At 54.0% G+C, this 115,343-nt stretch carries 111 protein-coding genes, 1 tRNA gene, 2 other RNA genes and 2 riboswitches (1 of these 116 running past the window's edge); of the genes, 45 read left to right on the top strand and 69 right to left on the bottom strand.

Annotation, left to right across the window (positions count from 1 at the left end; genetic code table 11):
- The 11 genes from CODIS_RS08630 to CODIS_RS08580 form a co-directional block, all read right to left on the bottom strand.
- Positions 1–909, bottom strand: partial view of a M14 family metallopeptidase gene (locus CODIS_RS08630; protein ID WP_069124168.1) — the 5' portion only. The gene continues 138 nt to the left of window position 1, outside the view; the window shows 909 of its 1,047 coding nt (coding positions 1–909); it begins with the start codon at positions 907–909; its stop codon lies off the left edge, out of view.
- A gap of 73 nt (positions 910–982) precedes the next feature.
- Positions 983–2,404: a glutamate-cysteine ligase family protein gene (locus CODIS_RS08625; RefSeq protein ID WP_069123983.1), complete on the bottom strand. Its 1,422-nt coding sequence runs from the start codon at positions 2,402–2,404 to the stop codon at positions 983–985.
- Between the two features lie 100 nt (positions 2,405–2,504).
- The gene (gene murU, locus CODIS_RS08620) at positions 2,505–3,191 is read right to left on the bottom strand and encodes an N-acetylmuramate alpha-1-phosphate uridylyltransferase MurU (protein WP_069123981.1); all 687 of its coding nucleotides are present in this window, start codon (positions 3,189–3,191) and stop codon (positions 2,505–2,507) included.
- A 320-nt stretch (positions 3,192–3,511) separates the two neighbouring features.
- Positions 3,512–4,768: a transcription termination factor Rho gene (rho, locus tag CODIS_RS08615; RefSeq protein ID WP_069123978.1), complete on the bottom strand. Its 1,257-nt coding sequence runs from the start codon at positions 4,766–4,768 to the stop codon at positions 3,512–3,514.
- A gap of 174 nt (positions 4,769–4,942) precedes the next feature.
- Positions 4,943–5,269 carry a thioredoxin TrxA gene (trxA, locus tag CODIS_RS08610; protein WP_069123976.1) on the bottom strand — a complete coding sequence of 109 codons (327 nt, stop codon included), beginning with the start codon at positions 5,267–5,269 and terminating at the stop codon, positions 4,943–4,945.
- Between the two features lie 224 nt (positions 5,270–5,493).
- Positions 5,494–5,796, bottom strand: coding sequence for an STAS domain-containing protein (locus CODIS_RS08605; RefSeq protein ID WP_069123972.1), 303 nt, complete (start codon positions 5,794–5,796; stop codon positions 5,494–5,496).
- 3 nt (positions 5,797–5,799) lie between these two features.
- Entirely contained in the window at positions 5,800–6,279 is a 480-nt protein-coding gene (gene mlaD / locus CODIS_RS08600; RefSeq protein WP_069123967.1) for an outer membrane lipid asymmetry maintenance protein MlaD, read from the bottom strand.
- Positions 6,280–6,281: 2 nt separating this feature from the next.
- A complete protein-coding gene (gene mlaE, locus CODIS_RS08595; RefSeq protein ID WP_069123964.1) occupies positions 6,282–7,061 on the bottom strand; it encodes a lipid asymmetry maintenance ABC transporter permease subunit MlaE in 780 nt (259 codons plus the stop codon).
- Positions 7,061–7,876: an ABC transporter ATP-binding protein gene (locus tag CODIS_RS08590; protein WP_069123956.1), complete on the bottom strand. Its 816-nt coding sequence runs from the start codon at positions 7,874–7,876 to the stop codon at positions 7,061–7,063. Before CODIS_RS08590 ends, mlaE begins: the two co-directional genes overlap by 1 nt.
- A 592-nt stretch (positions 7,877–8,468) precedes the next feature.
- Positions 8,469–10,181, bottom strand: coding sequence for an Ig-like domain-containing protein (locus CODIS_RS08585; RefSeq protein WP_069123953.1), 1,713 nt, complete (start codon positions 10,179–10,181; stop codon positions 8,469–8,471).
- Positions 10,178–10,489, bottom strand: coding sequence for a (2Fe-2S) ferredoxin domain-containing protein (locus CODIS_RS08580; protein WP_069123946.1), 312 nt, complete (start codon positions 10,487–10,489; stop codon positions 10,178–10,180). The genes CODIS_RS08585 and CODIS_RS08580 overlap by 4 nt, the downstream gene beginning before the upstream one ends.
- Positions 10,490–10,589: 100 nt before the next feature.
- Between CODIS_RS08580 and CODIS_RS08575 the strand changes: the two genes are divergently transcribed.
- On the top strand, positions 10,590–11,774 hold the full coding sequence (locus tag CODIS_RS08575; protein ID WP_069123944.1) for a (Fe-S)-binding protein: 1,185 nt from the start codon (positions 10,590–10,592) through the stop codon (positions 11,772–11,774).
- A 63-nt stretch (positions 11,775–11,837) separates the two neighbouring features.
- Complete coding sequence (coq7, locus tag CODIS_RS08570; RefSeq protein WP_069124166.1) at positions 11,838–12,482, top strand: 2-polyprenyl-3-methyl-6-methoxy-1,4-benzoquinone monooxygenase; 645 nt, start codon at positions 11,838–11,840, stop codon at positions 12,480–12,482.
- Positions 12,483–12,497: 15 nt separating this feature from the next.
- On the opposite strand, the gene CODIS_RS20935 is transcribed toward coq7, so the two are convergent.
- Together CODIS_RS20935 and CODIS_RS08565 are read right to left on the bottom strand one after the other, a co-directional pair.
- Entirely contained in the window at positions 12,498–12,659 is a 162-nt protein-coding gene (locus CODIS_RS20935; RefSeq protein ID WP_154723060.1) for a hypothetical protein, read from the bottom strand.
- Positions 12,660–12,814: 155 nt separating this feature from the next.
- The gene (locus CODIS_RS08565; RefSeq protein ID WP_069123942.1) at positions 12,815–13,291 is read right to left on the bottom strand and encodes an ankyrin repeat domain-containing protein; all 477 of its coding nucleotides are present in this window, start codon (positions 13,289–13,291) and stop codon (positions 12,815–12,817) included.
- 143 nt (positions 13,292–13,434) lie between these two features.
- Between CODIS_RS08565 and apaG the strand changes: the two genes are divergently transcribed.
- Genes apaG through CODIS_RS08550 form a run of 3 tightly spaced genes read left to right on the top strand, consistent with a single transcriptional unit; the run spans position 13,435 to position 15,315 of the window.
- Positions 13,435–13,818, top strand: coding sequence for a Co2+/Mg2+ efflux protein ApaG (gene apaG / locus CODIS_RS08560; protein ID WP_069123938.1), 384 nt, complete (start codon positions 13,435–13,437; stop codon positions 13,816–13,818).
- A gap of 49 nt (positions 13,819–13,867) precedes the next feature.
- Positions 13,868–14,491 (top strand): DUF2238 domain-containing protein, encoded by a 624-nt coding sequence (locus CODIS_RS08555; protein ID WP_069123936.1) that lies wholly within the window; start codon positions 13,868–13,870, stop codon positions 14,489–14,491.
- A complete protein-coding gene (locus CODIS_RS08550; RefSeq protein ID WP_069123932.1) occupies positions 14,491–15,315 on the top strand; it encodes a symmetrical bis(5'-nucleosyl)-tetraphosphatase in 825 nt (274 codons plus the stop codon). The genes CODIS_RS08555 and CODIS_RS08550 overlap by 1 nt, the downstream gene beginning before the upstream one ends.
- On the opposite strand, the gene folA is transcribed toward CODIS_RS08550, so the two are convergent.
- The 3 genes from folA to lgt all read right to left on the bottom strand — a co-directional run bounded on the left by folA (position 15,305) and on the right by lgt (position 17,581).
- Positions 15,305–15,802, bottom strand: a complete 498-nt coding sequence (gene folA / locus CODIS_RS08545) for a type 3 dihydrofolate reductase (protein WP_069123929.1) — start codon at positions 15,800–15,802, stop codon at positions 15,305–15,307. The two genes, CODIS_RS08550 and folA, sit on opposite strands and share 11 nt — an antisense overlap.
- Positions 15,803–15,885: 83 nt before the next feature.
- Positions 15,886–16,680, bottom strand: a complete 795-nt coding sequence (locus CODIS_RS08540) for a thymidylate synthase (RefSeq protein ID WP_069123926.1) — start codon at positions 16,678–16,680, stop codon at positions 15,886–15,888.
- 61 nt (positions 16,681–16,741) lie between these two features.
- Positions 16,742–17,581 (bottom strand): prolipoprotein diacylglyceryl transferase, encoded by an 840-nt coding sequence (gene lgt / locus CODIS_RS08535; RefSeq protein ID WP_069124163.1) that lies wholly within the window; start codon positions 17,579–17,581, stop codon positions 16,742–16,744.
- Positions 17,582–17,821: 240 nt separating this feature from the next.
- On the opposite strand from lgt, the gene CODIS_RS08530 reads away from it, so the two are divergent.
- Entirely contained in the window at positions 17,822–18,196 is a 375-nt protein-coding gene (locus CODIS_RS08530; RefSeq protein WP_235615164.1) for a helix-turn-helix domain-containing protein, read from the top strand.
- 426 nt (positions 18,197–18,622) lie between these two features.
- On the opposite strand, the gene moaE is transcribed toward CODIS_RS08530, so the two are convergent.
- From moaE to CODIS_RS20930, 14 genes are all read right to left on the bottom strand, one after another.
- Positions 18,623–19,075 (bottom strand): molybdopterin synthase catalytic subunit MoaE, encoded by a 453-nt coding sequence (moaE, locus tag CODIS_RS08525; RefSeq protein ID WP_305782095.1) that lies wholly within the window; start codon positions 19,073–19,075, stop codon positions 18,623–18,625.
- Between the two features lie 12 nt (positions 19,076–19,087).
- Positions 19,088–19,339, bottom strand: coding sequence for a molybdopterin converting factor subunit 1 (gene moaD, locus CODIS_RS08520; RefSeq protein ID WP_069123917.1), 252 nt, complete (start codon positions 19,337–19,339; stop codon positions 19,088–19,090).
- Positions 19,336–20,574 carry a molybdopterin molybdotransferase MoeA gene (locus CODIS_RS08515; protein ID WP_069123915.1) on the bottom strand — a complete coding sequence of 413 codons (1,239 nt, stop codon included), beginning with the start codon at positions 20,572–20,574 and terminating at the stop codon, positions 19,336–19,338. The genes moaD and CODIS_RS08515 overlap by 4 nt, the downstream gene beginning before the upstream one ends.
- A gap of 1 nt (position 20,575) precedes the next feature.
- Positions 20,576–21,106, bottom strand: a complete 531-nt coding sequence (moaB, locus tag CODIS_RS08510) for a molybdenum cofactor biosynthesis protein B (protein WP_069123912.1) — start codon at positions 21,104–21,106, stop codon at positions 20,576–20,578.
- 9 nt (positions 21,107–21,115) lie between these two features.
- On the bottom strand, positions 21,116–22,051 hold the full coding sequence (locus tag CODIS_RS08505) for a carbohydrate kinase family protein (RefSeq protein ID WP_069123909.1): 936 nt from the start codon (positions 22,049–22,051) through the stop codon (positions 21,116–21,118).
- A 248-nt stretch (positions 22,052–22,299) separates the two neighbouring features.
- Positions 22,300–23,748 carry an aminomethyl-transferring glycine dehydrogenase subunit GcvPB gene (gcvPB, locus tag CODIS_RS08500; RefSeq protein ID WP_069123906.1) on the bottom strand — a complete coding sequence of 483 codons (1,449 nt, stop codon included), beginning with the start codon at positions 23,746–23,748 and terminating at the stop codon, positions 22,300–22,302.
- Positions 23,749–23,758: 10 nt separating this feature from the next.
- Entirely contained in the window at positions 23,759–25,156 is a 1,398-nt protein-coding gene (gcvPA, locus tag CODIS_RS08495; RefSeq protein WP_069123904.1) for an aminomethyl-transferring glycine dehydrogenase subunit GcvPA, read from the bottom strand.
- 347 nt (positions 25,157–25,503) lie between these two features.
- A complete protein-coding gene (gene gcvH / locus CODIS_RS08490; protein WP_069123902.1) occupies positions 25,504–25,896 on the bottom strand; it encodes a glycine cleavage system protein GcvH in 393 nt (130 codons plus the stop codon).
- A gap of 59 nt (positions 25,897–25,955) precedes the next feature.
- Positions 25,956–27,047 carry a glycine cleavage system aminomethyltransferase GcvT gene (gcvT, locus tag CODIS_RS08485; protein ID WP_069123899.1) on the bottom strand — a complete coding sequence of 364 codons (1,092 nt, stop codon included), beginning with the start codon at positions 27,045–27,047 and terminating at the stop codon, positions 25,956–25,958.
- A 55-nt stretch (positions 27,048–27,102) separates the two neighbouring features.
- Positions 27,103–27,253: riboswitch (glycine riboswitch) on the bottom strand.
- A gap of 31 nt (positions 27,254–27,284) precedes the next feature.
- A riboswitch (glycine riboswitch) is annotated at positions 27,285–27,373 on the bottom strand.
- Positions 27,374–27,552: 179 nt separating this feature from the next.
- The gene (locus CODIS_RS08480; RefSeq protein WP_320410403.1) at positions 27,553–28,770 is read right to left on the bottom strand and encodes a UbiH/UbiF/VisC/COQ6 family ubiquinone biosynthesis hydroxylase; all 1,218 of its coding nucleotides are present in this window, start codon (positions 28,768–28,770) and stop codon (positions 27,553–27,555) included.
- Positions 28,763–29,986, bottom strand: coding sequence for a 2-octaprenyl-6-methoxyphenyl hydroxylase (gene ubiH, locus CODIS_RS08475; RefSeq protein ID WP_069123894.1), 1,224 nt, complete (start codon positions 29,984–29,986; stop codon positions 28,763–28,765). The genes CODIS_RS08480 and ubiH overlap by 8 nt, the downstream gene beginning before the upstream one ends.
- A 1-nt stretch (position 29,987) precedes the next feature.
- The gene (gene pepP, locus CODIS_RS08470; protein WP_069123893.1) at positions 29,988–31,295 is read right to left on the bottom strand and encodes a Xaa-Pro aminopeptidase; all 1,308 of its coding nucleotides are present in this window, start codon (positions 31,293–31,295) and stop codon (positions 29,988–29,990) included.
- Positions 31,282–31,848, bottom strand: coding sequence for a UPF0149 family protein (locus tag CODIS_RS08465; RefSeq protein ID WP_069123890.1), 567 nt, complete (start codon positions 31,846–31,848; stop codon positions 31,282–31,284). Before CODIS_RS08465 ends, pepP begins: the two co-directional genes overlap by 14 nt.
- Before the next feature lie 35 nt (positions 31,849–31,883).
- Complete coding sequence (locus tag CODIS_RS20930; RefSeq protein WP_154723059.1) at positions 31,884–32,087, bottom strand: hypothetical protein; 204 nt, start codon at positions 32,085–32,087, stop codon at positions 31,884–31,886.
- A gap of 109 nt (positions 32,088–32,196) precedes the next feature.
- On the opposite strand from CODIS_RS20930, the gene CODIS_RS08460 reads away from it, so the two are divergent.
- The 5 genes from CODIS_RS08460 (at position 32,197) to CODIS_RS08440 (ending at position 34,148) form a co-directional block, all read left to right on the top strand.
- A complete protein-coding gene (locus CODIS_RS08460; RefSeq protein ID WP_417903655.1) occupies positions 32,197–32,466 on the top strand; it encodes a TIGR02449 family protein in 270 nt (89 codons plus the stop codon).
- Positions 32,463–32,777 (top strand): cell division protein ZapA, encoded by a 315-nt coding sequence (locus CODIS_RS08455; protein WP_069123888.1) that lies wholly within the window; start codon positions 32,463–32,465, stop codon positions 32,775–32,777. Before CODIS_RS08460 ends, CODIS_RS08455 begins: the two co-directional genes overlap by 4 nt.
- 28 nt (positions 32,778–32,805) lie before the next feature.
- Positions 32,806–32,990, top strand: a non-coding RNA gene (ssrS, locus tag CODIS_RS08450) — 6S RNA.
- A gap of 24 nt (positions 32,991–33,014) precedes the next feature.
- Positions 33,015–33,602, top strand: a complete 588-nt coding sequence (locus tag CODIS_RS08445; protein WP_069123885.1) for a 5-formyltetrahydrofolate cyclo-ligase — start codon at positions 33,015–33,017, stop codon at positions 33,600–33,602.
- Between the two features lie 195 nt (positions 33,603–33,797).
- Positions 33,798–34,148 carry a hypothetical protein gene (locus CODIS_RS08440; protein ID WP_069123883.1) on the top strand — a complete coding sequence of 117 codons (351 nt, stop codon included), beginning with the start codon at positions 33,798–33,800 and terminating at the stop codon, positions 34,146–34,148.
- A 279-nt stretch (positions 34,149–34,427) separates the two neighbouring features.
- Here the strand turns inward: CODIS_RS08440 and ilvA are convergent, their stop codons facing one another.
- On the bottom strand, positions 34,428–35,948 hold the full coding sequence (ilvA, locus tag CODIS_RS08435) for a threonine ammonia-lyase, biosynthetic (RefSeq protein WP_069123880.1): 1,521 nt from the start codon (positions 35,946–35,948) through the stop codon (positions 34,428–34,430).
- Positions 35,949–36,278: 330 nt separating this feature from the next.
- On the opposite strand from ilvA, the gene rpiA reads away from it, so the two are divergent.
- Positions 36,279–36,938 carry a ribose-5-phosphate isomerase RpiA gene (gene rpiA, locus CODIS_RS08430; protein WP_069123877.1) on the top strand — a complete coding sequence of 220 codons (660 nt, stop codon included), beginning with the start codon at positions 36,279–36,281 and terminating at the stop codon, positions 36,936–36,938.
- A gap of 43 nt (positions 36,939–36,981) precedes the next feature.
- Here rpiA and CODIS_RS08425 read toward each other — a convergent pair whose 3' ends face one another.
- Positions 36,982–38,496, bottom strand: a complete 1,515-nt coding sequence (locus tag CODIS_RS08425; protein ID WP_069123874.1) for an FMN-binding glutamate synthase family protein — start codon at positions 38,494–38,496, stop codon at positions 36,982–36,984.
- Positions 38,497–38,855: 359 nt separating this feature from the next.
- Here CODIS_RS08425 and CODIS_RS08420 point away from each other — a divergent pair, with 359 nt between their 5' ends.
- Positions 38,856–40,613, top strand: coding sequence for a mechanosensitive ion channel family protein (locus CODIS_RS08420; protein ID WP_069123871.1), 1,758 nt, complete (start codon positions 38,856–38,858; stop codon positions 40,611–40,613).
- 18 nt (positions 40,614–40,631) lie between these two features.
- Here CODIS_RS08420 and waaA read toward each other — a convergent pair whose 3' ends face one another.
- The 3 genes from waaA to hldE are packed head-to-tail and all read right to left on the bottom strand — an operon-like array spanning position 40,632 to position 45,117.
- Complete coding sequence (gene waaA / locus CODIS_RS08415) at positions 40,632–41,897, bottom strand: lipid IV(A) 3-deoxy-D-manno-octulosonic acid transferase (RefSeq protein ID WP_069123868.1); 1,266 nt, start codon at positions 41,895–41,897, stop codon at positions 40,632–40,634.
- Positions 41,898–41,918: 21 nt separating this feature from the next.
- Positions 41,919–43,703 (bottom strand): lipid A export permease/ATP-binding protein MsbA, encoded by a 1,785-nt coding sequence (msbA, locus tag CODIS_RS08410; protein ID WP_235615163.1) that lies wholly within the window; start codon positions 43,701–43,703, stop codon positions 41,919–41,921.
- Positions 43,693–45,117 (bottom strand): bifunctional D-glycero-beta-D-manno-heptose-7-phosphate kinase/D-glycero-beta-D-manno-heptose 1-phosphate adenylyltransferase HldE, encoded by a 1,425-nt coding sequence (gene hldE, locus CODIS_RS08405; RefSeq protein WP_069123865.1) that lies wholly within the window; start codon positions 45,115–45,117, stop codon positions 43,693–43,695. The genes msbA and hldE overlap by 11 nt, the downstream gene beginning before the upstream one ends.
- Before the next feature lie 323 nt (positions 45,118–45,440).
- Between hldE and lpxL the strand changes: the two genes are divergently transcribed.
- The 3 genes from lpxL to CODIS_RS20925 all read left to right on the top strand — a co-directional run bounded on the left by lpxL (position 45,441) and on the right by CODIS_RS20925 (position 49,681).
- Entirely contained in the window at positions 45,441–46,352 is a 912-nt protein-coding gene (gene lpxL, locus CODIS_RS08400; protein ID WP_069123862.1) for an LpxL/LpxP family Kdo(2)-lipid IV(A) lauroyl/palmitoleoyl acyltransferase, read from the top strand.
- 75 nt (positions 46,353–46,427) lie between these two features.
- Positions 46,428–49,490: a glycosyltransferase gene (locus CODIS_RS08395; protein ID WP_083220634.1), complete on the top strand. Its 3,063-nt coding sequence runs from the start codon at positions 46,428–46,430 to the stop codon at positions 49,488–49,490.
- Positions 49,487–49,681 (top strand): hypothetical protein, encoded by a 195-nt coding sequence (locus CODIS_RS20925; protein WP_154723058.1) that lies wholly within the window; start codon positions 49,487–49,489, stop codon positions 49,679–49,681. Before CODIS_RS08395 ends, CODIS_RS20925 begins: the two co-directional genes overlap by 4 nt.
- Positions 49,682–49,916: 235 nt before the next feature.
- Here the strand turns inward: CODIS_RS20925 and CODIS_RS08390 are convergent, their stop codons facing one another.
- Genes CODIS_RS08390 through CODIS_RS08380 form a run of 3 tightly spaced genes read right to left on the bottom strand, consistent with a single transcriptional unit; the run spans position 49,917 to position 53,173 of the window.
- On the bottom strand, positions 49,917–50,990 hold the full coding sequence (locus tag CODIS_RS08390) for a glycosyltransferase (protein ID WP_069123859.1): 1,074 nt from the start codon (positions 50,988–50,990) through the stop codon (positions 49,917–49,919).
- An 18-nt stretch (positions 50,991–51,008) separates the two neighbouring features.
- The gene (locus CODIS_RS08385; RefSeq protein WP_069123857.1) at positions 51,009–52,109 is read right to left on the bottom strand and encodes a glycosyltransferase; all 1,101 of its coding nucleotides are present in this window, start codon (positions 52,107–52,109) and stop codon (positions 51,009–51,011) included.
- On the bottom strand, positions 52,106–53,173 hold the full coding sequence (locus tag CODIS_RS08380) for a glycosyltransferase family 9 protein (protein WP_235615162.1): 1,068 nt from the start codon (positions 53,171–53,173) through the stop codon (positions 52,106–52,108). The genes CODIS_RS08385 and CODIS_RS08380 overlap by 4 nt, the downstream gene beginning before the upstream one ends.
- A gap of 146 nt (positions 53,174–53,319) precedes the next feature.
- Between CODIS_RS08380 and CODIS_RS08375 the strand changes: the two genes are divergently transcribed.
- The 4 genes from CODIS_RS08375 to CODIS_RS08360 are packed head-to-tail and all read left to right on the top strand — an operon-like array spanning position 53,320 to position 57,591.
- Positions 53,320–54,408, top strand: a complete 1,089-nt coding sequence (locus CODIS_RS08375) for a glycosyltransferase family 4 protein (RefSeq protein WP_069123854.1) — start codon at positions 53,320–53,322, stop codon at positions 54,406–54,408.
- Between the two features lie 19 nt (positions 54,409–54,427).
- On the top strand, positions 54,428–55,795 hold the full coding sequence (locus CODIS_RS08370) for an O-antigen ligase family protein (RefSeq protein ID WP_069123851.1): 1,368 nt from the start codon (positions 54,428–54,430) through the stop codon (positions 55,793–55,795).
- Positions 55,779–56,909: a glycosyltransferase gene (locus tag CODIS_RS08365; protein ID WP_069123848.1), complete on the top strand. Its 1,131-nt coding sequence runs from the start codon at positions 55,779–55,781 to the stop codon at positions 56,907–56,909. Before CODIS_RS08370 ends, CODIS_RS08365 begins: the two co-directional genes overlap by 17 nt.
- 22 nt (positions 56,910–56,931) lie before the next feature.
- On the top strand, positions 56,932–57,591 hold the full coding sequence (locus CODIS_RS08360) for a sulfotransferase family 2 domain-containing protein (RefSeq protein ID WP_069123845.1): 660 nt from the start codon (positions 56,932–56,934) through the stop codon (positions 57,589–57,591).
- Positions 57,592–57,624: 33 nt separating this feature from the next.
- Here the strand turns inward: CODIS_RS08360 and CODIS_RS08355 are convergent, their stop codons facing one another.
- Positions 57,625–58,935 (bottom strand): NAD(P)/FAD-dependent oxidoreductase, encoded by a 1,311-nt coding sequence (locus tag CODIS_RS08355; RefSeq protein ID WP_069123843.1) that lies wholly within the window; start codon positions 58,933–58,935, stop codon positions 57,625–57,627.
- A gap of 184 nt (positions 58,936–59,119) precedes the next feature.
- Here CODIS_RS08355 and CODIS_RS08350 point away from each other — a divergent pair, with 184 nt between their 5' ends.
- Entirely contained in the window at positions 59,120–60,004 is an 885-nt protein-coding gene (locus CODIS_RS08350; protein ID WP_069123840.1) for a PhzF family phenazine biosynthesis protein, read from the top strand.
- Between the two features lie 42 nt (positions 60,005–60,046).
- Here the strand turns inward: CODIS_RS08350 and CODIS_RS08345 are convergent, their stop codons facing one another.
- Complete coding sequence (locus tag CODIS_RS08345) at positions 60,047–61,162, bottom strand: glycosyltransferase (protein ID WP_069123837.1); 1,116 nt, start codon at positions 61,160–61,162, stop codon at positions 60,047–60,049.
- Positions 61,152–62,300 carry a glycosyltransferase gene (locus CODIS_RS08340; protein ID WP_069123834.1) on the bottom strand — a complete coding sequence of 383 codons (1,149 nt, stop codon included), beginning with the start codon at positions 62,298–62,300 and terminating at the stop codon, positions 61,152–61,154. Before CODIS_RS08340 ends, CODIS_RS08345 begins: the two co-directional genes overlap by 11 nt.
- Before the next feature lie 156 nt (positions 62,301–62,456).
- Between CODIS_RS08340 and CODIS_RS08335 the strand changes: the two genes are divergently transcribed.
- Positions 62,457–62,699, top strand: coding sequence for a hypothetical protein (locus tag CODIS_RS08335; RefSeq protein WP_069123832.1), 243 nt, complete (start codon positions 62,457–62,459; stop codon positions 62,697–62,699).
- A gap of 181 nt (positions 62,700–62,880) precedes the next feature.
- On the opposite strand, the gene CODIS_RS08330 is transcribed toward CODIS_RS08335, so the two are convergent.
- From CODIS_RS08330 to glnE, 4 genes are all read right to left on the bottom strand, one after another.
- Positions 62,881–63,465: a tetratricopeptide repeat protein gene (locus CODIS_RS08330; RefSeq protein WP_069123829.1), complete on the bottom strand. Its 585-nt coding sequence runs from the start codon at positions 63,463–63,465 to the stop codon at positions 62,881–62,883.
- Positions 63,466–63,969: 504 nt separating this feature from the next.
- Positions 63,970–64,158, bottom strand: coding sequence for a zinc-finger domain-containing protein (locus tag CODIS_RS08325; protein ID WP_069123826.1), 189 nt, complete (start codon positions 64,156–64,158; stop codon positions 63,970–63,972).
- A gap of 15 nt (positions 64,159–64,173) precedes the next feature.
- On the bottom strand, positions 64,174–65,097 hold the full coding sequence (locus CODIS_RS08320) for a branched-chain amino acid transaminase (protein ID WP_069124147.1): 924 nt from the start codon (positions 65,095–65,097) through the stop codon (positions 64,174–64,176).
- Complete coding sequence (glnE, locus tag CODIS_RS08315) at positions 65,097–67,976, bottom strand: bifunctional [glutamate--ammonia ligase]-adenylyl-L-tyrosine phosphorylase/[glutamate--ammonia-ligase] adenylyltransferase (protein WP_069123823.1); 2,880 nt, start codon at positions 67,974–67,976, stop codon at positions 65,097–65,099. The genes CODIS_RS08320 and glnE overlap by 1 nt, the downstream gene beginning before the upstream one ends.
- A 281-nt stretch (positions 67,977–68,257) precedes the next feature.
- Between glnE and CODIS_RS08310 the strand changes: the two genes are divergently transcribed.
- A complete protein-coding gene (locus CODIS_RS08310; protein ID WP_235615160.1) occupies positions 68,258–69,775 on the top strand; it encodes an FMN-binding glutamate synthase family protein in 1,518 nt (505 codons plus the stop codon).
- A gap of 60 nt (positions 69,776–69,835) precedes the next feature.
- Here the strand turns inward: CODIS_RS08310 and CODIS_RS08305 are convergent, their stop codons facing one another.
- From CODIS_RS08305 to CODIS_RS08295, 3 genes are all read right to left on the bottom strand, one after another.
- Entirely contained in the window at positions 69,836–72,100 is a 2,265-nt protein-coding gene (locus CODIS_RS08305) for a methyl-accepting chemotaxis protein (RefSeq protein ID WP_069123820.1), read from the bottom strand.
- 162 nt (positions 72,101–72,262) lie between these two features.
- Complete coding sequence (groL, locus tag CODIS_RS08300) at positions 72,263–73,906, bottom strand: chaperonin GroEL (protein WP_069123817.1); 1,644 nt, start codon at positions 73,904–73,906, stop codon at positions 72,263–72,265.
- A 77-nt stretch (positions 73,907–73,983) separates the two neighbouring features.
- Entirely contained in the window at positions 73,984–74,274 is a 291-nt protein-coding gene (locus CODIS_RS08295; RefSeq protein WP_069123814.1) for a co-chaperone GroES, read from the bottom strand.
- A gap of 236 nt (positions 74,275–74,510) precedes the next feature.
- On the opposite strand from CODIS_RS08295, the gene CODIS_RS08290 reads away from it, so the two are divergent.
- Positions 74,511–74,939, top strand: coding sequence for an FKBP-type peptidyl-prolyl cis-trans isomerase (locus CODIS_RS08290; protein WP_069123811.1), 429 nt, complete (start codon positions 74,511–74,513; stop codon positions 74,937–74,939).
- 69 nt (positions 74,940–75,008) lie between these two features.
- The gene (gene ppk2 / locus CODIS_RS08285; RefSeq protein ID WP_069123809.1) at positions 75,009–75,827 is read left to right on the top strand and encodes a polyphosphate kinase 2; all 819 of its coding nucleotides are present in this window, start codon (positions 75,009–75,011) and stop codon (positions 75,825–75,827) included.
- Positions 75,828–75,876: 49 nt separating this feature from the next.
- On the opposite strand, the gene CODIS_RS08280 is transcribed toward ppk2, so the two are convergent.
- Entirely contained in the window at positions 75,877–76,356 is a 480-nt protein-coding gene (locus tag CODIS_RS08280) for an FxsA family protein (RefSeq protein ID WP_235615159.1), read from the bottom strand.
- Positions 76,357–76,573: 217 nt separating this feature from the next.
- On the opposite strand from CODIS_RS08280, the gene CODIS_RS08275 reads away from it, so the two are divergent.
- From CODIS_RS08275 to CODIS_RS08205, 15 genes are all read left to right on the top strand, one after another.
- On the top strand, positions 76,574–77,404 hold the full coding sequence (locus CODIS_RS08275; RefSeq protein WP_069124138.1) for a CsgG/HfaB family protein: 831 nt from the start codon (positions 76,574–76,576) through the stop codon (positions 77,402–77,404).
- A 210-nt stretch (positions 77,405–77,614) separates the two neighbouring features.
- Positions 77,615–77,938, top strand: a complete 324-nt coding sequence (cutA, locus tag CODIS_RS08270) for a divalent-cation tolerance protein CutA (protein ID WP_069124135.1) — start codon at positions 77,615–77,617, stop codon at positions 77,936–77,938.
- On the top strand, positions 77,923–80,229 hold the full coding sequence (dsbD, locus tag CODIS_RS08265) for a protein-disulfide reductase DsbD (RefSeq protein ID WP_069123807.1): 2,307 nt from the start codon (positions 77,923–77,925) through the stop codon (positions 80,227–80,229). Before cutA ends, dsbD begins: the two co-directional genes overlap by 16 nt.
- A 168-nt stretch (positions 80,230–80,397) precedes the next feature.
- Entirely contained in the window at positions 80,398–80,838 is a 441-nt protein-coding gene (gene aroQ / locus CODIS_RS08260) for a type II 3-dehydroquinate dehydratase (protein WP_069123804.1), read from the top strand.
- 19 nt (positions 80,839–80,857) lie between these two features.
- The gene (gene accB, locus CODIS_RS08255) at positions 80,858–81,328 is read left to right on the top strand and encodes an acetyl-CoA carboxylase biotin carboxyl carrier protein (protein WP_069123802.1); all 471 of its coding nucleotides are present in this window, start codon (positions 80,858–80,860) and stop codon (positions 81,326–81,328) included.
- Positions 81,329–81,336: 8 nt separating this feature from the next.
- Positions 81,337–82,677: an acetyl-CoA carboxylase biotin carboxylase subunit gene (gene accC, locus CODIS_RS08250; RefSeq protein WP_069123799.1), complete on the top strand. Its 1,341-nt coding sequence runs from the start codon at positions 81,337–81,339 to the stop codon at positions 82,675–82,677.
- 99 nt (positions 82,678–82,776) lie between these two features.
- On the top strand, positions 82,777–83,658 hold the full coding sequence (gene prmA / locus CODIS_RS08245; protein ID WP_069123797.1) for a 50S ribosomal protein L11 methyltransferase: 882 nt from the start codon (positions 82,777–82,779) through the stop codon (positions 83,656–83,658).
- A 376-nt stretch (positions 83,659–84,034) separates the two neighbouring features.
- Positions 84,035–85,369 carry a DUF3426 domain-containing protein gene (locus CODIS_RS21360; protein ID WP_069123794.1) on the top strand — a complete coding sequence of 445 codons (1,335 nt, stop codon included), beginning with the start codon at positions 84,035–84,037 and terminating at the stop codon, positions 85,367–85,369.
- A gap of 715 nt (positions 85,370–86,084) precedes the next feature.
- The gene (gene dusB, locus CODIS_RS08235; protein ID WP_069123791.1) at positions 86,085–87,071 is read left to right on the top strand and encodes a tRNA dihydrouridine synthase DusB; all 987 of its coding nucleotides are present in this window, start codon (positions 86,085–86,087) and stop codon (positions 87,069–87,071) included.
- Positions 87,068–87,364 (top strand): DNA-binding transcriptional regulator Fis, encoded by a 297-nt coding sequence (fis, locus tag CODIS_RS08230; RefSeq protein WP_083220631.1) that lies wholly within the window; start codon positions 87,068–87,070, stop codon positions 87,362–87,364. Before dusB ends, fis begins: the two co-directional genes overlap by 4 nt.
- Positions 87,365–87,395: 31 nt before the next feature.
- Positions 87,396–88,955 carry a bifunctional phosphoribosylaminoimidazolecarboxamide formyltransferase/IMP cyclohydrolase gene (gene purH, locus CODIS_RS08225; protein WP_069123785.1) on the top strand — a complete coding sequence of 520 codons (1,560 nt, stop codon included), beginning with the start codon at positions 87,396–87,398 and terminating at the stop codon, positions 88,953–88,955.
- Positions 88,955–90,244: a phosphoribosylamine--glycine ligase gene (gene purD / locus CODIS_RS08220; protein WP_069123777.1), complete on the top strand. Its 1,290-nt coding sequence runs from the start codon at positions 88,955–88,957 to the stop codon at positions 90,242–90,244. The genes purH and purD overlap by 1 nt, the downstream gene beginning before the upstream one ends.
- The gene (locus CODIS_RS08215) at positions 90,241–90,657 is read left to right on the top strand and encodes a VanZ family protein (protein ID WP_235615158.1); all 417 of its coding nucleotides are present in this window, start codon (positions 90,241–90,243) and stop codon (positions 90,655–90,657) included. Before purD ends, CODIS_RS08215 begins: the two co-directional genes overlap by 4 nt.
- Before the next feature lie 222 nt (positions 90,658–90,879).
- The gene (locus tag CODIS_RS08210) at positions 90,880–93,348 is read left to right on the top strand and encodes a glycogen/starch/alpha-glucan phosphorylase (protein ID WP_069123773.1); all 2,469 of its coding nucleotides are present in this window, start codon (positions 90,880–90,882) and stop codon (positions 93,346–93,348) included.
- 321 nt (positions 93,349–93,669) lie between these two features.
- Positions 93,670–95,412, top strand: coding sequence for a cytochrome C (locus tag CODIS_RS08205; protein ID WP_235615157.1), 1,743 nt, complete (start codon positions 93,670–93,672; stop codon positions 95,410–95,412).
- Positions 95,413–95,490: 78 nt separating this feature from the next.
- On the opposite strand, the gene ptsP is transcribed toward CODIS_RS08205, so the two are convergent.
- The 14 genes from ptsP to CODIS_RS08135 form a co-directional block, all read right to left on the bottom strand.
- Positions 95,491–97,224 (bottom strand): phosphoenolpyruvate--protein phosphotransferase, encoded by a 1,734-nt coding sequence (gene ptsP, locus CODIS_RS08200; RefSeq protein WP_069123770.1) that lies wholly within the window; start codon positions 97,222–97,224, stop codon positions 95,491–95,493.
- Complete coding sequence (locus tag CODIS_RS08195) at positions 97,221–97,490, bottom strand: HPr family phosphocarrier protein (RefSeq protein ID WP_069124123.1); 270 nt, start codon at positions 97,488–97,490, stop codon at positions 97,221–97,223. The genes ptsP and CODIS_RS08195 overlap by 4 nt, the downstream gene beginning before the upstream one ends.
- An 8-nt stretch (positions 97,491–97,498) precedes the next feature.
- A complete protein-coding gene (locus tag CODIS_RS08190; RefSeq protein WP_069123766.1) occupies positions 97,499–97,897 on the bottom strand; it encodes a PTS sugar transporter subunit IIA in 399 nt (132 codons plus the stop codon).
- On the bottom strand, positions 97,894–98,760 hold the full coding sequence (gene rapZ, locus CODIS_RS08185; protein WP_083220630.1) for an RNase adapter RapZ: 867 nt from the start codon (positions 98,758–98,760) through the stop codon (positions 97,894–97,896). Before rapZ ends, CODIS_RS08190 begins: the two co-directional genes overlap by 4 nt.
- Before the next feature lie 9 nt (positions 98,761–98,769).
- A complete protein-coding gene (gene hprK / locus CODIS_RS08180) occupies positions 98,770–99,708 on the bottom strand; it encodes an HPr(Ser) kinase/phosphatase (protein ID WP_069123763.1) in 939 nt (312 codons plus the stop codon).
- Positions 99,708–100,175 carry a PTS IIA-like nitrogen regulatory protein PtsN gene (ptsN, locus tag CODIS_RS08175; protein ID WP_069123760.1) on the bottom strand — a complete coding sequence of 156 codons (468 nt, stop codon included), beginning with the start codon at positions 100,173–100,175 and terminating at the stop codon, positions 99,708–99,710. Before ptsN ends, hprK begins: the two co-directional genes overlap by 1 nt.
- 29 nt (positions 100,176–100,204) lie before the next feature.
- Positions 100,205–100,525 carry a ribosome hibernation-promoting factor, HPF/YfiA family gene (gene hpf / locus CODIS_RS08170; RefSeq protein WP_069123757.1) on the bottom strand — a complete coding sequence of 107 codons (321 nt, stop codon included), beginning with the start codon at positions 100,523–100,525 and terminating at the stop codon, positions 100,205–100,207.
- A 171-nt stretch (positions 100,526–100,696) separates the two neighbouring features.
- Positions 100,697–102,184, bottom strand: coding sequence for an RNA polymerase factor sigma-54 (locus CODIS_RS08165; protein WP_069123754.1), 1,488 nt, complete (start codon positions 102,182–102,184; stop codon positions 100,697–100,699).
- A 195-nt stretch (positions 102,185–102,379) separates the two neighbouring features.
- The gene (gene lptB, locus CODIS_RS08160; protein ID WP_069123751.1) at positions 102,380–103,105 is read right to left on the bottom strand and encodes an LPS export ABC transporter ATP-binding protein; all 726 of its coding nucleotides are present in this window, start codon (positions 103,103–103,105) and stop codon (positions 102,380–102,382) included.
- Positions 103,102–103,596: a lipopolysaccharide transport periplasmic protein LptA gene (gene lptA, locus CODIS_RS08155; protein ID WP_235615156.1), complete on the bottom strand. Its 495-nt coding sequence runs from the start codon at positions 103,594–103,596 to the stop codon at positions 103,102–103,104. Before lptA ends, lptB begins: the two co-directional genes overlap by 4 nt.
- A gap of 1 nt (position 103,597) precedes the next feature.
- Positions 103,598–104,161: an LPS export ABC transporter periplasmic protein LptC gene (gene lptC, locus CODIS_RS08150; RefSeq protein WP_069123745.1), complete on the bottom strand. Its 564-nt coding sequence runs from the start codon at positions 104,159–104,161 to the stop codon at positions 103,598–103,600.
- Positions 104,158–104,679 carry a 3-deoxy-manno-octulosonate-8-phosphatase KdsC gene (gene kdsC, locus CODIS_RS08145; protein ID WP_069123743.1) on the bottom strand — a complete coding sequence of 174 codons (522 nt, stop codon included), beginning with the start codon at positions 104,677–104,679 and terminating at the stop codon, positions 104,158–104,160. The genes lptC and kdsC overlap by 4 nt, the downstream gene beginning before the upstream one ends.
- Before the next feature lie 13 nt (positions 104,680–104,692).
- Positions 104,693–105,691, bottom strand: coding sequence for a KpsF/GutQ family sugar-phosphate isomerase (locus tag CODIS_RS08140; RefSeq protein ID WP_069123740.1), 999 nt, complete (start codon positions 105,689–105,691; stop codon positions 104,693–104,695).
- 39 nt (positions 105,692–105,730) lie between these two features.
- Positions 105,731–106,699 (bottom strand): calcium/sodium antiporter, encoded by a 969-nt coding sequence (locus CODIS_RS08135; protein WP_069123736.1) that lies wholly within the window; start codon positions 106,697–106,699, stop codon positions 105,731–105,733.
- Between the two features lie 405 nt (positions 106,700–107,104).
- Between CODIS_RS08135 and rplM the strand changes: the two genes are divergently transcribed.
- The 4 genes from rplM to CODIS_RS08115 all read left to right on the top strand — a co-directional run bounded on the left by rplM (position 107,105) and on the right by CODIS_RS08115 (position 108,216).
- On the top strand, positions 107,105–107,533 hold the full coding sequence (rplM, locus tag CODIS_RS08130; RefSeq protein WP_069123733.1) for a 50S ribosomal protein L13: 429 nt from the start codon (positions 107,105–107,107) through the stop codon (positions 107,531–107,533).
- A gap of 22 nt (positions 107,534–107,555) precedes the next feature.
- Complete coding sequence (gene rpsI, locus CODIS_RS08125; RefSeq protein ID WP_069123729.1) at positions 107,556–107,945, top strand: 30S ribosomal protein S9; 390 nt, start codon at positions 107,556–107,558, stop codon at positions 107,943–107,945.
- A gap of 26 nt (positions 107,946–107,971) precedes the next feature.
- Positions 107,972–108,045 (top strand) — tRNA-Gln (locus CODIS_RS08120).
- Between the two features lie 39 nt (positions 108,046–108,084).
- Positions 108,085–108,216, top strand: a non-coding RNA gene (locus CODIS_RS08115) — RtT sRNA.
- Between the two features lie 124 nt (positions 108,217–108,340).
- Here the strand turns inward: CODIS_RS08115 and CODIS_RS08110 are convergent.
- The 4 genes from CODIS_RS08110 to CODIS_RS08095 all read right to left on the bottom strand — a co-directional run bounded on the left by CODIS_RS08110 (position 108,341) and on the right by CODIS_RS08095 (position 113,135).
- Positions 108,341–110,647 (bottom strand): hypothetical protein, encoded by a 2,307-nt coding sequence (locus CODIS_RS08110; protein WP_069123720.1) that lies wholly within the window; start codon positions 110,645–110,647, stop codon positions 108,341–108,343.
- A gap of 70 nt (positions 110,648–110,717) precedes the next feature.
- A complete protein-coding gene (locus CODIS_RS08105; RefSeq protein WP_069123717.1) occupies positions 110,718–111,128 on the bottom strand; it encodes a VOC family protein in 411 nt (136 codons plus the stop codon).
- Positions 111,125–112,726: a DUF885 family protein gene (locus CODIS_RS08100; protein ID WP_069123713.1), complete on the bottom strand. Its 1,602-nt coding sequence runs from the start codon at positions 112,724–112,726 to the stop codon at positions 111,125–111,127. The genes CODIS_RS08105 and CODIS_RS08100 overlap by 4 nt, the downstream gene beginning before the upstream one ends.
- Positions 112,716–113,135, bottom strand: a complete 420-nt coding sequence (locus CODIS_RS08095) for an OsmC family protein (protein WP_069123710.1) — start codon at positions 113,133–113,135, stop codon at positions 112,716–112,718. The genes CODIS_RS08100 and CODIS_RS08095 overlap by 11 nt, the downstream gene beginning before the upstream one ends.
- Positions 113,136–113,456: 321 nt before the next feature.
- On the opposite strand from CODIS_RS08095, the gene crp reads away from it, so the two are divergent.
- Positions 113,457–114,110: a cAMP-activated global transcriptional regulator CRP gene (crp, locus tag CODIS_RS08090; protein ID WP_069123708.1), complete on the top strand. Its 654-nt coding sequence runs from the start codon at positions 113,457–113,459 to the stop codon at positions 114,108–114,110.
- Between the two features lie 84 nt (positions 114,111–114,194).
- Here the strand turns inward: crp and CODIS_RS08085 are convergent, their stop codons facing one another.
- Together CODIS_RS08085 and CODIS_RS08080 are read right to left on the bottom strand one after the other, a co-directional pair.
- On the bottom strand, positions 114,195–114,773 hold the full coding sequence (locus CODIS_RS08085) for a DNA-3-methyladenine glycosylase I (protein ID WP_069123705.1): 579 nt from the start codon (positions 114,771–114,773) through the stop codon (positions 114,195–114,197).
- Positions 114,770–115,189 (bottom strand): VOC family protein, encoded by a 420-nt coding sequence (locus CODIS_RS08080; RefSeq protein ID WP_069123702.1) that lies wholly within the window; start codon positions 115,187–115,189, stop codon positions 114,770–114,772. The genes CODIS_RS08085 and CODIS_RS08080 overlap by 4 nt, the downstream gene beginning before the upstream one ends.
- Positions 115,190–115,343: the final 154 nt, after the last annotated feature.

Below are 115,343 nucleotides of genomic sequence, written 5' to 3'. Positions count from 1 at the left end.
GAGCTGCCCCTCCTCAATGGTGAAATAGTCGCCAGCCACCGCCTCACCCTGTTCATCCCTGACATCCAAGGCATCGAGGCCTACGCCATTTATCCAGCCGAACAGCGTTCCCGCAGGCAGTTCACGAAAATTGAAATGATCGATATCGGGAGCCAGAACGATATCACTCTCCCCCGGTGAAAAACCAAAGCTGGTAAGCGGGGATATTTTGACCTGAGCCACGGTATGAAACAGATCGATATCGAGGTGACTCACAGCGTGCTGAGGATGTTCCGCCAGATGCAGGCAGGCTTCGAGGTAATCCCTTGCATGCTCGACACCGTGGGCACTGCCGACCTTGCCGCACTCCAGCGTCACAGAGGGGCAGAGATCGGCGAAGGCCATCGACTGCACTCCCTTTGGCCGTAAAAAGTAGACCACAGTGCGGGAAAACAGCAGTGCCAAATGAAAAAAACGGGTATCCAATCGATTGATACAGGCGTAATGGGGATTCAGGCCGGTATTATTGTGCACATCAACACTGGCAAACGGCTTGCGTTTACGCATGCGTTCGACAACCTGCTCCATAACCCTATGTTCAGGCGTCTCAGCCACTTCACTGCCGTACCAGATTCTGTTGTAGTCGGGCTGCCCGGGCAGCAGGCGCAACCCCTGGGCCGCTGCGTCCACATTGCCGATGAACAGACTCAACGCCCGCGGCAAATCCTGCCCTCCCTGATAACGGGCCAGCAGGGTCCGTATAGCCTCCCAGCCGACTGTTTCATTACCGTGCATCAGCACAGAGACGAATAACGGTTGCGCTCTTCTACCGGGCAGATGAATCAGGGTTGGACCGCTGAGGTGAGCGGCGAGCTGATTTGCCTCCAGGGCCAATAGATTTTCTGGTAGATAATCGATTTCCTGCAGCATACTCATAGTTTACCTGAATCGATGAGACTGGCCCGGGTTTCGCACATCGAGGCCGCCACTCGGCCTGATAAGGCTAATCCAGCGACCACTCATGTACCGGTTTGCCGCTCTCCTGCTGTTCGAGATAGGCCTCCATCAAGGCTTGAAAATCCATACCATGACGCGACACCCACTGGCGCTGCCAAGTGGCGCCATTGGTGCCACGAACGACCCGTTGCTGAATAATGCCCAACCAGTGATCAACAGAGGCGGTTTCAATACCGAGGCTCGTCAATCCCTCTCTTGCCACCCCCAGCAATTGTTCCCTGATCAACTCTTCGGCACGGCATGTTTTCCAGTTGAACCAGAAGAGCTCCGCCTGAAGACCTTCCCGTGCCGCATTGTAGAAGTTGCTTCGCGTACGGATGAATCCCATGTCGTTTTCCGGCGATTCGTAGCGATTCGCCAGGCCGCTCACAAGACCGAAATAGAAGGCGGCGTTGGCAATGCAGTCGCTTACGCTCGGCCCCGCGGGTACCACGCGATGCTCAATCCGCAAATGGGGACTGCCACTGTCATCAAAACCGATCAACGGGCGATTCCATCGCCAGATGGTACCGTTATGCAGCCGCAGGTGGGCAAGCTTCTCTGCCGGCTCATCCATCAACAACGGCAGCAGTACAGGATAGCGTTGCAGATTGGCGAGAAAATTCTCCATCATCGACTCATACACATAGCGGATGCCGAAACTGACTCTTTTGCTCAAATCGGATGCCCCCACTGCGATGGATTGTTCAAACAGAGGTATTCGGGTTTCATCCCACAAATCGTGGCCGAACAGATAGGGGGAGTTGGCGCTCACGGCCACCATCGGCGCTGAGGCTATTTTCGAAAGGTTGTAGAGTTTCGCCGCGCTCTTTTCATCCACCTGAAAATGGATCTGAAACGACGTTGCCGCCGACTCAAGCATCACATCATCATGTTGCAGATCCAGGGTCTCTCTACCCTCAATATGTATCAGCAAGGGTCTGTCGTGTCGCAGCTTGAATACCTGTTCATTAAGGGCCTGGTAACGATTCAGGGGGGACATGTTATGCAGCGTGAGCGCCTGTTGCTGAAGACTGGGCATAATACCGATCATGCCCATCCTGGCCCCCAGGGGTTGCGCCAAACGGTTGCACTTGTCCCAGACCCGCTGCAACTCATCGGCCATCCTTTCAAACACATCTCCCTGCAGCAGCCTGGCTGTGCTGTTTATCTCGACGTTGAAGGTCGCCAGTTCAGGGACCACCAATGGTTCATCCAGCTTTTCCAACAAGGGTTGATTGAGTGGCGCCGGCCCCGCCCTCCGGTCGAGCAGACAGGCCTCGAGTTCAAATCCCCCGACGGCGCCTTCCGAGGCGAATACACCCGCATCGAACCACTCGGCCAGCAGTTCGGTCTCGCGCTTGAGACGGCGCTGAAACTCGGCGAAATCGTGCGCAGAGAATTCACTCGATTCTATTTCCTGTCCCATGGTTTCTCCATTGACCCAAAACGCCAGTGTTGTACAACGACCGTTTGCATGCCATCGATGGGGGTGAGGCTAATGCGTTCGGCCCCTGTTGTCATCGACATCACGATTCACTGATGGCGTCAGGCCTGTCCTGCATGATCAATTGCTCCAACCGAGATAGCCTTTGAGGTGTACCGATGTCCATCCACAGGCCGCTGAAGCACTCACCCGATACTCGTCCCCTGTCCATGGCGACTCTCAGTAGCGGCCCCAGCGGGAATGCTTCAGGCCTGCAGGATGCAAACAGTCGCGGATGATAGACGCCAATCCCACTGAAGGTCAGGCGCCTCTCACTGCCTTGACTTACCCGACCCTCTTTCAGCTGAAAATCCCCCTGCCGGTGGTGGTCGGGATTGGGTACCAACACCAGATGCGCCATATCTGTCTGTTTCAGGTTCAAGCATGAATAATCGAAATCACACCATATATCGCCATTCAACACTAAAAAAGATCCCTCTCCCAACAGGGGAAGCGCATGATAGATCCCCCCTCCAGTCTCCAATGCCACGGATTCCGGAGAATAACGTATCTCTACCCCCCAGGCAGCGCCGTCCCCGAGTTCAGCTTCGATCATCTCTCCCAAGTGGGCATGATTGATGATCAGCTCGCTAAAACCAGCCTCGGCAAGCCTTTCGATATGGTGAACGATCAGGGGCTTGCCGGCGATCGGCAGGAGTGGTTTGGGCAGCTTGTCGGTCAGGGGCCGCATACGTTCGCCTCGACCAGCGGCCAATATCATGGCTTTCATGCTAATTTCAGTGGCTAGTTAGCTTGCTAACAATGTAACCGGTTCTGGTTAAATGCGCATCCCCGCGTGGCGGGTACAGGTGTCTGCGATCCAAGTGCGACCCCACGACTAAAAATTTATTCTTTAAAAAATAGTAGATCAGCAGGGTAGATAAATGGGGTATTGAAACCAGCGAATGGCTCTAGTTTGCTTTATTTTACAAGCCACACGTTGCAGCAAAGGCGTGATCACAAGACAAGAGGGGGTTTATCGATATTAGACGCAGATTGACAAAGTGATAGCGTAATATGCACCAATCGACCCATGGATGCCGACAATCACTAACCCTTCATCGCCTCGAAGAACTCGTCGTTGGTCTTGCTGACCTTCAATTTGTCGTAGAGAAATTCCATGGCCGCAAGTTCATCCATGGGATGGAGTATCTTTCTCAGAATCCACATCTTCTGCAATTCGTCCGGCTTCATCAGCAGCTCCTCGCGACGTGTGCCGGATCGGTTGATATTGATGGCGGGAAAGATACGTTTCTCGGCAATACGCCGGTCCAGGTGGACCTCCATATTGCCTGTTCCCTTGAATTCTTCGTAGATCACGTCATCCATCCGGGATCCGGTATCCACCAGGGCGGTGGCAAGGATCGTCAGGGAGCCCCCCTCCTCCACATTACGGGCGGCGCCAAAGAAACGCTTCGGCCGGTGCAGCGCATTGGCGTCGACACCGCCGGTCAGCACCTTGCCGGACGAAGGTACGACTGTATTGTAGGCCCGTGCAAGCCGCGTAATCGAATCCAGCAGGATAACCACGTCATGTTTATGCTCTACCAGCCGTTTGGCCTTTTCGATAACCATTTCAGCGACCTGCACATGCCTCGTGGCGGGTTCGTCGAAGGTACTTGATATCACCTCGCCCCTCACGGAACGGGCCATTTCGGTGACCTCTTCCGGGCGTTCGTCGATGAGTAGCACCATGACATAGCATTCGGGATGATTATGGGTGATCGACTGGGCGATGTTCTGCAACATCATGGTCTTACCCGCCTTCGGCGGCGATACGATCAGACCACGCTGTCCTTTACCGATCGGTGCGCAGAGATCGATGGTACGCGCGGTGATATCCTCTGTACTGCCGTTGCCTATCTCCAGGTGGAACCGCTGGTTGGCAAACAGGGGTGTGAAGTTCTCGAACAGAATCTTGCTTTTGGCATTCTCCGGTTTGTCGTAGTTGATCTCATCGACCTTGAGCAGCGCGAAGTAACGCTCACCATCCTTCGGCGGGCGGATCTTGCCGGAAATGGTATCGCCGGTGCGCAGACTGAAGCGCCGGATCTGACTTGGTGAGACGTAAATATCGTCAGGTCCCGCAAGATAGGAGCTGTCTGCCGATCGAAGAAAACCAAACCCATCCTGCAGAATCTCCAATACCCCGTCGCCAAAAATACTTTCGCCTTTCTTTGCATGGGCTTTGAGAATCGCAAATATCAGATCCTGTTTACGGGTCCGTGCCATTCCCTCGATTTTCATCTCGGTAGCGAGGTTAGCCAGATCGGATACCGGCTTTTTCTTAAGTTCAGTCAGATTCATAATTTTTCAGGCGTTGTTCTATTCTGGAAAATCCGTTGGAAGGGAGATTGGCCACACAGGGCAGTTTGAGGTTATTGGTTGATTCGCTAATCAGGCGCTGCCGGACGAAACGAGGTGGTCTACAGAGAACTCTGTTTAGCAGACAGCGACGGCACGTCCGGCGCCTGAGATTTTTTAAAGGTTACTATCGATAAATGCCACGAGCTGCGATTTAGAGACAGCGCCCACTTTCGTTGCCTCAACTTCACCATCTTTAAACAGCATCAACGTGGGAATTCCACGAATGCCGTAGCGGGGTGGCGTGTTGGGATTTTCGTCAATATTCAATTTGACCACTTTTAGTTTGCCATCATACTCATCGGCAATATCATCCAGCACCGGCGCAATCATCTTGCACGGACCGCACCATTCCGCCCAGTAGTCGATCAGCACCGGCTGCGTCGACTGAAGCACTTCTGATTCAAACGAATCATCTGTAACATGAACAATCTGTTCACTCATAGATTGAGGATCTCCAACTGAATGATCGGGGATTGCTGAGCGGAGTCATCCCGCTTAATTAATTCTCGCTATGAATCCAGAACGGCACCGTGAGACAAGCTTTATAGACAAATCGAGGGGGGGCATCTGGATAGGACTGATTATTCAATCCCAAAATTGATCATATTTCAAGGCCTAATTATAAAAAAACAGCGGCCATTCCACTCTATTCGCATTTTTACGCTTCAAGTGCACTCTTCCAGCAACGACTCAACCTGGCACAGGCGAGCAATGGAGACCATGGATTCCGGTACACCGGTGAAAACAATCCTGGCATTTCGCTCGGCTGCCTGTGCCATCCATTCCAGCACCAGTGCCAATCCTGCGCTGTCGGCATTATCGACCTGGGAGAGGTCGACCTCCAACTCCTCGACCGCGGAGAAGAGTTGTTTGGAGTGCAGCAATAGCTCTTTGACGCTGGAAAAAGTCATCTCACCCTGGACATGAAACCGGAATGCTCCATCCCGTTCAACTTTAGTGATAGTCATAGGTTAAAGTTCATCCTTGATCGCGTTTTCTTCCGCCTTGCTGAACAGAAATTGACCAATAATCTCCTCCAACACCAATGCGGACTGGGTCATCATCAATTCACTGCCGCCCTGCAGGCTCTCAAGACTACCCCCGGGATCGAGCCCGACATATTGCTCACCCAGCAGTCCGGAGGTATAGATCTTGGCGATACTGTCATCCGGAATCTGACTGTACGCCGGATCGATGGACATGGTGACCACCGCCTCGAAATTCTCCTGGTCATAACTGATGCCGACCACCCGGCCGATACGCACCCCCGCCATGGAGACAGGGGATCTCACCTTGAGCCCGCCGATATTGTCGAACCTGGCCTTCACTTCATAACCTTCGCCGGCGGTTATGCTGGCCAGATTGCTGACCTGCATGGCGAGAAAGAACAGCGCTATCAGTCCAGCCGCCATGAAGGCGCCAACGGTAATCTCCAATCCTCTTGTATTCATGACTAATCTCCGAACATCAGTGCCGTCAGGACGAAATCCAGCACCAGCACCGCCAATGCGGAATGGACCACGGTACGGGTGGTCGACTGACTGACACCGGCAGAAGTGGGGATGGTGTCATATCCCTGGAACAGGGCGATCCAGGTGCAGACAAAACCGAACACCAGACTTTTGATCACCCCGTTTATTATATCCTCGTTCCAGTCTATCTTCGCCTGCATCTGGCTCCAGAAGGCACCCTCGTCAACCCCCAGCAGCCCGACACTGACAAAGTAGCCGCCGATGATACCCACGGCGCTGAACAGGGCAGCCAGCAACGGCATCGAGATGAATCCGGCGTAGAACCGTGGTGATAGGATACGCCGAATGGGATCGACCGCCATCATCTCCAGGCCGGAGAGCTGCTCGGTGGCCTTCATCAGGCCGATCTCCGCGGTGAGGGCGGAACCGGCGCGTCCGGCAAACAGCAGGGCGGTGACCACGGGACCGAGTTCCCGCACCAGGGAAGCGGCGACCATCACCCCGAGACTGTCCTCAGCGGCGAATTGGGACAGCACATAATAGCCCTGCAGACCGAGCACCATGCCGACAAACAGGCCTGAGACAACGATGATGGTGGTGGTCCGCACGCCGATACTGTGGATCTGGGCGATCAGCAATCCCAGGCGGGGCAGCAGACTGGTGATGCCCGCCAGAATCTGAATCAGCAACAGATGCCCGCGTCCGAGACGTTCCATCGCCGCCAGTCCCAGACGGCCGAAGCGGGCCAAGGCATCGAGCACTATTTCGCCCCCCGCATACTCAATAGGTCCTCACTCAAGGTGGGTGCCTTATAGTGAAAATGCACCGGACCGTCGGGCAACCCGCCCATGAACTGCTTGACCGCCGGCGATTGGGACACCCCGAGCGCCTGCGGCGTGCCGGACTCGATCACCTTGCCCCCGGACAAGACATAGATCATATCGGATATGCCGGCGGTCTCCTCCACATCGTGAGAGACCAGGACGCTGGTGAGCCGCGCCGCATCGTTGAGGCGCCGCACCAGCTGCGCCAGCACCCCCATGGAGATCGGGTCCTGGCCGGTAAAGGGCTCGTCGTACATCACCATCATCGGATCGAGGGCGATGGCCCGGGCGAGGGCCACCCGGCGCGCCATGCCGCCGGAGAGTTCGGACGGCATCAATTCACGGGCACCTCTCAGACCGACCGCCTCAAGCTTCATCAGCACCAGTCGCCGGATCATCGACTCCGGCAGGTCGGTATGCTCACGCAGCGGATAGGCGACATTGTCGTAGACATTCAGGTCGGTCAGCAGGGCGCCGCTCTGAAACAGCATCCCCATGCGCATGCGCAGCCGATAGAGCTCCCTGCGGGAGAGCTTGTGCACATTCTGACCATCCACTTCGATCGTCCCCCGGCTGGGACGCAACTGCCCCCCGATCAGTTTCAACAGGGTAGTCTTGCCGGTGCCGCTGGGCCCCATGATGGCGGTCACCTTACCCTGGGGGATATCGATGTCCACACCGTTGAAGATGACCCTGTCGCCATGGGAGAAGTGGAGGTTGCGGATTTTGACCAGTGGTTCGTTGCTGTTCACGGTAGTATTTTAAATGGAGGTCCCTGTCGATGGTTAAAGTCGGGGCATTGTGGCTGTGGGATAGGGGGGGCGTCAAGCTTGAGCTCTTCCGATCCAAAGGGTAACAAAGTTACCAAACATACTAAGCAGGTGGGTGAAACTGAATACTATTCACAAATGAGAAGGCATAACGGATAAATACACGAGTGGGAATCAGTCCGTCACTTTCATATTGTAGCAAGTACCGTAATTCTGGAGAGATTACTCTCACCACCAAACTAACCCACTAAATTAATTAGATTAGTTATAATCAGTTGTTGATGAACCACTGATTGATTCAGCGGTATTTCAAAGTATAAGCCTAATCCTGCTCTCAGCAATATTTGACATTTCCTACATCCCAGCTGGTTAGATGCACCTTTTTCGGTCGCTACAACACCAATTGAAATATATGCCCTGACAATGCATGGGATGGTATTTATCAGTACATAAAAAATGAAATACCCCGCTGCAAGCAGTCGGGGTATCTAATGGATTTACTCGAACATCGTAGATGTTCATTACAACAAATATCTTGGTCGCAACAAGCTGTGGGGAATTACACCCATACCAATTAAAAACTATAATCTCTCCGAGTAGTATTGTCATTCTCCGTTGTTACTAAAACCTTCAGTGGACCCACTGCGTCATCTGGAATCGTAAATGAGAATATATTTTTTCCTAACTCAGGATCTTCTCTTTGAGCATTGAAATCATCATTTGGTACAGTATAAGAATCATCTATATTGCCTTCTGTGAGTTCTGCAGTAACGCTTGTACCAGCAGGCATGATCTGCCCAGTTACTTGACCTACTATTTCGAATACTACCGTGTTACCTGGGCCCACCGTGCCGGCAATCAGTGTAATTGAGGCAAAACTCTCAGACATGATCATGAAGACGTCGTCACGGACAGTGATGTTCTTCTCACTACTGCACACAGGTGATGTGATGGGTGTAACACCGAAACAGACCCCAGGGTCTTCACCCCCAGCCACTGCAGTTTCAGCTCTCGTCACAGCATCTGTATCACAGCAGAGAGCACCATTGTAATTGGGATCTGCATTGGCGCCGTCATATATGCCATTGTTATTAAAATCCACAAACTCTTCTAGGGATGCATGCTTTGCACGATCTTCATTATCATCCCTGAATGCTTCCGGAATAGTGGAGAAAGCAGTGTCTCCACTATCAAGAACACCGTTTCCATTGGCATCGATAAAGCTCTCTTCACCCAACATGCTGGCGAGAATTGTAATCCTTCCCATACCACCTGGCAGGAAATCAACTTCTGGCCGCGGATTTGAACTCGTCCAGGTGACGCTACAGCTACCATCGACAATCTGACATTGAGATTGGATCTGCCCACCTTCGGTTGTGAAGTAGACCGAGGCACCATCCGGTACCGGATTGTTGAAGTGGTCAGCGGCGTGGACTGTTAGTTCTACCTCTACACCATCTCTTCGCCAAGATTCAGGGTTAAACGTCTCGGTGCTCAGGGAAATACTGTTCTGATCAGAAACTCCTGTGGAGATAACTAAACCATCCGACTGGGTGGAGATAAGCGGATTAGCATCAAGTGAAGCTGTGACGCGAACCGCTGTGGGGATAGTGCCAGATTTAACGTCCGTTCCTACCAATCCGTTGACATCACTGACTGCGGTCTCCGCGCCTACCGGAATGTTCGCACCGCCTACATCGGTGCTCAAAGAGAAATTGACCCGTTGTTGAGGAACAGGATTACCGTTCTGATCCAGTACTCTGAATGAGACACGGGAGACCTCGGTCAAACCAACGCCTCTAAGCCCGATGAGAGGGGGCACCGCAGAGACAAACTCCATCGATCCGATCTCGGCGGGCTGCACATTGATAGTACCAGTCGCCGTAGTAGTATCGCTATTGACGGTAACTGTAGCCCGTACGGTGTCAGCCCCGGAACAGCCCTGAGCAACATAGGTGGCTGTCACCACACCACCGTTCGCTTCTACCGGTGTGCTTATAGTCGCTAACCCGGTCGAGAAACAGTCCGTGTTGAAGGATACACTCGCAGCTTCCTGATAAAGATTGCCCGCGGAATCAGCGAGGGTTGCCGTTACCGTTGTCTGACCGCCTGCCGCGAGTGATGTCACCGCGATATCCAAGGTACCCGCATTGAAAGAACTCCCAGAACCGCTACCGATAAAGATATCAGCCCCGCCGGTACCGGCATCGTCAATCGTCTCACCATCAGCCGTATCACCTGTTGTAGATGAATCCCAAGGCACATCGGGGTCGCCGCCGATAATCAATCCACCAGCAGGCGCTCGACCACCTTGCCCTCGATCAGATGGGATTGCAGGATCTCGTCCAGGTCTTCGTGATCGACAAAGGTATACCAGACCGCCTCGGGGTAGACCACCAGTACAGGCCCCTTGTCGCAGCGATCCAGACAGCCTGCGGTATTGACCCTGACACCGTCCGGCCCCGCAAGTCCCAGGGCCTTGACCCGACCTTTCATGTAGTCGCGCATCGACTTTGCCCCATGCTGGGCACAACAGGGACGGCCATCGGTACGCTGATTGACACAAAAGAAAAGATGGTGGCGATAGTAGGACATGGATCAAATAAGTCTTTAAGGCACACGGGCGATGATACAACGACGATTAACCGTTATGATAGGGCCTGTTTCATCAATTCCGGCCCCGCGCAATCTAACCGTGACCCCTGATCAGCTGCTGACCGAAGCGGACCGCTGTGTAAAGTGCGGCCTCTGCCTCCCCGAATGCCCGACCTATCAGCTGCTTGCCAACGAGGCTGACTCACCCCGTGGCCGCGTCAGCCTGATGCAGGCCCTGGCTGAGGGTGAGCTCGATCTCGATACGGCCGTCGAGACCCACCTCGACCGTTGCCTGGGGTGTCGCCGTTGTGAAACCGCCTGTCCGTCCGGGGTCAGATACGGTCAACTGCTGGATGCCAGCCGCAGCCTCATCACCAAACGCAAGCATGGCAGGCCATTCATGCGATGGCTCTTTACTCAGTTGTCAGAGCCGAAACGACTGGCACGCATCAGTCGCCTTTACCGTTCAATGAAACAGATGGGGGTGACACGATTGATTACCGCCTTGCTGCCCGACAGATACAGACGTCTGCCCGAATTGGGCGGACAACTCACTGGCGCGGCCGTCATCCAGGCCGGACTCTATCCCGCCGATCTGCCCAAGGGAAGACTGGTCCAGCTTTTCACCGGCTGTGTTTCCACCCAGGTGGAGCAGTCCCTCCTCGAATGCGCTATGGCGCTACTGCGCCGGCTCGGCTATGCGGTCGAAATACCGCAGACACAGTGTTGCTGCGGCGCCATACATCGGCACAACGGATTTGAAGAGCGTGCGGAGCGATACTGCGCGGCCAACCGGCAACAAACCGCAAGGAGCCATGCCCAAGCCCTGGTTACCCTGGCCAGCGCGTGTCAGCTTGAATTACAGGCGCAGCAGGCCAGTAAAATCCCTGTAGTCAGCCTGATGGATCTCCTGCTTTCCCTGCCGGATACGGAGATACCCACTCTGAAACCCTATGCGGGTAGAGTGGCGGTGCATACCCCATGCAGCAGTCATGATGACGGCGGAATGAGGCTGCTGCAGAGAATCCCCCAGGCTGAGATTTTACCTTTGGCAGACAATAGCGTCTGCTGCGGTGCGGCAGGGAGCTATATATTTACCCAACCTTCGCTCTCAACCGCATTGGGCAAGGCGAAAATCGAAAAATTACAAGACTGCCAAATCGATATCCTCGTCACCAGCAACACAGGTTGCGCAATGCAGTTGCGCAAGCTCATCGCTGATGCCGGGCTGCATGTCCAGGTCATGCACCCTATCGAGCTTATCTATCGACAATGGCCCGGCTGATGCGCTAAAAAGGATTACTGACTGCGGTTGTATCCCATTGAAGAAAAAAGTTATGGTTTCAATATGAAAGAGCGAAGATTCAATTCCGCCGACCACTTCATGATCGGCATCGACAGCGCCCTCCGCACCCTGTTCGGACGGCCTCAGGTGACCGAGCGCGCCAATCCGGCCGAGACCATCAATGAAGCCGAGATGAGCCAACAGGAACGGGATCTGGCTGCACGCCTGATGAGGATCAACCATACCGGCGAGGTTTGCGCCCAGGCCCTCTATCAGGGACAGGCATTGACAGCGAAACTGCCGCAGATCCGCGACACCATGGAACGTGCGGCACAAGAGGAGAATGACCACCTGGCCTGGTGCGAAACCCGCCTCAACGAATTGGATAATAGAAAGAGTCTGCTCAACCCATTCTGGTATGCCGGTTCATTCATGATCGGCGCAGCCGCAGGACTGGCCGGTGACAAATGGAGTCTTGGCTTCGTGGCGGAGACCGAACATCAGGTTGAGGCCCATTTGAATGACCATATGCAACGTATTCCGGCACAGGATCAGAAGAGCCTTGCCATACTTGAGCAGATGAAAGAGGACGAGATCCACCATGCGACGGTGGCACTCGAGGCTGGCGGGGCGAATCTGCCCGCACCCATCAAAGCTGCGATGAAAGTGACATCGAAATTGATGACTAAGTCGGTGTTCTACCTCTGAGGCCGGTGGTGTTTTCTAACCCGCCTTGGGTACAACCTCGGTGACCTCGCTGTCCACGACCTGATGCCGATCAACCAAACTGACTTGTACTGCCAATGTCAGACCAAAGCCGATCATGACCAACACCACGACTACGGCGAAGAAGTCCGGTTTACGATGTTGATGATGTCTGTTCATTTACCTTACAAGCTTATTCAATGACTTAATTAAGATTATTCGTGTAGTTTTCCAGCTTAACTTAGACCCTGTTCACGTTACTGTTCAATATTCAGCCATTTTATCCTTTTACTTACTAAACACTGATCAGTATCAAACCAATCTGTCGGACAGCACTACTTGGCATCCTTATCCTGACTCTCCGTAGCACCCATTTCAGTGAGCAGGGCGGACACCTTTTCATGCTTACCCCTGTTCGACAGACCAAGGGCCGTATTGCCTGCCTGATCGGAGGTGTTCACATCGACACCACGTTGCAACAACAAACGCACGATTTCGATATGTCCAAATGCCGACGCCTCCATGATCGGGGTAATCCCTCTGCTATCCGCCAGGTTGGGATCCGCACCCGCGGCCAGGAGCGCCTTGACGCTCTTCAGGTTGCCGTTGAAGGCCGCGATATGCAGGGGTGTCCTGCCGGAAGGATTGGTGCCGTTGGCATCGACACCCTGCGCCAGGAGATCATTAATGCGAACGACATCCCCCAACATGGCGGCTGAAACCAGCGCCTGGGATTGTTGTGTTGATTCCGCCGACCAGCAGACGGCGCTGAACAACAGCAGCAGCAGGACTGTCAAACTTACATTTCTCACTCGCTGACACTCTAAATTAGGTAACTTAACCCCAATATCGGCACCGGCATTTAATTCTTAACCCATTGCACTCAATCCATCCCCTCAGTAACCTTGCAGTATATGAAGTCGTAAACATGCCAGAACAGAGTCAACACGTATATATGGAAAAGGAATCACAGCACCAGATTGACGTTCAAGTCGAAACCCGTTACGTGGAATCGCAATCAATCCCCAATGAAGACCGCTTTGTCTTCTCCTATACCATAACCATACGAAACGACGGTCAATCGAGTGCGCGCCTGTTGAACCGACATTGGATCATCACTGACGCCAACGGCAAGGTGCAGGAGGTCCGAGGTGAGGGCGTCGTGGGCGAACAGCCCCAACTCAATCCCGGCGAAACCTTCCGCTACACCAGCGGTACCGTTCTCGACACGCCGGTAGGCAGTATGCAGGGGAGCTATGACATGATCGATGGCCAGGGCAACCATTTCGACGCCCTGATACCACCCTTCTCCCTCGCCCGTCCGGGCAGTCTCCATTAAGAAACAACAACCGACTGATCTGTAATCGAACCACATAGTATAGGTAATCATGGCTCTGCAAGCTCAAAGTGAACTGCTTTGGTTAGGTGGCGGTGTTGCCTCGCTGCTCATTCTCAGCGGCCTCGACCCGGTCGCTGACCGCTATACCTGGTTTCTGGAAACCCTGCCCGTCATGATCGGACTGCCACTCCTCTATTACACCCGGCAAGACTTTCCCTTGACCATCCTGGTCTACCGTCTGCTTGCGCTGCATGCCGTCATACTGATTATCGGCGGATACTACACCTATGCCGAGGTACCCCTATTCAACTGGCTCAGAGACAGCTATGAACTGTCGCGCAATCACTACGACCGGATTGGGCACTTTTTTCAGGGATTCGTACCCGCCATGCTGGCGCGGGAGATATTGTTGCGACGCTCACCCTTGAAACCGGGTCGTTGGTTGTTTTTTCTCTGTGTCTGTTTCTGTCTCGCTTTCAGTGCTTTCTATGAGCTGATCGAGTGGTGGGTGGCGCTGCTGAGTGAACAGGCAGCAGAGGCATTTCTGGGCACCCAGGGCGATCCATGGGACACCCAAACGGACATGTTTCTGGCCCTTATCGGCGCTATCTGCGCCCAGCTCCTGCTGGTAAAGATTCACGACAGGCAACTGTTTCGACTCGGGGCGATCTGATGTCAATCTATGCCATTGGTGACATTCAGGGATGTTATGACGAGCTGCAGCGACTGCTTGAGAAAATCCGATTCGACCCGTCTAAGGACAAGCTCTGGTTTGCTGGAGATCTGGTCAATCGCGGCCCCAAATCATTGCAAGTGCTTCGCTTCGTGAAGTCACTGGGCGATCAGGCAATCACCGTACTGGGGAATCATGACCTGCATCTGCTGGCACTCTCCCAAGGCAATCGCAGCCACTATAAATACGGTAACCTTAAGGATATTCTTGAAGCGCATGACCGGCAGGAGTTGATCGATTGGCTGCGTCACAGGCCCATGATGGCCCACCATAAAAAAAAGGGATACAGCATGGTGCACGCCGGGTTACCGCCACAATGGGATTTAACCACCGCCATGAAATGCGCCCGGGAACTGGAAAATGTCCTGCGCGGCCCGAAGTTCGGAAAATTCTGCCGGGTCATGTACGGCAATCAACCGGACCTCTGGTCGGAGAACCTCGATGGTATGGATCGACTCCGTTTCATCACCAACTGTTTCACCCGTTTGCGCTATTGCAGCCGGGACGGTCGTATCTCATTAAATGAGAAAGGTGCCCCTGAAGCGCAGAACAACGGCGCGATTCCCTGGTTCGAGGCCGCAGGACGCCTGACGAAAAATGACCGCATCATTTTCGGCCATTGGTCTACCTTGGGTTACCGCCAGAGCGCCAACATCTGTTGTCTGGATAGCGGCTGCTTTTGGGGAGGTGAGCTCACAGCGCTGCGCCTGCGTAAAAACAAACCGGCAAAACCCTATCAGATCTCCTGCCCGATCAAACGTTGACGCGATTCAATACTATAAAGGTATAGGCAAACTGATTACGCTCATCCGCGGGATGGGAATCACGACTGACCTCTTGCCATTCACTCCAGTCTATTTCAGGAAAAAAGGCGTCTCCCGCCACATCAGTCTCGACCCATGTCAAATAGAGGCGGTTCGCACGCGGCAGCATCTGCCGATACAGACCACCGCCTCCGACAATCATGACTTCCGGTACCTCACCGGCGACTTGCAGCGCCTCATCCACTGAATGAACAAGCTCACAATCTACTGCCCGATAATCCCGATTACCGGTGACGACGATATGGCGTCGACCGGGAAGGAGACCGGGAAGAGACTCCCAGGTACGGCGCCCCATGATGATGGGCTTGCCCATGGTCAGCGACTTGAAATGCTGGAGATCAGCGGGCAGTCGCCAGGGTAAACCGTTATCCACCCCGATCACACCATTATTGGCCACTGCTGCGATAAGGGAAATCAACGGCTTCATTCAACCTGCCCTGCCAACACTGCTACCCCTGGTGTGGCGCAGTGGGATTGCAATCCGGCAGGCTATTTGCTCAAGAGGACTCACTATACCGCCACGGGTGCCTTGATATGGGGGTGGGGATCGTAGTCAACCAGCTCGAAATCCTCGAAACGGAAATCGAAAATCGACTTCACCGCCGGGTTTATTTTCATTTTCGGCAGTTTCCGGGATTCACGGCTGAGCTGGAGATCGACTTGTTCAAAATGATTGCTGTAGAGATGGGCATCACCGAAGGTATGCACAAACTCACCCGGCTGCAACCCGGTCACCTGGGCCACCATCATGGTCAGCAGTGCATAGGAAGCGATATTGAACGGCACACCTAAAAAGATATCGGCACTGCGCTGATAGAGTTGGCAGGAGAGCCTGCCCTCGGCCACATAGAACTGAAAGAGGCAGTGGCAGGGTGGCAGGGCCATATGTTCAACTTGTGCGGGATTCCAGGCTGAGACAACCAGCCGTCTCGAGTCGGGGTTTTTTCTTATCTGCCCGATCAGTTGACTGATCTGATCGATACGCCCCCCGTCCGGTGCCGGCCAGGAACGCCATTGATAGCCGTATACAGGGCCCAGATCACCATTTTCATCCGCCCACTCATCCCAGATGGTTACGCCGTTCTCCTGCAGATAGCGAATATTGGTGTCACCTTGTAAAAACCACAACAGCTCATGAATGATGGAACGTAGATGGAGGCGTTTGGTGGTCAATAGCGGGAATCCGTCATCCAGATTGAAGCGCATCTGATAACCGAATACGCTCCGGGTTCCCGTACCCGTCCTATCCTCTTTGTCGACACCGTGATCGCGTACATGGCGCATCAGATCGTGATACTGTTTCATGCTGACGCTTCCCGGTGAGTTACAAAAACAAATCTCATCTCAATATCCTGCTGGAAAAAAGCTAGCCATGGCTGTTCTTCGGCCGGTAGGCCAGGTAGAACAACAAGGCGCCAAACACCATCATCGGCAGCGTCAGAAGCTGCCCCATGGTCAACCAGTCAAATGCGACATATCCGATGTGCTGGTCGGGCATGCGAACGAATTCGACCATAAAACGAAATATCCCATAACAGAGCAAAAACAGCCCGGAAACCACCATTCTCGGCCTTGCCCTGGCCGAGAAGATCCACAGGATCAGGAATAGCACCAACCCCTCCAGTAAGGCTTCATACAGTTGACTGGGGTGGACAGGGAGCGAGTACTCCGCATCCAAAGGCAATCCTAGCCGCGTACAGAGTCCATCCGCCACACCACAGGGAACACGCATTCCCCAGGGCAGGTCAGTGACGCCGCCCCACAGCTCCGCATTGATGAAATTACCGATCCGGCCGGCCCCCAAACCGATGGTGACCAAAGGCGCGATGAAGTCGGTCGCCTCAAAAAACGTGCGGCCATGCTTATGGGCAAAGTACCACATTGCCAGCAACACACCCAACAGGCCACCATGAAATGACATCCCGCCGCTCCATACCTTTACCAGGATCATGGGATCCGCCAGAAATCCGCTGAGGTTGTAGAAAAGGATATACCCTATACGCCCCCCCAGAACCACACCTAGCACGATATAAAAGACCATATCGTCGACCTGATCGGCGTCCCATATCATACCCGGCCTTCCCACCCGGCGACGACCCAGCCACCAGCCTCCGAGAAAGCCGATGACATACATCATTCCATACCAGTGGATACTCACCGGTCCCAGGGTTATCAGGGTGGAATCGATAACTGGATATGTGACCATGGGGGTGCATGGTATCACAGGAATGGCGTTCGCCAATGTGCCGGGAAATCGTAAATCCTCAATTTCGTGGCACATATAACGTGCTAGGATACTGCGAATTTGGTCACATTTTCCCGATGTACTGGAATTAATTTCGCAAGCGTCATGACGGACTTCTACAAAGTGTCAAGTTTTTGAACGCTGCGCCGCTACCACGTACAGGTGATGCAAACCCACATCGGCATCTTAACGGGAAGGACCATGAGCTACGTACACGCACAAAAATTTGAAACATACATACCGCGGGAAATGGATACTTTAGGCTCTCGACTACGCAGGAAAAGACGGGAAAGAGGTTGGACCCAAGAGGAGCTGGCGCTCCGTGCCGGAACCAATCAGGCCGTGATACAGAAGATCGAGAATGGCAAGAGCCTTCGTCCCAGAAAGATCGATGAGATCGCACAGGTTCTGGACGTCAATCCCGCATGGCTGATGTTCGGTGAATCCTCTACCACAGTGATGGACGACGAGGCGGTTGAAGTTGCCAAGGCATGGCACAATCTACCCGAGCCTATTCGCAGCCGCATCAGGCGAAATATCTTCGAACAGGTTCTGCTCCACTCCAACAAGAAGTAGCTCAACTTCGAACCGGGATGCACCCGCGCATCCCGGTTGACAATCCCCCCATCAACCGAGTTACCAACAAGCATACGACCAGTTCTGCTCAGACTCACCCTTTTCCTTCTTAATACTTCCTTTTTTATCATGCGGAAAACCGTGGAAAGACAAGCCGCGAATGGACGCGAATCACCGCAGATAAACGCAAACCGTCATTAACGTGAGAAGGGGTCTTCAATGATGCGCAGATCGAGCGCTATTATATGATTAATTCTTACGACCGCTGTCTTGTCTGCAGAGACCTTTGGCTTGGTAATGCACTATGCGGTGGACATGTACATTGTCATGCCATTTGTCTTAGTTTGCTGTGATTCGCGCCCATTTGCGGCCAAATCAATAGCTTTTGATGATTTGACTGTAATTGTTGTTTGTTCAAGCCTCTGACTAGTCGTCTTTTTGCCACTGCAGGGTAGCCGTATCGTCACTCTCTCTTGCATCCACCCAACGCTCCCCTTCCGCTGTGGTCTCCTTCTTCCAGAACGGCGCCTTGGTCTTTAAATAGTCGATAATGAATTCACAGGCCAGGAAGGCCTCTTTGCGATGGCGGCTCGCTACCGCCACCAGCACGATGGGTTCGGTGGGCGACAAGGCGCCTACGCGGTGAACCACACGGCAATGCTGGATCTCCCAGCGGTTGTTCGCCTCATCCACAATCTTTTGCAGGGCACGTTCTGTCATACCCGGATAATGTTCGAGGTACAGCCCTTCCACCCTGTCACCCTCGTTGATGTCTCGCATCAGGCCGATGAATGTCACGACTGCACCAATGGAGGGATCATTACCGCGCAACAGATCCACCTCGTGATTGGGATCAAGAGGATCAGCCTGTATGGACACGCTATTCAACCTTCAACCTCCGGTCACAGGCGGAAAAAAAGCAACCTCGTCACCGGCCTTCAGGATTGTATTTCTGTCGGCCAGCTCTTGGTTGACCGCCATCATCACCCTTTGATCCTCGGCGAAGAGTCGGGCCCACGCATCTCCGCGTCCGCACAAGGCCTCAAGAAGATCGCCAATGGAGGATAGGCCGTCCAACTCGAGCTGCTCGGACGCAACACCGAGTTCCTCGCGGAATCGGGCAAAAAAGAGGATCTGTATCATGTCATCAACTCATTGTAGGGTATGAAATCCACAGGATCTCCCGGCTTAATGGCGGTAAGCGGTGGTAATACGGCAAGTCCGTTTGCCCACACTACGGAGCTTAATACACCGGACGAACGATTGGGGTAGAGTTTGACGACCGCCTGCCCTTGCCCGTTCAGCTCCAGACGTCCGCGGGCGTACTCCTGACGCTTGTCGGTGGCGTCCTTCTCGAATCCGGCAATGACAGCGACAGGTTTGGGACGGACTTCACCGGATAGTCCCTGCATACGCAGAATGAACGGCCTGGCGAAGAGGGAGAAGGTGACAAAAAGCGAGACCGGATTCCCCGGCGCACCCATAAAAGGCGTCTCCCCAATATAACCGAACGCCAGCGGTTTGCCGGGTCGGGAGGCGATTTTCCAGAGTTCCAGTGAGCCCAGCCGCTCCACCGCGGGCTTGACATGATCCTCCTCCCCCACGGAAACACCACCCGACGCCAATACCAGGTCAGCCTCCTCGGCGGCACGGGAGAGGGCATCGCACGTCGCCTCGAACGTGTCTTCCACAATCCCAAGTTGAATCACTTCACAGCCCAATCTTTGTAACATACCGCTCAAGGTAAACTGGTTGGAGTTGTAAATCTGCCCGGCCTTCAACTCTTCTCCGGGCATCACCAGCTCATCGCCACTTGAAAAGACCGCCACTTTCAGCCGACGAAATACCGACAACTCCGCCACCCCCACCGAAGCGGCCAATCCCAGGTGCTGCGCATCAAGTTTGATACCCGCCAGCAATATCTCCTCGCCCTGCAGAATATCCTCTCCCGCTTTACGGATATTGGCGCCTATTGCAGGACTTTCCATGATCACGACCTCCTCGCCGTCGATCCTGCAAACCTCCTGTATGACCACGGCATCGGCGTTCTCAGGCACCGGTGCACCGGTAAATATGCGCGCCGCAGTCCCGGGTTCGAGGAACGTCCCCACCGATCCGGCGGGTATGCGTTGAGCGACACGCAGCCTGACCTCATCACTTTGCAGATCATTGCTGTTGACCGCAAAACCGTCCATGGCGCTGTTATCCCAGGGTGGAACGTCGACCTGGCTTTTAACCGGCGCCGCCAGTACACGCCCCAAAGACTCATCCAGGGCCAGTGTCTTATGTTGCGTAATGGGTTTGACCTGATCGAGCAGGAAGGCCAGTGCCTCATCGACCGGTTTCAGCTGAGCTTGATGGCTATCGCAATCACCCATCTTAACTCTCCAACAGGCGGGGAAACATTTGTGCGAAATTACAAGGCCGGGTACGTATGTCCAGCTGGGATTTCAAGATTTTATCCCACCCTGTGCGGCAAGCCCCGGTGGATCCGGGCAGGCAAAAAATCAGTGTGCCGTTGGCCAGACCGGCAATCGCCCTGGACTGCATCGAGGAGCTGCCGATCTCCTCCAGGGAGATTGCACGATAGAGTTCACCGAATCCCTCGATGGATTTATCAAACAGTGGCTGTAGTGCTTCCGGGGTGCTGTCGCGCCCGGTAATGCCGGTACCCCCGGTGGATATGATCACATGCACATCCGAGTCGGCTATCCAGGCTGAAACCACCGCGCGCATCTGATAAACATCGTCCGGCACGATTCGCTTGTCAACCACCTGATGGCCTGTATCCAAGGCCCTTTCCCTTAGGGTCTGACCTGACTTGTCAGTCTCTTCCGTACGGCTGTCCGATACTGTCAGTATTGCAAGATTAAGGGGTACGAAATCGCTCTCTGTAAAATGTCCGGACATAGCTTTTCTCTATTTAAACTTATAATCAAAGGCCTTCTCGAAGCGATGGCCAATCTCATCCGGCGATACAAAATGATTCTGTGTACCCGCCTGCTCGACCTTGATCGCGCCCATCAATGTAGCGATTCGGCCGGTTGTCTCCCAGTCCATCTCATTCATCAGACCGTATAACACACCAGCACGGTAAGCATCGCCACAGCCGGTCGGATCAACCACCGCCTTCACCGGTGCAGCAGGGATAGAATAGATCTTATCCTCGGTGATGATTTCAGAACCCTCTCCGCCACGGGTTACGATAATCGCCTCCACCATCTGCGCCAGTTGTCTCAGGCTTTTTCCGGTACGCTCCTGCATTAACATCGCTTCATAATCGTTGAAGGCAAGCCAACTGGCCTGTTCGGTGAAGGTCATCAGACTATCGCCGTCGAACATGGGCATGCCTTGACCGGGGTCAAATATAAACGGCACGCCTTTCTCGGCAAATTGCGTGGCATGTTCAATCATACCCTGCCGGCCATCCGGCGATACCATACCCAGCGTACAACCATCGATCGTTGAGACATCTATTTGGTGGGCCTGGTTCATCGCTCCCGGATGAAAGGCGGTAATCTGGTTATCATCCTTGTCTGTGGTGATATAGGCCTGTGCAGTATAGTTACCGGGCACTTCCAACACCTGCTCACGACTGATACCACACTCATCCATCCATTTTGCGTAGGGGGCGAAATCGTCACCCACGGTACCCGCGGGTTTACCCTCGCCACCGAGCATTTTCAGATTGTAGGCAATATTTCCGGCGCACCCTCCAAACTCCCTTCGCATGTCAGGCACCAGAAAGGAGACGTTCAGGATATGCACCTGTTCCGGCAGGATATGATGCTTGAAATGGTCATGAAAGACCATAATGGTATCGAAGGCGAAAGAACCACAGATCAAGGCCGACATGATTACTCCTTGCCGATATTGGTTTTTTTATAAAACGAATGAAGCGTGAGTGTAAAGCGACATTTAAACCTTACACACCAGCGCTGTAGTTTATCCAGGACAGATGACAGCTCAGCACTGTCAATATACGGATTACTCAAGCTTGAATCTATCTCGACGCTCGATCCCGCACGGCAGTGCGGAAACGTTGATTGAGCATTAATTCGCGTTCATTTGCGGACAAACAAATCAATCCGATTACTGAACGTCTATTCATCTCCTCTCCAGGCGAGGTCGAGTTCCCGCGCAGCACGCACGTCGTCGAGCCGCCTTACCGGCATGCTGTGGGGCGCTTGTATGACAAGCTCGGGTTGGGTTTCAGCCTCCTGCTTGATGCTCGTCATGATTTCAACGAAGCTATCAAGCTCCTCCTTCGCTTCGCTCTCTGTGGGTTCCACCAACAGACACTCCGGGACCAACAAGGGAAAATAGGTGGTTGGGGCATGCACGCCATAGTCAAGCATGCGTTTGGCGAAATCCATGGTATTGACCCCCAACTCCTTGGCTTGCCGCTTCAGGGTAAGAATGAATTCATGACTGGCGCGACGCTCGGGGTAGGCGGCATCGAAGCCTGCCTCCATTAAACGCTTGAGCAGATAGTTGGCGTTGAGTGTGGAAAACTCCGCAACCCGGTGCATCCCTTCGCGTCCCAACAGGCGGGCATAGACATAGGCGCGCAGTAACACCCCGGCATTTCCAGCGAATGCGGAAAGACGGCCTATGGATGCGGGTCTGTCCTTTTCCGTCAGCCAGCGGTAGTCACCACCGTCCAAATCGACCATAGGTACCGGCAGGTAGGGTTCGAGACGTTGACTGACCCCCACCGGGCCCGCACCCGGGCCACCTCCGCCATGTGGAGTGGAAAAGGTCTTGTGCAGATTCATGTGAATGACGTCGAATCCCATATCACCCGGCCTGACCTTGCCAAGAATTGCATTCAGATTGGCGCCATCGTAATAGAGCAGGCCGCCCGCGGCATGTACCAGCTCCGCAATCTCCTTGATACGCCGCTCGAATACACCCACGGTGGATGGATTGGTCAACATTATGCCGGCGGTCTGGGGGCCCAGTGCCAACTTCAACGCATCCACATCGATATCCCCGTCGGCACCGGTGGGTATCTCCCTGGTCTTATAACCACACATCACTGCCGAGGCCGGATTGGTGCCATGGGCCGCATCCGGCACCAATATCTCGCTGCGCTCCGTATCGCCTCTGGCATCATGGTAAGCACGAATCATTGCAACACCGGCAAACTCGCCCTGAGCACCTGCGGCAGGGGTCAGGGAGACCGCATGCATACCGGTTACGGTTTTGAGTATCTCCTGCAGCTCATAAAGACAGGCCATGAAACCCTGGCTGTGCGTCGCGGGCGCCAAAGGGTGTCTGCCGATCAGCCCGGGCAGGCTTGCCAAAGTATTGCAGGCCCGCGGATTGTATTTCATGGTGCATGAACCCAACGGATAGAAATGGGTATCGATTGAGAAATTCTTCTGTGACAGACGGGTAAAATGGCGTACCGCCTGCATCTCGGAAACTTCCGGCAGGCGTGGCTGTGTTTCACGCCGCAATGCTGACGGGATACCTGACAGCTCAGCCTGCTCCCGTGGTGCCTGTGCTGTCGCCCGACGCCCCTTTCGTGAATGTTCGTATATCATATCGCCACCATTACCAATCGGGTTTCAGCTGACAGGGGGTCTCCACCTGGGATGCGATCACCCGTTCCAGCTTGCTCCGATAGTTTTCCAAATCACTGTCGGTTCTTAACTCAGTAGCGCATACCAAAATCGCATCGCCCAACTCGGGATAATCATCACTGAGGTCAAATCCACCCAATACACTATGTGCCGCCAGCGCGCGCAGTACCTTCTTTGCGGCAATCGGCAGGCGCACCACTCGTTCATGAAAGACTGCGCCATTAAACACGCTCTCGACACCGTGCAGTGATGTCAGTGCCTGAGTCAGCTTATCGGTATTGGCGTGACTTGCGCCTGCCACACGCTGTAGACCCTCGCTACCCATGAGGGTCATGTGGATGGTGGCGGCGGTTACCATCAAGCCCTGGTTGGTACAGATGTTGGAAGTCGCCTTTGAACGCCGAATATGCTGCTCCCTCGCCTGCAGTGTGAGAGCGTAGCCGGGTTTTCCATCCATATCCACTGTCTTACCGATAATACGGCCGGGCATCTGACGCACCAGTTTTTGCGTGCAGCAAAGGAACCCGAAATAGGGTCCCCCGGAAGACAATGGCGCACCCAGCGGCTGCCCCTCTCCACAACAGATATCCGCGCCCTGCTCGCCCCACTCTCCAGCCGGTTTCAAAACGGTCATGGCGAGGGGATTAACCACTGCGATCGCCAACATACCGTTTGCGTGCGCCCAATCCGTCAACTCGTCGACCGCCTCCAGCACACCGAAGAAGTTAGGTTGCGGGATGACCAACGCGGCATAGTCCTCACCACTATAGCGCTCCAGTTCCTGTTTATCGATTTCGCCACTCTCACTGTTATATGCCACCTCAACCAACTCAATCTGCTGGTTTCGTACTATCGTACGGGTTACCTTGCGATAGGCTGGATGCAGGTTGTGAGGGACAAGAATGCGTTTTGACTTTGATTTGCGATTCGCTCTGACTGCCATTAAAACCGCTTCAGCCAGGGCTGAAGCGCCATCATAGAGCGATGCATTTGAGACATCCATACCGGTTATTGCCGTCATCATCGACTGATATTCATACAGCAGTTGCAAAGTTCCCTGGCTCGCCTCTGCCTGATAAGGCGTATAGGCGGTATAGAACTCGCCCCGGGTAGTCAACTCCCAGACCGCCGCCGGTATGTGGTGATCGTAGGCACCCGCCCCAATGAAACAGAGGGGCTGCCCATCGGTACGGGCCCGCGCCTGCATCAGCCGGGAGAGCTCCATTTCCGATATACCTGCTGGTATCGCATTCAGCTCTCCGCAGCGCAGCTCCTTGGGTATCTCATCAAACAACGCCTCGATATGCTCGACCCCGATGGCAGTCAGCATCTCTTGAATATCTTCTTCTGTGTGGGGGATGAATGGCATAGCTGTCTCGTCTGCTAGGGCCTGTTAACACTCATCCAATCGACCCTGCTGGGACTATTTTTTCGTCCAGCAAGGCAGAATGAGCGATGTGTAGTTTTTCTACATGAGCGAATGATAACGCCGCTGGGCGAAAAAATAGCCCCAGCCCTTGGGGTGCACCTGAAAAAGCGCCACTCCGCGTTGCTCGTTGTTCATTTGGAATAACCAAACTTCTCTCCTCGCGCCTTGATTGGCGCTTTTTCAGGGGCAACAGGGCCGATTGGATGAGTGTTAACAGGCCCTAAACATATCTCAATCTGCCGGCGAGTCCACGACTCGCAGCAGAGATGATCGATACAAACCCTGTATCACTCCTCTTCGGCGATCACTGCATCATAACCATCGGCATCGAGAAGCTCACCCATACTGCCGCTGTCCGTTACTTTCACCTTGAACATCCAACCGCTACCGTAGGCATCTTCATTGATGGTTTCAGGTGCCCCATCGAGGGCTTCATTGATAGCGATGACCTCGCCCGTTACCGGGCTATAGACATCGGAAGCGGCCTTAACCGATTCAACGACCGCACAGTCACCGCCGGCCTCGACCTGGGAGCCCACTTCAGGCAGATCGACAAAAACAAGATCACCCAGCAGCTCTTGTGCATGGGCTGTGATACCGATGGTATAACTGCCATCGCCTTCATCTTTAATCCATTCGTGGGATTTGGCGTAGCGTCTGTCAGTAGGTGTATTGCTCATATTTCTTACCTTCAAGAAGATTAGTTACAGATTCAACCCGAGGTTAATTGCATTCCGGATTATAAGTCGATGACGGCCTTGCCGTTGCGTACAAACGGAGGTTTGACCACTTGCGCCTTGAGCCGTTTTCCACGCATTTCAACCTCGCAGGTCTCACCGATATCGGGCAGGACCCGGGCGAAAGCGATGGATCGCTCCAATGTCGGGGCAAATCCACCGGAGGTGATCTCACCAACCTCCCTCTCGGCATCGTACAGTTTCAAATGGTTACGCAGCACCCCGCGTCCGGTCAATACCAAACCGATGAAACGCCGCCTATTTGGATCATTGCGCTGTCGCTCCAGCACTGATCTGCCGACAAAATCGCGTTCCGACGGGTCCCAGGCGATGGTCCAGCCGAGCCCGGATTCCAGGGGCGAGGTCTCCTCGTCCATGTCGGAGCCATATAGATTCATACCTGCTTCCAGACGCAGTGTGTCCCGAGCACCCAGCCCACAGGGTTCAACACCTGCATCGTGCAATTGCCGCCAAAAGGATGCCGCCTGATCACCTGGCAGCATGATCTCAAAACCGTCTTCACCGGTATAACCGGTTCGGGCCAGGAACCAATCGCCATCGCTAACCGCATTGAATGGTTTCAAGTCAGCGCCAGCCTGACACAGAATGTCAGACATCAGTGGCAGCGCTTTTGATCGTGCATTGGGACCCTGTACTGCAATCATGGCGAGATCACGACGAGGTGTGATGTTCACATCGTAAGTTTCGGATTTCTGTGCCAACCATGCCAGGTCCTTCTCTGTGGTGCCTGCATTCACCACCAGGCGATACCAGCTGTCATGCAGATAGTAGACGATAAGATCATCCACCACGCCACCCGTTTCGTTGAGCATACAGGTGTAGAGGGCCTTGCCCTTTTGCTTCAGCTTATCCACATCGTTGGCCAACAGATAGCGTAAAAGAGGTTTGACACCGTCGCCTTTGATATCGACCACCGTCATATGCGATACATCGAACATACCCGCATCACGCCGCACTTGATGATGCTCCTCCAATTGGGAACCATAGTGCAAAGGCATATCCCAACCGCCGAAAGGTACCAGTCGGGCCCCCATTGCCTGATGCGTATCGTAAAGTACAGTCTGCTTAGTCATCGCCATCTCCGGGTCCAAAACGTAAAAAGGGGCGGCGCGGATGAATACCCATCCGCGCCGCCCCTCTGTCCAAAACCTGAGAGTTTGGCGCTGCTGTTGTCTGGTTCGGCATAATGATAATCACTAATTACCGCCTGTCCAAACAGTACTATTGAGCGCCTGCCCCTTCGGTGGGTGTTGTCACACCGCTCTCCAGAGTCGACCTAAATCCCCCGTTGGTTGACCTTTACAGGGTGACTTCCCCCCACGGTCCTTTTGCCTGAGCGATTCCGGGCGGGATTGCGCCTTCGGCGCCGGCTTGGGCCGGCCTCTCCCACGGGGGTGGATCGAGATGACGACTATACCTTGCCGCAAACCGCTTGCCAATCGCGAATAACCTTATAGGCGGTCCCGTTTCACCACCGATCAAAGGTTCGCAACCGAATTCAACAGGTGTCACCCAAGGCCTGTTCAGGCGTAATTCACAGGATTGTAGCAGCGACCGACGGCTTATTGTTAACAGGTCCTAGTGCATTCGGACTCTGGCAAGGGAAGGCAGTTCACCACTCATCCCCATGGCACGACGAATCAGCTGATGCTTGATAACTCCGGACCGGTTCGCTACATCCAGACCGAGGTTGCGAATCAGTTTAAGCGGCATCACGTCGTTGCTGAAAATGCGTTTGAAGGCATCCATTGCGGCCAACATGGCCATATTCGGTCCCTTTCTCGCCCGCTCATACCGTCTCAATGTGGCGATGGAACCAATCGCCCTGCCTGTGCGATAGGCGTCAATGACTACATCGGCGAGGGTCATGGCATCCATGAATCCGAGATTGACCCCCTGTCCCGCCAAGGGGTGCATCGCATGGGCCGCATCACCCACCAGGACAAATCCGGGCAGGCAATAGGACTGGGCATGTCCAAGACGCAGTGGAAAGAGGCCGCGCGGTCCAACATCGATTATCTCGCCCAGAACAGCCTCACTGGCACGGGTCAGTTGATCACAGAACAGCGCATCGGAGAGCGCCATCAATTCGTCTGCCTGCTGCGGTGACGTCGACCATACAATGGAGCAGCGCCCATCATCTATAGGAAGCAGTGCGAGAGGTCCTCGCGGCATAAAGCGTTGTCTGGCCATCCGCTGATGATGGCGTGATGGTTTGACCGTAGCGACGATGGCATGTTGATTGTAATCCCACCCTTTTGTGCCGATACCCGCCATCTCACGCAACTGTGAATCGCGACCGTCTGCCGCCACGATGAGTTTTGCTCTCAATTGCTCACCATCGTGCATGACGACACCCGGAAGTTGATCCAACTGTAATTCCGCGACACCGGCAGAATGACGTAAAGTGACATTGGGTAGTGCCTCCAGTATCTCCCATAGCGCCAACTGGGTGACGCGGTTTTCCACAATATGGCCCAGATCGGATTCTCCAATTTCAGACGCGCTGAAGTGAATTCGACCACTACCCTCCGCATCCCATACCTCCATAGCGGTGTATGGGCTTACACGCATTTCAGCCATTCTCGGCCAGGCACGCAGATTTTCAAGCATGCATTGTGATGCGCGGGTCAATGCAGAGACGCGAAGATCGACTTCATCCTTTGGCCAACTGCGTTGAGGCTCTCTTGTTTCAAGGATGCAGATGTTCAATCCGGCATCAGCGAGGGCACAGGCCAATGCGGCCCCCACGATGCCACCACCCACGACAATCAGATCGTACATTTCTTTAATCAAGCGATATCCCCCGCGCCAATCTTGGCAATCGTCCGTTCAATCCCATGAATTGACGCGCCACCAGGTGTTTCATGCTGGGAACAACATCAAGACCCACCATACCCAGATTCCGAACCAGTCGTAACGGACCGAATGGATTAGCGAAAAACCGTGCCAGGCTATCGGTGATCATGGCAACACTGTTCTGATCCTTTTTGCGCCAATCTGCATACTCCTTCAATAATTCGATATCACCCGGATCCTGCCCCCCCTGCGCGGCATCGGACACCAGATCCGCCAGCACAGCGACGTCTCGCAGACCAAGATTAAAGCCCTGACCCGTTACCGGATGAATCGCATGAGCGGCATTTCCGATCAGGGCCACGCGGGAGCTGACCTGCTCAACCGCTTGTCTTAAACGTAGTGGATAAGCAACCCGTTTACCCAATTCAGACAGACGCCCGAGACGATAACCGAAACGGTCCTGCAACCTGAGCAGAAACGCTTCATCCCGCAAGGCCATCAGTTCCGCAATCTGGTCATCTTTTGCCGTCCACACCATGGAAAGGCGATCATCACGCATGGGCAGCAGTGCCAGGGGTCCGGTATCGGTGAAACGCTCATAAGCGATACCTTGATGCGCTTGTTCAGCGCGCAGATTGGCAATGATCGCGGTCTGGCCGTATGACTTCTCTTTCAGGGGAATCGACAGAAATTGCCTAACCAGGGAATCACCACCGTCTGCAGCCACCAGCAGACGCGTGTTCAGAACCTGCTCACCATCATCCTGGCCGATTCGCACTTCAACATCTCTGTCCGATACTGCAAAACTCTTCAGTCTTGCCGGGCAGAACATTTTTATGGCGTCATGATTCACCAGATTCGGTAATAAAGCCTGGCCCAGTGCGCGAGCGGTTACCACATAACCCAAAGCCCCGACACCTTCATCCAGGTGATTGAGTCGGGTAAAACCGAAGTGACCGCGATCGGAAATATGGATATTCAATATCGGCTCGGCGGCGACCTGAATCTCATCCCAAACACCCATTGCCTGTAAGATGATACGACTACCCCAGGAGAGGGCAAGCACTCTGTCATCGAAACTGGGCTGAGCCGAGGAGTCGAACGGCCAGGCTTCGATGATACCGATCCTCAATCCCTGCCCACTGACCGCATGCGCCAGGCTGGCGCCCACCATGCCGCCACCGACGATCAGAAGATCAAAACTATCTGCCATATCATGCCGCCATAATGGCCTCAATCTCAGCCACTGTTTTTACAATATCCTTGGTCAAGACCTCACAGCCATCTTTGGTCACTGCCACGTCGTCTTCAATACGGATGCCGATGTTCCACCACTTCTTGGCCACACCCTTGGACCCGGCGGGTATGTATATACCGGGTTCGATTGTCAAAACCATGCCCGGTTCCAATAAACGCCAGGTTCCGTCGACCTTATAATCACCCACATCATGTACATCCATACCGATCCAATGCCCGGTGCGATGCGGAAAAAAAGCCTTGTACTTCTCTTCGCGAACTAATTTAGCCAGTGTACCCTTAAGTATTCCCAGTTTGATCAAGCCCCTGGTGATGGTCCGCACCGCGGCATCATGGGGATCGTTCCAATGATTACCCGGCTTTACCTTGGCAATCGCAGCCTCCTGTGCCGCCAACACCAACTCATACAACTCTCGCTGTGGCTTACTGAAGCTGCCGTTTACCGGATAGGTGCGGGTAATATCAGAGGCATAACAGTCCACTTCACAGCCGGCATCGATCAGCAACATCTGCTTGTCGGCAACCTTATCCATGTTATCGATGTAGTGCAGCGTGCAGGCATTTATGCCGGCACCCACAATCGGGGGGTAGGCCTGGGACTTGGCGCCCTGATGTGCACACTCCCGCACAAACTCAGCTTCAAGCTGATACTCCCATAAACCCGCTTTACAGACCTGCATCACCCTTTTGTGCGCCTTGGCGGAAATCCTTGCAGCCTGGCGCATGACCTTCAGCTCGGATCGACTCTTATATAACCGCATTTCATGCAGATAATGGTCCAGCGCAATGATCTCGACCGGTCCCTGAACACCGCTGCGCGCTTCACAGCGAATGGCGTTGATCCACTCAGAGAGTCGTTTGTCGAACTTTGCATTACAACCCATGATGTAAAAGATGCGCTCACACTGTTCAAGCATGCGCGGCAGAATGTCATCCAAATCTCCGATTGGAAAGGAATCATCTGCTCCATACTCATCGACAGCGCCTTCCTGTCCCGCCATGGCCCCATCCCACTGCTCCTTTACCGGATCGCGCTCCCTATTGAAAAGAATATACTCCGCCTGCTTTCTTCCCGGAATCAGGACCAGTACAGCCTCAGGCTCGGGAAAACCTGTCAAATAATAGAAATCACTGTCGGGCCGGTAAGGATAGTGCACATCTCTGTTGCGAATCAGCTGCGGCGCCGTGGGCAGTATGGCAATACTGCCCGGCCCCATCATGCGCATCAGTTCACGTCGCCGCCGTTTGAATTCACTCTTCACCATGGTCGAGCTCCCGAACTTTCGCCAGATCTCCCCAAATTAGTAAGGTCACCACTTTCAGGAACTCCTGTAGTTCAGCATAGGCTTGTTCAGTCGCCTCACCCGACTCGAGTGATTCATAGTCGAGCCGGGTGAAATGGGTAATGTCCTGCAATGCCTCTCTGGCATCACCTTCGAGTTGCTGATCCGTGATACTCGACATGCCCAAACCATACAGATACCCTTCACACCATTCACTCAGGGCCTTGGCTCTTGCGGAAATAGGTTGAGTATCATCCGGAAGATAGGGCATGAAAGTCAGATCATCATTGCCAATCTGGTCACGAGATATATAGTAAAGTTCACCGATCATCTCTCTGGCTTCACGCGCCAACAGATCCTCTTGAGGCCAATCCTCGAACAGTGCCGTCATCCAATCGATGTGGCTTTGAATGGTACCGGCACACACCAGACCACAGATCACGCCATGGATCTCGCTGGCGCCAAGATCTAGGCCGATTGAGTTCAACGCCCCTACAAGGCGTGAATAATCGGGCATTTGGCGATTCTCAATCATCTACATTTTCCTCTATGATTAATGGCCTGTTAATACTAATTGATTGCCACTGTGGCGCTCAAAAAAGTGCCATTCAAGTCACGAGGAGCGTAGTTTGGTGACTCCAAATATGCGACGAGTAATAGCGGGTGGCGCTTTTTCAGGCGTACCCCAAGGGTACTTCCTTCGGGGCTTAACCCGAAGGGCCAGAGCCCTGTTTTTTTACCCAGCGGCGTTATCAGTCGCTTATGTAGATTCACTACACAACGCTCCTTCTGCCTTGCTGGATAAAAAACAGGGTCTTGGCAGTGACAATCAAATTAGTGTTAGCGGGCCCTAGAAACAAATCATAACATGCAGATGTAGAGATTGACCCGCCTGTATCTGACCACTATATTGTTGGCCATGACTGAGAAAGAGACACAAAATCCGGCGGATTTGGACCTGCGTAAGCTTGAAATCCGGGTTGAAGAGCTTATAAGGGCCTGCTCCTACCTTAAAGATGAGAATAAATCACTGCGTGCCAGACAGGATAACCTGGTATCCGAACGCGCTGCGCTCATCGAAAAGACAGAGCTGGCTCGTGCCAGGGTTGAAGCCATGATTACACGACTGAAATCCATGGAAACACCCCAGTGAGCAACGATCGATTGCCTGTAACAGTCAATATCCTCGATAAAGAGTACCGTATTTCCTGCCTGCCGGAAGAACGAGAATCCCTTTTACAAGCCGCTGCCTATCTCGATGGCCAGATGCGCGAGATCAGACAGAACGGGCGTATCATAGGCACTGAGCGGGTTGCTGTTATGGCCGCGCTCAATATTGCCAATGATCTGCTCTCCAGCCAGCAAAGCAAGGAAAACGGCTCGCAGAACATATCGCGTCGTATAAAAAATCTACAAGAAAAGATTGAGATTGCACTCAATACAACCAATCAACTGGAACTTTGATCAAAATAGGTTTAACCTAGAGGTATGACATCCCCTGCGGTGTTCGTAAGCAACCAGGGTATTTTCTTGAGCCTAACATCTACCCAGGGAGCATGATGAAAGGGCCGGTGTGCATGTCCGTATCCTAGCGGGAAGCCTGAAGCTCTTCTGTTGTTCCCACTTGAACCCTCTGGTTCAAGAACAGCGGTTTGCGACGGCACAGGTGGGGGATGTCTCTTATACAACCCCGCTCAAACCATGGAAGCTCACCATATCCGCCGTCAAATCAAGGCTCATCGGCAGCAGCTGAGCCTACAAACACTCAAGCTCCATAGCCGAAAGGTCCTCCGACTGGCTACAAACTACAAGCCCTTCAGACATAGCCGTCGCATCGCTTTTTATATCGCCGTACGGGGTGAAATGGATCCGTCACCCTTGTTGCAACTCGCACTTGATACTGGCAAATCCACTTTTTTACCCGTGCTGCGAGAGCGGCCATCCCGTGGGCTATGGTTTGCGCCTTTTACATCTCGTTCGAGCTTCACAACAAATCGATTTGGTATTCCTGAACCGAATCACAATCATAGCAAGCTGGTCATGCCATGGACTCTTGATCTAGTGTTCGTACCCCTGATTGCATTCGATAGAGAAGGCAATCGATTGGGTATGGGAGGTGGATACTATGACCGGACATTTGCATTTCAAAGAAAACGCAACCATCTAAAAGGCCCCACACTGGTTGGTTTGGCGCATGAATTTCAACAGCAATCACAGTTACCGGTAAAGTCTTGGGATATACCACTCGATGCTGTCATAACAGAAGCAGCAATATACAAGTTCAAATAGCAAAAACATATAAACTGGACGTTTAGATCATCATATTTAGACTCATCGATACCCATCAACATCACTTAGCAAGTGTTGCATATCAACAACGATTTGAAATAATTGATAAAAGATTACCATCTATTCTGGATTTTTTTAAAAGCTGAATTATACTCAGTTCATCTATTCAGGTAGTTCTCTCGGGAGGGAATGTAAATGGCGAAGAAAAAGGCCGCCAAAAAGAAGGCAACTGTTAGACGTTCAACCACAACCAAGAAGGCACCCGCTAAGAGAAGGGTCGCCAAGAAGAAGGCAACGACTAAGAAGAGAGTCGCAGCCAAGAAGAAAGTCACGAAGAAGAAGGTGGCAACCAAAAAGAGAGTTGCCAAAAAGACAGCAAAGAAACGGGTAGCTAAAAAGAAAGCTACAACCAAAAAGAGGGTGGCCAAGAAAAAGGTCGCAAAGAAGAAGGTTGCTAAGAAAAAGGCAACCAAAAAGAAGGTCGCTAAGAAGAGACCTGCGCGTCCCAGGAAAGTGACCCCACGTAAGAAAAGAACAGCCAGATAAGTCTGTTATTTCTTAACTGCACTAAACCCCGCACTGCGGGGTTTTTTTATTGTCAACGCCATAGCCTACCACCTGTAACGCACCACAATAATTGTTATTTATGTCTTTAATATCATATAGTTAAAAACATTCCCACAGGCACATGAAACGCAATAAACAACGTTAACGACATCAGTCGATAGCTACCGCATGAGTGTGGGGTAGGTTACGGGAGATCATAGGGTCAATACCCCCTCCCATAGATGAAGCAGATCTGACATACCGATCATGATGGTGAGCCTAGCTGGCACCCGCAAACAACTTGTAAGCTGGATTATCGGTTTCATCCCAAAACGGATAGTTGAGTTTCTTTAAGCGTCTGAGGAGGGTATTTCTATCCGCTTTCGATAACTGAATACCCATAAGCACACGTCCATAGGCGGCGCCATGATTACGATAGTGGAACAGACTGATATTCCAGTCGGTACCCAAATTATTCAGGAAATAGAGCAGTGCACCCGGTCTTTCGGGAAACTCAAATCGTATCAGCTTCTCTCCCTCAAGACCCTGGGCGTGTCCACCAACCATATAACGGATATGCAGTTTGGCTGTTTCGTTATCGGTCATATCCACAATGGAATATCCCTTATCAATGAATCGCTGGAACAGCGCTTGTCTTTCCTCATCACCGTTGCTCAATTCGATGCCAACAAAGATCTGTGCACGATTTGGATCACTGTAACGATAATTGAACTCAGTGATGCTGCGTTTTCCTATCAGTTTACAGAAACGCAGAAAGCTACCGGGTTGTTCCGGTATTTGAACAGCGAACAGAGCTTCTCTTCGCTCACCGAACTCGGCACGTTCAGCCACGTGTCGCAGTCGATCGAAGTTGATATTCGCACCACTATTGATGGCTATGAGGTTTTTGCCGATGAGCCCCTCGCGCTTCACATATCGCTTTAACCCGGCAATCGACAATGCCCCGGCAGGCTCTGCCGTGGTACGGGTGTCATCAAATATATCCTTGATTGCGGCGCAGATTTCATCCGTGTTCACCAAGATCACTTCATCCACCACCTGTTTTGCGATGCGATAGGTCTCTTTGCCCACCTGTTTTACCGCGACACCATCCGCAAATATCCCCACCTGCTTGAGCTTTACACGCCGATTTGCAGCCAATGCAGTATATAGTGATGGTGCGTCTTCAGGCTCAACACCTACAATCTTCACATGAGGATAGACATATTTGATGTAAGCACCCACACCGGCAATCAAACCGCCCCCGCCGACAGGGACGAATACCGCCTCGGGCGGTGACGGATGCTGTCTCATCAGCTCCATTCCAATCGTTCCCTGGCCTGCAATGACCTCTGCATCATCGAATGGGTGTATAAAAGTCAATCCCTTTTCCTGGGCAATTGTCTGTGCATGGGAATAGGCCGTATCATAGGAGTCTCCGGCGAGGATAATCTTCGCGCCGAAACTCTTTACCGACTGCACCTTGATCGGTGGTGTCGTCTTAGGCATCACGATCAAGGCCTGAATCTTCAGCTCTTGCGCCGCCAAGGCAACACCCTGGGCATGATTGCCTGCTGATGCCGCAACCACACCCTGGCGTTTGACCGTATCCGGCAGGTTAACCATTTTATTGTAGGCACCGCGCAGCTTGAACGAGAATACCGGTTGCAGATCCTCTCGCTTGAGGAAAACATGATTATCGAGTCGTGCCGAGAGACGATTGGCTCTATCCAGGGGGGTCTCCCTGGCGACATCATAGACACGGGCGCGTAGTATTTTCTCTATATAACGTTGTGGCATGAACTCATCCGATAACAGACACCCTTGGTGACAATGGCATGGTAACAGCCGGTTTCCCACCAGTGGACCTGACTTTCTTCATTGGTATGGTTATTATTACGCACACTCGAAGAAAAAGCTTTGGTAACACAATACCAACCCTATATTTTGGGCCAATGTGTAGTTACTTTTCCAGATTATGGGGCTGCCGCAGGAAATTATCGACCGATCTTTGCCATCTGGCACCTATAATTTACTTTTTGGATCTCTAATCTGAACTGTGAAAATGACTTTGTTCGGTGCGGTGATTATTTCTGCGGTCCAGTTAAATGACCGCAGCAGGAGAATAGTATGAATGCAGACGATCTTAAGAAACAGGCCGCAGAGGCTGCGCTTGAATATGTCAAAGGCGGCATCATAGGTGTCGGTACCGGTTCAACGGTTAATCACTTCATCGACTATCTGGCTGGCGTCAAAGGTAAGATCGAAGGCACAGTCTCGAGTTCGGAGGCATCATCGGAGCGTTTGAAGAGTCACGGCATCCCCGTTTTGGACCTCAATGCCGCGGGAGAGCTTGATATCTATATCGATGGTGCAGACGAATCGGATCACTATCTTAATCTTATCAAGGGTGGAGGGGGTGCACTCACCCGGGAAAAGATCATCGCAGGGGCGAGTAAAAAATTCATCTGCATAGCGGATGAAAGCAAGTTGGTCGATGTGTTGGGCTCTTTTCCACTCCCGGTCGAGGTTATTCCCATGGCTCGCAGCCATGTGGCGCGGCAGCTGGTTAAAATGGGCGGCACCCCTATCTGGCGGGAAAACTTCGTCACCGATAACGGCAATGCCATCCTGGACGTCCATAATCTTGAGATTATGAAGCCCAGGGAGATGGAGAATGCAATCAATGCCATTGCGGGTGTGGTCACGACGGGTATCTTTGCCATGCGCGGTGCCGACGTACTGATTTTAGGCACTGAACAGGGAGCCAAGACAGTAGTGCCAAAATAGGTTAACCGAACAGCGCCAAGCCCTCAGAACAGAGTAGCCCGACCTATGCCTCGCTCTCCTTTACCGGTGGGAAACGCTCGTCAAGTGCAACCGACGGCCCGTCCGCGGTTACGATCCTGGCATGACATCGGCGCAGTTCGCGGGGTGACTTGACGCCGCAAGAGTGGGCTATGACACCGACCTCGTGCACCAGGTGGCCCACATAGTTCGCTATGCGCTCAGCCTTCACCGCAGGCACCAGCCCCTGTTGCAGTTTTGGATCATGGGTCGTGATGCCGGTGGGGCATGTATTCTTATTGCATTGCAAAGCCTGAATACAGCCCAGCGCAAACATGAAACCACGGGCAGATGTGACGAAATCCGCCCCTACACACAACGCCCAGGCTATATCCGCCGGCGTTATCAGCTTTCCCGAAGCAATGACTTTGATGCGCTTTCTCAGACCATGCGCATTGAGTTTGTCCACTAAGATATAGAGACTCTCCCGCAATGACAGTCCGACCGCATCGATAAGCGGCATCGGTGCCGCACCCGTCCCGCCATCACTGCCATCGAGGGTAATGAAGTCCGGTGCATACTCCACTCCCCTGGCTTTGATATCCTTGAACAATCCATCCAACCAATGAGGGCCGCCGATCACGGTCTTGAATCCAACCGGCTTTCCCGTGACATCCCTTACCCGTTTGATCATATCCATAAGATCGTTGTTACTGCATATATCGACATGTCGGTTTGGACTGATGGCATCCTCACCAAGGGCAATACCCCTTATCTCCGCGATCTCCCGGGTAACCTTTTCAGCAGGCAGAATGCCACCCTTACCCGGCTTTGCTCCCTGGCTGAGTTTGATCTCAAACATCTTTATCTGTGGATTACGTGCGACTTCACGGAGTTTGTCGTCGCTAAGATTGCCAGCAAGATCACGCACGCCATTCTTCGCAGTGCCGATCTGAAACACGATATCCGCACCACCCTCGATATGATAGGGAGAGACGCCTCCTTCGCCTGTATTGACCCAACTGCCAGCTCTCTTTGCCCCCATTGAGAGTGCCAATACAGCCGGTTTCGACAACGCCCCATAACTCATCCCGGAGATATTGAACAACGAATCGGTGGTATAGGGATGGCTGCAACCTTCACCAATGGTAATCGCTCCAGACGGTACTGCATCCTCTCCCAAGGTCGGGAAGGGACAGTTGACGAACAGAATCGAACCGGGACGACGAATATCCCGGGTTGAACCGAAGGCAACAGTATTCGGCAAGTCTTTACACGCCCGGTATACCCAGGCACGCTGGGCACGATTGAATGGCAGTTCCTCCCGGTCCATGGCAAAGAAATACTGCCTGAAGAACTCCCCAAGGTGTTCAAAAAAATAGCGGAAATGCCCGATCACAGGATAGTTGCGGCGAATCGCTGTCTTGGTCTGCGTAATGTCATAGATGTAGGTAACGATGACTGCAACGAGCAGACCAGCCAGCAGCAGAAGCAACGCGATGGCAAAGACTTCCAGGGTCCCGTACAGAAAGCCCCCATTTGTAAGACCGGTTTCATTCATATCAACCCCCTGCAATTTCACTGACTGTAGTAATCTAGCTACAGAGCAAGATGAGATCTGATTGAAACTACAACCTACGGGGCTCCGGTCAGTGTCCGCTTTCGGGCTTATGCAATAGTGAATGGCCTCCGCGATCGTGCTCCATCACTCTCCATCGCGGGCATAGCTGACTCAAACTCTATAATAATCTTCCTTGATGGTATCCGCATGTGGACTTCCGGCAGACCCTACGAGATCAATCCCGAAGTTTCATCCTTGATATCGGCATCAATTGCAGGAACTTAATCCACGCATTGGATGAATATTTTCTGTTTCGACCCTAAAATAGCCGCCAATTACAGAAAACGAGTTGTGGGAACATGCACTTTAGAAATATATGGCAGCAATTGATCTTAATCGTAATTCTTCTCACTGCGGCAGATTCAGGCTGGGCTGAGCAGGTTTCGGAAAAGACCTCAGAACCCGAAGTCAGTGCCAAGGAGGCCATTCCGGAAAACCTGAGTTCGCCCCGCGCCACCATGGAGACCTTCCTCCATGCCATGAACGATATCAAACGCGGCGCACCGGACAGGATAGAGGCGGCGGTGTCCACCCTCGATCTTTCCGACATCAACCCAATCGTGAGAAAAGAGCGGGGGCAGGATCTGGCCTGGATGCTGCTGGAAGTGCTCGATCGCACAGAGATTATCAATATTGAAAAGATACCTAATCGTGTCGATGGATCGAGGTATCTGTTCAAGCGCTATGAGCGGGGTGAAGTGGCCATTTCCCGCACCGATTCCGGACGATGGCTTTTCGATCGCAATACCATCAACAGCCTGCCAACTATAATGGATGAGGTGGCGACCACAGAACGTGTCAGCGGTAAGGATGATGAAGCCTCATATGTCCCCTGGCATATCCGCTTGCGTCAAAAGGTGCCCCTACCACTGAAACAATCCACTTTCCTGTTGCAAAACTGGCAATGGATCGGTCTTTTACTGACAATCCTGGCCGGCGTTATCATCGACAAGCTCGTCACATTCTTCCTCAAAACCAGCGTTCGCCGCTGGCGCAAAGGCACCCGTCATGACGAGTTCAAAGAGATATCAGAGGATATCTTACGCCCTCTCGGTCTGATGGCGATGGCTATCGTCTGGTGGGGCAGCATCAACCTGATGGGCCTGCCCGAAAGTGTCATGCTGGTGCTGCTGTTGGCGGTAAAGTTCCTGGCCAGCATCTCCGGGGTATGGGCCGCCTATCGACTGGTCGACCTGGTCTCTGCTTATCTGCACAAACAGGCAGAGCTGTCAGCCAACAAACTGGATGATGCACTGGTTCCGCTTATACCCCGCACCCTCAAGGTATTCGTCACGGTAATCGGCTTTGTGTTCATTGCCGACAACTTGAATATCGACATTTCGAGTCTGCTGGCAGGTCTTGGGCTGGGTGGTCTGGCATTTGCCCTGGCGGCAAAGGATATGGTGCAAAATCTGTTCGGTTCGGTAACAGTGCTGATGGACCGTACCTTTTCCGTAGGTGACTGGATCGTTGTCGATGATGTGGAAGGAACCGTCGAACGAATCGGGTTTCGCAGTACCCGGGTCAGGACCTTCTACAATTCGGTGGTGACGGTGCCCAACTCCAAATTCATAACCGCCACGGTGGACAACATGGGTGAGCGACGCTATCGACGCCTATCGTGCAAGTTGTCACTCACCTATGACACACCACCCGATCGTATCGAGGCTTTTTGCGAAGGCGTCAGAGAGTTGGTAAGGCAACATCCGTATATGCGCAAGGATTACTACCATGCCTATCTGAATGAATTTGCCGCTTCATCTCTCGATGTGCTGCTGTATGTCTTTTGGGAGACGCCGGAATGGAATACCGAACTGCGGGAACGACATCGCTTTATGCTCGATATATTGCGCCTGGCGCAAAGATTGGGGGTTGAATTCGCTTTCCCCACCCAAACCCTCTATATGAAGAAAGAGGATGAGACCGCCGACTCAATATCAGAGATGGATCAGCGGCAGGCCTTTGCACTGGGCCAATCCTACGCCAAATCCATTGTTGCAGAGACTACAGGTACCGGCACCAAGCCACCGCCTGTGGTCTTTCCACCCATATCGTGAACTAGGGCCTGTTAACACTCAGCTCACAAGCAGCCTGTCCACAAGCTGGGTCAAACGATCCAGCGCACCGCGGTTCTGCTCCACCAACTCCCTGCCCGCTTCACCCACACGACTACGCTCACTGGCGTCACTGAGCCAACGGCTCACCTGATCGGCCAGCGTCTCGGCGGAATCGATCTGAACCGCCGCCTGGTGTTGAAGAAACAGCTCGCTGATTTCACTGAAGTTGAACATATGAGGGCCAAACACAACAGCGACACCTTGGGCGGTCGCCTCCAGTATGTTGTGGCCGCCATGGGGGACCAGGCTGCCACCGATGAAAGCAACGTCCGATGCGCCCAGGAAAAGGGTTAACTCACCCATTGTGTCACCAAGAAAGACGGCTGTATCATCATTGCAGGGTCGTTGCTGAGTACGCTTTACGAGTTTAAAACCAGCCTCTTCAACCAGATGTCCAACCCGTTCGAATCGTTCGGGATGGCGGGGGACCAAAACTAACAGCGCTTCGGGAAGATGCTGTTGAACGGTGGCGTGCGCCTGCAATATCAACTCATCTTCACCCTCATGGGTACTTGCTGCGATCCATACCGGTCGTTGCCCTCCCCACTCACGCCGCAACACATCGACCCGCTCCAACAGACTCCCCGGCAGGTGCACGTCGAACTTGATACTGCCCGTCACCTCGATCTTGTCGGGTTTCGCACCCAGTGTATGAAAACGCTCTGCATCCGCCTCCGCATGAGGGGCAATCACGGTAAGATTACGCAATGCCTCCCGAGTCAAGCCTGCGACCCGATGATAGCCCTGGGCAGACTTTACTGAAAGTCTGGCATTGGCAAGCAGAGTAGGTACACCCTCCAGTTTGGCGTGGCAGATCAGATTGGGCCATATCTCTGTCTCCACCAGTATCAGCAGCCGGGGCTGGAAAGCCGTCAGAAAGCGTTTTACCACCCATGGCAGATCGATCGGCGCATAGAGGTGAGTCACATCATTGCCAAACAATGCCCTGACCCGGTCCGCCCCTGTGGGTGTGGTGGTGGTGATAAGCAACGGCATATCGGAGTAGCGGTCAAGAAGACGCCCGACCAGTTGGGCAACGGCAAGCACCTCACCCACCGAAACCGCATGCACCCAAATACCGCCCTGCTCAATAGGTGTATCGAAAATACCCAATCGCTCCAGCCAACGCTGTCGGTAGGCAGGCGCCCTGAAACCCCGCCAATAGAGCCGCAGAAAATAGACCGGGAGCAGTAGTGTGAAAATGAGTGTATATAGATACCGCATCGACGTTCCGTCTCGGTTTACTTATTCCAAACTCTCAAACTGGTCGCTGAACTGATGGTGGCAGAGTTGATAGTAGACGCCTTTTTGATCGATCAATTGCTGATGCTTACCCTCTTCAACCAGTTCGCCGTCATGAATCACCAGGATCTTGTCTGCATGCTGAATGGTGGAAAGGCGGTGCGCGATCACCAGTGTCGTTCGTTCCTGAGTCAAGGTCTTCAAGGCTGCCTGGACATACCGCTCCGATTCGGTATCCAATGCCGACGTCGCTTCATCGAGCAACAGGACAGGCGCATCTTTGATTAGCGCCCGAGCTATGGCCAAACGCTGACGCTGCCCCCCTGAAAGACGAACCCCATCCTCACCGATTACGGTATCGAATCCATCGGGCAGGTGTTGGATGAACTCCAGGGCGTGAGCGCTTTTAGCCGCCTCGACGATCTGCTCCTGGCTGACCTCGCCGACAGCGCCATAAGCGATATTTGCCGCCACGCTATCATCGAACAATACCGAATCCTGCCCGACATATGAGATCTGCCTGCGCAAACTGATCAGACTCAACTCCTGTATATCGATACCGTCAATCAGAATCCGCCCACCGGTTGGAGTATAAAAGCGGGGGATTAGGTTGGCGATGGTTGTCTTCCCTCCCCCGGAATGCCCAACCAGCGCAACCGTCGAACCAGGCTCCATCTCGAAACTGATCGGTTTCAAGGCATCCTTATCCATAGCGGGATAACGAAAAGAGACCGCATCGAATGAGACTCTTCCCTCGACATTTTCCAATAAGCGGTTACCGTTATCGGCTTCGGGTTGCTCATCCACCAGACTGAACACGCTCTCAGCCGCCGCCAATCCCTTTTGCAGCGGCTGATTGATACCGGTGAGCCTTTTCAACGGTGAAAACAGCAATCCGATGGCCACCATCAAAGAGACAAAACCACCAACGGTCAACTCCCCCGCTGCGGTCTGGTGGGTACTGACATAGACCAATGCCGCTATCATCGCGGCACCGACGAACTCAACCAAAGGCATGTGTGCGGAACCGGCCACCTTGCTCTTCATGTTATAGCGGCGTACCCAATTCGCGCGTTCCAGGAATCGCCGCTGTTCATAGGGCCGACCCTCAAAGATCTTTATCACCTTGTGACCCCTGATCGACTCCTCGAGAACCTGGGTCATCACTCCCATGGTCTGTTGCAAGGCCCGATTAACCCGCCGCAGCCGGATCGCCAGATAACGCACCGCGACAACAATAATCGGCATTGCCATAAATACGGCCAGGGTCAACAACCAATTGAGATAGAGCATGTAGGCGAGAAGACCGATGATAACGATCGTATCCTTGACCAGGGTTGTAAGCACTTTGGTCGCCGCCATGGTCACCTGGTTGACATTGAAGGTCACCTTTGAAATCAGGCTCCCGGTGGCATGTGCATCGAAATAGGGTGTCCCCATGGTCAGGATTCGTTCAATCATCATCTTGCGCAGATCCAGTACCACCTTGCCGGCAACCCACTCGAAGGCGACTCCGCTGATGAAGTTCATGATGCCACGGATGGAGAAGAGCAGGATCAACAGGATCGGCGACCAGAAGATAATCGCCGGATCCTTTTCCACGAAACTGCCGTCGAGCATCGGCTTCATCAGCCAGGGGATGGCCGGCTCGGTCAATGCCAACACCACCATGGCGGCCAACGCACCGCTGAACTGGCGCCAATAGGGACGCACCCGCTTTAACAGTCGCAGATAGAGCTCGCGACCTGTCATGCCGGGGCCGGATGGTGCGCCGGTTTCATTCTGCATCGCGCATGGCCTCGACAATACGACTGGTGGAGACACCTTCGAGGTATTCGAGTACCTTCACTTCACCGCCGTTATTCACTACGCAATCATAGCCGGCTATCTCTTGCGGCCGATAATCCCCGCCCTTCACCAGAAGGTCAGGTTTGATGTCACAGATCAATGACTCGGGTGTATCTTCGCTGAACGGAACAACCCAATCCACCGATGCCAGACCGGCCAACACCACCATCCGCTGTTTGATACTGTTGATCGGCCGCCCTTCGCCCTTCAGGCGCCTCACGGAATCGTCATCGTTAACGGCAACCACCAGACGGTCACCCAGTTGCTTGGCTTGCTGCAGATAGCTTACATGCCCCTCGTGCAGAATATCGAAACAACCGTTGGTCATGACTATCTTTTCACCCTGATAGCGCGCCTCATCCGTAGCCTCGCGCAACTGATCCCGGCTCAGGATGGTATGGAAGTCCCCTTGCCTGCGCAGAGCGCCCTTCAACTCACCAAGGGAGACGCTGCCGGCGCCAAGCTTCGCCACCATCAGGCCAGCGGCCACATTTGCCAATCCGGCTGCCTCCTGAATGGGCATGCCTGCAGCGATGCCGGCGCCAAGCACACCGATTACCGTATCTCCGGCGCCGGTCACATCAAACACTTCACGAGCACGGGTTGGCAGATGCAATGGCGGGGCATCCTCATCGATCAACAGCATGCCGCGCTCGCTAAGCGTGATCAGCAGGGCCTTCAGGTTGAGCTTTTGTCTTAGCTCAACGCCTTTGTCATTGAGTTCCTGATCCGATCTGCAGCGCCCCACAACCGCTTCGAACTCCTTCAGATTGGGGGTCAACAGGGTGGCACCCCTGTACTTGGAAAAATCTCCGCCTTTCGGATCCACCAAGACAGGTATGCTCCGCTCATTGGCGGCATCGATCAGGCGCTGTGGCTGTTGCAGTGTGCCCTTGGCATAATCCGATAGAATCACCAGCTCAGAAGCGGGCAGTTGCTGCAGCCAGAGTCCCTCGAGCTCGGACAGATCACACTCCCATAGCGGCTGCTCGAAATCGAGTCGGATCAATTGCTGGTGTTGGCTGATCACACGCAGCTTGGTGATGGTGGGCAAACCTTTCTCCACCTGCAGATGACAGGTCACGCCAGCCTGTTCAAGATGTTTTGCCAGGGCGGCGCCCGCCTCATCCTCGCCCACCAGGCCGCACAGACCCACCCTGACACCCAGGGAAGCCATATTCAGCGCTACATTGGCGCCACCGCCTGGGCGCTCTTCACTTTCGCTCACATGGACCACAGGCACCGGTGCTTCGGGGGAGATCTTGGCGGCGGAGCCCTGCCAATAGCGATCCAGCATCAGATCGCCTATCACCAGGACATGCGCTTGACTAAAGTCGGGAAGATGAAATTGCATCAAACAGTTAACATATCAGCTGGGTTACGGATTAAGCGACATTATACACTGAGGGTGTTTCCGGCAAGAAAATCGCTGCCAAATGATATTTGAGGCAACTTATCCACCGCTCAATGACATATCACCTGCCCGGAGTAAGCCGGTGCGGTATACCCCACCGGAACATTATGACCATGGAACCTCTGTTTCGGCGTCCAACAGGGCCTTTTTGCCTGAAAAAGTACAATTCTTTACTCAATGGGTATTAACGGCATATCAGTGCATAATAAACAATCGACGCAATAAAGGTAACAAGCTGAATCCAGGTTGATGTACAGCAGCTGATGGCAAAAAAGCGTAAACACTCCCCCTACTCCCCACTCTACTTGCCCACATGGGCGGGTCTGGGCGTATTATGGCTGGTGAGTCAGTCCGTTCCCTATCGGTCGGCTCTACTCATAGGTCGTCTGATCGGCAAACTGGTTTACCGGTTATCAGCCAAACGTAGACATATCGCCGCCGTCAATCTAAGCATCTGCTTTCCCCAGATGAGCGAAACCGAACGCGAAGCACTGCTGCGCGAGCACTTCCATTCCTTGGGTATCGGCATCGTGATGATAGGATTCGCCTGGTGGGCCAATGATGACAAACTGCGATCACTGATCGATATCGAGGGGATTGAACACCTGCAAAAGAGCCTGGACAGAGGTAAAGGCGTTATATTATTGAGTGCCCATTTCACCGACCTGGAGATTACCGGAAGGCTGCTGAGCCTGTTCCAACCGATAGCGGTGATGTACCGACCACATGAAAACCCGGTCATCGAATGGGCATTCAGTCGAAATCGTCGCATGCGCTTCGAAGCGGCGATACCGCGCAACGAAATACGCCAGGTGGTGAGGACACTGAAGCAGAATCTTCCTGTTTGGTATGCCCCGGATCAGAGTTTTAAAGGACGTAACAGTACCTTGGCGCCATTTTTCGGTGAACCGGCCGGCACCAATACAGCCACATCCCGTCTGGCAAAGATCAGTGGCGCCGATGTCATTCTGTTCAGCGGCTTCCGTAAGCAGGACGGCAGTGGCTACCGCCTGATCATACATCCACCTTTGGCCGACTTCCCAACCCAGGACGCAGTGCAGGATGCCACGCACATCAACGGGCTGATTGAGAAGGCCATCGATTATGCGCCTGAACAATATCTCTGGATACATCGGCGCTTCAAAAAACGAAAAGTGATTCCGGACCCCTACTAGGGCCACTCAACAACCCTTTTTCACATCCCCCTGTGACGGCTATACTAACGCCTTTTTCCAGAGCCTGTTCTATAGATGCCAGCAATCAGCGTAATCATCCCCTCCTATAACCATGCACGCTACATTGCGCAGGCGATCGACAGCGTGCTCCAGCAATCATTCAGTGACTGGGAATTGATAATCATTGATGATTGCTCCAATGATGACTCATGGAGTGTGATCAACAGGTATACGGACAAACGAATTCATAGTAGCCGGCACAAACAAAACCAGGGCGCCCACAACACTATCAACGAGGGGCTGACACTGGCAAAGGGAGACTTCCTGACAATACTCAATTCGGATGACATCTACAGTCGAGACAGATTGCTGCAACTCCACACCAAAGCAACGCAGGAAGGTATCGCCTTCCTGGCAACCGGCGTGCAACCGATCACTGCCGATGGTACGCCCATGACAGACCCGGACAGCCACTGGACTCAGTGGTACACAGGATTGCTCGACAACTATCGGAAAAACAACCAGCTGCTCACCGGTCTGTGCAAGGGTAATCTGTTGATCACCACATCGAACTTCTTTTTCAGTCGCGATATATACGATAAGCATGGCGGTTTCGCCGATTTTCGCTACGTGCACGACTATGAATTTGTCCTGAGGTTGATCTTTGCAGGCTACAAGACTGCCCTGCTGGCCGACAGCGCACTGGTGCAATACCGAATACACGCTACCAATACCATCCAGGAGAATCCTGTCACGGCCAATATTGAAACCGCTCAGCTATTGAGTGACTTAATCCCTGAAATACTTGCCCACTCCAGCCAGCACAGCAACAATAATCTGCTGCTCATCACAGAGCAGATAGGCTGGTTGGGCGACAATCTGCAAGCCGCCGTCAATCAAAGAGAGGCGTCCCATAAGCAAGATATCAATCTGCTGACGCAACAAATCAGGCAAACTGAAAAGAATTATCAACAACAGATATCCGCCATCTATAACAGCACATCGTACCGACTGGGAAACAGGATAGTAAGCCCCATTCAGCGCCTCCGAAGCCGGGTGACACGGTTCCTGAACAGAAACGCCCATCGCATACACGATATAGCAGAGACCAAGGCGGTCATACTTAAAAATCGTCAGCGGCTCAAATGTGTCTCTTTCGATATCTTCGACACGCTGCTGGCCCGGGTTATCGAACCCCCTGAGGCGGTACAGATGGCGGTATGCCGTGAACTTGCGGCGATATTGGGCGGAGACCATAACACGGAAAGCGTATGGCAGGCCCGGCAGAATGCGGAACAGCATTTACGTGCGGCAGCGCGTGAAAACAGCGGGGACGGAGAGTGCCATTTCGACGACCTGGTCAACGACTGGGTAAATGAGCTGGATTCCGACGCTCCCAATGACCGGCTTATTACCCTGATTCATAAAATCGAGGTAGAGCTGGAGTGTCTTGCGCTCTACGTCAAACCGGACATGGTTGAATTGCTGAGCTGGATCAGACAGCACGGTCTCAAGGTCATCGCCACATCGGACATGTACCTTGGTGAACGGCATATCCGGGAAATCCTGAGCGAAAAAGGATTACTGGGCCAGTTGGACGAACTCCACGTCTCTTCAGAATCAGGCCTATGCAAACACTCCGGCAAACTGTTTCAACATATTCTGGAGCAACATCAATGGCAGCCGGAGGATCTGCTGCATATCGGAGACAATCCAATCTCCGACAGTCAGGCGCTGCTGGCGCAGGGCGGGATTGGCCTGCACCTGCATGAAAAGCATGAATTGACGCGGCGCAAGCATCAAATTCTCCATCACGAGATGTGCCACTACGGCGGCCCCTGGCCCGGCATGTGGTTCTCGCAGGTATACGATGCACTACTGTCGCAACAACAGGGTAAGCAGGTTGAACCCGGCTTTTTCTACCATTATGGGCGCCATCGGCTCGGCCCCCTATTCAATATCTTCATGGCCGGCTTGACAGAGGCTGTCAGACGGGACCGGGTAGACAAACTCTATTTCATTGCCAGAGACGGATTTATCTTCCAACAGCTCTATCCCTTGTGGAAAGGTGATGATTGCCCGCAGGTTGATTATCTCTATGCGTCCAGAAAAACCATTATGGCAGCATCGATCAGCCAGGGCATGACCCTCGATCAGGCGCGCATGGCGCTGTTCAATCCAAAACAGCAGGGCCTTCTGTCGATACTGAAAACCTTTGGCCTGCAAAGGACGGAGTTCGAATCACTGGCCCATCGCCACGGTTTCGAGGAGATGGATCAGCCTCTCACAGACCATCGGGACAAACGTCTGAAGGATTTTCTCGATGACCCTGAAGTACAGCGCAAGATCAGAGCATACGGCAGCCTTTGCCGGGAGCGCCTTGAACGCTACCTGGAACAGCTGGGATTCTTCTCCCACGACACTGTCGCCTTTGTGGATATCGGATGGAACGGGACGATCCAGAAATATCTCAAGAGTGCGTTTGGCCATCGGGACGACTTCCCTAAGATGTCCGGTTACTATTTCGCTTTTGTCGGCAAGATACATAAGGAATTCGGTGAGGATAACAGAGTCCATGGCCTGCTGTATGAGGCCGATAGTGACCCGGAGGCATTTAAGACAGCCACCGAGTTCGAAGAGCTCTTTGAACAGGGTGCACGATCTCTGGAAGCCACCACCACAGGCTATGCGGATGATGACGGGGCGATATCACCGATACTGAAACCAAATGACACCGCCGATCGAGTGGCGGAGATACAATGCAATGAATCAATCAAACAAATACATGCCGGCGTACAGTCGAGCACGGAAGCATTTGTCAAGGCTTACCGCCTGACGGGTGTGGACTTCGATCGACTGCGTCCTTATGGCTTCGCGCTCCTGGAACGGGCCATCATCTATCCCACAAGGGATGAAATTGAGCATATTACAGGGCTTGCCCATAGTGAAGACTTCGGCCATGAGAACATCTTGAACCTAAAATCACCACCCATCAGGCTTGGCGGCCTGCTGTTCCATCCGCGCGCCGTGTGGCACAACCTACTCAATGCGCCCTGGAAAGCAGCCATGTTCGCCGACCTTCCCACCCATCTATGGAACTTCATGTTCAGAGTCTTGAAAGTGGTGAGGCACTCGTGAAAACGGCAAAACGCGTCAAAAACCGCACTGAATCGAGCAACAGCTACCTCGCTCCATCAAGAGTGTTTGTCTATGCCTTGCCCTTTCTGCCATTGCTCAAAAGGGGAGTGCCATTCTGGCCTGGTTTGGCGCCACTGCTACGCTACTACCGTAAATGGATCGCCCTGCATATAAAAAACCACTTGCTCTGACCTGGCATCAAACTGCGGAAGACGAACCGTGAATGCTTCTCTGTTTCACATGGTGACCTGTGGGATTTCCTACCAAGTAGGTACGTTGAATAAACAATATGTAGGGTGTGGCTTGCCGCACCGTGTACTTTCAAATATCCTCTTATTGGTGCGGCAAGCCGCACCCTACATGTTGATATATCCTTTGCGGCCGAACAATAGCAATTCAGATTACACGACTGCGATATATTGACGATCAACGATGTTCCAACAGGTAATGGTAGAGCTCCACATAGGCCTGCATGATGGTATCCCGGGCAAACTCTCTAACCGCACGCAGGCGACCGGCATCCGCCATTTCCTGCCTGAGTGCGTCGTCACTCAATGCCCGTTCAATCGCCTGTGACAATGCCAGTGCATTTTCACACTCGAACATCAGCCCATCCTCTTCATGCCGCACCACCTCGCTTGCGCCCATGGAGGCCGATGTCACCAAGGGCTTGGCGTAACCCCAGGCCTCGATAATGACATTGCCGAAGGGCTCGGCGTATGTGGAGGGAAATACGATCAAGTCCGCAAGGCGATAATAGGCATCCGGATTGAGCTGCCAGCCGGCCCAGACGATTCGTTCATCGATACCGGACGCCCTGGCCTGATCGTGCAATGCCTGTTTCAGCGGACCGTCACCCAAAATCACCTGCCATACGGGACGTCCGGCCACGACAGCCGGCAAACCGGCAAGCGCCTCGAGGAGGAACCGATGCCCCTTGAAGGGTACAAACCTTCCCGGGGTCATCAACACCCAGGCATCTTCGGGGATGCCGAGATCCCTCTTTAAGCTTTCCGGCGGCAGCCCCGGCACGGGCAGTTCGGCAAAATTATAGAGGTGGAAGATACGGTTTTTCGGCAGTCCCGCCTGTAACAGGTAGTCGCAAATACCTTTGGTGTTGCCGATCCATGCATGGGCATGTCGATAGCCGTCCAGCTTATAGTATCCGCCGAGCCGGGCTACGTGTACCGTATTGCCCGCAGGTGGGAGATGGGTCAGTCGTGTCGCTCTGCCCATATAGGTTTGTACAATATCCGGTTGCAACTGCCTGACCAGTCGTCTCACCTCGAATCGCGACAGCGGATCCCATACCGTACGCATGGGAAGCGCATGTCGGGTCAGGTCTGACCAGTGGTCCCCATCGAGTTCATGGCCACGGCGTACACCGATTTCAGTCGGATGTCCCATCTCTGCCAGAGCCAGCGAAAAACGTTGAAACCAGCGTTCCGCGCCACCAAAGGATTTACTGCCGATCAGCTGGAGCGAATGTATCCCTGACATTATTAGTGCTAACAGGCCCTAGCCCGTCACCTCGGGGAGATTCAACAGATCCCGATAGACAGCCAGATTCCCCAACACCATCTGTTCCACGGAAAACCCACGCCGCATCTTCTCTCTGCCGGACTCACCCATCCGCCGGCGCAGCTCCTCGTTATCCAGCAACTGATAGATTGCGTCAGCCAAGGCCTCATCACTGCCTGGCGGCACCAACAGACCGTTCACCCCATCCTCAACCGCCTCCGGCATGCCGCCTGCTTCAACAGCCACGATGGGCAGGCCGGCACTTGCCGCCTGCAGCAAGGCAACACCCAATCCCTCCATCAAGGCCGGATGCACCAACAGGTCGAGACAAGGCAGGAGCTGTGGCAGATCATCGCGAAAACCGGCCAAGGTCACATGCTGTTGAAGCTGCAATACCTCGATCTGTTGTTCAAGCACCTCACGCAATGGCCCCTTGCCGAACACCAACAGATGCAGATGAGGAAATGACTGTATCAGCCTCGGCAGTGCAAGCAACAGATAACGATGCCCCTTGCGGGGAATCAATTGTGCAGCCACACCCATGACCAAGGCATCCTCGGCCAGACCAAACTGTGCTCTGAACCCGGCCCTGTCACACTGCTGCTGATAGAGATCCACGTCAACGGCACTACGTACGCAGACCAGCTTATCCGCCGGCACGCCCTCCTGGCTCAAGACATCGGCAATACCCTGAGATATGGCGATTACATGATCATAGAGGCGATATTTCGCCATCACCAACAACGGATGCTCGGGGTTGTCGACTCGTCGTGACAATACTGATTTAATCCCACACAGGCGTGTCGCAATTCCGCCCAGGATATCGGCCCCACGTCGACTGTGAATATGCACCAGATCGGGGGTAGCGCCTTGGATGGCGCGTTTGAGGCGAAATATCAGTCCCAAATCGAGATCCCCGCCCATGGGTATCTCCTCCACCCTAACGCCAATCTCGCGTACCGCCTCCGCCACCGCACTACCACACGGGCAGACCAAGTGTGATTCGACACCATGGTGCTGCAGGCCGGACAACAGATAAACGACCTGTCTGGCACCACCATAGAGATGCATCCCCGCCTCGATGTGCAGAACCCTCACCTCACCCTCCCATCGAGACCGGCCAGGCGGGACGCGTGACGCATCACCTCCGTGACCTTGATATCCCGCATACAGTCGAATGATCCGTTACAGGTGGGTTTGCGTTTACAGGGTGAGCATTGCCGTGGATGATAGATCACTGCAGCATTCTCGTGCGTCGTATCGAGGTAGGGCCGGGTCGATCCAAACAGGCAGAGAGTGGGGCGATTCATCGCGATTCCCATATGGGTCAAACCGGTATCGACACCGATGATCAGCTTGGCCCTTTTGATCAGGGCGGCCGCCTGGCGCAGGGTTGTTTCACCCGTCAGATTGATCAGAGCCTGGTTTCGCCCTCCAATCGCCAATGAAGATGACCTGTCACCCGGCCCACCCAGCATGACTACGGGCAACTGCCATCGCTGCCCGATTGCAATTAGCAACTCATTCCAGGAACTGTTGAACCAGTGTTTTTGCGGCCGGGTGGTGAAAGGACAGATCGCGATGAAACCCCGCTCGAGTCCATGTGCCGTCAACAAGGCATCCGCCTGGGAGTTATCCTCATCACTCAGACCGATGTGCATCTCGAACTCATCCACGGGCAGTTCGAGCTGCTGAGCGAAGTGATGATATTCGGATGCGATGCGAGCCGGCTCCCCCCCTTTCGCGATGACCTGATCCATCAGCCATTGACTCCCCTCCCTGGAACCCAGACCGATACGGTGCTCGGCACCTGACAACCAGGTCAGAAAGCCGCTTTTCATCAAACTTTGCACATCCAGTGCCACATCGAAACGATGCGCCTTCAATCCTTGTCTGAAATGACGGATCGCTCGCCACAGATCCAGCCAACGTCGCTTTTTCCATTGACTCTCCCACGCCTGCCTCGGCCAGACGAGAACCTGGTCCAACTCCGGATGGCACTCCAGGAGGTCTTTCGATTCCGCCTGCACCAGCCAACTGATGCGCGCCTCTGGATAACGGCGCCGTATGGCATGTATCAAAGGCGTCGCAAACACGATATCACCGATGGCGCTCAGGCGAACGATCAGGATCGAAGGATTCTCAAGATCAGACAATTTCACGGTATTTTGGGTGGCGGATGACCAATTTCTGCGTATAGTCCCGTCAGGGCCTGTTTAGATGCATCCAATCGGCCCTGGATTCCGCCTATAGTACAAGCTGGCCGGCGAATATGTTAGCGTTAGCCGTTAGCTTAAAGTTTCAACGCATGCAGAAAGTCGACAATCCCGAGCTGATCTATCTGGGCCGCAGCCGGTTGCACCGCAACCGCGCCAATCTGATCCAGACCTTACATACGGTCGCCGCCCTGGCGGATATCGGGGTAAAGACCCGGCTCTACCTGCCTCCCTGGCACAAGACGGTTACACCGCAGCAGCGATGCGAGGAGATGGGGATCTCGAACACACCCGATATTCGAGGTGTTCAGCTACTGCACCGTCGTTGGCCGACATCTCTTTTCCCACGTTTCTATAAACGTCAGCTGCGCAAGGCTCGAGCGGTCTTTGTTCGCTCACCCGAACTTAGCCTGGGATTGGGCGCACAAGGTATTTCCCACCACTTCGAGGTGCACACGCTGCAACCGATGCATCAAAAGGGCATGTTAGACACGATCATCGATTACCATCGCCGGAGACTGATTGGTTGCCTGATTCCGATCAGCCAAAGCGCAGCGGCGGCCCTGGTGGCGGCGGGTGCCGACGAAACACGCATCCATGTCAGCCCATCCGGCGTCGACCTGCGACGCTTCGAGGAACTCCCCGACCTTGAACCGGAACGACTCGCCAGACCCAGGATCATCTATCTCGGCAGGATCAGCAGGGATCGCGGCCTGCAGATCCTGACCCACCTGGCAGCGAGCGGCAGTGGCGAAGTGCGCCTGGTGGGTGATTGTGAGGATCGACTGACGGAATTACCCAATCTTCATCACCAACCAGCCGTTCCCCACCGGGAAGTGGCATCACTCTATGCAGAGAGCGAGCTGGTTGTGCTGCCCTACCAACAGTCATTGAGCACTGCCGACGCGATGAGCCCGATGAAACTGTTCGAGGCCATGGCCGCGGGTAGGGTGATCGTCGCCAGCGACATCCCTCCCATCAGAGAGATCCTGGAACATGGCCGGAATGCTCTGTTGGCGCCCCCGGAAGACCCGGCAGCCTGGGAAGCAGCGATAAAAACACTTATGCACAATCACCGCTTGGCAGGTAAACTTGCGCAGCAGGCGCGGCAGGATGCCGCTGCCTACAGCTGGACCAACAGAGCGGCAGGCATTGCCCGCGCGATCGGTCTGAGAAATTGATATGTACAGGTCCTAGGTTATGTTGGAGATATTTCGGGCCAGCCTTATCCCGATACACGCACCCACAACACAGCATGAGCGGATCGGCAACTGGATCGGCCTGATCGGCCTCTATCTGTTCTCGTTCTTCGCCCTGTTGAGCATCGCGGGCGCCAATCTGGGTCTGGGTATGATGATTATCGGCTTGATGCTGTCGAGGCAGGCATGGAGAGACCTGCTGTCCCAGTCCATCACCTGGCTCTGCCTCCTGACCATCATCTATATCCTGGTACGCGCCTACTGGTCCACCGGGGAGATAGTCGCCGAACAGAAGACCCAGCTGAACCAGGCCAGGGATTGGATTCAGCTGTTTCTGTTTTTTATTCCGGCCTGGTGGCTGAGCCAATCGACCTATCGCATCCCGATCAGCATTTCCCTGATGTTCAGCGGATTCGCCCTTGGCATGATCACAGCCCTGGATGGCGAAACCCTGACACAGACCTTACAAGGCGTGCGCACAGGGCTCCACTTCGGCAAACCCATCATCCTGGGTTTTGACTGCGCTGCAGCGATACTCGGTTTAATGGCGCTGGGTATGTACTGGATCGACGCTAAACACGGCACTACCCGACAACGGGTCGCGTTGCGCTTGGGCCTGACCCTGCTGGCCGTACTGTTTTTCACCCAGGGTCTTATCATCAGCCAGTCCAGGGGGGTCTGGCTGGCGATGCTGTTTGCCCTGCCAATACTCTTTTTGACCCTGCGCTTTGCCGAACCGCCCCGTCAACACAGTCCAATCCGGCTGCGCTACCCTATTATCGGTCTGGTAGTGGTTGCCGCCGTTATCCTCAGCGTGAACTGGAACACCATCAGCCAGCGCATCGCCAGTGAAAGCAACGAGTGGAGCGCCATCGTCAACGAGGGGCTCGAAAACGCTCCCCTGGGTTCTTCCTCCTATCGCCTCCATCTGTGGCAGTTCGGCTTGCGGAAGTGGCTGGAAAGACCCTTATTCGGATGGGGTCCAGGCACAACCCACGCCCTGGTTGAGGCGGAAAACGATATCGCCCTGCAAGATCCCCCGGGTTCCAGTTTCGATCATCTTCACAACGCCTATCTGGAAGTGGTCTTTCAGCTAGGTATGCTGGGTATCGTACTGGTAGCCCTGATCAGCGGTGTGATGATCTCTAAACTGATGGAGAGTTACCGGCGAAAAAGAGTCTCGATCTATTTTCTCGCATTCCTGATGAGTAATTTCATGCTCATCGCCATCTACAGCCTGACCGACTTCAGACACCTGCACTGGAACTGGCGATTTTACTGGCTGATCATAGCCGGTGCCACGCTCGCCTTCGGACTGGCTACCTACCATCCGACCAAACGGCGGGGAGAACATGAGCAGGCAGGCTGAGGTGCATCCGGAGCTGTCGATTCTTGCATCATTTTCCGGCGAGGGCGGCGTGGAACGCATGGTGCTGAATCTTGTGAACGCCTTGGCCGAGCGTGGCTTGCGTATCGACCTGCTGCTGATCAAGACCCGAAGCAGGCATCTGGATGAGATTCATCCCACGGTCAACCGCATCGATCTGGGTACTCGTCACACCGCCACCAGCCTCATACCCCTCACCCGCTACCTGAGACGGAGACGGCCTCCCTGCCTGCTCGCGGCGAAGGACAGGGCAGGACGCATGGCGGTCATCGCCCGCGCCCTGGCGGGCGCCTCAAATACCCGATTGGTACTGCGCCTGGGTACCAACCTGACTGCCGCATTTGCCCATAAGTCACGCTGGCGGTTGTTTTTACGTCAGCAGCCGATCCGCCTGCTCTACCCCCACATCGACCGCATCATCGCGGTATCCGAGGGTGTCAGGCAAGATACCCTGGCGATTTCCGGTGTCGATCAGGAAAAGGTTGTGGTGATCCGCAACCCGGTCATCACGCCCCGCATGATAGAGGCGGCGTCAGCTCCGGCACCATACCCCTGGGAGAACGAGTCCGAAGATCCCCTGATTCTCGCTGTCGGGCGCCTCACGCTGCAGAAGGATTTCGCCACCCTGCTGCGTGCCTTTGCGGATCTTCGCAAACACCGGCCCTGCAGGCTCATCATCCTGGGTGACGGTCGCCAGCGGGAAAACCTGCTCACCCTAAGTAATGAGCTAGGCATCAGTGAAGCGCTGGCGCTACCCGGCTTCACCTCCAATCCCTATCGCTATATGAAACAGGCCAACCTGTTTGTGCTCTCTTCCCGATGGGAAGGCTCTCCGAATGTATTGACCGAGGCCATGGCGCTGGGCACCCCAGTGGTATCCACCGACTGCCCCAGCGGCCCGAGTGAACTGCTCGATCGGGGGCGCATTGCACCACTGGTCCCGGTCGGCGATTGGAAGGCGCTCTCCCAGGCCATGCAGAAGGTGCTCGATAACCCGCCTGTGTCAAGCCTTCTGCGCGAGTCCGTAGAGGAATACAATGCACACCAGAGCGCCAGCCGTTATCTGGAAATTATGGGCCTTGCCAAGGCCTGTTAACAGTCGATTAAGAGTCATACCGATGCTGTTGTCAGTCAAATACAACTTTCTTTTTGTGCACATTGCCAAAACCGGTGGTACCAGTGTACGTGCGGCCCTGCAAACCCTGCGCTGGCGCGATCCCTGGTATTACCCCATGTTCGTCTGTTCACGCCTCAGCCACCTCAGCGGTCATCGGCTTGGCAGCAAGTTCCCGAGGCACTCACGCATCGTCGCCGCCAAGGAGATGCTACCTGAACCATTCTTCAATCAGCTTTTCAAGTTTGCGATTGTGCGCAATCCCTGGGACCTGCAGGTCAGCTCCTACCACCATATTCGCCGCGAACGCCCCCATCTGATTGCCCATATCGACGACTTCGGGCAATTCATGCACTGGAAACTCGACCCCGAAAGACCCTATCAATACCATGTCGATACTTCGATTCAGTCGCAGCTCGACTATTTGATCGATCTCGAAGGTAAAGTCCTGGTCGATTTCATCGGCCACTACGAAAACCTGAGCGATGACTTCAATACGATCACCCAGCGAATCGGTGTACCTAACCTGAAGCTGCCTCACAAACGCAAGGCGACGGACAGAAAAAAAGACTACCGAAGTTACTACAGCGACGAACTGGCCGCCCTGGTGGGTGACCACTTCCGCAAGGATATCGAGGGATTGGGATACAGTTTCGATCCATGAACAGAAATCGATTCAATCTGGAGCCTGCTAACATTAATGCAGCTTGATTGCCGGGTCGATACTCCGCCGTAGCATGCGGGCAAGGGTAGTCAGCCCTGTACGCCACCACCCGAACAGGGTCAGCTGATGCATTTTGTAGAGGGAGAGGTAGACCCAACGGGCAATCCAACCGCTGACCCGAACGCTGCCGGTGACCGCTCCCATCAGGCTGCCAACAGTGCTGTAGCGCCCAAGGGTAACCAGGGAACCGTAATCACGGTAGATATAGCGCTTGTTGAACGAATTGCCCTTGATCCGCCTCTCCAGCGCCTTGGCAACGAAGGATGCCTGTTGGTGGGCCGCCTGGGCACGGGGCGGCACCAGATCACCCTGTTGATTCATGACACAGGCGGCACAGTCGCCGATGGCATATAGGCGATCGTCATCTTCCAGAGTCAGATCCCCATTGACCTTCAATTGATTGATGCGATTGGCTGAAAGACCGAGTTTGCCAAGGAAGTCCGGTCCCTTGATGCCTGCTGCCCAAACCTTGATAGCGGCTGGAATCACCTGTCCGGATGCGGTGTGAACCCCCTCTGCTGTCACCTCGGTGACCGTTTCGGAGACATGCACCTGAATCCCGAGCCCTTCCAGCTCCAATTGGACCTGACCTGAAAGCTTCTCTGGCAGGGCGGGTAAAATACGTGGCCCCGCGTCGAGGATGTGCAGCCGCACATGCCGGTCCGGATCGATGATCTCGAAACCGTACTGGGATATCTGGCGAGTAACCTGATGCAGTTGCGCCGCCAATTCCACACCCGTGGCACCGGCGCCAACGATAGCCACGTCCAGTTGCCCTTCCTGCAAGGGTTCATGCTGGGTGTTGGCACGAATCAATGCCTCCAACAGCTGTTGCTGAAAGGCACTTGCCTGGGACTTGGTATCAAGCATCAGGCAGTGTTCTTGGACCCCGGGAACGCCGAAGTCATTACTCACACTGCCGACAGCGAAAATCAGATAATCATAGGCGAAGCTGCGACTCGGAATCAGCTCCTCGTTCTTATCGTTATAGAGTGGGGCAAGAATCACCTTGCGCCCAACCCTATCCAGGTCGCTCATGACGCCAAGACGAAAGCGATAGTGATTCCAGCGGGCATGGGCCAGGTATCCGAGGGCGTGCTGGGCCGGATCGAAGGTGCCTGCCGCCACTTGGTGCAGCAGTGGTTTCCAGACATGGCTCCGGGTTGCGTCGATCAGTGTGACTTCCGCCCTACCCGGTTTGCCTAGCTTCCTGCCGAGCCGGGTGGCTAGTTCCAGGCCGGCGGCTCCGCCGCCGACCACAATAATCTTCGGTCTCTCCGACATCGCTGGCTCCGATAATGATAAGTAACCTTGAACTAGGTATTCACACAGCTTATGGGCATAGACTTTAGCAGGTTGCCCTGCCCCTGTCTCAAGAGATAACAGCACGCTTAGATCAAACGTGACAATCTAAACTACAATCAGCATCACTATACATAACAGCGGTTTTTAACCGCCATTCAATATCATGACTCATCGTTTTTATATGGTTGATGTTTTCGCGGAGCGTCCTTGCTCAGGGAACCAACTCGCGGTCTTCGTCGGTACAGACCCGCTACCTGACGAAAAGATGCAGCAACTCGCTGCAGAGATGAATTTCTCCGAAACGACCTTTGTTACCTCTGATCCAGAGATTGATGGCGGATATCGGGCAAGGATCTTCACCCCGGCGAGGGAGATAGCCTTTACCGGGCACCCAATACTCGGAACAGCTTGGGTAATTCGCCATCATGTTGAGCCTGAGTTATCTACACAGGTACGCCTCAACCTGTCCGTGGGACAAGTCCCGGTCACGTTTGAGACAGATGCTGACGGAAGGGAGGTTGCCTGGTTTCGGGCACCGCCAATGTCGCTCGAGGCGATGACGCCACTTGAGCCGGTCGCGGCAGCGCTCGGTCTGTCTCCACAAGAGATCGATACGAGAGCGCCAATCCAAGTAGTCTCCGCGGGCACATCGGCGATGATTGTTCCTCTATCCACTCTTGATGCGCTTCGTCGGAGCCGGCTGAATCTCGAGGTGTTTGCCCCGCTGTTGGCACAAGGTTACCCACCGCTTGTCTACCTCTTCTGCAGCCAGACCCTTCATCCCCGGAATGACCTATCCGCAAGGTTCTATTTCGAAGCGCATGGGGTAAGAGAGGATCCGGCGACAGGGAATGGTGCCGCTTTTCTCGGTGCTTATCTATTGGCGCATAAGCGCTACCCTGAATCCGGTATTTCACTACGGATTGAACAAGGTCACGAAGTCCGTAGACCGTCATTGATCATGTTACGTGCACGCATGCTTAACGGTGCGCCAGAGGTGGCTGTGGGTGGCAATGTCATTCCAACACTGCGGGGTGAGTTGCTTTGATGGGCGATGTGGTGTGGGCGCAGTCGACACAGAATACGGAAATCACTCCACCAGCAACCCCATCGCGGCAAGATAGCCTGCGACGCTGCTTTCCAGCCGATAGGCATCCACCGCAGCCAGCAGTTCGGATTTCGAAAGCGGATTGTCCAATTGACGCGCCATCGCTTCTGCCAGCCCAGGAGCATCGCCGGGCGCCACCAACAGCTCACCGGACAAACCGCCCAACAGCTCCGCCGGGCCGCTGGGACAGTCTGTGGAGACGACCGGTGTTTCTGCGGCCATCGCCTCGACAAGCACATTCCCCATCCCTTCCCATAAAGAGGAGAGCACGAACAGGGACGACTGTTTCATATATGGATAGGGATTGGCCACAAATCCAGGCAGGCTGACTCGATCTCCAAGGCCAAGTCGGTCTATCTCCTGTTCCAACCTCGCCCTGGCACGCCCCTCGCCAAGTATTAGCAAGCGGCAATCATAGTTTTCGGCCAACAGTGCAAAAGCCCGGATCAGGGTTGTGAAGTCCTTACGCCGGCATAGTTCGCCTGCGCCCAGAATGACCCGAGGTTTTCCCGGCCCGAACCAGGGGTGATCCAACGGCTCATCCAACTGACGCATAAATTGAGGCGTAATGAGTGGACTCGGCACCGCGGAAATCCGTTCCCGGGGTATACCGATGGTCGAAGCGAAGTCATCAGCAGCGCCTTTGGACGGGGTTAAAATGGCATCGGCCCGTCGATAGAGATAGCGCATCGAGTTACGCTGCACGAAACGATCAAAACGGCCTCTGCTGGCCAGATTGGCACTGACTGTGGTGCCACTGCGGACCACAAGGCGTGTCTTGGCACCGCTAAATGCCTGGGCAAATATGGCAGTTCTGTTGACCCGGTCCTTGTCGGTCAACAATACATTGGGACGGACCCGTTTCAAATACCGCAATAGTTCCGGCAGTGCAGTATAGACATGTCGGGCATTGAACTCGATAACCTGTAAGTTTTCTCTGAGCGGTTTATCGAGATAGGGGCCATGGTTGCCAATCTTGAGAAGATCAACCGGGTGGCCTGCCTGTGCCAGTCCCGGCAGCAGATTTTTTGCAAGCCGGTCGACGCCACTGTGTCCGGATGTGGCCAGAAAACAGGCAATCCGGGGTTTAGTGTCCATCGATTGCCTGTGGCACAGTCAACCCAAACGCAGCCATATAACCACGGGCGCTCTTCTCAAGCGTGTAGTCACTCACGGCCTCCTTCAGGCGTTTTGCATCCAATGGTTGCCTGAGGGTCTGCAACATGGCTTCGGCCAGTCTTTCCGGATCACCCATCGGCACCAATGGCGCCACCTCACCCCCACGGGTAACTTCATAGGGTCCGGACGGGCAGTCGGTACTCACACAGGAGATACCGAGTGCAAGTGCCTCTGTCAACACGTTTGGCGACCCCTCCCAAAGCGAAGATAGAACAAACAATTTTGCCGCTTTCAGATAGGCATAGGGGTTATCGACAAATCCAGGAAGCCGGAAATCCTCACCCAAATCCAGCTCCTGAGCCAGGCTCAACAGTTGTTCCTCTTTGTTGCCTTGACCGAGGATCATCAGCCTGCAGGGCAATTGCTTCCGTACCAGGGCAAAGGCACGCATTAGGGTCGGAAAGTCCTTCTGCCTGCGCAACCCCCCAATACCGAGAATCAGCGGGGGCAGAGCCGGTGCCAGCCATTCATCGTCAACGGACATCTCCGCTTGCTGATAAAGCTCCGGCGTGATGGTCGGATTCTTGATGACATTGATTTTAGCCAGTGGAATATGGCTGATCTCCACCACTTCATCAGCCACCCCCTGGGAGACCGCAACCACGCCATCCGCCCTGCTGAACAGTGAAACCAGTTGTCGTTTCTTCAACCAGCGACGAAGCGGATGTGTACCGCGCGCCTTCATTCTTGATAGCAGGGCTGTCCCGGGGCGCAGAAAAAAACGGGTTCGACCGGCATGGCGCTGTTTCGCCAGTAAAGCCACCTGGTCATCCAATGTCTTCGCGGAAAGTACGATATGCGGATCATTATTCCTCAGGTAGTCTATCAGCTTCGGTAACGCCGCCTTCTGCTTTGACACCTGAAATCTGATGATCCGCACTTCCGGCGGCAACAGGTGCAGGTAGGGGGCATCGGTCTCTTTGACGATGAAATCGACCCGGACACCGATAAGCGACAATCCACGGGCGATATTGACCATCATCCGTTCCACGCCGCCGTCGCCAAACTTGAGAATGAAGAGGCATACATGCGGCATACCCAGGGGTGTTTCACGCATTCGACCGCCAGTTTTGGGTAATCATCAATTTTCTCGGTATGTTCTGTGCAGGAATCTAATTATTCCATATACATCGGGATGGCATATAATTTATCATCCTTGCTGAGTCGCATACATCCTGCTACTGCATATGCAAAGGGAAAAAGGAGAAGTTATATGGTGCTGGAAAACCGAAAAGGAGACAAACCGATCCCGGACAACCTCAATGAAGTGCTGAACAATCTTCAACTGCTGGCACTGCAAAAAGCGGAAGGATTCGGTTGGAAACTGAAATTCGTACGCAGACCCCTGTTCCAGGAGGTCGTTCCTGTGATCACCGATCCGTCCGGCGATAAAATCGGCATATTGGAGCGTAACGGGGAGATCAATATGCACCCGGACACCAGGATCAGGCAATAGCGGTATAGATCAGGCAGAGCTATAGCCCGATTCACCTCCATCGATCAATTGTAGCTATACTTCCCGCCATCGCAGATATTGCCGGCGCCGTCCGTACCGATGAAATCTATGGTGCGGCCGCCACCGTTTACGCTGCCGCCAGGCCGGTTGGGCGATAGAGTAGAACAGATTTTATAGCCAACTATTCGATTTCACTCAACATGCGCCTGGCTTCCTGTCCCACGGTATTCTCAGGACCCAACTCTATAGCCCTGTTGAATGCTGCAGAAGCCGCCTCTTTGCTTCCCGTTTGTGCCAGCACAAACCCCAAAGTCAACTGTATGCGCTGAAAATCGGGCTGCTTGGAGGCGCCGGATTGCAATACCTCCACCGCGCGTTGAGATTGCCCGATATAGAACAGTGACAACCCGAGATCGTTATAGGTTTCCACATCGTCCGGGCTGATCTGTAATACACGCTCATACAGTTCAATCGCCTGTGGATACTCCTTTCGCATAAAGTAATCATCCGCAAGACGGGCTATCAATGCCGGGTCATCAGTTGCCAGGGCTTCAGAAGAAGGTTGGATTTTTACCGCCGGCTGCATGACTGCATCGAACGAACCCACTTGCGGATGGATCGCCGCCTCGGGCGAGGCAGCAGGGAGCTGACTGGTTGTCACGCTTGTATCTTCATAGTAACTGCGGGTAATCGCATAGACCAACAAGCCGTATGTGACTTGTGCAACGATAATTACCAGCCAGGTCAAAACACTGAATTTAGGCATATCAAACTGACCATCGGTTGTGATTCAAGGTAAACTTGAAATTAATTCTCTGAAACCTGCCGGGGTTTGGCAACATTGATTCTCAGAGCGCAATGTGACGGGAATCAATATATTTATCGCGCTTTTATTAAGGCCAATAGCTTATCCAGCGGCTTTTCATGCTCCTCGATGTGAGTGGAATCGAGCCAAGCATATAAGGATGTTCAATCACTTACAGCCACGCAAGACCCCGTTCTCCATCACCATGAAGGATCGGGTATAGCCCAGGCTATATCATGCAAAGTCCCGTAAAGACTTGCAGGTAGTGTGTTAATGCGTATTCTGAAATTTTCTATGTAAAAACAAAGGCCGCGAATAAACCCAAATAATCGCTAACAGAAAGCACCCGTATAAATCTGCCAGTTTTACGTTGCTGTCCGTTCGTCATAGCAAGGTCAATAACGGTAGGATCTGTAGCAGGTACTTGTCTTTACCAGGGAACGGTGCAAACCAGTACCTCTATATCTAATCGCTCAGCTGATAGCGGGTCCCGCAATAGGGGCAGACAGCACTGCCGGTCTTTTCAATGGGCAGATAGACCCGCGGGTGTAATCCGGCCAATGCCTCACCAGGCCTTGGACAGCTCAAAGGCAGATCATTTCGCGTGACCTTTTGCGCATCTTGCTGTGTTGCTTGAGTCTCTGTTTGCGTCATCCTCAATACTCCTGATCAGACATATGCGAGCCATTCCGGATGGAATGCAAGACGCCCGTGAACGAGATCGAAATAGTCTTTTTGCAATATGCTCGTGATCGGGCCGCGACCACCATTGCCGATGGGACGATTATCCACCTCGCGTATCGGTGTCACCTCAGCCGCGGTGCCGGTGAAGAACGCCTCATCCGCAATGTAGACCTCGTCCCGTGTTATCCGCTTTTCGATAACCTCGTAGCCCCGCTGTTCAGCCAATTCGATGACACTCTTTCGTGTGATTCCGTCCAGTGCCGATGTCAGGTCCGGGGTGTAGATAACGCCATCCCGCACAATAAAGATATTTTCACCGGAACCCTCCATGACATAGCCCTCGGCATCCAGCAGCAAGGCCTCATCATAGCCGTCATGCAGGGCTTCCTGGAGCGCCATCATGGAGTTCATATAGTTACCGTTCGCCTTGGCCCGGCACATGGTGATGTTGACATGGTGACGGGTAAACGAGGAGACGCGGATACGGATACCCTTCTCCATATTCTCCGCCCCAAGATAGGCGCCCCACTCCCATGCGGCCACCATGCAGTGTACCTTGAGATTGTCGGCCCGCAGCCCCATCCCCTCTGAACCGTAGAAACACATCGGCCGGATATAGGCGGAATCGAGATCATTCTCCCTGACCGCCGCCATTTGTGCCTGATTGAGGGTTTCACGGTCAAAGGGCATCGACATATTCAAGATATGTGCGGAGCGAAACAGCCGGTCGGTATGGTCCTGCAGGCGGAAGATGGCGGTACCCTTCTCTGCGTGGTATGCCCGCACACCTTCGAAGACCCCCATGCCATAGTGCAGGGTATGCGTCAGGACGTGGGTCTTAGCTTCACGCCATGGAACCATCTTGCCATCCAGCCAGATGACACCGTCACGGTCTGCCATTGTCGACATCATTGGAACATCTCTCGTTCAGTTTTTTTGTTTTGCATCATACAGGACCAGATCTCCTGTACCAGCGCCCGCTCTTCGGCGAGTTTTTCAATCTCGACCAGAGCCGGCAGATCCTGTAATGCGCTGCGGTGGTAGGCCGCGCGCAGTACCTTGTAGATCCCCATCATGCGCTCAGCCGCATAATCGTTCAGCAGACCGAGCTTGCTCATGGTCTCCAGTAGACGAATGTTGTCTGTCCACACCAGGAGTTCAGGATAGTCGTGCGCCCACCGGAGGACCGTGTATTGAACCATAAATTCTATATCGACGATACCGCCGGTTCCCTGCTTGAGATCAAATTGATCCGGGTTGCTCTTATCCAGGCCGGCTCGCATTTTCTCACGCATTTCGACCACTTCACCCTGTAACCGCGCAGGGTCCTGCTGCCTGCTGAGCACCTGGTGACGAATCGCTTCGAAGCGGTCATTGATCCGCTTGTCCCCCGCCACTACACGCGCCCTCACCAGCGCCTGGTGCTCCCATGTCCAGGCGTTGTTGTGTTGATAGGTCTCAAATGTCTCAAGCGAGCTGACCATCATCCCGGAGTTGCCGTTAGGCCGAAGCCGCATATCCACATCATAGAGAATGCCGGAGGGCGTCCGCGTGGTCATGATGTGAATAAAGCGTTGCGCCATTCGGGCATAGAAGACATCCACGGAGACCGGCTTGTGACCGTCCGTGAAGGCGTTCCTGTCGGCGCAGCCATGCAGAAAAACCATATCCAAATCGGAACCGAAACCCAATTCGATACCACCCAGTTTGCCATAGCCGACAACCGCAAAACCGGTCTCATCCCGGGCCAGCCCAGGGGGCCGCCCATGGCGTCGCACCAATTCCAGGTAGGTGAGTCGAATCACCTGCTCAATGACACTTTCGGCAATCCAGGTCAGATAGTCACTGACCACCATCAAAGGAATCTGCCCGGCGATGTCCGCCGCCGCAACCCGCAGCCTGTTACTCTGCGCGAAGAGACGCAGCAACTCCATCTGGCTCTCCAGGTCATTCTCATCGATACGGGCGAGCTGATCCGCCAGTTCCACATTGAGTTCAGCACGCTTCAGCGGGGAGTAGAGCCGCCTTGGATCGAGCAGTTCATCCAACAGGATAGGATGCCGGATCAGCATATTGGCGACCCAGGGACTGACCGCCGTCAATTTGACCAATTGTGATAGTACCAATGGATTCTCAACCAGCAGCGCGATGTAGGCGGTACGCTGGGCGATCGCTTCGAGCAGGCCGGTTACCCGATGCAGTGTATCGTCAGCCCACTCCGACTGCCCCACAGCCTCCAGCAGCAACGGCATCAATTGATCGAGTCGCTCCCGTCCCTTGGTACTCAGTCGACGATAGGCGTGGCTGCCACGAAATGTATGCAACTGCCGTAACGCCTGTTCACTGTTACTGAAGCCTGCCGCCCGCAGGGCTTCAATCGCCTGCTCCTGATCGACGCTATCATGCCAGACGCCGGTAAGTGGTTGAGTCTCTTCGTCACTCGATGTCTGCGGCGCGGCAAACACCATATCGAAGTGTTCCTGAACACGTCTGCGGTAGTGCTCAAGCTGGCTGGAGAAGTCATCCCAGCAGGCATATCCCATGGATCGGGCCAAGCGCAGCCTGCCTACTTCATCAGCCGGCAGGAGATGGGTCTGCCTGTCCTGCCATGCCTGCAGGCGATTCTCCACCAGGCGCAGGTATCGGTAGGATTCACTCAACTCCTGCACCGCATACTCCGGCATCAGCCCCCGCTCCTGCAGGCATTGCAGCACGAGCAGGATGGGCCTGATCTGAAGTTCCTTGTCCCGGCCACCGCGAATTAGCTGAAAGGCCTGACCGATGAACTCGATCTCGCGAATACCACCGGGACCAAGCTTGATATTGGCCTCCATGCCTTTTTTATGCAGTTCATTACTGATCAACTGCTTCATCTCGCGCAGGGATTCGATTGCTCCGAAATCGAGATATCGACGATATACGAAGGGGCGCAACAGGGCCATCAACTCATCCCCGGCACGCGAATCACCCGCCACTACACGCGCCTTGATCATGGCATAGCGTTCCCACTCCCGCCCCTGCGAGCCATAGTAACTCTCCATGGCGGCAAAACTCATGGCAAGAGGCCCGGCACTGCCAAAGGGACGCAGCCGGGTATCCACCCTGAATACAAAACCGTCACCCGTATGATTGTCCAATACCTGGACCAGACGCTGGCAGAGGCGGATAAAAAACTGCTCATTGGTGAATTGCCGTACACCATCGGTTTGGCCGCCTTCCGGATAGGCGAAGATCAGATCGATATCTGAGGATAGATTGAGCTCCCTAGCACCCAATTTACCCATCCCCAGGACCACCAGCGATTGCGCTTCGCCCTCCTGATTTCGAGGTGTGCCCATCTGATCGCAAAACCAGGCATAGAGCTTCTGCAGCGCCCGATCGATACAACTGTCCGCCAGTGCGGAAAGATCCTCCAAGGTTTCATCCAGCGGCGCCAATCCGGCAAGATCCCGCCAGATTATGCGTACCATCTGACGGCGACGAAATTCTCTGAGTATATGCGAAAGCCTAGTTTCATCGCTGACACTCTCCAACACGAGTGCAAGACGCTGCGACATTTCGCCTTCGTTGAAGGAGCGGTTCAGATCCCCATCCCGATAAAGATCCGGCAGCAATTCCAAATAACGCAGCGCGCACTGCACCACATAATCGCTTGCCTCCCAGACCTTCAGCGCAGCCTGATGAAATTCGGCCTGCTGGGGTATCGACAGTCCCGCTTCATTCAGTTTCTGCCGCCACTGCTGCCACTGTTTTTCTGTCTCTTGTTGCAGATTCACACGCAAACCCATGTCAGATTCAGGGTGGTAATGTTTCTATCATCCAATACTACACAGGGTATCATCCGCCCACCTCTCGATATTTGCTGATTTTACCCGTGCCTATTGCCACTGTTTTGCCAGTCTAACAGTTTTTTTCCGGCTTAATGTTATGGAATCCCTGACTGGATCAGAGCTTTCTTAAGTGGACTCATGAGACTCCGCTCCCAGGGCCTGTCAACGCTGATCCAAATCCAAGCCCCTCTCCGTTGCGTATATCAATCAGGCAATACACCATAGCGTTGGTACCCGGGATGGACTGGATCAGTTTCTTTTCAATGCAGGGCGTAGCGGCACTCTCAGCACTGTTTATCTTCGTCATCGGCTGTGCTGCATTGCTGGTGGTCATCCTGTTTATCATCGACCTCTCCCAGACCAGGGACGCTATCCGTCATAATTTTCCGGTAATCGGCCGTTTTCGATCCCTGTTCAACCGTCTGGGCGAGTTCTTCAGACAGTATTTCTTTGCCATGGACAGGGAGGAGATGCCATTCAACCGGGCAGAACGGGAGTGGGTCTACCACTCCGCTGCGGGGGTCGACAATACCATCGCCTTCGGCTCCACCAAATCGCTGAATACGCCAGGTACGATCCTGTTCGTCAACACCCCGTTTCCCACCCTGGCAAGCGATGCCGCCCATGCACCGCCGGTGATCATTGGGACCGGTTGCAGAGAGCCATACCGGACCGCTTCTCTGATCCACATATCCGGCATGAGTTATGGCGCCATCTCAATCCCGGCGGTTCGCGCCCTCTCTCGTGGGGCGAAACTGGCCGATTGCTGGCTGAATACCGGTGAAGGCGGTCTTTCACCCTATCATTTGGAAGGGGACTGCGACCTGGTATTTCAGATAGGCACCGCCAAATACGGCGTACGCGATAGAGCAGGCCGCTTCTGCAAGAAGAGGCTGACAGAGATTGCAGCCATCCCCCGGATTAAGATGTTCGAGATAAAACTCAGCCAGGGCGCCAAGCCGGGCAAGGGCGGCATACTGCCGGGCAGGAAAGTCACTGAAGAGATTGCTGCGATACGCGGCATCCCGGTGGGCGAGGCTTCCATATCACCCAATCGTCATCCAGAGATCTCCAACTTTTCAGAGTTACTGGACTTTATCAATCTTGTGCGCGACCTCTCCGGCAAGCCGGTTGGTTTCAAGACCGTGGTCGGAACCCATACCTGGCTCGAAGAGATGTGCGAAAAGATACATCAATGCGGTATTGCCTGCGCACCGGACTTCATCACCATCGATGGTGGCGACGGCGGCACCGGTGCGGCACCGATGCCACTGATGGACAGTGTCGGGCTGCCTATCAAGGCGGCTTTGCCGAAAGTCGTCGATATCCTTCAACGATACGGCCTGCGTGATCGAATCAAGGTGATCGCATCAGGCAAGTTGATCACGCCTTCGGAAACCGCCTGGGCATTCTGCGTTGGCGCGGATTTTGTCACTTCGGCACGTGGCTTTATGCTTGCTATGGGTTGCATCCAGGCCTTGAAGTGCAATAGAAACACCTGCCCCACGGGCATCACCACCCACAACAAGCGACTGCAGCGGGGACTCAATCCACAACAGAAGGCGCTGCGAATAAAGAATTTTGTCAATAAGATTCATTATGGCAGCGGGCTGATCGCTCACTCATGCGGCGTACCTCATCCACGGGCGCTTCGGCGCCACCATTGCCAGATTATTCAGGCCAATACTCAGCCCATCCCGCTCGATGAGCTCTATCCATACCAGCAAACAGCAGCGCTGTATCGCGCCGATGCATAAATGAAAAGGCCCGCTGAGCAGGCACAGAAGTCTCAGCGGGCCAGGTTATATATACAAAGATCAGTTCAGCTTGCTTTGAATAGTCTGCATCATGCGTACGATCTCTTCAGAGAGCGGACCGACCCGTTGATACTCCCTCTCGGCAGCCTGCATATCACCCCTGTTCTTGAGGTCGGCTATACGCTTGATCAGTTCATGCAACTCTCTATGCGGCTTTTCTATCTGGTTTATTTCGCTGATATGGGACAGCTCTTTACGCCCCACATTTTCATACCAGACTCCAAACCCGCAAGCCTTGTGATCATAAGCGACCCGCTCATCCAAGGACCCTTTGCCATCCAGAAAACCCCGCAGTTTGGTCTTCCAGCTCAGATGCGCGGCCATCGCCTGCTGTAACTGATTGGAGTGAGCATCCCCGGTATTGAAATCCGACAACAGCTTACCCAGCAGGTCGACCTCTTTCGACATCGCCTCACTCGCCTCATAACTCTTGGCCGAATCCTGGGAGGTCGCTTCCGCCACATGGGTAATGTCGACGATATTACGATTGATATCCTCCGCCACCGCACTCTGCTCCTCGGCTGCGGTTGCAATCTGGGAGCTCATCTGAGAGATGGTATCGACGACCCGGGTTATCTCCTCGAGGGCCTCATGCGCACGACCGGCATGGTCGACACTCTCGGCAGCCTGTTGTTGGCTGGTCTCCATAACCGTGACCGTCTCTCTGACACCTGTCTGCAGGCTTTCGATCATCTCCTGGATCTCCTCGGTGGAGTCCTGAGTGCGTTTGGCGAGGGTTCTGACCTCATCGGCCACCACAGCAAAACCACGTCCCTGCTCACCGGCACGGGCCGCCTCAATGGCCGCATTCAATGCCAGCAGGTTGGTCTGGTCCGCGATTCCGCGTATGACGTCGAGTACCGATCCGATTCGTTCACTGTCCTGCTCCACATGCCGCACCGTCTCTACCGCCCTGCCCACTTCGGAAGCCAGGGAATCGATGCTGCTGGTTACTGCATTCACCACGTCCCGTCCGCTGTTGGCCTGCTGGTCGGCCTGCCGTGCAGCCTCTGCAGTCTGGGTGGTATTCTGCGCCACTTCATGCACGGTCGCCGACATCTCTGTCATCGCCGTCGCCACCTGCGTTGTCTGCTCATGCTGTTTGGTGATGCCATCCCGGGTATGCTCGGCCAGTGTGGCGAAATCACCTATCCGGATGCTCAGATTCGCAGTCGCATTGGAGACCTTCTTGATCATTCCCTCGGTCTTGTCGGCAAAAAGATTATAGGCCCGTGAAAGCCGCGTTACCTCGTCAGATCCCGACTCGTCCATGCGTACGGTAAGATCACCTTCAGCAGAGGCGATTCCTTCCATCGCTACGGCGGCATCGCAAATCGGCTTCACCACACCACGACTGATCAGCCACACCATCGACCCGATCAGCAAAACGGAGAGCAGACCCAATCCAATCACCATCATCATCAGATTCGACATGGAATCCGCGAAATAGCTACGATCTTTTGCCAGCACCAATACACCGATGGACTCACCTGAGTAGTTCTTTACCGATGCCGCATAGTAGGCGACAGGCTTGCCGTCGAGTTCGCCCTTGTCGAAAATGTGCTTTTCGGCACCCAAACCCTTCAGCTGCTGCATACCGACAAGGTCGTTGCCCGCCATGGTGGTGGCAAACCTATCCATCGTGCCGTTGCGGTTGATGTAGAGCTCCATGTCTATTTCATGATTCTTGGAATACTCGTCGAAAAAAGACTGGCCGAAAGACATGCCGAACTCCACGGTTCCCACATGCTGACCATCATGACTGACAGGCACCAACCCCCGCACACCGAGACCGGCAACACCCACCTCCAGGCCCTGTATCACCTTTTTACTCTTATTACCTTCCACCACGGTGAGACGGAAAGAGGAAAGATCATCGCCAAACTTGGCAGGCTTGTGAACTCTCAGAAAAGAGGTGGCCGGCGGTTCATGAAACTGAAACTGGCGCACGCCATACTCTTTTTTCAATGCCTGGAAGCCAGGCACGAAGAGCTGTTCCAGCGCGGCGCGATCACGACTGGCGAAATAGCCCTGAACCTCGGGAATACCGGCAACCAAGGCACTCATTGCCTTGGCGAGACGCCCTTCAGACTCGATCCCTGCCACTACGGTTTTAAAGATCTCCTGCATCTCATTCTCTTCCGCCGAGTGCAGTGCACCACCCATGAAGTTAAAGGCGGCCGAGAGGGTGATCGCAAGAACGATAACAACAGCCAGGACTGTAGCAATGACAAACCGCGGTGTGATGCCGATATTCCTGAACATGACTTTTCCCCGATAGAAAGACGCATCCCTCCGTCAAAAATAAAATCCTCAACCAATACAGATAACGGCACAAACGGGAAAAAATTTACTTGTACAATGCAAAAAGCCCCACGCCTGTAGAGGCGTGGGGCTTAACGACAGGTTATCTGTCTGTAGGGCGAATTACATCATGCCGCCCATACCGCCCATGCCGCCCATATCACCCATCGGCGGTGCGGCGGCCTCATCCTTTGGCTCTTCAGCCACCATGCATTCGGTGGTGACCATCAAGCCGGCCACGGAAGAGGCATTCTGCAATGCATAGCGGGTTACCTTGGTCGGATCGAGGATACCCATGTCCATCATATCGCCGTACTCGTCATTGCTGGCATTGAAGCCGTAGTTGCCTTCTCCTCCACGCACCTTGTCGAGCACCACTGAGGGCTCGCCACCCGCATTGGCAACGATCTGACGCAGCGGCTCTTCCATGGCACGGCGCGCAATCGCAATACCCACATCCTGATCGTGATTTTCACCAGACAGCTGTTCGATCGATTGCAGTGCGCGCACCAGTGCGACGCCACCACCTGGCACGATGCCCTCCTCGACGGCAGCGCGGGTCGCATGCAGGGCGTCCTCGACACGCGCCTTTTTCTCTTTCATCTCAACTTCAGTGGCGGCACCGACCTTGATCACGGCCACACCACCTGCCAGTTTGGCGACACGCTCTTGCAGCTTTTCACGATCGTAATCGGAGGAGGTCTCCTCGATCTGGCCTCGGATCTGCTCGACTCGGGCCTTGATATCGCCTTCGGCACCTGCGCCGTCGATGATGGTTGTCTCCTCTTTGGAGATAGTCACCTTCTTGGCATTACCCAGATCGTCCAATGTGGCCTTCTCAAGGGAGAGGCCGACCTCTTCCGAAATTACGGTGCCACCGGTGAGGATTGCGATATCCTGCAACATGGCCTTGCGGCGATCACCGAAGCCGGGGGCTTTAACCGCAGTGACCTTGACGATTCCGCGCAGATTATTGACGACCAGGGTGGCCAGGGCCTCGCCTTCCACGTCCTCGGCAATGATCAGCAGCGGCTTGCCGGCCTTCGCCACACCTTCGAGCACCGGCAGAAGATCGCGGATATTCGAGATTTTCTTGTCATGCAGCAGGATATAAGGGTCTTCCAGTTCGGCCGACTGACTCTGCTGATTGGTGACAAAATAGGGTGAGAGGTAACCGCGATCAAACTGCATGCCTTCGACCACATCCAGCTCGTTCTGCAGCGCCGATCCCTCTTCCACGGTGATTACACCCTCTTTCCCCACTTTCTGCATCGCCTCGGCGATAATGTCACCGATATTAACGTCGGAGTTTGCAGAAATGGTGCCGACCTGGGCGATCTCCTTGTCATCGGAGCAGGGGCGGGAGATCACCTTCAGCTCCTCAACGGCCGCCAATACAGCCTTGTCGATACCACGCTTGAGATCCATCGGATTCATGCCGGCCGCGACAGCCTTCAGACCTTCTCGCACCATGGCTTGGGCCAAGACGGTTGCGGTGGTGGTGCCGTCACCGGCAACGTCCGAGGTCTGAGAGGAGACCTCTTTCACCATCTGTGCACCCATGTTTTCAAACTTGTCTGACAGCTCTATCTCCTTGGCCACGGAGACGCCGTCTTTAGTCATGGTCGGGGCACCGAAGCTTTTCTCCAACACCACATTTCGGCCTTTAGGGCCAAGGGTCACCTTCACGGCGTTGGCCAGAATATTGACACCCTTAATCATACGTTGACGGGCTTCATCACCAAATTGTACTTCTTTTGAACTCATGTCTTAATTCCTTGGGTAAATGTTGAGAATCTTTACCAGGGCTTGCCTGTATCGTTCTGTGTTCGAAAGTTCAGGGATTAGTCTTCGATCACACCCATGATGTCTTCTTCACGCATGACGAGAACTTCCTCACCACCCAACTTCACTTCAGTACCGGAGTATTTGCCAAACAGCACCTTATCTCCGACCTTGACATCCAACGGCCGGGCCTCACCGCTTTCGGTGACCTTACCGTTGCCGACAGCGAGTATTTCACCAAGAACAGGTTTCTCGGTAGCTGCATCAGGGAGCACAATGCCACCTGGGCTGGTGCGCTCCTCTTCCTTACGACGAACGATCACGCGATCGTGCAGCGGACGAATATTCATCGACTGATTCTCCTCAATAAATGGTTTTTCTGAAAAATCGATATTGGGTTCTTGTTACCAGGCAAGGCTGTTAGCACTCACCAGAACTGAGTGCTAATAATAGAGGGAAAAAGCTGTTAGTCAAGGCTGTCTGGGGAGATTTTTCAACGGCAGATTGCCACCTATCCAGCACGTTGGGCCCAATCTGTGTGATAATTACCGTATTTACACCAAAGCTATACAGCAAGAGGCCAATCATGAGGCAAGCCAAACAGGGTGATACCGTCCGCATCCACTACACCGGCACGCTGGATGACGGAACCCAATTCGATTCTTCGGTAGATCGGGAACCATTCGAATTCACCCTTGGCGAAAGAGCGGTTATCCCCGGCTTCGAAACGGGCGTGGAGGGTATGCAGGTCGGTGACCAGAAAACGATCCATATTGCCGCTGATGATGCCTATGGTCAGCGTAACGACGCCCTCATCGAGAAGGTTCCACTGGAGCACTTCCCCGATGATCTGAATATCGAGGTGGGCATGCATCTTCAGGCACAAAGCCCGAATGGCGAACATTTCAATGTGGTTGTTACCGCTCTCAGCGACAAGGATGCGACTATCGACGGCAATCATCCGTTGGCAGGGGAGGCTCTGAACTTCGATCTTGAACTGCTGGAAATCGTGTAATCTACGGGTTTTACACGGATAATCTGTATCTTTGACAATTTAAATAAAGCGTAAGACTGGGAGGCTGAAATGGCTCAAGCTAAAAAAAAGGCGCCAAGCAAAAAACCAAAAAAAATCAACAACAAGGTCTATGAAAAGGAGCTGTTCAAGTTACAGCTGGAACTTGTCAAACTTCAGGAGTGGATCAAGCATAAGGGCCTGAAAGTCGTTGTCATCTTCGAGGGCCGGGATGCTGCCGGAAAGGGTGGCGTGATAAAGCGCATCACCCAACACCTCAGTCCGCGTATCTGCCCCGTGGTCGCCCTGCCCGCCCCCACGGAAAGGGAACAGACCCAGTGGTATTTCCAACGCTACGTACCTCATCTGCCCGCTGCCGGCGAGATGGCACTGTTCGACCGCAGTTGGTACAACCGGGCAGGCGTCGAGAAGGTGATGGGATTCTGTAGCGAGGATGAATATCAGGAATTCATGCGTTCCTGCCCAGAGTTTGAGCGCATGTTGGTACGTTCCGGTATCATCCTCATCAAATACTGGTTCTCCGTATCCGATGAGGAGCAGGAGAGGAGATTCCAGAGCAGACTGGAAGAACCGCTCAAGCGCTGGAAGCTGAGCCCGATGGACCTGGAGTCCCGTTCCCGCTGGCTGGAATACTCAAAGGCGAAAGATGAGATGTTTGCTCACACCGATATCAAACAGGCACCCTGGTATGTGGTGAACTCCGATATCAAGAAACACGCCCGGCTCAACTGTATCGCCCATCTCTTAAGCATGATCCCCTACAAGGACCTGACCCCCGAACCTATCGAACTGCCTCATCGCGCCCCCGACGTAGGCTACGTGAGGCCACCGATCACCGACCAGACATTTGTCCCGGAATTATATCCCTAAACGGCAATCCGATCCCATCCCGGCACACGCCGGGATGAGTTAGGGCCTTTTATTCATCATCCTCGCGCTTGAATTCACCTTCGATCACCCGCCTCTCCGGGTTTCTGTTCGATCCATTGGGCGGAGGCCCCGCTGGACCCATGACGCCACCCTGTTGCAATCCCAATGTAATCAACCATCGCCGCACGGGGGGAACCAGAAACACGAAACCGACCACATCGGTGATAAAACCCGGGAGCAGCAACAGAAATCCACACACCAGCAAAACCGCGCCCTCCATCATCTCAAAGGCCGGCACTTCCCCACGATCCATCGAACCACGCACTTTGGAGAGGGTTGAAAAGCCCTGTGTTCGCACCATCCAACCACCGAGCAAGGCAGTGAAAACAGTCAGGAAAATCGTCGAAAAAGCACCGATCTGGGAACCCACCTCAATAAGAAAGTAGAGCTCCACCAGCGGAACGCCTACAAATAACAGCAAAAAGAGTAACAGAGGATTCATAACGGAAGAGCTTACGCGGGGAGCCATGCCCATACAAGACTCCAAGCCTCTTAGCCAGATTCACCTTGCCGGCAGACTATATTGCTCTGCACAAGGATTGAATCAGCTTGAATTCTGCACTCTTAGGGCAATTGATTTCGAAAAATATTCATGTTCTTATCAAACTTGACGACATAAAGAAACCAGAGTGCAATTGCACAATACAAGCTATTATTATCTGTTCGTTAAAGGGAAAGTGATGAAAATGAAACTATCAACCAATCTACAGAGAACACCTGGCTTTACCGCCCTGGCCGCCATAGTGGCGGCCGCCTTCATCGGCCTGAGCGGTTGTGAAGCGACAATGCCGAAAATGGGAGGATCATCCGGACACACGGTGACCGGCGCCGCAGGCGGCGAAACCTCGGAGGGCGCGAATAGCGCGTTGGAGAGCTGCGATGAGACACTGGGCACGCTGGCCGTGGTTGAAGACCAGTCCGCCCCCTGGTGGGCCACCTACAGGCATCGCTATCCCACACTGGGCACCACAGTCCCGGTTCTGCGCACAATGATCCAGCAATCCAACTGTTTCGTTGTCGTCGAACGCGGCAGAGCGATGAACAACATGATGCAGGAACGTGCCCTGATGAAGTCCGGGGAAATGCGCCAAGGGAGTAACTTCGGCAAGGGTCAGATGGTTGCTGCCGACTACACCATGAACCCGAGTATCCAGTTCTCAGAAAAGGGCACTGGCGGCGTCAAGGGCATTGTCGGCGGCTTGTTTGGATCCGTTGCCGGCGCACTGGCGGGCGGATTGAAGTCCAACGAGGCCGCCACCACCCTGCTGCTGGTGGACAACCGCTCAGGGGTGCAGGTTTCATCCTCCGTGGGTAATGCAAAGAACTTTGACTATAACCTGTTCGGCGGCCTGTTCGGTGGCGGCGCAGGCGCATTCACCAACACCCCGGAAGGCAAGGTGATTACCGCTGCCTTCGCCGATTCCTTCAACCAGATGGTCAAGGCGCTGAGAAACTACAAGGCACAGACCGTCAAGGGTGGCCTGGGCAAGGGTGGACGCCTGAAAGTCGGCAACTGAGCCGATCACCGCCTCTGATCCAGAGGCCTACCTACAAAGGCGGCCCTTGGCCGCCTTTATCATTTCCGCATCAGAGCCAAACCCGGCCAATTGCATATGGTTTGATGCATCACGGCAATCATAAACTATTTGGGAATCATCCTCCCATAAGACACCGACTGCTCCGTTGCGAATTTTGCCAGTTCCATGTGGATAGTGTATTTTCCGCCAATGCCGACACCACTCCTCTTGATTCTCTGTACCGCACCGGACAGGGAGACTGCACTAAAGCTCTCCAGGTCATTGCTGGAGCAGAGGCTGGCAGCCTGCGTCAACCTCTCCCCGCCCGTAACCTCCGTATACCATTGGCAGGGAAGGCTGGAAGAGTCTGAAGAGATCCTGCTGCTGATCAAGACAACTAAACAACAATATAACAATGTGGAGGCAACGCTCCGGGCACAACATCCCTATGAACTTCCGGAAATCATCGCAGTCCCTGTAGAGCAGGGGCTGGACGATTACATCGACTGGGTGGAGAGATGCACAAAAGAATAGACTTGATAACAATGTTCCTGATGCTGCTGGTGTTATCCAGCCTGAGCATGGCGGCATGGAACGAGGAAGACCTGTTGTTGCCCGACCAGGCCTTCCAGATCTCCGGCCGCACCGATGGCACGGAAAAGCTCCTCGTAGAATGGCGCATTGCCGACGGCTACTACATGTATCGCGACAAGATCCAGTTCGACAGCGACACTATAGGCATAGAAATCGGAGAACCGAAACTATCGCAAGCCAAGATAAAGAACGACGAATTCTTCGGCGAGGTCGCCGTCTATCGCAATAAAGCCACTGCGGAAATCCCGATTCGTCGCATGCAGGGATCCCAGGAAACACTATTGTTAAAGGCCCGCTCTCAGGGCTGTGCGGACCTGGGAATCTGCTTTCCGCCGCACATGCAGGAGATACGACTGGCACTGGAGCCGATTGCAGCCGGCAATCGCACCGCAGCCGTCGGTGAGCCATTATTCGACATCGGCGATTCAGCTTCGAATCAACTGTTTGACAACAATATCGAAGATGACCTGCTGGATCCGGAAGAGGCCTATAAACTCTCGGTAACCGTCGAGGATGGAACTCATCTCCGCCTCTACTGGAGTATCGCTGAAGGGACCTATCTCTATCACGATAAGATTATACTTTCCACAGGCGAGAACCAGGGAGTTGCCCTGGGTCAGTTCACACTACCTGATCCGGAGATCAAGCAGGATACGGTTAGGCCCGATGGCACCATTGGCGAAGTTGCCGTTTACCACGACGAGATAGATCTCATCCTGCCACTGGTAAGAAGCAGCACGGAAGCAGCAGAGGTCACATTGAACGTGGGTTATCAGGGGTGCGCCGAGATCGGCGTATGCTATCCGCCTATCAACAAACAGTTCACCCTCGCACTGCCAGCCATCTCCGAGGCAGAGGCAAACGAAACCATAAGCCCCGCCGGCACCCCACCGACCGCATCCTCCAATGAGCCGATCTCTGAACTGGACGAGATCACCGAAACCATGAAAGGCGGGTCAATCCTGCTTATCATCGGTCTCTTTTTTCTACTCGGTCTGGGATTGGCATTTACACCTTGCATCTTTCCCATGATCCCCATTCTTTCCGGCATCATTGCGGGACACGGCGACAAGATCACCACACAGAAGGCCTTCATACTATCACTGGTCTATGTATTGGCGATGGCGATCACCTATACCATTGCAGGGGTTCTGGCCGGAATGTTCGGCGAAAACCTGCAGGCCTATTTTCAGAACCCATGGATACTCAGTGCCTTTGCCTTGGTCTTTGTCCTGCTGGCCTTGTCAATGTTTGGTTTCTATGACCTGCAACTGCCCAGCAGCCTGCAGAGCCGTCTTACCGAAGTCAGCAACAGACAACAGGGCGGCTCCCTCACCGGGGTTGCCATCATGGGATTTCTCTCTGCCCTGATAGTCGGCCCCTGTGTCGCACCACCGTTGGCGGGTGCGCTGATCTACATCGGCCAGACCGGTGACGCGCTGCTGGGAGGCTTGGCCCTGTTTACCCTCAGTATGGGCATGGGAACGCCGGTGATTGCAATCGGCACCTCCGCCGGTAAGCTGCTGCCGCGTGCCGGCAGTTGGATGGATGCCGTCAAGGCCGTATTCGGTGTCGCCCTGCTGGCTGTCGCCATCATCCTGCTTGAGCGTATCATCCCGGCCGATATCGCTATGCTGCTCTGGGGCATCCTCTTCATCGTCTCCGCAATCTACATGGGAGCCCTGCGCAATCTGGAGATCGAGGCAAGTGGTTGGCAGAAGCTGTGGAAAGGTCTCGGTTTCGTGTTTCTGGTCTACGGCACATTGATGTTGGTCGGCGCTGCTGCAGGCGGTAAGGATACCTTGCAACCACTTCGCGGGATTGCCATAGCTGGAGGCGCTGGCAGTGCCCAGGGTCATCAGGAACTTCAATTCAAACGCATCAAAAGCTTGGACGACCTGCAACGCGAGGTCGCTTTTGCCAGCAGTCAGGGGAAACCGGTGATGCTGGACTTCTATGCCGACTGGTGCGTCTCCTGCAAAGAGATGGAGAAATATACCTTTTCCGATCCCCAGGTGATCAATGCGCTTGCCAATACACACCTGCTGCAGGCCGATGTCACCGCCAATGACGACATCGACCAGGCATTGTTGCAGGAGCATTTCGGCCTACCCGGCCCGCCTGCCATCATCTTTTACGGCAGTGATGGACGGGAGCGCAAGAACTACCGGCTCGTGGGATTCAAACCCGCCGAGGAATTCAGCGCCCACGCGACCAGAGCCATACAGTAATTTGCGACGATCTTGGCATGTACTGCATTGAAACTGGACAAAATCGCGCTGATCTTGCAGAATCTAGCGATTCATAACCTACCCTCCTGAATCCCTGTGATGGGGAACGGCACCAGAAACAATAGCTGGGGGGTGTAGACGTATTTCTCTGCCCTGGAATATTGGATAATGGCAAACATCCTGGTACTGAATGGCCCGAATTTAAATCTGCTTGGCACCCGGGAACCCAGTCACTATGGTCATGAGACACTGGATGCCATTCGCCAGCGCCTGGAAAACCGAGGCAGAGAGTTGGGATTCGACATTGACTTCCGCCAAAGCAATGCGGAACACGAACTCCTGACTTGGATACATCAGGCAAAACAATCAAATGTCTGTTTTATCATTATCAACCCGGCTGCATTCACCCATACCAGCGTGGCGCTGAGGGATGCATTATTGGGAACAGGCATACCCTACATAGAGGTCCATCTCTCCAACGTGCACGCCAGAGAGGAGTTCCGCAAACACTCCTATTTCTCTGACAAGGCTGAAGGTGTCATCACCGGCCTGGGTGCGGAGGGTTATGAACTCGCCCTGCAGGCCGCTGCCAAACGGCTCAACAAATAATTCTTAGAGACAGGTCAACATGGATATTCGCAAAGTAAAAAAACTTATTGAGTTACTCGAGGAGTCAGACGTCGCGGAGATCGAAATTCATGAAGGGGAGGAGTCGGTCAGAATCAGTCGCCAAAGCTCGATACCCTCAACGATAGCCATCCCCAGCATGCAGCCTCAGGTTGCAGCCGCCCCGGTGCCCGTACCGGCAGCAGCACCTGCCACTGCCGGCGCCCCCGAACCGCAAGCCGCAACCGAGGAGATTCAGGGGCACAGTGTAAACTCACCGATGGTGGGGACCTTCTACCGCTCACCCTCGCCCGGCAGTAAGCCGTTTGTGGAGGAGGGCCAAACGGTCGCTGTGGGTGACACCCTGTGTATCATTGAAGCGATGAAGATCCTCAACCAGATAGAGTCCGACAAGGCCGGCACCGTTAAAAAGATACTGGTTGAAAACGGTCAGCCCGTCGAATACAACGAACCGCTATTCATCATTGATTGAGTGAAACCATGATAGATAAGATCGTAATCGCCAATCGCGGTGAGATAGCTTTGCGCATCCTGCGCGCCTGTAAAGAACTCGGTATCAAGACAGTTGCCGTACACTCCGAGGCTGATCGTGACCTAAAACATGTGTTGCTTGCCGACGAATCCGTATGCATAGGTCCCGCCCCCTCCAGCGATAGCTATCTGAACATTCCAGCCATCATCAGTGCCGCCGAAGTCACCGACACGGTTGCCATACACCCGGGATATGGTTTTCTTTCAGAAAATGCCGATTTCGCAGAACGGGTGGAAAACAGCGGTTTCATCTTTATTGGTCCCAAGGCCGATACGATCCGCACCATGGGCGACAAAGTGGCCGCCATCGAAGCCATGCGCAAGGCCAATGTACCGACAGTACCGGGCTCAAACGGTCCGCTGGACAACAATGCCAAACGCACTAAGGATGTGGCGAACGAAATCGGCTATCCGGTCATCATCAAGGCCGCCGGTGGCGGTGGCGGAAGAGGCATGCGAGTGGTGCATACTGAAGCAACGCTGCTGAACGCAGTTGCCATGACCAAGGCCGAGGCCGAAGCCGCATTCGGAAACGGCACTGTGTATATGGAAAAGTTCCTCGGCAATCCCCGCCACGTAGAATTTCAGGTCCTTTCCGACACCCATGGCAATGCAATTCATCTTGGAGAGCGCGACTGTTCCATGCAACGCCGTCACCAGAAGGTGGTGGAAGAGGCACCTGCGCCCGGCATTACCGAACAACAACGCAAGGATGTGGGTGAAAGATGTGCCAAAGCCTGCCGCCAGATCGGCTATCGGGGAGCGGGTACTTTCGAGTTTCTCTATGAGGACGGTGAATTCTACTTCATTGAGATGAATACCCGGGTGCAAGTGGAGCACCCGGTCACCGAACTGATCACAGGCATCGACATCGTTAAACAACAGATTCTCATCGCGGCGGGGGAACCCTTGAGCTACAAACAGGATGAGATCAAGCTTCAAGGCCATGCGGTGGAGTGCCGAATCAATGCCGAGGACCCGGAAAAGTTTCTTCCCAGCCCCGGCACCATCAGCCAACTCCATACCCCCGGCGGTCCGGGCGTTCGTGTCGACACCCACATTTACAATGGCTATAGAGTGCCTCCCTACTACGACTCCATGATCGGCAAGCTTGTCACCCACGGGGAGACCCGTGATTCGGCTATCGCCAGGATGCGCATCGCCCTGCAGGAGATGGTGATCAGCGGTATCAAGACAAACATACCACTGCACCTGGATATCATGCGTGATGCAGCCTTCAGAGAAGGAGGCGCCAACATCCACTACCTGGAAAAGAAACTGGGACTATAACTGAAGAGTTTTGAGTTGTGAGTTATGAGTTTTTAAGTTGAGAAGGGCTTATCCCTCAGCTAACTCATAACTGAAAACTCACAACTCAAAACTCATAGTATGTGGTTGCAACTCTCAATCGACTGCACTGAAAACGAGCCCCCCCTGCTGGAACTGGTCTTCGAGAACCTAGGCGCCCTGTCTGTCACCCTGGGCGACGCTGGTGATCAGCCTCTGCTTGAGACCCCACCGGAGTCGACCCAGCTGTGGCAACAAACCCAAGTCACTGCACTGTTCGAAGGAGACCGGGAGCCGCTGAAGCTGCGCAATGCCCTTGCCTCGGTCCTCGATCCCGAACTGGTCGGCAGACTCCGATGGGAACGCATAGAAGACAGGATCTGGGAACGGGTGTGGTTGGATCATTTCAAGCCCATGTCATTCGGACAGCGTCTGTGGGTCTGTCCGGCAGGTGATTCGGTCGATCAACAGAATGCAGTAGTGATTAAACTCGATCCAGGACTGGCCTTCGGTACCGGCACGCACCCCACCACCGCACTCTGCCTGGAATGGCTGGACGCTCAGGACCTGTCGGGAAAGCGCATCATAGACTATGGTTGTGGCTCCGGTATCCTCGCAATCGCTGCACTGAAACTTGGTGCGTCCTCCGCCGTTGCCCTCGACCATGATCCTCAGGCCTTGATAGCCAGTAGAGACAATGCGGAGAAGAACAGCGTTTCTGATCGTCTCCTGACATGCCTGCCGGATGAACTGCCAAATGGAACGTTCGACCTGTTGGTTGCCAATATTCTTGCTGCTCCACTGATCCAACTGGCTCCCGATTTTGCGCGGCTCATCCGACCCGGCGGTCGGTTTGCCCTCTCCGGTATACTCGCAGAGCAACAAGCCGAGGTAGCGCCTGCCTACCAGGCATTCGCGACCCTGGAGGCACCCAAACGGCAACAGGAATGGCTGCTATTGTGCGGTACAGCCAGCTGTCAATAGTGCTGCGACTAAGAGAGCCGCAGCCTCAAGCCGCTAAAACCATCCATACAGAATGCTATATTCCGGGGTCATGATCACGCTTCCCCGTAATCCGCGAATAGTCATATCCAGGTCTTGCGGATGCCGCTACAATCAGTCCGAATTTACCACAAAGGGCTTGCCTGCCGTTTGGCTTCGGTCTAACGTAGAGGTGTTGAACGGTGACCTGAAAACCTACCCCAAGCCAGGGTTCGTCACTGCTCGATTGGATAGTGCAAGGAATTTATTCCCTTGTTCCACTGAAGATACCCATTGAATACATACAAAGGTCTGTACGGCCTTAGCCATTACAGCAGCCACACTTTAATTGAAGCAGAGATAGAAAGTAATCCGCCACATGTTTACCCAGTGCCAACACTGTCTGACCATGTTCCGCATCACGCCGGAACAACTTAAGGCCGCCGACGGAAAAGTACGCTGCTGTCAATGCAACAATGTATTCAACGCACTGCATAAACTCATGGAATCTCCCACATCATTTACCAATGATGATGATCTGCAGGAGGAGTTGGCGGAAATTGAGCAGAATGGGGGTATCGCGGCCTCGCAACCATTGAATGGGGAGGCAACCTCGGATGGGCTTGTTATAGAATCGGGCTTGGTCAGTGACAGCGAAGTCGAGAAGTCCCTCGATGCCTTGGCTGACGAAGAGCCCCCCGCCCAGCAATTGGGTGAAGAATCAATCCTTGAAGTGGATGAAAATAGTTCTGAATTCGACAGTCAAAACCAATTTCTTCTTGAGCGTGATGACGGACTCGAAACGGAACCGGATTATTTTGCCGCTGGTACCGAATCGCAAATGTCCGAACTACTCGATCGGGATTCCGCCTCTCTGCTTCTCGCAGAAAATGGTGCGGATAATCGGTTAGCGGAGGTTATTTCATTTGAAAACCATGACAAGGAATCTCTTGCTGAATCAGAATCAAGCACATCAAGCGAAGAACCGAATACCGGTACTGACTCGGCAACCTCGGTCGAGATACCGACCGGTGAAGAAAAATCGACGGACACTGACGATGAATCTTCGCTAGAGGGAAAATCGATACTATCGGACGAGAAGCTCGAGCAAGCATTATCGCCGGAATCCATACCACTGGAACAGGATTTCATCCCAAGCGAGGAAGAGCCTCTACAGTCTCAGGACTCGCTGGATGAGGAGACCCGCTTTACGTTTGAGGAGGAGTTTGAAAAACCACAACCCAGCCGCTACAGGGGCTATTGGATTATCGGCTCATTACTCCTGCTGCTCCCCCTCTTCGGACAGATCACATGGTACTTGAGGGACAGCCTTGTCTCCCACTATGCCGGAAGGCAGATTCTCCAGGGCGTCTGCAACCTGGCGGGCTGCGAGGTGCCCATACGCCGTGATACCGAACAGATAATCATCAGTGATCGCGCCCTCACCGCTCACCCTGAAAAGGAGGGCATCCTGTCACTCAAACTCGAGATGGTGAATGCAGCAGCCTTCCAGCAACCTTTTCCAAGACTGCAGTTAAGCCTCTACAACGATATGGGTAAAATCATAGCAAGGCGTACCTTCCTGCCGGATGAATACAAGGCCGATCAATACCAATCCAACCCGATGATGCCAAAATTAAGAACAGTGCATGTGGAACTCGAACTGCAAGACCCGGGCAATGAAGTTACCGGCTTCAAATTCGACTTCCTTTAGTGGCTTCAGTCAGCCGGATCAGTGCAGGTAGACACTACCCTTCCACAATACCGGTTCCTGCTGTCAGATCCTATTGGTGAGTAGCGCAGGCACTGTCATTCAAATGGAAAAGTGCCGACGACGGCATCTGACGTTACTCTGAGTATCACTATACGTCACTCTTTGAAACGAATATCTCATCTTAGTAATCCAGTCATACCTTGTTAAAAACTGTATCCACCCGGATTCATAACCCATCAGTCACCACAATAGTCTAAACAATAGAATCATTCTGAGATTCAATGAGACAGCGGCTATAAGCGTTTCGTATCAACGGCACTATCCGGACAAAGCGCCAGCGATAGTTCAGTGCGACAATGAAAGGCCGATGGCACAAGCAAACCCTAACGGTGTCGCATTAAGATACCGACATTCGGTGAGGTGACTGTAAAAAAGTTCGACACCTGATTATCAGACTGCATCAGTAAGGAATTAAATTCTATACAATGAATTTACATTTCCCTTCCGATTGCCAGTCATAGGCCATCATTTACATATCTGCCTAAGATTTAAGAGCTTACTCACCACCCTTCCAGCCGATTCACAGGTAGACCCACAAACGCCATTTGTACCAGATCAATTCATACTCAATTTGCCTTTGATTCCGCCAACATTTAGCGGTAGTATCCCACACCCTCCTTCTCCAAGACGGACCCCCTGATGAGTGGCATTCTGGATGCAAATTGGACCCTATAAATTAGAGAACAATCTGCTATTGGCGCCCATGGCCGGCGTCACGGACAGACCATTCCGGCAACTCTGCAGGGAGATGGGCGCTGGGCTTGCCGTTTCGGAGATGGTCTCTTCTGATGCTTCCCTAAGAGGCACAAGAAAGACTGTCCGACGCCTCGATCTCGAAGGTGAAACGAGTCCTGTCAGCGTACAGATCGTCGGCTCCGATCCGCATCAGATGGCGGAAGCGGCACGAGCCAATACCGCCAATGGTGCGCAGATAATCGATATCAACATGGGATGCCCGGCAAAAAAAGTTTGTAAGCGCACCGCAGGATCTGCGTTGTTGGAGGATGAATATCTCGTTGGAAAGATATTGGAGGCGGTTGTCAGTGCCGTCGAGGTACCTGTGACATTGAAAATCCGCACAGGTACAGATCCCGAAAACCGCAACGGCGTACGTATCGCGAACATCGCGGAAGCAGCAGGTATCCGCGCCCTCGCCATTCACGGTCGCACACGTGCATGTAGGTTTTCAGGCGATGCAGAATACGAAACAATCCGCGACATCAAGCAATCAGTCAACATCCCGGTTATCGCGAATGGGGATATCGATTCACCGCAAAAAGCCTCATTCGTTTTAAAACGAACCGGGGCCGATGCCCTGATGATAGGTCGCGCTGCGCAAGGACGCCCTTGGATTTTTGATGAGATCAATCACTATCTGCACACCGGCAGTGTGATGCCGGAACCTGATCTCGAATGGGTTGCCGGCATCCTTATCGGACATGTCAGGCAACTGTATAATTTTTATGGGGAGTACCTTGGCATACGTATTGCGCGCAAGCATATCGCCTGGTACAGCAGGGGGCGCCCTGACGGCGCAGTTTTTAGGAACAAAATAAACTACACAGAGTCTGCGGAACAACAACTGCAGGCTATCCGTAACTATTTTGATTGCCTACAAAACAATGGGGAATTGGCGGCATGATGACTGATGCGGTTCTTAGCAAAAAAGAGAATAAAGAGTATCTGACAGTCACACACAGTAAGAAATCAGAACCCTTACGCCAGTGTGTCAGTGATGCAATGCAACGTTATTTCAATAACCTTGACGGGCATGGCGCAAATAACCTCTATAGACTGGTGATGAACGAGGTGGAGGCGCCATTACTCGAAAGCGTCATGAAGCATACCGGCGGCAACCAGTCCCAGGCAGCATCCATTCTTGGTATCAGTCGAAGCACCTTGCGCAAGAAACTCTCACAATACGACCTCGACTGAAGCCGGCTTACACTTACTTGGAATCTTCAACATGGCATCGATTAAACGCGCCCTGATTAGCGTTTCAGACAAAACCGGGATTGTGGAATTTGCCCGCAATCTCGCTGACAATAAGATTGAGATCCTTTCAACTGGCGGTACCGCAAAGCTGCTGACGCAAAATGATGTCCCGGTCATCGAAGTCTCAGAATATACCGGCTATCCGGAAATGATGGATGGCCGGGTCAAGACCCTGCACCCAAAAATTCACGGCGGAATACTCGGACGGCGAGGCATAGATGACGGCGTCATGAAAGAGAACGGTATCGGTGGCATCGACCTGATCGTGGTCAATCTCTACCCCTTCGAAGAGACGGTATCCAATCCCGATTGCGATCTTCCGACGGCAATAGAAAACATCGATATCGGCGGTCCCACCATGCTTCGCGCAGCGGCCAAGAACCACAAGGATGTAACGGTGATCGTCGACGCACTCGACTATGACAGGGTGCTGCATGAAATGAGGGACAACAACAACGAATTGAGCAGTGCAACCCGATTCGACCTTGCGGTAAAGACCTTCGAGCATACAGCCCGCTACGATGCCGCCATTGCCAACTACCTTGGCTCGCGTTTGGGGGATGAAGTCAGCGATTTTCCACGTACGCTGTCCCTTCAATTCAAGCAGGCACAGACCATGCGTTATGGGGAGAACCCCCATCAGAAAGCGGCATTCTTCGTCGAGCACAGGATCGATGAGGCGAGCGTGGCCACGGCCAAGCAGCTGCAGGGCAAGGAGCTCTCGTACAACAATATCGGTGATACCGACGCCGCGTTGGAGTGTGTCAAGAGTTTTGACGAGGGACCCGCCTGCGTCATCGTCAAACATGCCAATCCCTGCGGTGTGGCATATGGCGCCAACATGCTGGAGGCCTATGATCGCGCCTACACTACCGATCCCGAGTCGGCGTTTGGCGGCATTATCGCCTTTAACGGTGAACTGGACGGGGAGACGGCAAAGACCATCATCGACCGCCAGTTCGTTGAAGTGATCATCGCACCAAAGATCTCGGCGGCAGCCATCGAGGCTGTCAGCAGCAAGAAAAATGTGCGCCTGCTTGAGTGTGGCGAATGGCTCAGCGAGGCGATCCACCGCACCGAATACAAGCGGGTCAATGGTGGCCTGCTGGTCCAGGATGCCGATCTGCAGCTGACCCACCAGATCAAGGTTGTGACCCAAAGGCACCCCACAGAACAGGAGATGCGTGACCTGCTGTTCACCTGGCGTGTCGCCAAGTTCGTCAAGTCAAACGCCATCGTCTATGGCAGGGACGGCATGACCATCGGTGTCGGCGCCGGCCAGATGAGTCGGGTCAACTCTGCGCGCATCGCCGCAATCAAAGCGGAACACGCCTCACTTGAAGTCAAGGGTTCGGTGATGGCCTCGGATGCGTTCTTCCCATTCCGCGACGGCATAGACAATGCCGCGGAGGTCGGCATTACCGCCGTCATTCAACCCGGCGGATCGATGCGCGACGATGAGGCGATCGCCGCCGCCGATGAGCATGACATGGCGATGGTATTCACCGGTATGCGCCACTTCCGTCACTGATGAATATTCTGGTCATCGGTTCGGGCGGCCGTGAACACGCCCTTGCCTGGAAAGCCGCGCAATCGGATCTGGCGGATAAGGTCTTTGTCGCCCCCGGCAATGCCGGCACGGCCCTCGAAAAGAAGCTCGAGAATGTGGAGATCGACGCCGACTCGATCGATGAACTGATCGAATTCGCGAAAGCCAATCAAATAGGACTGACCATTGTCGGCCCGGAGGCGCCACTGGTAAATGGCATCGTCAATGCCTTCGAAACAGCCGGTCTGCGGTGTTTCGGGCCAAGTAAGGATGCGGCGCAACTGGAGGGATCAAAATCCTTCACCAAAGACTTCCTCGCACGCCACGGTATTCCCAGCGGCAGCTACCGGACCTTCACCGAGATTGATGCTGCGCTGACCTATATCAACCAAGTTGGCGCTCCCATCGTCATCAAGGCGGATGGCCTGGCGGCCGGAAAAGGCGTGATCGTCGCCATGGACATCTCTACCGCTGAATCAGCGGTCCGCGACATGCTGGCGGGCAATGCCTTTGGCGAAGCCGGTCATCGCGTGGTCATCGAGGAGTACCTGGAAGGTGAAGAGGCCAGTTTCATAGTCATGGCCGACGGTAGTCATATCCTGCCGATGGCAACCAGCCAGGACCACAAGCGTGTGGGTGACGGCGATACCGGCCTCAATACCGGCGGGATGGGGGCCTACTCTCCGGCACCCGTGGTCGATGACACCATCTATGAGAGGATCATGCAGCAGGTAATCCGGCCCACCGTCAAAGGCATGGCCGAGGAGGGCATGCCCTATACCGGATTCCTCTACGCCGGATTGATGATTACCGCGGACGGCACACCCAAGGTTATCGAATACAATTGTCGCTTTGGCGACCCTGAGACACAACCGATCATGTTACGCATGCGTTCCGACCTGGTTGCGCACTGCCTGGCCGCACTGGATGGAAGGCTTGACAGGGAGCAGACTGAATGGGATTCCAGAGCATCCGTGGGTATTGTGCTGGCGGCTGGCGGCTATCCAGGCCCCTATGAAAAAGGCAAGGTCATCAGCGGCCTCCCTGAATCCGGCGACCCCTCCTGTAAAGTCTTCCACGCCGGCACCGGGCTGGATGACGACAGGGTCGTCACCACAGGCGGACGGGTGTTATGTGCCACCGCCCTGGGAGAAAGCGTCACATCGGCACAACAGAGCGCCTACGCATTGACCCGTTCTATCCATTGGGATGATGTCTATTACCGCACCGACATCGCATACCGTGCGATCGCCAGGGAAGAGCGCGATTGAAGCATTGGGTTGCTACGGCTGCCTCCATCTTCAGCACACACACCATTCGTGTATTGCTGGCAATGGCGCTTCTGGTGATCAGTTATCTCGCGTTCACGCCCCTGGATACCCCCGTCGTTACAGAGTTCAATGACAAGCTGTCCCATATTGTGGCCTTTTTTGCGCTCGCCTTTCTGGTCGATTTTTCATGGCCGCGATCAAAATGGAATCCGCTAAAGTATCTACCGCTCTTCGGTTATGGTCTTTTCATCGAGGTAGTGCAAGCCTTCATGCCTCATCGTATATTCTCCACCTGGGATTTGGTGGCGGATATCCTGGGGCTGCTCATCTATCCCCTGCTGTTACCGCTACTGTTACGCATCCCCTTGATCCAAGCACTGCGTAACGGCGCTTCCAGGAACCGCACACACTAGGCCAATCGACTCTGAGACACCTGAAGGGCCTGGGCTGTTTTCTCACCCTAGAGTGCCAATTGAATCAGTACAAACAGGCCTTGAATAGTCCCTACCCGCCATCTCGATGAACAGCATATTATCGATTTGGGTTATAGTTAATCTATATGTCAGTGGTAGTCGCCCGGTTATTTTCAGACCCTTATCGTTCAGTACCACAACCAATACAGTGCTTCGTCTGTTATGAGCAAAGTCAAACACAGTGCTTTCAAGTATGATTTTCTAGGCTCAGATCCAAAGGACATCCAACGATCGGTCTCCAATCACCTCGTCTACACCATTGGCAAGGACCCCTACACCGCCACCGATCATGATTGGATGATGGCGTTCAGTCATGTGATTCGTGATCGCCTGATTGAACGTTGGATGGAGACCCAGCGTAACTTTTACCGACACGACGCCAAGCGGGTCTACTACCTGTCGATGGAATTTCTTATCGGACGCAGTCTTATCAACAGCCTGTTGAATATGGATATTCACAACGCCTGTACCGAGGCCCTGCATAAACTCGGCATCGAACTCGAACGACTACGCAACCTTGAGCATGACGCAGCGCTTGGCAATGGTGGACTCGGACGCCTGGCCGCCTGCTTTCTCGACTCCATAGCCAGTTTGAATATTCCCGGATACGGCTACGGTATCCGTTTCGAATATGGCATGTTCAGACAGAAGATTGAAAACGGCTGCCAGGTCGAGTTGCCGGAAAATTGGCTGATACACGATAACCCTTGGGAGTTTCCCCGCCCGGAGGTCTCCTACCGGATCCGCTTCGGCGGGCGAGTCATGGAGTATCAGGATACAACAGGCCGGCGCCATTTTGATTGGATAGAGGGCGATGTCGTGATCGCCCAGGCCTATGACACCCCGATACCCGGTTATAAAAACGATACCGTCAACAATCTCCGACTGTGGAGCGCCAAGGCCTATGAGGACTTCGACCTAAACCGGTTCAATGAGGGAGAGTATACCGAGGCCGTCGTCGGCAAGACCCTGTCCGAGAACATCTCCAAGGTACTCTATCCCAACGACAGCTCCACCATGAACAAGCGCTTGCGGCTAAAGCAGCAATATTTTTTCGTCTGCGCCTCGCTGAAGGATATTCTACGCCGCTTCTTCACCGATCATGACAGTCTGAGCGACCTACCGGACAAGGTGGCAATCCAACTCAACGACACCCACCCGGCGATCGCCATCCCGGAGATGATGCGACTGCTGATGGACAAGCACCACCTCGAATGGCAGCCCGCCTGGGAGATCACCACCCGGGTCTTCTCATACACCAACCACACCCTGCTGCCCGAGGCGTTGGAGACATGGCCGGTGGATATCTTCGAACAACTGCTGCCAAGGCACCTGCAGTTGATCATGGAGATCAACCGGCGTTTTCTGTTGATGCTCGGCCACCTCCACCCGGGGGACATGGATATCCTGCGCCGCCTCTCCATCATCGATGAAGGCAACGGACGGCGAATTCGCATGGCCCATTTGGCGATCATCGGCAGTCACAAGGTGAATGGCGTCTCGGCACTTCACAGTGAGCTTCTGCGCAATTCAACCTTTAAGGATTTCAACAGCTTCTACCCCGGCAAGATCATCAACATCACTAACGGGATTACACCACGACGCTGGCTCTATCAATCCAACCGGGGACTCTCAACACTGATCAGTGATGCCATCGGTCCGGAATGGATCAGAGACCTCAGCCAGATCAAACAGCTTGAATCCCTGGCCGAAGACAGTGCCTTCCAGGAGAGGTTTTGTGCCGTTAAGCAGGCAAACAAACAACGTCTTGCCAAGTTGATCCTGTACTATTTGGACAGCAAGGTTGACTCAAACATGCTATTCGACGTACAGGTTAAGAGAATTCACGAATACAAGCGTCAACTGCTCAACCTGTTTCGCGCCATAGCCCTCTACAATCGCCTGCTGGATAATCCCAATGCCAATCATGTGCCACGCACCATCCTGTTCGGGGGTAAGGCGGCACCGGGTTATACCATGGCGAAACTGATTATCCGCCTCATCAATGATGTGGCCGACGTCATCGACAACGACCCGGCTGTCAGTGATCGCTTGAAGATCCTTTTCATCCCCAATTACGACGTTACCACCGCTTCGGATATCATCCCCGCGGCGGAACTCTCGCAACAGATCTCCACAGCAGGCATGGAGGCATCGGGTACCGGCAACATGAAACTTGCCCTCAATGGCGCCCTGACCATGGGGACCATGGACGGTGCCAATGTAGAGATGCATGAGAATATCGGTGCCGATAATATTTTCATATTCGGTTTGACCACAGAAGATATTACAAGGCTCAATCGACAGGGATACCAGCCCCGGCGTTATTATGATTCGGATCCGGTATTGAAACGTGTCATCGACATGATCGCCAATGGCTTCTTTTCACCGGAAGAACCGACACGCTATCGTCTGATCACCGACAGTCTTCTCAACAATGATCACTTCAAGGTAATCGCCGATTTCAAGAGCTACCTTGAAGTAAGTGATCGGGCTGACCAGGTGTATCTCAACACCGCCGAATGGAACAGGCGGGCAATTCTCAACACCGCCCGTATGGGCTATTTCTCCAGTGACCGAACCATCCAGGAGTATGCTGAAAAAATCTGGCATGTGAAGCCCATCAGATAGATTTTAAGCATACCGAGCCTAACGAAACCACTGACGGAGATGAATGACATTTACTTAAGACGAATTTCAGGATTTTCGTCGTTCCGTCACAGAGCCTGTGCCGGACTTGATCAGGTAACGGAATCCAGGCATATCGTCACCATCAAGCATTATGGATCCCGGCCTGCGCCGGGATGACGGTGGTTCTTGGCTTAAGTAAGCGCCATTCCTGCCGGAGATAGAATGGTGGTCAACAGTACGAACAGGTGCAGCCAGTCCTATTTTTAGGATATAATTCCCAAATATACCATCTCAACGATTATGGTTCAGGGAGTGTACACAATGAAATGGCACCGGGAATGGCTGACCTCACTGATCATATTGCTGTCATTGACCGCCTGTGGCGGCGGTGGTGGTGGTGGTGGCGATGACGATGATGACCACCACAACGGAGCGGGAGTATCACAGGCAACGGGCAGCCATCGCGTATTGGCATTCAACGATCTGGGCATGCACTGCGCCGATCTGGACTACTCGACCTTCGTCATCCTTCCGCCTTTCAATGTCATACATACCCAGGTAATCGAACGTGGCGCGACACCCCGCATCCTCGATGCCTCAAGCGTCAATGTCCAATACCTGGCCATTGCGGACGGCAACGGCTCCATCAACACTACCAGCCAGAACCTGGCGGGCAGCGTCGACAAGACAAACTTCTGGGACATCAATCCCGCCACCGGCAATAGCTTTGTCAGCGACTTGTTCGGGCTCAATCCGGCACCGGATGAAGGCCTGCTCTTTGGCCAGTCGATGCCGGGTATTCTGAATCCCTATAACACTAACGATGCGCAGGCCTTCAATCACTATGACCCGGAAAAAAAATGGTTTGCCGCCGATGGCGTGCCCATACTTCCCATCGACGATTCCGGGCAGCTGAATGCCTATCCGCTGATGCGGGTCACCGCCACCAGGCCGGATAACCCGGATACCCTTGCCAGCCTGGATGTAGTGTTGCCTGTAGCCTCCGAAGCGGACTGCCAGAACTGCCATGCCGCGGGAGAGATCGCCGCCCCTCTCGACAGCAGCATCGATTTCGTCCTACCCGACGATATCAATGATCCAAACAGTGTTTTAGAAGCAGCGAAATTGAATATCCTGGCGCTGCACGACGCCGAGCACGGCACTGACCTTATCAATGCCACTCCCGTTTTATGTGCCGGCTGCCACTACTCGGCGGCACTCGATCTCACCGGCGCAGGCCCCACTGGCCAGCAATTGAGACTGGATACCATGTCCCAGGTCATGCATGGTCACCACGGCCGCTTAATAGATCCGGATACCGAACAGGCACTGTTCCCGGTGGATGGCAGCCTGGAGGAGACCTGCTATCAGTGCCATCCGGGTAAGGTGACCCAATGTCTCAGGGGTGCAATGGGTGCCGCAGGCATCAGTTGCCAGGACTGCCATGGCAGCATGCTTGCGGTGGGTGGCGATGAACGGCGACCCTGGCTGGATGAACCCCGCTGCGAATCCTGCCACACCGGCGATGCGAACAGCCACCTGGGTGATTCCCTGCGCCTGACCCAAGCCTGGGAAGATGATATCGATACCGCCACACCCCGCCTGGCCGGTAACAAGAGATTTGCGGAAAATAGCGCTACGCTCTATCGAAACAGCCTCGGACATGGCGGCGTTGCCTGCGAAGGTTGTCACGGCTCGACCCATGCGATCTGGCCAAATCCACTCGCTTCCGCCAACGATAACCTGGCTGCCATTCAGCTTCAGGGTCATGCCGGGACGTTGAGCGAATGCAGCAGCTGCCACACCAGCCTGCCCCTTACCCTTGATGGCCCCCATGGCATGCACAACGTCAACAGTCGTGGCTGGAACCTTGAACACGAGGAGTTCTACGAAGACAACCCCAATGCCTGCAGAAGCTGTCATGGACAGAACCTGGAGGGGACTGTCCTCTCGATGACCGCGGCCGACCGGACCTTTCTCAGTGATGATGACGGGGAGAGGACCCGCTTCGTTGCCAAGGGCACACCGGTGAGCTGTACTTTATGTCATGAAAGACCCGATTAAACCTCCTGCGGGATCACTCAGCACTCATAGAAGACGCGGGTCAAAGTGCTGACAGACAAGCCGGAAGGCGGAGTTGACTCAATCGAACAGGCTATCGAAATGCCCGCTGTCACCGCTGGCTTCGAGCTGCCTGAAAAATTCTGCGGTGCGCTCCTGCAATGTTGAGAGTGATGACTGCCTCACCAACTCCCTGGCTTCGAGCAGCGCGCTGGGCTGCATACTCAACTCGCGCAGTCCCATACCGATCAATAGTCTTGCATAGCGAGGTTCACCCGCCATCTCGCCGCACATGCTGACCGGAATACCCGCCCTGTTGGCAGCATCGATGGTTAGCTGTATCAGAAGGAGCACAGAAGGGTGGAGCGGGTCGAAGAGGAAATTCACCTCCTCATCCATGCGGTCGACCGCCATAGTATATTGAATCAGGTCATTAGTTCCGATCGAGAGAAAATCGAGGTGGCGGGCAAAGCTGTCAGCCGCCAACGCCGCGGCCGGCACTTCAATCATCCCGCCTATCGGGATATCGGCATCGAAGGGCAAATCCGCATTGCGCAACTCCTCCTTGGTCCTCTCGATCATCCGCAAAGCCTGTTTCAGCTCCTGGATCCCCGACAGCATCGGCAGCATCAATCTCACCGGCCCCTCGGCGGAGGCACGCAGGATCGCCCTGAGTTGCGGCATGAACAACTCTGGCTCCTTCAGGCACAGTCGAATCGCACGCAGACCCAAGGCCGGATTGATGGCCGGCATACAACCTGAGTCAGTGATACTCCCGGTGGTCTTATCCATGCCCAAATCAAGGGTACGGATGGTGAGGGGGATACCGCCCAATCCCTTGACGGCTTCGCTATACGCCTCCAATTGCTCCTCTTCCATCGGCGGTGTTGGCCGGTTCATAAAGAGAAACTCGGTGCGGAACAGACCCACACCATCTGCCCTGTTATTGAGCGTGGTCTCAATATCTTCCGGCAGTTCAATATTCGCGTGCAAAAAGATCTGCTCACCATCTATCGTGAGTGCCGGCAGATCGACTCGGCGCCGCAGCTCCTCTTCTCTGAGACGCCTCTCCTCGATGCGCTGGTGATAATAGTCGAGGATTCGTGGTGTGGGGGCCGCAAGCACCACACCCTGCGCCCCATCGACCACCAGCTGTTCCCCATGCCTGAACAGAGAGGTCGCCTGGTGAATACCCACAACCGCGGGAATACCCAGACTGCGCGCTAGAATCGCGGTATGAGAGAGAGGGCCGCCAAATTCGGTAACAAAGGCAACGACACCCTGGTTCTTCATCATGATGGTCTCGGCGGGAGTCAGGTCCTTGGCCACCACGATCCGCCCATTCAGGCCACTCTGTTGTTGAGGCTTACCCCCCGCGAGCACAAACTGTACCTGACCCACCACATGATCCACATCATCCTTGCGGGTTCGCAGGTAGGGATCATCCATCTCGTCGAACACCCTGACCAACTCATCCCTGCGTACCTGTAACGCCCACTCGGCACTAAACAGATTCTCCCTGATGAGATTGATCGTCGCCTGACTGATGGCATAGTCTTCCAACATCAACAGATGGGTATCGATAAACTCACTGATATCCAATGCCGTATTGGTCGGTATTTGTTCGCGCACCAGACGCAGGTGGTTGCTGGTGATATGCAGGGCGTTTTCGAAGCGTTCAATTTCGCTCTGAATCAAATCCTCGCTGATTTCACGATGAGTAACCTCCGGAATGCCCTGTTGCAGCAGATAGACATCACCTATCGCGACTTCACGAGAGGTGTTGATACCTATACCCTGACAGGATAGCGTCACTGATCTTCTCCGAATCGTTCGTTGATCAGAGAGATCAATGCCTGCATTGCCTCCTGCTCGTCACTACCTTCAATCTCAAGATGCAATGTGGAGCCCTGATTGGCTGCCAGCATCATAACGCCCATAATGCTTTTACCGTTCACGCGCTGACCGTTACGATTCAGAAAAACGTCGCTCGAGAAGCTGTTGGCGCAGCTCACCAGTTTTGCCGCCGCGCGGGCATGCAACCCCAGTTTATTAATGATTTCTATCTCTTTGTCCAACATACGCTTCACTATCTTTTAAGGGTTTCACAGCAGATTATTCCCTCTTTACCGCCACTCACCGCCTTCTCGGTCAGCCCGTCGAGATCCATGGTTTGATAATTGAGGGTTCGTATCAGCATCGGTAGATTGATACCCGAAATCACATTTACCCGTCCCTTTTCCGCCAAACTGTAGGCGATGTTGCTGGGTGTGGAACCATACATATCGGTAAACACCAACACCCCCCGGCCCTGGTCCAACCGCTCGATCAACCCGCTGGCCTGCTGAACAAGTTTCTCAGGATTGCTGTCGATGCCGACAGGCAGGATCTCAACAGCCAGTGGCGCACCTTCAAGCATCTTCCCTGCGGTCTCCAGCATTGCTTCCCCGATTCTGCTGTGAGTGATGAGCAGCAGGCCGATGGTCATGACAGTTCCCGATGTCGGCTCATGACATCCAAACCCGCCTCAGAAAAGTGTTTTGCCAGCCTTTCCACCAAAAACACGGACCTATGCTGACCCCCAGTACATCCCACGGCAATAGTGAGATAGCTGCGACCATCCGCCTCGAATGCCGGTATCCAGCGGGCCAGGAAATCGATCATGTCGGAAAGCATGCCGGTCACCTCTTGATGAGCCGACAGATAGTCCGCTACCGGCGCCTCCATACCATTGTAGACACGGAGCTCTTCCTGCCAATAGGGATTCGGCAGACAACGGGCATCGAACACAAAATCGACATCCCTGGGCAGACCGTGTTTGAAGCCGAAGGATTCGAACAGAATCGATACCCTGCCCTCATCCCCTCCGATACGGTGTCGCACCAGGTCACGCAGTTCGTGAAGATTGGTATAGGTGGTATCGAGTCGCAGGTCTGCCGCTTCGATCACCGGCGACAGTAACTCCCGTTCAAAACGAATTGCCTCTGGCAGTGAGCGCTGTTCATTCGTCAAAGGATGTTTACGACGGGTCTCGCTGAAACGCTTGATCAATGTATCGGCTTTGGTATCAAGAAACAGCATTTTACAGTCGAGCCCGCGCTGCCTGATATTCTCCACCATCTCCGGCAGTGTGGATAGCTGACCCGACTGACTGCGGGCATCGATGCTCACCGCGGTCTTGTTGAAAATGGCCTCCGGATTGCCGATAAGATGATCAGCCATCGAGTTCAACAGCGAAATCGGCAGATTATCGATGCAGTAATAGCCCATGTCCTCCAGGGTATGCAGGGCTATGGTCTTGCCTGAACCCGACATGCCGCTGACGATTTGCAGTTTGATACCCTCGGACATGATTGTCTCTTATTGATCCTGATCGATATAGATCTGTTGACGATCGATGAAGTCCTGTGTGGCGTTATAACCATCAAGCATCAACATATGCTGCCGTACAGCAGTTTCAACCAGAATAGCCAGATTTCGACCGGCGGCTACCGGCAGACTCGTCTGCGGTATATCGACCCCCAGCATGGAGCGTTTCGAATGGCAACCTTCGAGGCGGTCCATTTCGTGTAGTTTCTTGTCATCGAAGTGCAGCAGGTCAATGATCAAATGCAACTCTTTGTTGGGTTTTATCGCACTGTTTCCAAACATAGCGCGGATATTGATCATCCCTAAACCGCGCACCTCCAGGAAGTCCTGCAACACTTTCGGACAGCGGCCGATAAGTGTCTTACTAGCGGATTTGTAGATCTCCGTTGCATCATCGGCGACCAGACAATGGCCCCGTGAAATCAACGCCAATGCGAGCTCGCTTTTACCGATCGCCGGATCACCGCTGAGCAATACTCCCCTACCGAGGACCTCCATGTAGACCCCGTGCACCAGCAGTTTTTCACTCACCGGTTGACTGAAGCGTTCCAACAGACGGTTTATCACCTGACTGTCGGGTTGAGGGGTATAGAAAAGCGCAATACTCCTTTCCAGTGCCTGTTCCTCACATTCCTGAAGCGGTTTCAGTCCATCGGTGAATATAAGCGATGCGGGGGAGGCCTTGAACAGTACCTGTAGATAATCATGGTAGACATTCTTTTTATCATTCAACAGATGTTCCCTTTCCGGCGGCCCGATAACCTGGATCTGATTGGGCCGAACCAGATTGAGGGGGCCCGCCGGTGGCTTTCCATGTTGAGATTCAATATCCAGAACGATCTCAGTGTCGCCCCCTTCACCATTCCAGCTCAGCGAAAGCTCGCCGGCCAGCTCTTCATAGAGATCCCGAATGGTATAGATTGGCTTCATTAAGAGGAGATTATAGCTTCCCGTTGCTGGATCAGTTGATAAAGATCTTGCGCAGTTGTCGCTTGCCTCAACTCACTGCAGAAATCGTGATTGTCAAACATCTGCGCCAGTTTGGCTAACAATTGCAGATGCTCATCGGTCGCCTCTTCCGGCACTAACATGGCGAAGGCAAGATCAACCGGTTGATTGTCGATGGCATCGAAATCGATTCCCTCCGGCAGTTGGACAAACGCCGCCAGAGCCTCTGTGATATGCGGCATGCGGGCATGGGGAAGTGCTATACCCTTGCCCAAACCGGTACTGCCCAGCCTTTCACGCTCTAGGAGCGCATCAAAAACCATATCTTGATTGAGATCTGGAACAGCCTCGGCCAGTCGCTGACCGAGCTGTTCCAATACGCGCTTCTTGCTGGCCGCCTCCACATTGCAACCGATCCGTTCTTCCACAAGATAACCGTTTGGAAACATGGAAACCTCGCCAGTTCAATCAGCCCGTATTACTCAGATGCATATTTTACGCCGCTTCCGGCGCGATGACTTTTCATTTTCTCCTTGTGCTTCAGCACCTGTCTATCCAACCTGTCCGTAAGCAGATCTATAGCTGCATACATGTCTTCCTGTACAGAATCCGCATAAACACTCGCACCGTTCACTTTCATTGTGGCTTCTGCCTTCTGCCTCATTTTTTCCACACTCAGGATAACGTGGACATTTATCACATTATCGAAATGGCGCTCCAGACGCTCAAATTTACTATCGACATAGCTTTTCAAGGCATTGGTTACATCCACATGATGACCGGTCACGCTAATTTGCATAATTTTCTCCTATCTTAGATGAGGTTACCCATCACCCTGCCTGACATGATTAAATGGCGACAAGCCACATTTACAGTATATGCTGTTAGGCAATCCTCATAAGCCTCGTGCCTGGTTGCATCCGCAAAGGGATTACTGTCAACAGCCGGTGATCAGTCGCGCATTCAACTCCTATATCAGACGTTTACGTTCGTTCGACGGTGGAATACCCATCGACTCACGGTACTTTGCCACTGTCCGGCGGGCAACTTCGATACCCTGATCGGACAAGAGGGCGGCAATCTTATTGTCACTGAGAGGCTTATTGGGAATCTCAGCGGCAATCATTTTTTTTATCAGCGCACGAATTGCTGTAGACGAGCACTCGCCTCCCGCACTGGTGCTGACATGGCTGGAAAAGAAATACTTGAACTCCAGCGTACCCCTGGGTGTATGCATATATTTCTGTGTCGTCACGCGGGATATTGTCGATTCATGCATCTCCAGCGCTTCGGCGATATCTCTCAATACCAGAGGTTTCATCGCCTCCTCTCCATGCTCAAAGAACCCCCGTTGATACTCTACGATTTTACTCGCCACGCGTAAAATAGTTTCGTTTCTGCTCATCAGGCTCTTAATGAACCAACGGGCCTCCTGCAGATGGTTCTTCAGAAAAGTATTGTCTTCACTCTGGTCCGCGCGTCTGATCAGATTGGCATAGCCGGTGTTTACCCGCAGTTTCGGGGTCACCTCGCCATTCAGCTCAACCACCCATCGACCGTTGCGCTTACTCACGAACACATCAGGTATGACATACTCAGGCTCACTGCTCGCAATGAGCGTACCCGGATGGGGATTGAGCGTACGAATCAGTTGCATCACCGCCGCCAGCTCGTCCTGATCGATCTTCAACCTACGCATGATCTGGTTCTGGTCCTGCGCGGTCAGGAGGCTGAAATGGTCCTTGCAAAGCCTGATTGCCGACTGTAGATAGGGGGTCGATTCGGACAGTTGATTCAACTGGATAAGCAGGCAGTCCTGAGGCCCCTGGGCGCCGACACCGGGTGGATCGAATGCCTGTATTCGGTGCAATACCGCCTTGACATCGTCAAGGGTCGCCTCTTCATCGTTCAGCGACTGCAGCACCTCCTCCAGATCGCCGGTGAAATAACCATCCTCGTTGATACTGTCGATGATGGCTGTGGCGACATAGATATCCTGGGGAGTGAAGGGAGTCAGATTCATCTGCCACAGCAGATGGTCTTGTAGCGTCGTGGCGCTACTGTTCTGTATCAAATAGTCGTGGTCATTGCTCTCGCCACCGCCGCCTGTCGTCGGCTGATAGCTGTCATAGACATCGCTCCATTCACTGTCGACCGGTAGTTCTTCAGTTACCTGGGATGCATCAGTCTGGATTTCACGTTCATTGTTGATGTCGTTACTGTCCGAACCCTCTGCCGCTGAATTTTCCGCCGCCCCGTTGTCAGCGTCCTCATTCTCCTGAGTGCTGTTTTGTTGACCGAACTCCTCCTCCACTTCGAGCATGGGATTGGTCTCGATTACCTCCTGAACCTCCTGACTGAGATCGAGAGCAGACAGTTGCAACAGGCGTATTGCCTGCTGCAACTGTGGTGTCATGGTGAGATGTTGTCCGAGTCGGAGCTGTAGCGCCTGCTTCATCGCAGATGATATCTTTGGACCTGGTATGTTATTTGTATGTCTTTAACTTCATTCTAGCTAAAAAAACCCACCGAGGAAAAAAATTTTCTCCCCGGAATCCCGCCGGAAAGCTAAAACCTGTCACTGCAAGCTTCCGGGATCAATCCTGGAATCCATGTGAAATCAAGGGGATGCATTACCCCCACTAAACCACCTCTACATAGAAAAATCTTCTCCAAGATAGACACTTCGCACCTCATCATTCTGAAGAATCTCATTCGTGGAGCCCTCAGCCAGCACTTGACCGCTATTGATGATATAGGCCCGATCACAGATATCCAGTGTCTCTCTAACATTATGATCCGTAATCAGAACGCCTATCTGCAGGGCCTTGAGATGTTGAATGATCTTTTTGATATCGATGACAGCGATAGGATCGACACCGGCGAAAGGCTCATCCAAAAGAATAAAGCGCGGCTGGACGGAGAGGGCCCTGGCAATCTCCAGACGCCTGCGCTCACCCCCGGAGAGGCTCATTGCCAGACTCTCCCGCAAGTGATCGATACCGAGTTCCCGCAACAGCCGGCCACACATTTCACGGCGCTTGCCGGCATCCAGATCCACCACTGTCTCCAGGATCGCAAGAATATTCTGCTCCACCGTAAGCCGCCGAAATACCGATGGCTCCTGCGCCAGATAGCCAATTCCGCTGCGCGCTCGCATATGCATGGCCCGATCGGTCAGAACCTCCCCATTGAGAAGTATCTCGCCATGATCCACCGGGATCAGACCGACGATCATATAGAAACTGGTGGTCTTACCGGCCCCATTGGGCCCCAGTAACCCGACCACTTCACCGCTGTTCACGCTGAGTGAGACGCCGTCCACGACATTGCGCTTACCATACTGCTTTTTAAGCGCCTTCGCCTGTAGCTGACTCATGGCTGCTTCTTTGGCTCGATGACAACCTGCACGCGTTGCTTACCTTGCGCGCTTGTACCCGCCTTGACCATTGCCTTGGCGCGATTGTAGATAATCCGGTCGTTGCGAAAACGGTTGCCACCCTGCTCAAGCGATGCATCATCGATCAACAGCAATTCATCACGCTCCGCGTTGATCTCCACTCGCCGGGCTTCACCATGAACCTCCCCATCCCCTTTCTCCGTCAACTGACGAAAGCGAACGGGACTCCCTTCACCAATGACCCTCTCCGTTTTGCCCTGGCGACGATGGATCCACAGCCGATCTGCCCAAATCCTCAGACTGCCCTGGGTGATCTCGACACTTCCTTCATATAGCACCACACCGGATGCCTCATCTACGGAAAGGCTGTCCGCTTCCAGATGCATGGGTTGATCCTTATCACTTTCCAACGCATGCCCGTGCGCCCAAACGATCAGCAGCAACACCAGGCAGGTCACAACGTATTTCATTCTATTGGAATTCATAATAGCCTCGCACCTCATGCAGCAGTTTGAGCCGTAGCGGCGCCTTCAGCCAGGCCTCCATACCTGTTGCAGTCATCCATTGGTCATCGCTTTTGATGCGCACCGGACCATCGGTTGTAGCAAATGAATCTTCAAAGTGCAGAGTCAAATCCTGCGTGACAATATGCAGCGGTGCCGTGTTGGCGCCGCTAGGACGATCGATAACCACACCCCCGGCAAGATGGAGACTCTCTTCACTGCGTCTGATCAGACCATCCTGCGCCCGCATCTGCAAAGGGGGGCTTTGTTGGTTGTAATGCCAGAGAATCGGTTGTTGCAGTTCGGTAATCCCGGTTTTTTCAAAATGCCTCATCCCCCGAGACTGCAGTCGCTGTTTGAGTGCACCCTGTTCATCGTAGGTTTGCACAACCAACCCCTCGGCATAAGAATCGGGATCGTGCCTAACGCCCGGCGTTCGGGTCTCTTCCGGCTGCATCAACCTATTCATCCACCAGCCCAGGCTCAGCAGCGCAGCACCTATAAAAAAGAGGCCAATTAATTGACGCTTCAAAGATAGCTATCCAACTCAGTCTTTAGATTACCCTGGGCCTCGAGCACCATCTCGCAAACATCCCTGGCGGCGCCACGCCCACCGTTGTGGCGTGTCTGCCAGTGGGCATGCTGGAGAACAAAGGGATGGGCGTCATTCACGGCGATGGCCAATCCGACACGCCGCATGATGGGCAGATCGACGACATCATCACCGACATAGGCTACCTGGTCATCCGAAAGGCCCAGTTTATTGCGCAACTCCTCATAGGCCGGCAGTTTGTCCAGCTTACCCTGATAGACATGCTCGATACCCAGACTCTCCATACGGATACGCACGACCTCAGAGCTTCGTCCGGTGATAATGCCGATTACCACACCCGATTTCTGCAACATCTTCATACCGTGACCATCCCTGGAGTTGAACGACTTATACTCCTGACCGTCGTCACCAAGAAACAGACCACCATCGGTCAGCACACCATCGACATCAAAAATGACCAGTTTCACACCGCTGGCCTTGGCATGTATATCCTGCACTTTCTCTCCCCCTCTACATCACACCGGCTCTCAGCAGATCATGCATATTGAATGCACCGATCAGTTGCTGTTCTTCATCGATAACCAGCAGGCCGTTAATCTTTTTCTCGTCCATCATCTGCAAGGCTTCTGCGGCCAGCGTCTCGGGTGAGACTGTCAGGCAGTTCCTGGTCATGACCTCACTCACCTTGACATGGTGAATATCGATAGGCTTGTTCAAGGTACGCCGCAGATCACCATCGGTATAGACTCCGGCCACTCCACCCTCCGGATCCACGATCGCGGTCATACCCAGGCCTTTGGCCGACATCACTTCCAACGCCTCATGCAATGTGGCATCGAGACCAACCGACGGCAGAGACCTGTCCGCATGCATTATATCACTGACCCGCAAAAGCAACCGCCTTCCCAGAGTGCCTCCCGGATGGGAGAGGGCGAAATCCTTGGCGGTAAAACCCCGTGCCTGCAGCAATGCAACCGCCATCGCGTCACCCATCACCAATGCCGCAGTCGTGCTTGATGTCGGGGCCAAGCCCAGGGGACAGGCCTCCTTCTGAACACTGACATCGATATGCACCTCGGATTCTCTTGCCAGCGTCGACTCAGGTTTTCCGGTCATCGCGATCAAGGGCGCACCCAGTCGCTTAAGCAGGGGCAGGATGACCAGTAACTCGCCGGTCTCCCCTGAGTTGGACAGCGCCAGGACCACATCCTGAGGAGTTATCATACCGAGATCACCGTGGCTGGCCTCACCCGGATGAACAAAAAAAGCCGGGCTGCCGGTACTGGCCAGGGTCGCAGCGATCTTATTGCCGATATGACCCGACTTGCCCATCCCGATAACGACAATCCTACCCTGGCAATGGAGAAGATAACTGCACGCCTGGGCGAATTCATCACCCAACCTGGGGATCAGCGATTGGACTGCATCAGCCTCAGTTTCGATCACAGCCCTGCCCAGATCGATCATCCGGACCATCTCGTCTTTAGTTGGATTCGTGGGTTTGGTCATTAGACAACTCACTCACATAAGGTTTGAAACATCCATAGATCAGGCATTCACCAGTGATACAAAGAGCAGAGACTGATAGCCAATGAAGCAGAGCAGCAGGAGTAATCCCTCCAGACGGTTGATACGCCCCTGTTTACCCAGACCGTGCCCCATAAAAAAGAGAAACATGGTAAGCACCATCATCACCGGAAGATCACGCTCCATGACCTCAGGCGAATAGGTTCCCGGCGCCACCAAGCCCGGGATACTCAGTACCGCCAGCAGATTATAGAGATTGGAACCGATGACATTGCCGATGGCGAGGTCATCCTCCCCTTTCAGAGCACTGGTGATACTGGCAGCCAACTCAGGCAGGCTGGTGCCGATGGCAACGATGGTCAAACCGATGATGACATCGCTGACGCCCAGTGCAGATGCCACATTTGAGGCGCCCCATACAAGCAGTCGGGAACTCAATAGCAGAAATATCAACCCTCCCAAAAGCAGGACAATCGCCTTTTGGGTAGGTATATCGTGCGGAATCTCCGCATCAAACTCTCCGGCGATGGGGTCCGCAGCCCCGGTCTTGGCGGTATAGATCATCCACCCCAGCACTGCCACCAGGGTCACGACCAGGATTACCCCATCGAGCTGGTTCAGTTCACCATCCCACATCAAAAGAAAAGCCATCGCCGAGACCGCCAGCAGTAACGGATACTCACGTCTCAAGACACTGGAGTGGACGGAAAGGGGGATTACCAGGGCAGTGAAACCGAGTATCAGCCCGATGTTGGCGATATTGGAGCCGATGGCATTGCCGATAGCGAGGCCCGGGTTGCCGTTGAAGGACGCCATGGTAGAAACCAGCACTTCGGGCGCTGAAGTGCCAAAACCGACAACAGTGAGTCCTATCAGCATAGGTGAGACACCCAGATTATCTGCCAGGGCAGCCGCCCCACTGATAAACCGGTCGGCACTCCAAACGAGTACAACCAAGCCGACAAGTATCGCAACACTGAAAAGAAACATAAAAATATTTATTTAATATTCAATATGATACAAAAGCCAGGGGCTGAATGAATGTATCTCTTCGCTGTCATTAGCTGGCTATTGATCGGCTACTGGGGAGCTGAGGGCAAAGATAATAACAGAAAGACACGGCGATTGGCTTGACAAGAATCTTAGTATATTAGATAATTCACACATACTGATGCATTGAGCGTCAGTATTCCTCCTTTGGTGGTAAATATAGATTCAGCGCGACATCCCCCTGTCGCGCTTTTTTTTGCCTTACGCCCGGTCATCGTCGAGAACCGACACGCCTTCGACTCAGGCCTAAATATCTTGGATTAGGTCTTGTCTCCAATTCCTGGATCATGTAATATCCGCCGTCTTTTTCAAGGCATTTTTAGTTCTCCATCGGAGCGACATCGGATGACTACTGTAAGCGCGAAGCCGGCAGAGGTACGCCGCAATTGGTATCTCGTGGATGCAACAGACAAGACCCTCGGTCGTCTGTCCACGGAAATTGCCCGTCACCTGCGCGGTAAACATAAACCGGAATATACACCTCACGTCGATACCGGCGACTATATCGTCGTTGTCAACGCCGAAAAGATTCGTGTAACCGGTAACAAATTGAGCGACAAGATGTACCATCATCACACCGGTTTCATCGGCAATCTGAAATCAATCAATCTGGAGAAGCTGCTGCAGAAGGCCCCGGAACGCGCCATAGAACACGCGGTCAAGGGCATGATGCCGAAAAACCCGCTGGGCCGCGCCATGTTGAAAAAACTGCGTGTCTTCGCCGGTCCCGAGCACACCCATCAGGCCCAGCAGCCCCAGCCGCTGGACATCTGATCATTTAAATAGAGTAACGAGCATGGCAGACAAGCACATCACCACAGGACGCCGTAAGAGTTCAACCGCCCGCGTCTTCCTGACCGCAGGCAGCGGCAACATCGTGGTCAATAACCGTCCCCTCGACGAGTACTTCGGCCGGGAGACAGCCCGCATGGTGGTTCGCCAACCTCTGGATGCCACCGAAACCCGTGACAAGGTCGATATCAAAGTGACGGTCAACGGCGGCGGCACCACCGGCCAGGCAGGCGCCATTCGCCATGGCATCTCGCGCGCCCTGGACGCCTACGACGAATCCCTGCACGGCACCCTGCGCAGAGCAGGCTTCCTGACCCGCGACGCCCGCGCCGTGGAGCGTAAGAAGGTCGGCCTGCACAAGGCCCGCAAGCGTCCTCAATACTCCAAACGCTAAGCCTAGGGCTCTCACGAGCCTGCAACTGGGGATTCGTCTAACGGCAGGACACCGGACTCTGACTCCGTATGTGGAGGTTCGAATCCTCCATCCCCAGCCAATACAGAACCCGCCATGTGCGGGTTTTTTGGTGCCTGTAACAGAATCCTCTAGATGGAGGATGAGAAGCTCAACCGAGGTTCGACGACTGAGCAAAGCGAAGGCGAACAGCGAATAGCTGGCCCCGAAGGGGTGAGGCCCGACGGGCCGAATAATCCTCCATCCCCAGCCAATATAGAACCCGCCAGGATTCCCATTATTATATTCCCTCCCTTGCAGGGCGGGTCAGCAAGGGCGCTCAGCAGGTAATCACCATTGACCTGAACCGCCGGCGCCCTAATTTTGCAACATAGCTCTTAGTAGAGATAAACCGCCCCGGCGTAGGGACTGGTATCATCTTCCTGATCGGCGCTGTCCCCCGAATTCTCGAATGGGGCGCCTACAACCAGGGTTGTCCCATCACTGGAGATGCTCAGGCTATCGCCGAACTCATCGTTTAATTCGGGACAGAATGAGCAACCCGGCTGTGGCCATCCCGCATCCGTATTCGAGGCCTTGACATAGGAGTGCTGGAACCAGCCAGTGTCGCCGCGTGTAAACATATAGACCGCACCTGGCGGAGAGGTCGCGCTGTCGTCTGCCTGGTTGCGGTTGACGCCCTGACCGACAGAGTCCTCAAAAGCCGCGCTCACAGCCAGGCTGTCCCCGTCCCCGGAAAGGGCCACTTTATTGCCAAAACCGTCGTTTGGATCGGCATTCGATGCCTTGAAGTATGCGGTTTGCGTCCATACATTGGCCTGACGCTCGAACAGATAGGCTGCACCGGAATTCTCCCTGCCATTGTTGGAGAAGCTGCCATTGACTCCGAAGGCCAATGAATCCTCTTTCCAGACACCCACGGCCAGGGTATTGCCGTCCGCGGAGATTGACACGTCGTTGCCGAATTCATCACCGCTGTCGGTTGCCGATGCCTTGAGATAGGCCTGCTGCGTCCAGCTAGCGCCGTCATAAGCGAATACATAGGCCGCACCGGCTCCCCGCGCGTCGTTGTTCGATTGATCGCCATTAATGCCGGTTGCGGATGAATCTTCTCCCGGAGCGCCGATTGCAAGCGTCGAGCCGTTACCGGAGAGTTCCAGGGCGGCGCCGAACTCGTCCGGACCCTCGCCACTGGCTACCTCGAGGATCGCCTGCTGAGCCCAACCACTGCCACCCTGGTTGAACACGAAGACACCTCCTCCGCTGACCGCCAACCTCGTCCCACTGCTGGAGAGCGATACCTGTTTACCGAAATTGGCGCCTGACACAGGTGCGGATGCCTTGATATAGGCCTGCTGGGCCCACGCCGAGCCGGAAAGGCTGAAGACATACACCGCTCCGGATCTCGACAAGGAGTTAAAGGAGTTATCTGCCTGGTTGCCGTCTATGCCCGAAGCGGCCGAGTCCTCGAACAGCGCACCGACGGCCAGTGTTTGCCCATCATCAGAGAGCGACACGGCAGAACCGAATTTGTCACCGGCTTCGGCGTTGGACGCCTTGATGTATGTCTGTTGACTCCAACTGTCGCCATCTCGACTAAACAGATAGACCGCGCCGGAACTCGTTGCCATCTCGGTATCGACGACCGGGTCACCATCTATCCCTGTCGCTGTGGAGTCCTCTTCGGGCGCGCCTATCGCCAGCGTTGAGCCATCACCGGAAATTGCGACACTGCTGCCGAACTGATCCTCTGAACCAATGAATGAGGGCTTGAGATAGCCGATCACATCAAGTATCAGCGAGAAGGCTGTGACAGGTGTTGAATCGGCGCAATCCTCACTGGCGCTGCAGGCCTGAACCATGTAGCTGGCATTCACCCAGTCGGTCAGATGGACAGAGATCACCGCGTCCACAGTGGTCGCCGTGATGTTGTCACCCACCTGGCTGAAGCCGGAGATCCCATCCGGATTGTACAACAACCGGTAGTGATCAACCCCCACGTCGTTCCAGCTGAATCGCAACAGCTTGGGCCCCGCCACGCTGACACTCGCGGTGAGATCCGCGTCGGGCGGGCAGCTGATCTGGACGTCGGTTACAGTGGCCCCGTTAAGCGTTCCAGTCCCATTCACCACTGTACACGTCTGGCCAGTGGGTTGGGTGGCGATCGTCACCGAATAGGCATTGCCATCCTCCAGCTGGGTGGCAAAACTGAATTCACCGCTGGCCGTGATCGTAAGATCGTCACCGCCGTTGTTTTGCAACACCAGGCCATCACCCGCCAGACCACTGACGCTGCCGCCAATGCTGAAGAATCCGGTATTGTCGGTACAGGTGATGGTGATATTGGTGACGTCAGCAGCGGCAATTGTACCGCTGCCATTAGCCACCGCACAGCTTTGCTCGGCGGGCTGGGTAGCGATGGTTACCGCGTATGTGCTGCCGTCGCTCAGCTCAACGGTAAAACTGAAACTGCCGTCACTGTTTGGCGACAGATCATCACCGCCGTTATTCCGCAATACCAGTCCGCTGCCCGTCAGCCCCGTAATGGTGCCGCTGATTGTATAGGTGGTGCCAATCGTGTCTCCATCATCACTACTGCTACCGCCACCACCGCCGCAGGCGGTAAGCAACAACAGTTGCATCAAAATTACTGCTTTGGCCGCCCATATCAGATATCGATTCATACCAGGTTCCTGTATCCGTTTTAACTGTACGGTCTTGACGATAAGACCATATATAGCATCGTCAACTATCTCAGTAACTTGATACGTTTTCTACGATAGGTGGGTGGTAAATGATCTGAATAGTGGTGCCGTCGGGATCGAAACAGTAAAAACTGCGAGCTCCGTCACGGTGTGTGCGCGGCGCATTGCGCATCCTCACCCCGGCCGCCAGAAGATAGTCGTACCAGGCATCCACCTGATCGGGATCGGAGAGGAAGAAACCGATGTGGTCGAGGCGTTGTGCAGCCTCGTCCAGATACTCCGCCGCTGCCTTGTGCAGGGCGAGGTTGTCCGATCCCGATGTAAGATAGAGATTGTCCTGATCCGGCCGCCATTCGACCTCCATTCCCAGCAGCTCGACGTAGAAGTGCTCGCTGGCGTCCATGTCCCTGATATTCAGGGCGACATGGCGCATGCCGAGATGTTGCGACGGCTGTTTCATGAGAGTACCTCGTTCAGGGCCTGTTCCCAGGTCTCCCGGTCGCAGGCGCGTTGCACCACCAACGGCAGGGCCACTGCACCATGGGCCAGTAACTCTTCGTGTAACGAACGGAGAGTGGACCCCGGCCTTTGCTCGAGCTGCCGCTGGCAGAGATGCTCAATCAATTCGGCCCCCAACAGGGCCATGAAGGCGTCCGTCGGACGCCTTGAGATTGCCGTCAGGCTGACTTCCGCCCAGCAGGGTATGTCAGAAAGCCGTTTCAGCCTTTCCAGGGCCTGACGGCTGTTGATCTCACCGGCATGAAACTCCAGATCTATCGTCGCCTGTTCGGCCAGGGCCAGACGTCTCTGATAGAGCGACAGACGATCATTTTCGGTAAAGTAACCATGCCCCTCCAGGATTCGGCTCATGTAGTGGGCCCAACCCCTTTTGAAAGCGGCGGAGGGATTGATCTGACGCACCAGACTGTGTGCCGAGACCCCACCGGCCCAAGCCAGATAGTGACGCCCCGCCCAACCGCTGTAGAGATTGCGCATTCGAATGGCGGAACGGCTCTCGCCACCCCCGACCTGTTGATCATGGGGTATCAGAAAGACCCCTCCCTGTTGCGTGCGCAGATAGCTGCCGCAATCAGGTTGCCTGAAGCAGCTGTCGGTAATACGGAATGCCAGAGGTTGTGGGGAGTCGGGCAGGATTTCGAGCCGCTGCAGGAATGACCTTAGACCAGCCGCCTCCTCCCGGTAGGCCTGCAATCTGTTGTCACCGTTGAGCTGCTCGCCTTTGACCTGTTTTACAGCCTGTAGCGAAATCCCCTGCCTTTCCAGCTCTTCGTAGGTCTGGTGCAATCGCCTGCGGGCATAGGCCAGGGCATCTTCTACCCTGATATCGATCTGATCGCGGTGACGCAACAGCCAGGCGAGCAGTTCCTTTCCGCAATCGGCGGTTCCCGAGGCTGACGGGGTCAGATCTTTGATCATTGCCAGCTTGAAATCATCCACGGCTTCCGCTGCCTGGCTGCTGAGGGACTGCAAACGTCCCTTGTCGGCACAGCATTCATGGGTCTGTGGAAGATCCCTGCCAAGCCGTTTCAGCCAGGGCACGCCCTTCTCCGCCGTCTCCAGGGCATCGGCCAACCACAGGGTGGAGACCAGTCCAGGAAGTTCTCCCAGCCGCCCTCTGGCATCCCGCAGGTAGTTGGGGGTCTTCTCCAATACTCCCATCAGGGCCTCGCACAACTTCTCCGGCTGGCGCACTACCAGCTCCTGGAGCAGATGCAATGGGAGATAGCGGGCGGGATCCCGATGGCGCCAGTCATGCTCGAGCAGTAAACGGTGCTCAACCATTGCAGTACCGTAGATCAGCTGTAGATCAAGCTGACGATCCGCATCCAGGGCGTCATAGTCCAGTTCCTTGAGGCTCACCAGAAGATTACTGATCAAGTTTGCCAGCGCACCCATATCGTCATCCCCATCGGCTGCCAGCAGCCCCTCGTAGCCCGGCACCGATGCATAGACAGCCGCCACCGGATGAAAACGGAACCAGACCCTGTAGTAGTCTGCGATCAGACTATCAAAGGCGGCGGCCTCATTATTGCTCATCGCGGATCTCATAGTCGTGGGTGATCTCGGCGCTCTTTCCAAGCATCAGGGATGCAGAACAGTATTTCTCAGCACTTAGCGAGATGGCGCGTGCCACATGCTTTTCGCTAAGCCCCTTGCCGGTGACGATGAAATGGGCATGGATTCGGGTGAATACCTTGGGATCCTGCTGTGCCCGCTCTGCTTCGAGCTCCACCACACAACGGGTCACCTGTTGGCGGGATTTGCGTAAAATCGACAACACATCGAATTCGGTACACCCCCCCATGCCAAGCAGCAGCATTTCCATCGGCCTGACGCCCAGATTGCGGCCACCATGCTCTGGCGGACCGTCCATCACAATCCCATGACCACTCCCGGACTCCCCCATCATGACAGAATCCTCCACCCACACGACCCGTGCTTTCATCAGCTGCTCCAGTTATCTACCCTGAAGCCAGCAAAGATGCGACACCGGGGATAGATGATTAGTATGAATTGCGTTAAATTAATGAACTATTGTTTTTGTTAAACTATGCGTCTATTGAATATACTGAAGGTTGTACATTCGACAAGTTGAAAAGGGTTGCTAAACTAGATCCTAAACTCTTTTTAGAGACGACGACAATAAAACTACGGAAGAGGGCTCAGATTTTACTGCGATGAAGATCACCTGAAGCTGCCGACAGGCAGATAGCTGGATCATTCTGCAGGCTGATCTCTCCCCACAACAGCTAAGAGTCCCAAGATCATGACGATCATAAAACCACCACCGCAGGAACCAGAGTATCTACAGCGATTCCTCTCCTTTTGTCATCGCCGACGATACCCCAAGAATACCGAGATTATTCATATCGGTGATCCGGCGGATATCCTCTATTACATCACGGAAGGCTCGGTAGCTGTCTACATCGAAGATGAAGACGGTCGGGAGATTATTCTCACCTACCTCAACAAAGGACAATTTGTCGGCGAGATGGGTCTTTTCATCCCCGAACCCAAGCGCAGTGTGATGGTTCGCACGCGTACATCCTGTCAGATAGCGGAGATCAGCTATCAGCGACTGGAACAGCTCTTCAACCACGATCTCAAGGATTATACCAAAGACATCCTCTATGCCATGGGGGCGCAGCTGTCACAGCGTCTCAATCAGACCAGCAACAAGGTCGGGCATTTGGCCTTTTTCGATGTGACCGGTCGTATCGCCAGAACGCTGCTCGATCTGTGCAAGGAGCCGGACGCCATGACTCATCCCGACGGTATGCAGATCCGCATTACCCGTCAGGAGATCGGCCGTATCGTCGGTTGTTCCCGTGAGATGGCAGGCAGGGTACTGAAGAACCTGGAAGAGCAGGGGCTGATCAGCGTAAAGGGCAAGACCATCGTCGTCTTCGGCACCCGCTGAACACGGGCCCCGCAAATCCCCCGGCAGCACAGGTACCTGCTACCGGGGCGGCGGATGCCGCTTAACAATCCCGACCCGCGCATCTCATTCAGCATTTCCGGCGACAGTCCGATGTCGCGGACAACAGAGCAGATGATCGTTCACCATCCCCACTGCCTGCATAAAGGCATAACAGATCGTGCTGCCGACAAAGCGAAATCCGCGTCGTTTGAGCTCCTTACTCATCGCATCGGAAAGTGGTGTGGAAGCCGGCACCTCCTGCAGGCTGCGCCAACGGTTCTGAATCGGCTCACCATCCACGAACGACCAGAGCAGCCTGGCCAATCCCTCCCCCGACTCCAGTTCCAACACGGCTCTGGCATTATCGATCGTCGAAGCTACTTTGAGCCGGTTACGCACGATACCCGGATCCGCGAGTAACCTCGCCACATCTGCGTCGTCATAGCGAGCAATCCGCGCCACATCAAAATCATGGAAAGCGCGACGATACCCCTCACGTTTACGCAGTATGGTCAACCAGGAGAGGCCGGCCTGGGCACCCTCCAAAACAAGCATTTCGAAAAGGTGGCGCGGATCATGGGAGGGAACACCCCACTCCACATCGTGGTATTGCATATATTCTTCATCCCCCAGACACCATGGACACCGTTTATCGCCGCTCATTCCTCTTCTCCGGCATCAGGTCCAATCCAGAATTGGGGCACATGGGCCACTTCCCACAGGAAACCGTCCGGATCGGCAAAGTAACCGGAGTATCCGCCCCAAAAGGTCTCCTGGGCCGGTTTCATCAACCGTGCACCGACGCTCAATGCCTCTGACATCACCCTATCCACCGCCTCCCGGCTGGTTACGTTGTGGGCCAGGGTGAAACCGGGAAAACCGGAACCCTCGCCGGAAACACTGGCATCATCCGCCAGGGCCTGTTTCGGATAGAGCGCCAACCAACTACCCTGCAGCTGAAAAAAGGCAACCGCTTGGCTGTCGAAATCGAAACGCGTTAAACCGAGAGCCTCATAAAACCCGATGGATCGTTTCAGGTCCTTTACCCCCAGAGTGATGAGATTGATTCTTGGTTCCATAGTCACACTACTCCCGGGTGGTAAGCTAGGGCCTGTTAACACTAATCCAATACACCCTGCTGGGGCTGTTTTTGTGTCCAGCAAGGCAGAATGAGCGAGGTGTAGTTATGCTACATGAGCGAATGATAACGCCGCTGGGCGCAAAAACAGCCCC

The organism is Candidatus Thiodiazotropha endolucinida, from assembly GCF_001715975.1.
Taxonomy (GTDB): domain Bacteria; phylum Pseudomonadota; class Gammaproteobacteria; order Chromatiales; family Chromatiaceae; genus Thiodiazotropha; species Thiodiazotropha endolucinida.
Note: the sequence above shows the minus strand (reverse complement) of the source record. Positions and strands in the feature narration are given on the sequence as shown.

Coding starts and splice junctions, on each gene's coding strand:
- CODIS_RS08625 (WP_069123983.1), bottom strand. CDS start 2,404: ATGGGACAGGAAATAGAATCGAGTGAATTCTCTGCGCACGATTTCGCC.
- murU (WP_069123981.1), bottom strand. CDS start 3,191: ATGAAAGCCATGATATTGGCCGCTGGTCGAGGCGAACGTATGCGGCCC.
- rho (WP_069123978.1), bottom strand. CDS start 4,768: ATGAATCTGACTGAACTTAAGAAAAAGCCGGTATCCGATCTGGCTAAC.
- trxA (WP_069123976.1), bottom strand. CDS start 5,269: ATGAGTGAACAGATTGTTCATGTTACAGATGATTCGTTTGAATCAGAA.
- CODIS_RS08605 (WP_069123972.1), bottom strand. CDS start 5,796: ATGACTATCACTAAAGTTGAACGGGATGGAGCATTCCGGTTTCATGTC.
- mlaD (WP_069123967.1), bottom strand. CDS start 6,279: ATGAATACAAGAGGATTGGAGATTACCGTTGGCGCCTTCATGGCGGCT.
- CODIS_RS08580 (WP_069123946.1), bottom strand. CDS start 10,489: ATGTCCTACTATCGCCACCATCTTTTCTTTTGTGTCAATCAGCGTACC.
- coq7 (WP_069124166.1), top strand. CDS start 11,838: ATGAAAGAGCGAAGATTCAATTCCGCCGACCACTTCATGATCGGCATC.
- CODIS_RS20935 (WP_154723060.1), bottom strand. CDS start 12,659: ATGAACAGACATCATCAACATCGTAAACCGGACTTCTTCGCCGTAGTC.
- apaG (WP_069123938.1), top strand. CDS start 13,435: ATGGAAAAGGAATCACAGCACCAGATTGACGTTCAAGTCGAAACCCGT.
- CODIS_RS08555 (WP_069123936.1), top strand. CDS start 13,868: ATGGCTCTGCAAGCTCAAAGTGAACTGCTTTGGTTAGGTGGCGGTGTT.
- CODIS_RS08550 (WP_069123932.1), top strand. CDS start 14,491: ATGTCAATCTATGCCATTGGTGACATTCAGGGATGTTATGACGAGCTG.
- folA (WP_069123929.1), bottom strand. CDS start 15,802: ATGAAGCCGTTGATTTCCCTTATCGCAGCAGTGGCCAATAATGGTGTG.
- CODIS_RS08540 (WP_069123926.1), bottom strand. CDS start 16,680: ATGAAACAGTATCACGATCTGATGCGCCATGTACGCGATCACGGTGTC.
- lgt (WP_069124163.1), bottom strand. CDS start 17,581: ATGGTCACATATCCAGTTATCGATTCCACCCTGATAACCCTGGGACCG.
- CODIS_RS08530 (WP_235615164.1), top strand. CDS start 17,822: ATGAGCTACGTACACGCACAAAAATTTGAAACATACATACCGCGGGAA.
- moaD (WP_069123917.1), bottom strand. CDS start 19,339: ATGATACAGATCCTCTTTTTTGCCCGATTCCGCGAGGAACTCGGTGTT.
- CODIS_RS08515 (WP_069123915.1), bottom strand. CDS start 20,574: ATGGGTGATTGCGATAGCCATCAAGCTCAGCTGAAACCGGTCGATGAG.
- moaB (WP_069123912.1), bottom strand. CDS start 21,106: ATGTCCGGACATTTTACAGAGAGCGATTTCGTACCCCTTAATCTTGCA.
- CODIS_RS08505 (WP_069123909.1), bottom strand. CDS start 22,051: ATGTCGGCCTTGATCTGTGGTTCTTTCGCCTTCGATACCATTATGGTC.
- gcvPB (WP_069123906.1), bottom strand. CDS start 23,748: ATGATATACGAACATTCACGAAAGGGGCGTCGGGCGACAGCACAGGCA.
- gcvPA (WP_069123904.1), bottom strand. CDS start 25,156: ATGCCATTCATCCCCCACACAGAAGAAGATATTCAAGAGATGCTGACT.
- gcvH (WP_069123902.1), bottom strand. CDS start 25,896: ATGAGCAATACACCTACTGACAGACGCTACGCCAAATCCCACGAATGG.
- gcvT (WP_069123899.1), bottom strand. CDS start 27,047: ATGACTAAGCAGACTGTACTTTACGATACGCATCAGGCAATGGGGGCC.
- ubiH (WP_069123894.1), bottom strand. CDS start 29,986: ATGGCAGATAGTTTTGATCTTCTGATCGTCGGTGGCGGCATGGTGGGC.
- pepP (WP_069123893.1), bottom strand. CDS start 31,295: ATGGTGAAGAGTGAATTCAAACGGCGGCGACGTGAACTGATGCGCATG.
- CODIS_RS08465 (WP_069123890.1), bottom strand. CDS start 31,848: ATGATTGAGAATCGCCAAATGCCCGATTATTCACGCCTTGTAGGGGCG.
- CODIS_RS08445 (WP_069123885.1), top strand. CDS start 33,015: ATGGAAGCTCACCATATCCGCCGTCAAATCAAGGCTCATCGGCAGCAG.
- CODIS_RS08440 (WP_069123883.1), top strand. CDS start 33,798: ATGGCGAAGAAAAAGGCCGCCAAAAAGAAGGCAACTGTTAGACGTTCA.
- ilvA (WP_069123880.1), bottom strand. CDS start 35,948: ATGCCACAACGTTATATAGAGAAAATACTACGCGCCCGTGTCTATGAT.
- rpiA (WP_069123877.1), top strand. CDS start 36,279: ATGAATGCAGACGATCTTAAGAAACAGGCCGCAGAGGCTGCGCTTGAA.
- CODIS_RS08425 (WP_069123874.1), bottom strand. CDS start 38,496: ATGAATGAAACCGGTCTTACAAATGGGGGCTTTCTGTACGGGACCCTG.
- CODIS_RS08420 (WP_069123871.1), top strand. CDS start 38,856: ATGCACTTTAGAAATATATGGCAGCAATTGATCTTAATCGTAATTCTT.
- waaA (WP_069123868.1), bottom strand. CDS start 41,897: ATGCGGTATCTATATACACTCATTTTCACACTACTGCTCCCGGTCTAT.
- msbA (WP_235615163.1), bottom strand. CDS start 43,703: ATGCAGAATGAAACCGGCGCACCATCCGGCCCCGGCATGACAGGTCGC.
- hldE (WP_069123865.1), bottom strand. CDS start 45,117: ATGCAATTTCATCTTCCCGACTTTAGTCAAGCGCATGTCCTGGTGATA.
- lpxL (WP_069123862.1), top strand. CDS start 45,441: ATGGCAAAAAAGCGTAAACACTCCCCCTACTCCCCACTCTACTTGCCC.
- CODIS_RS08395 (WP_083220634.1), top strand. CDS start 46,428: ATGCCAGCAATCAGCGTAATCATCCCCTCCTATAACCATGCACGCTAC.
- CODIS_RS08390 (WP_069123859.1), bottom strand. CDS start 50,990: ATGTCAGGGATACATTCGCTCCAGCTGATCGGCAGTAAATCCTTTGGT.
- CODIS_RS08375 (WP_069123854.1), top strand. CDS start 53,320: ATGCAGAAAGTCGACAATCCCGAGCTGATCTATCTGGGCCGCAGCCGG.
- CODIS_RS08370 (WP_069123851.1), top strand. CDS start 54,428: ATGTTGGAGATATTTCGGGCCAGCCTTATCCCGATACACGCACCCACA.
- CODIS_RS08365 (WP_069123848.1), top strand. CDS start 55,779: ATGAGCAGGCAGGCTGAGGTGCATCCGGAGCTGTCGATTCTTGCATCA.
- CODIS_RS08360 (WP_069123845.1), top strand. CDS start 56,932: ATGCTGTTGTCAGTCAAATACAACTTTCTTTTTGTGCACATTGCCAAA.
- CODIS_RS08355 (WP_069123843.1), bottom strand. CDS start 58,935: ATGTCGGAGAGACCGAAGATTATTGTGGTCGGCGGCGGAGCCGCCGGC.
- CODIS_RS08350 (WP_069123840.1), top strand. CDS start 59,120: ATGACTCATCGTTTTTATATGGTTGATGTTTTCGCGGAGCGTCCTTGC.
- CODIS_RS08345 (WP_069123837.1), bottom strand. CDS start 61,162: ATGGACACTAAACCCCGGATTGCCTGTTTTCTGGCCACATCCGGACAC.
- CODIS_RS08340 (WP_069123834.1), bottom strand. CDS start 62,300: ATGCGTGAAACACCCCTGGGTATGCCGCATGTATGCCTCTTCATTCTC.
- CODIS_RS08335 (WP_069123832.1), top strand. CDS start 62,457: ATGGTGCTGGAAAACCGAAAAGGAGACAAACCGATCCCGGACAACCTC.
- CODIS_RS08330 (WP_069123829.1), bottom strand. CDS start 63,465: ATGCCTAAATTCAGTGTTTTGACCTGGCTGGTAATTATCGTTGCACAA.
- CODIS_RS08325 (WP_069123826.1), bottom strand. CDS start 64,158: ATGACGCAAACAGAGACTCAAGCAACACAGCAAGATGCGCAAAAGGTC.
- CODIS_RS08320 (WP_069124147.1), bottom strand. CDS start 65,097: ATGTCGACAATGGCAGACCGTGACGGTGTCATCTGGCTGGATGGCAAG.
- glnE (WP_069123823.1), bottom strand. CDS start 67,976: ATGGGTTTGCGTGTGAATCTGCAACAAGAGACAGAAAAACAGTGGCAG.
- CODIS_RS08310 (WP_235615160.1), top strand. CDS start 68,258: ATGGACTGGATCAGTTTCTTTTCAATGCAGGGCGTAGCGGCACTCTCA.
- CODIS_RS08305 (WP_069123820.1), bottom strand. CDS start 72,100: ATGTTCAGGAATATCGGCATCACACCGCGGTTTGTCATTGCTACAGTC.
- groL (WP_069123817.1), bottom strand. CDS start 73,906: ATGAGTTCAAAAGAAGTACAATTTGGTGATGAAGCCCGTCAACGTATG.
- CODIS_RS08295 (WP_069123814.1), bottom strand. CDS start 74,274: ATGAATATTCGTCCGCTGCACGATCGCGTGATCGTTCGTCGTAAGGAA.
- CODIS_RS08290 (WP_069123811.1), top strand. CDS start 74,511: ATGAGGCAAGCCAAACAGGGTGATACCGTCCGCATCCACTACACCGGC.
- ppk2 (WP_069123809.1), top strand. CDS start 75,009: ATGGCTCAAGCTAAAAAAAAGGCGCCAAGCAAAAAACCAAAAAAAATC.
- CODIS_RS08280 (WP_235615159.1), bottom strand. CDS start 76,356: ATGGCTCCCCGCGTAAGCTCTTCCGTTATGAATCCTCTGTTACTCTTT.
- CODIS_RS08275 (WP_069124138.1), top strand. CDS start 76,574: ATGAAACTATCAACCAATCTACAGAGAACACCTGGCTTTACCGCCCTG.
- cutA (WP_069124135.1), top strand. CDS start 77,615: ATGCCGACACCACTCCTCTTGATTCTCTGTACCGCACCGGACAGGGAG.
- dsbD (WP_069123807.1), top strand. CDS start 77,923: ATGCACAAAAGAATAGACTTGATAACAATGTTCCTGATGCTGCTGGTG.
- aroQ (WP_069123804.1), top strand. CDS start 80,398: ATGGCAAACATCCTGGTACTGAATGGCCCGAATTTAAATCTGCTTGGC.
- accB (WP_069123802.1), top strand. CDS start 80,858: ATGGATATTCGCAAAGTAAAAAAACTTATTGAGTTACTCGAGGAGTCA.
- accC (WP_069123799.1), top strand. CDS start 81,337: ATGATAGATAAGATCGTAATCGCCAATCGCGGTGAGATAGCTTTGCGC.
- prmA (WP_069123797.1), top strand. CDS start 82,777: ATGTGGTTGCAACTCTCAATCGACTGCACTGAAAACGAGCCCCCCCTG.
- CODIS_RS21360 (WP_069123794.1), top strand. CDS start 84,035: ATGTTTACCCAGTGCCAACACTGTCTGACCATGTTCCGCATCACGCCG.
- dusB (WP_069123791.1), top strand. CDS start 86,085: ATGCAAATTGGACCCTATAAATTAGAGAACAATCTGCTATTGGCGCCC.
- fis (WP_083220631.1), top strand. CDS start 87,068: ATGATGACTGATGCGGTTCTTAGCAAAAAAGAGAATAAAGAGTATCTG.
- purH (WP_069123785.1), top strand. CDS start 87,396: ATGGCATCGATTAAACGCGCCCTGATTAGCGTTTCAGACAAAACCGGG.
- purD (WP_069123777.1), top strand. CDS start 88,955: ATGAATATTCTGGTCATCGGTTCGGGCGGCCGTGAACACGCCCTTGCC.
- CODIS_RS08210 (WP_069123773.1), top strand. CDS start 90,880: ATGAGCAAAGTCAAACACAGTGCTTTCAAGTATGATTTTCTAGGCTCA.
- CODIS_RS08205 (WP_235615157.1), top strand. CDS start 93,670: ATGAAATGGCACCGGGAATGGCTGACCTCACTGATCATATTGCTGTCA.
- CODIS_RS08195 (WP_069124123.1), bottom strand. CDS start 97,490: ATGTTGGACAAAGAGATAGAAATCATTAATAAACTGGGGTTGCATGCC.
- CODIS_RS08190 (WP_069123766.1), bottom strand. CDS start 97,897: ATGACCATCGGCCTGCTGCTCATCACTCACAGCAGAATCGGGGAAGCA.
- rapZ (WP_083220630.1), bottom strand. CDS start 98,760: ATGTCCGAGGGTATCAAACTGCAAATCGTCAGCGGCATGTCGGGTTCA.
- hprK (WP_069123763.1), bottom strand. CDS start 99,708: ATGAAGCCAATCTATACCATTCGGGATCTCTATGAAGAGCTGGCCGGC.
- ptsN (WP_069123760.1), bottom strand. CDS start 100,175: ATGTTTCCAAACGGTTATCTTGTGGAAGAACGGATCGGTTGCAATGTG.
- hpf (WP_069123757.1), bottom strand. CDS start 100,525: ATGCAAATTAGCGTGACCGGTCATCATGTGGATGTAACCAATGCCTTG.
- CODIS_RS08165 (WP_069123754.1), bottom strand. CDS start 102,184: ATGAAGCAGGCGCTACAGCTCCGACTCGGACAACATCTCACCATGACA.
- lptB (WP_069123751.1), bottom strand. CDS start 103,105: ATGAGTCAGCTACAGGCGAAGGCGCTTAAAAAGCAGTATGGTAAGCGC.
- lptA (WP_235615156.1), bottom strand. CDS start 103,596: ATGAAATACGTTGTGACCTGCCTGGTGTTGCTGCTGATCGTTTGGGCG.
- CODIS_RS08140 (WP_069123740.1), bottom strand. CDS start 105,691: ATGACCAAACCCACGAATCCAACTAAAGACGAGATGGTCCGGATGATC.
- CODIS_RS08135 (WP_069123736.1), bottom strand. CDS start 106,699: ATGTTTCTTTTCAGTGTTGCGATACTTGTCGGCTTGGTTGTACTCGTT.
- rplM (WP_069123733.1), top strand. CDS start 107,105: ATGACTACTGTAAGCGCGAAGCCGGCAGAGGTACGCCGCAATTGGTAT.
- rpsI (WP_069123729.1), top strand. CDS start 107,556: ATGGCAGACAAGCACATCACCACAGGACGCCGTAAGAGTTCAACCGCC.
- CODIS_RS08110 (WP_069123720.1), bottom strand. CDS start 110,647: ATGAATCGATATCTGATATGGGCGGCCAAAGCAGTAATTTTGATGCAA.
- CODIS_RS08105 (WP_069123717.1), bottom strand. CDS start 111,128: ATGAAACAGCCGTCGCAACATCTCGGCATGCGCCATGTCGCCCTGAAT.
- CODIS_RS08100 (WP_069123713.1), bottom strand. CDS start 112,726: ATGAGCAATAATGAGGCCGCCGCCTTTGATAGTCTGATCGCAGACTAC.
- CODIS_RS08095 (WP_069123710.1), bottom strand. CDS start 113,135: ATGAAAGCACGGGTCGTGTGGGTGGAGGATTCTGTCATGATGGGGGAG.
- crp (WP_069123708.1), top strand. CDS start 113,457: ATGACGATCATAAAACCACCACCGCAGGAACCAGAGTATCTACAGCGA.
- CODIS_RS08085 (WP_069123705.1), bottom strand. CDS start 114,773: ATGAGCGGCGATAAACGGTGTCCATGGTGTCTGGGGGATGAAGAATAT.
- CODIS_RS08080 (WP_069123702.1), bottom strand. CDS start 115,189: ATGGAACCAAGAATCAATCTCATCACTCTGGGGGTAAAGGACCTGAAA.